Source organism: Ochrobactrum sp. PL_is501 (assembly GCF_055816895.1).
Genome location: NZ_JBVPGR010000036.1, coordinates 1 through 115,343, shown reverse-complemented (window position 1 = coordinate 115,343; position 115,343 = coordinate 1). Strand labels below are relative to the sequence as shown.

General features: G+C 54.6%; 104 protein-coding genes, 1 tRNA gene and 8 pseudogenes (1 of these 113 running past the window's edge). 67 read left to right on the top strand and 46 right to left on the bottom strand.

Annotated features, from left to right (window positions below; genetic code table 11):
- Positions 1-72: the beginning of an aspartate/glutamate racemase family protein gene (locus AC0TOF_RS13920; protein ID WP_473768703.1), read on the bottom strand. The gene continues 630 nt to the left of window position 1, outside the view; 72 of the gene's 702 nt are visible here — the first part of the coding sequence; the start codon lies at positions 70-72; the stop codon falls past the left edge of the window.
- Between the two features lie 80 nt (positions 73-152).
- Positions 153-755, bottom strand: coding sequence for an LOG family protein (locus tag AC0TOF_RS13915; protein ID WP_473768702.1), 603 nt, complete (start codon positions 753-755; stop codon positions 153-155).
- 150 nt (positions 756-905) lie between these two features.
- On the opposite strand from AC0TOF_RS13915, the gene AC0TOF_RS13910 reads away from it, so the two are divergent.
- The 6 genes from AC0TOF_RS13910 (at position 906) to pssA (ending at position 6,727) form a co-directional block, all read left to right on the top strand.
- Positions 906-1,253 (top strand): MliC family protein, encoded by a 348-nt coding sequence (locus AC0TOF_RS13910; RefSeq protein ID WP_122003195.1) that lies wholly within the window; start codon positions 906-908, stop codon positions 1,251-1,253.
- A 114-nt stretch (positions 1,254-1,367) separates the two neighbouring features.
- Positions 1,368-2,630 carry an Ig-like domain-containing protein gene (locus AC0TOF_RS13905; protein ID WP_473768701.1) on the top strand — a complete coding sequence of 421 codons (1,263 nt, stop codon included), beginning with the start codon at positions 1,368-1,370 and terminating at the stop codon, positions 2,628-2,630.
- 159 nt (positions 2,631-2,789) lie between these two features.
- Entirely contained in the window at positions 2,790-3,143 is a 354-nt protein-coding gene (locus tag AC0TOF_RS13900) for an ArsR/SmtB family transcription factor (RefSeq protein WP_473768700.1), read from the top strand.
- 15 nt (positions 3,144-3,158) lie between these two features.
- Positions 3,159-5,045, top strand: a complete 1,887-nt coding sequence (locus tag AC0TOF_RS13895; RefSeq protein ID WP_473768699.1) for an ABCB family ABC transporter ATP-binding protein/permease — start codon at positions 3,159-3,161, stop codon at positions 5,043-5,045.
- A 127-nt stretch (positions 5,046-5,172) separates the two neighbouring features.
- The gene (locus tag AC0TOF_RS13890) at positions 5,173-5,871 is read left to right on the top strand and encodes a phosphatidylserine decarboxylase (RefSeq protein WP_473768698.1); all 699 of its coding nucleotides are present in this window, start codon (positions 5,173-5,175) and stop codon (positions 5,869-5,871) included.
- A 4-nt stretch (positions 5,872-5,875) separates the two neighbouring features.
- Positions 5,876-6,727, top strand: a complete 852-nt coding sequence (gene pssA, locus AC0TOF_RS13885; RefSeq protein WP_473768697.1) for a CDP-diacylglycerol--serine O-phosphatidyltransferase — start codon at positions 5,876-5,878, stop codon at positions 6,725-6,727.
- On the opposite strand, the gene AC0TOF_RS13880 is transcribed toward pssA, so the two are convergent.
- The 11 genes from AC0TOF_RS13880 to rpsF all read right to left on the bottom strand — a co-directional run bounded on the left by AC0TOF_RS13880 (position 6,713) and on the right by rpsF (position 17,856).
- Positions 6,713-7,270: an AAA family ATPase gene (locus tag AC0TOF_RS13880; protein WP_473768696.1), complete on the bottom strand. Its 558-nt coding sequence runs from the start codon at positions 7,268-7,270 to the stop codon at positions 6,713-6,715. The genes pssA and AC0TOF_RS13880 overlap by 15 nt on opposite strands.
- 172 nt (positions 7,271-7,442) lie before the next feature.
- Positions 7,443-8,183: an SDR family NAD(P)-dependent oxidoreductase gene (locus tag AC0TOF_RS13875; RefSeq protein ID WP_121980549.1), complete on the bottom strand. Its 741-nt coding sequence runs from the start codon at positions 8,181-8,183 to the stop codon at positions 7,443-7,445.
- A 73-nt stretch (positions 8,184-8,256) separates the two neighbouring features.
- On the bottom strand, positions 8,257-9,747 hold the full coding sequence (purF, locus tag AC0TOF_RS13870) for an amidophosphoribosyltransferase (protein ID WP_122003203.1): 1,491 nt from the start codon (positions 9,745-9,747) through the stop codon (positions 8,257-8,259).
- A gap of 270 nt (positions 9,748-10,017) precedes the next feature.
- Positions 10,018-10,593, bottom strand: coding sequence for a CvpA family protein (locus tag AC0TOF_RS13865; RefSeq protein ID WP_473768695.1), 576 nt, complete (start codon positions 10,591-10,593; stop codon positions 10,018-10,020).
- Positions 10,594-10,706: 113 nt separating this feature from the next.
- Entirely contained in the window at positions 10,707-12,101 is a 1,395-nt protein-coding gene (gene radA / locus AC0TOF_RS13860; RefSeq protein WP_021586124.1) for a DNA repair protein RadA, read from the bottom strand.
- Positions 12,102-12,128: 27 nt separating this feature from the next.
- A complete protein-coding gene (locus AC0TOF_RS13855; protein ID WP_122003205.1) occupies positions 12,129-13,634 on the bottom strand; it encodes a replicative DNA helicase in 1,506 nt (501 codons plus the stop codon).
- A 180-nt stretch (positions 13,635-13,814) separates the two neighbouring features.
- Entirely contained in the window at positions 13,815-15,101 is a 1,287-nt protein-coding gene (locus AC0TOF_RS13850) for a class I SAM-dependent methyltransferase (protein WP_473768694.1), read from the bottom strand.
- Between the two features lie 327 nt (positions 15,102-15,428).
- Positions 15,429-15,998, bottom strand: a complete 570-nt coding sequence (rplI, locus tag AC0TOF_RS13845) for a 50S ribosomal protein L9 (RefSeq protein ID WP_122003207.1) — start codon at positions 15,996-15,998, stop codon at positions 15,429-15,431.
- Positions 15,999-16,027: 29 nt separating this feature from the next.
- Positions 16,028-17,002 carry a DUF2232 domain-containing protein gene (locus AC0TOF_RS13840; RefSeq protein ID WP_473768693.1) on the bottom strand — a complete coding sequence of 325 codons (975 nt, stop codon included), beginning with the start codon at positions 17,000-17,002 and terminating at the stop codon, positions 16,028-16,030.
- Between the two features lie 147 nt (positions 17,003-17,149).
- Positions 17,150-17,398, bottom strand: a complete 249-nt coding sequence (gene rpsR / locus AC0TOF_RS13835; RefSeq protein WP_006466219.1) for a 30S ribosomal protein S18 — start codon at positions 17,396-17,398, stop codon at positions 17,150-17,152.
- Positions 17,399-17,400: 2 nt separating this feature from the next.
- Entirely contained in the window at positions 17,401-17,856 is a 456-nt protein-coding gene (gene rpsF / locus AC0TOF_RS13830) for a 30S ribosomal protein S6 (protein ID WP_122003209.1), read from the bottom strand.
- Between the two features lie 464 nt (positions 17,857-18,320).
- On the opposite strand from rpsF, the gene fabD reads away from it, so the two are divergent.
- The 7 genes from fabD to gmk all read left to right on the top strand — a co-directional run bounded on the left by fabD (position 18,321) and on the right by gmk (position 25,208).
- Complete coding sequence (fabD, locus tag AC0TOF_RS13825; RefSeq protein ID WP_473768692.1) at positions 18,321-19,265, top strand: ACP S-malonyltransferase; 945 nt, start codon at positions 18,321-18,323, stop codon at positions 19,263-19,265.
- Between the two features lie 12 nt (positions 19,266-19,277).
- On the top strand, positions 19,278-20,015 hold the full coding sequence (gene fabG / locus AC0TOF_RS13820) for a 3-oxoacyl-[acyl-carrier-protein] reductase (RefSeq protein ID WP_122003210.1): 738 nt from the start codon (positions 19,278-19,280) through the stop codon (positions 20,013-20,015).
- Between the two features lie 276 nt (positions 20,016-20,291).
- A complete protein-coding gene (locus tag AC0TOF_RS13815; RefSeq protein WP_002963616.1) occupies positions 20,292-20,528 on the top strand; it encodes an acyl carrier protein in 237 nt (78 codons plus the stop codon).
- 272 nt (positions 20,529-20,800) lie between these two features.
- Entirely contained in the window at positions 20,801-22,060 is a 1,260-nt protein-coding gene (gene fabF, locus AC0TOF_RS13810) for a beta-ketoacyl-ACP synthase II (protein ID WP_473768691.1), read from the top strand.
- 273 nt (positions 22,061-22,333) lie between these two features.
- Positions 22,334-23,527, top strand: a complete 1,194-nt coding sequence (gene mltG / locus AC0TOF_RS13805) for an endolytic transglycosylase MltG (protein WP_473768690.1) — start codon at positions 22,334-22,336, stop codon at positions 23,525-23,527.
- A gap of 110 nt (positions 23,528-23,637) precedes the next feature.
- On the top strand, positions 23,638-24,537 hold the full coding sequence (locus AC0TOF_RS13800; protein WP_473768689.1) for a YicC/YloC family endoribonuclease: 900 nt from the start codon (positions 23,638-23,640) through the stop codon (positions 24,535-24,537).
- An 8-nt stretch (positions 24,538-24,545) separates the two neighbouring features.
- Complete coding sequence (gmk, locus tag AC0TOF_RS13795) at positions 24,546-25,208, top strand: guanylate kinase (RefSeq protein WP_122003213.1); 663 nt, start codon at positions 24,546-24,548, stop codon at positions 25,206-25,208.
- Positions 25,209-25,377: 169 nt separating this feature from the next.
- Here gmk and AC0TOF_RS13790 read toward each other — a convergent pair whose 3' ends face one another.
- From AC0TOF_RS13790 to AC0TOF_RS13780, 3 genes are all read right to left on the bottom strand, one after another.
- Entirely contained in the window at positions 25,378-25,524 is a 147-nt protein-coding gene (locus tag AC0TOF_RS13790; RefSeq protein ID WP_473768688.1) for a hypothetical protein, read from the bottom strand.
- Between the two features lie 130 nt (positions 25,525-25,654).
- Positions 25,655-27,067 (bottom strand): metalloprotease TldD, encoded by a 1,413-nt coding sequence (tldD, locus tag AC0TOF_RS13785; protein WP_473768687.1) that lies wholly within the window; start codon positions 27,065-27,067, stop codon positions 25,655-25,657.
- A 143-nt stretch (positions 27,068-27,210) separates the two neighbouring features.
- Positions 27,211-27,825, bottom strand: coding sequence for an invasion associated locus B family protein (locus AC0TOF_RS13780; protein WP_473768686.1), 615 nt, complete (start codon positions 27,823-27,825; stop codon positions 27,211-27,213).
- A gap of 403 nt (positions 27,826-28,228) precedes the next feature.
- Here AC0TOF_RS13780 and coxB point away from each other — a divergent pair, with 403 nt between their 5' ends.
- From coxB to rnhA, 11 genes are all read left to right on the top strand, one after another.
- Positions 28,229-29,113 carry a cytochrome c oxidase subunit II gene (gene coxB, locus AC0TOF_RS13775; protein ID WP_122003216.1) on the top strand — a complete coding sequence of 295 codons (885 nt, stop codon included), beginning with the start codon at positions 28,229-28,231 and terminating at the stop codon, positions 29,111-29,113.
- Positions 29,114-29,154: 41 nt separating this feature from the next.
- A complete protein-coding gene (ctaD, locus tag AC0TOF_RS13770; protein WP_006466231.1) occupies positions 29,155-30,813 on the top strand; it encodes a cytochrome c oxidase subunit I in 1,659 nt (552 codons plus the stop codon).
- A 228-nt stretch (positions 30,814-31,041) separates the two neighbouring features.
- On the top strand, positions 31,042-31,989 hold the full coding sequence (locus tag AC0TOF_RS13765; RefSeq protein WP_473768685.1) for a heme o synthase: 948 nt from the start codon (positions 31,042-31,044) through the stop codon (positions 31,987-31,989).
- A complete protein-coding gene (locus AC0TOF_RS13760; RefSeq protein WP_473768684.1) occupies positions 31,989-32,174 on the top strand; it encodes a hypothetical protein in 186 nt (61 codons plus the stop codon). The genes AC0TOF_RS13765 and AC0TOF_RS13760 overlap by 1 nt, the downstream gene beginning before the upstream one ends.
- A 22-nt stretch (positions 32,175-32,196) precedes the next feature.
- Positions 32,197-32,808 (top strand): cytochrome c oxidase assembly protein, encoded by a 612-nt coding sequence (locus AC0TOF_RS13755; RefSeq protein WP_473768683.1) that lies wholly within the window; start codon positions 32,197-32,199, stop codon positions 32,806-32,808.
- A 161-nt stretch (positions 32,809-32,969) separates the two neighbouring features.
- Positions 32,970-33,848, top strand: a complete 879-nt coding sequence (locus AC0TOF_RS13750; protein WP_122003220.1) for a cytochrome c oxidase subunit 3 — start codon at positions 32,970-32,972, stop codon at positions 33,846-33,848.
- A gap of 80 nt (positions 33,849-33,928) precedes the next feature.
- Complete coding sequence (locus AC0TOF_RS13745; protein ID WP_122003221.1) at positions 33,929-34,312, top strand: DUF983 domain-containing protein; 384 nt, start codon at positions 33,929-33,931, stop codon at positions 34,310-34,312.
- Positions 34,309-35,103 carry an SURF1 family protein gene (locus tag AC0TOF_RS13740; protein ID WP_122003222.1) on the top strand — a complete coding sequence of 265 codons (795 nt, stop codon included), beginning with the start codon at positions 34,309-34,311 and terminating at the stop codon, positions 35,101-35,103. The genes AC0TOF_RS13745 and AC0TOF_RS13740 overlap by 4 nt, the downstream gene beginning before the upstream one ends.
- Before the next feature lie 72 nt (positions 35,104-35,175).
- On the top strand, positions 35,176-36,219 hold the full coding sequence (gene ispH, locus AC0TOF_RS13735; protein ID WP_473768682.1) for a 4-hydroxy-3-methylbut-2-enyl diphosphate reductase: 1,044 nt from the start codon (positions 35,176-35,178) through the stop codon (positions 36,217-36,219).
- A gap of 14 nt (positions 36,220-36,233) precedes the next feature.
- Positions 36,234-37,214, top strand: coding sequence for a homoserine kinase (locus AC0TOF_RS13730; RefSeq protein WP_473768681.1), 981 nt, complete (start codon positions 36,234-36,236; stop codon positions 37,212-37,214).
- Positions 37,211-37,675, top strand: a complete 465-nt coding sequence (rnhA, locus tag AC0TOF_RS13725) for a ribonuclease HI (protein ID WP_473768680.1) — start codon at positions 37,211-37,213, stop codon at positions 37,673-37,675. The genes AC0TOF_RS13730 and rnhA overlap by 4 nt, the downstream gene beginning before the upstream one ends.
- A 32-nt stretch (positions 37,676-37,707) precedes the next feature.
- On the opposite strand, the gene AC0TOF_RS13720 is transcribed toward rnhA, so the two are convergent.
- Together AC0TOF_RS13720 and AC0TOF_RS13715 are read right to left on the bottom strand one after the other, a co-directional pair.
- On the bottom strand, positions 37,708-38,193 hold the full coding sequence (locus AC0TOF_RS13720; protein ID WP_473768679.1) for a redoxin family protein: 486 nt from the start codon (positions 38,191-38,193) through the stop codon (positions 37,708-37,710).
- A 137-nt stretch (positions 38,194-38,330) separates the two neighbouring features.
- Positions 38,331-39,131, bottom strand: a complete 801-nt coding sequence (locus tag AC0TOF_RS13715) for a protein-disulfide reductase DsbD domain-containing protein (protein WP_473768964.1) — start codon at positions 39,129-39,131, stop codon at positions 38,331-38,333.
- Positions 39,132-39,301: 170 nt separating this feature from the next.
- On the opposite strand from AC0TOF_RS13715, the gene AC0TOF_RS13710 reads away from it, so the two are divergent.
- Positions 39,302-39,904, top strand: coding sequence for a YqgE/AlgH family protein (locus AC0TOF_RS13710; protein WP_122003304.1), 603 nt, complete (start codon positions 39,302-39,304; stop codon positions 39,902-39,904).
- Positions 39,905-40,042: 138 nt separating this feature from the next.
- Here the strand turns inward: AC0TOF_RS13710 and pdeA are convergent, their stop codons facing one another.
- From pdeA to thrC, 4 genes are all read right to left on the bottom strand, one after another.
- Entirely contained in the window at positions 40,043-42,886 is a 2,844-nt protein-coding gene (gene pdeA, locus AC0TOF_RS13705; protein ID WP_473768963.1) for a phosphodiesterase PdeA, read from the bottom strand.
- A 50-nt stretch (positions 42,887-42,936) separates the two neighbouring features.
- Complete coding sequence (locus AC0TOF_RS13700) at positions 42,937-43,557, bottom strand: GNAT family N-acetyltransferase (protein WP_473768678.1); 621 nt, start codon at positions 43,555-43,557, stop codon at positions 42,937-42,939.
- A 99-nt stretch (positions 43,558-43,656) separates the two neighbouring features.
- Positions 43,657-44,949: a M16 family metallopeptidase gene (locus AC0TOF_RS13695; protein ID WP_473768677.1), complete on the bottom strand. Its 1,293-nt coding sequence runs from the start codon at positions 44,947-44,949 to the stop codon at positions 43,657-43,659.
- A gap of 54 nt (positions 44,950-45,003) precedes the next feature.
- On the bottom strand, positions 45,004-46,395 hold the full coding sequence (gene thrC / locus AC0TOF_RS13690; RefSeq protein WP_473768676.1) for a threonine synthase: 1,392 nt from the start codon (positions 46,393-46,395) through the stop codon (positions 45,004-45,006).
- 198 nt (positions 46,396-46,593) lie between these two features.
- Between thrC and AC0TOF_RS13685 the strand changes: the two genes are divergently transcribed.
- From AC0TOF_RS13685 to AC0TOF_RS13675, 3 genes are all read left to right on the top strand, one after another.
- Complete coding sequence (locus tag AC0TOF_RS13685; protein WP_122003230.1) at positions 46,594-47,184, top strand: hypothetical protein; 591 nt, start codon at positions 46,594-46,596, stop codon at positions 47,182-47,184.
- 272 nt (positions 47,185-47,456) lie between these two features.
- Positions 47,457-49,073, top strand: a complete 1,617-nt coding sequence (locus AC0TOF_RS13680) for an EAL domain-containing protein (protein ID WP_473768675.1) — start codon at positions 47,457-47,459, stop codon at positions 49,071-49,073.
- A gap of 100 nt (positions 49,074-49,173) precedes the next feature.
- Positions 49,174-49,359 carry a hypothetical protein gene (locus tag AC0TOF_RS13675; RefSeq protein ID WP_104754751.1) on the top strand — a complete coding sequence of 62 codons (186 nt, stop codon included), beginning with the start codon at positions 49,174-49,176 and terminating at the stop codon, positions 49,357-49,359.
- Positions 49,360-49,386: 27 nt separating this feature from the next.
- Here the strand turns inward: AC0TOF_RS13675 and AC0TOF_RS13670 are convergent, their stop codons facing one another.
- The gene (locus AC0TOF_RS13670) at positions 49,387-50,073 is read right to left on the bottom strand and encodes an HAD family hydrolase (RefSeq protein ID WP_473768674.1); all 687 of its coding nucleotides are present in this window, start codon (positions 50,071-50,073) and stop codon (positions 49,387-49,389) included.
- Positions 50,074-50,178: 105 nt separating this feature from the next.
- The gene (locus AC0TOF_RS13665) at positions 50,179-51,969 is read right to left on the bottom strand and encodes a chloride channel protein (RefSeq protein ID WP_473768673.1); all 1,791 of its coding nucleotides are present in this window, start codon (positions 51,967-51,969) and stop codon (positions 50,179-50,181) included.
- Between the two features lie 322 nt (positions 51,970-52,291).
- Between AC0TOF_RS13665 and AC0TOF_RS13660 the strand changes: the two genes are divergently transcribed.
- A complete protein-coding gene (locus AC0TOF_RS13660) occupies positions 52,292-53,425 on the top strand; it encodes a DNA methyltransferase (protein ID WP_473768672.1) in 1,134 nt (377 codons plus the stop codon).
- Positions 53,426-53,555: 130 nt separating this feature from the next.
- Here AC0TOF_RS13660 and AC0TOF_RS13655 read toward each other — a convergent pair whose 3' ends face one another.
- Complete coding sequence (locus AC0TOF_RS13655) at positions 53,556-54,170, bottom strand: HAD family hydrolase (protein WP_473768671.1); 615 nt, start codon at positions 54,168-54,170, stop codon at positions 53,556-53,558.
- Positions 54,167-55,261 (bottom strand): A/G-specific adenine glycosylase, encoded by a 1,095-nt coding sequence (mutY, locus tag AC0TOF_RS13650; RefSeq protein WP_473768670.1) that lies wholly within the window; start codon positions 55,259-55,261, stop codon positions 54,167-54,169. Before mutY ends, AC0TOF_RS13655 begins: the two co-directional genes overlap by 4 nt.
- Positions 55,262-55,416: 155 nt before the next feature.
- Here mutY and AC0TOF_RS13645 point away from each other — a divergent pair, with 155 nt between their 5' ends.
- The 9 genes from AC0TOF_RS13645 to AC0TOF_RS13605 all read left to right on the top strand — a co-directional run bounded on the left by AC0TOF_RS13645 (position 55,417) and on the right by AC0TOF_RS13605 (position 68,839).
- On the top strand, positions 55,417-56,184 hold the full coding sequence (locus tag AC0TOF_RS13645; RefSeq protein WP_473768669.1) for a glycosyltransferase family 25 protein: 768 nt from the start codon (positions 55,417-55,419) through the stop codon (positions 56,182-56,184).
- Positions 56,185-56,369: 185 nt separating this feature from the next.
- Positions 56,370-57,440 (top strand): O-antigen ligase family protein, encoded by a 1,071-nt coding sequence (locus tag AC0TOF_RS13640; protein ID WP_473768668.1) that lies wholly within the window; start codon positions 56,370-56,372, stop codon positions 57,438-57,440.
- Entirely contained in the window at positions 57,437-58,414 is a 978-nt protein-coding gene (locus AC0TOF_RS13635; protein WP_473768667.1) for an SDR family NAD(P)-dependent oxidoreductase, read from the top strand. The genes AC0TOF_RS13640 and AC0TOF_RS13635 overlap by 4 nt, the downstream gene beginning before the upstream one ends.
- On the top strand, positions 58,411-58,938 hold the full coding sequence (locus AC0TOF_RS13630) for a DUF721 domain-containing protein (RefSeq protein ID WP_473768666.1): 528 nt from the start codon (positions 58,411-58,413) through the stop codon (positions 58,936-58,938). The genes AC0TOF_RS13635 and AC0TOF_RS13630 overlap by 4 nt, the downstream gene beginning before the upstream one ends.
- Positions 58,939-59,134: 196 nt before the next feature.
- Positions 59,135-59,788: a DsbA family protein gene (locus AC0TOF_RS13625; protein WP_122003308.1), complete on the top strand. Its 654-nt coding sequence runs from the start codon at positions 59,135-59,137 to the stop codon at positions 59,786-59,788.
- Between the two features lie 81 nt (positions 59,789-59,869).
- The gene (smc, locus tag AC0TOF_RS13620; RefSeq protein ID WP_473768665.1) at positions 59,870-63,328 is read left to right on the top strand and encodes a chromosome segregation protein SMC; all 3,459 of its coding nucleotides are present in this window, start codon (positions 59,870-59,872) and stop codon (positions 63,326-63,328) included.
- 24 nt (positions 63,329-63,352) lie between these two features.
- The gene (locus AC0TOF_RS13615; protein WP_473768664.1) at positions 63,353-64,270 is read left to right on the top strand and encodes a cation diffusion facilitator family transporter; all 918 of its coding nucleotides are present in this window, start codon (positions 63,353-63,355) and stop codon (positions 64,268-64,270) included.
- Between the two features lie 230 nt (positions 64,271-64,500).
- Positions 64,501-67,776: a Ti-type conjugative transfer relaxase TraA gene (gene traA / locus AC0TOF_RS13610; RefSeq protein ID WP_473768663.1), complete on the top strand. Its 3,276-nt coding sequence runs from the start codon at positions 64,501-64,503 to the stop codon at positions 67,774-67,776.
- A 412-nt stretch (positions 67,777-68,188) separates the two neighbouring features.
- Positions 68,189-68,839: a hypothetical protein gene (locus tag AC0TOF_RS13605; protein ID WP_473768662.1), complete on the top strand. Its 651-nt coding sequence runs from the start codon at positions 68,189-68,191 to the stop codon at positions 68,837-68,839.
- 96 nt (positions 68,840-68,935) lie between these two features.
- Here AC0TOF_RS13605 and AC0TOF_RS13600 read toward each other — a convergent pair whose 3' ends face one another.
- Positions 68,936-69,280 carry a VOC family protein gene (locus AC0TOF_RS13600; protein WP_473768661.1) on the bottom strand — a complete coding sequence of 115 codons (345 nt, stop codon included), beginning with the start codon at positions 69,278-69,280 and terminating at the stop codon, positions 68,936-68,938.
- Between the two features lie 226 nt (positions 69,281-69,506).
- On the opposite strand from AC0TOF_RS13600, the gene ppdK reads away from it, so the two are divergent.
- Entirely contained in the window at positions 69,507-72,170 is a 2,664-nt protein-coding gene (gene ppdK / locus AC0TOF_RS13595) for a pyruvate, phosphate dikinase (protein ID WP_473768962.1), read from the top strand.
- 123 nt (positions 72,171-72,293) lie between these two features.
- On the top strand, positions 72,294-73,073 hold the full coding sequence (locus AC0TOF_RS13590) for a polysaccharide deacetylase family protein (RefSeq protein WP_473768961.1): 780 nt from the start codon (positions 72,294-72,296) through the stop codon (positions 73,071-73,073).
- A 14-nt stretch (positions 73,074-73,087) separates the two neighbouring features.
- Here AC0TOF_RS13590 and AC0TOF_RS13585 read toward each other — a convergent pair whose 3' ends face one another.
- Entirely contained in the window at positions 73,088-73,486 is a 399-nt protein-coding gene (locus tag AC0TOF_RS13585; RefSeq protein ID WP_122003245.1) for a hypothetical protein, read from the bottom strand.
- 417 nt (positions 73,487-73,903) lie between these two features.
- Between AC0TOF_RS13585 and AC0TOF_RS13580 the strand changes: the two genes are divergently transcribed.
- The 3 genes from AC0TOF_RS13580 (at position 73,904) to AC0TOF_RS13570 (ending at position 77,074) form a co-directional block, all read left to right on the top strand.
- Positions 73,904-75,247, top strand: a complete 1,344-nt coding sequence (locus tag AC0TOF_RS13580; protein WP_473768660.1) for a c-type cytochrome — start codon at positions 73,904-73,906, stop codon at positions 75,245-75,247.
- On the top strand, positions 75,244-76,155 hold the full coding sequence (locus AC0TOF_RS13575; protein ID WP_473768659.1) for a c-type cytochrome: 912 nt from the start codon (positions 75,244-75,246) through the stop codon (positions 76,153-76,155). The genes AC0TOF_RS13580 and AC0TOF_RS13575 overlap by 4 nt, the downstream gene beginning before the upstream one ends.
- 130 nt (positions 76,156-76,285) lie before the next feature.
- Positions 76,286-77,074, top strand: coding sequence for a DUF1499 domain-containing protein (locus tag AC0TOF_RS13570; RefSeq protein WP_473768658.1), 789 nt, complete (start codon positions 76,286-76,288; stop codon positions 77,072-77,074).
- Here AC0TOF_RS13570 and AC0TOF_RS13565 read toward each other — a convergent pair whose 3' ends face one another.
- A complete protein-coding gene (locus tag AC0TOF_RS13565; RefSeq protein ID WP_473768657.1) occupies positions 77,075-77,980 on the bottom strand; it encodes an MBL fold metallo-hydrolase in 906 nt (301 codons plus the stop codon).
- Between the two features lie 151 nt (positions 77,981-78,131).
- On the opposite strand from AC0TOF_RS13565, the gene AC0TOF_RS13560 reads away from it, so the two are divergent.
- The 5 genes from AC0TOF_RS13560 (at position 78,132) to AC0TOF_RS13540 (ending at position 82,853) form a co-directional block, all read left to right on the top strand.
- Positions 78,132-78,731 carry a biotin transporter BioY gene (locus AC0TOF_RS13560; RefSeq protein WP_473768656.1) on the top strand — a complete coding sequence of 200 codons (600 nt, stop codon included), beginning with the start codon at positions 78,132-78,134 and terminating at the stop codon, positions 78,729-78,731.
- A 139-nt stretch (positions 78,732-78,870) separates the two neighbouring features.
- A complete protein-coding gene (locus AC0TOF_RS13555) occupies positions 78,871-79,380 on the top strand; it encodes an ureidoglycolate lyase (RefSeq protein ID WP_473768655.1) in 510 nt (169 codons plus the stop codon).
- Positions 79,381-79,398: 18 nt separating this feature from the next.
- Positions 79,399-79,755 carry a hydroxyisourate hydrolase gene (uraH, locus tag AC0TOF_RS13550; protein ID WP_122066645.1) on the top strand — a complete coding sequence of 119 codons (357 nt, stop codon included), beginning with the start codon at positions 79,399-79,401 and terminating at the stop codon, positions 79,753-79,755.
- Positions 79,756-79,823: 68 nt separating this feature from the next.
- Positions 79,824-80,660, top strand: coding sequence for a DUF2793 domain-containing protein (locus AC0TOF_RS13545; protein ID WP_473768654.1), 837 nt, complete (start codon positions 79,824-79,826; stop codon positions 80,658-80,660).
- A 324-nt stretch (positions 80,661-80,984) separates the two neighbouring features.
- Positions 80,985-82,853: a polysaccharide biosynthesis protein gene (locus tag AC0TOF_RS13540; RefSeq protein ID WP_473768653.1), complete on the top strand. Its 1,869-nt coding sequence runs from the start codon at positions 80,985-80,987 to the stop codon at positions 82,851-82,853.
- Here the strand turns inward: AC0TOF_RS13540 and AC0TOF_RS13535 are convergent.
- A complete protein-coding gene (locus AC0TOF_RS13535; protein WP_473768652.1) occupies positions 82,840-83,847 on the bottom strand; it encodes an MraY family glycosyltransferase in 1,008 nt (335 codons plus the stop codon). The genes AC0TOF_RS13540 and AC0TOF_RS13535 overlap by 14 nt on opposite strands.
- Before the next feature lie 218 nt (positions 83,848-84,065).
- On the opposite strand from AC0TOF_RS13535, the gene AC0TOF_RS13530 reads away from it, so the two are divergent.
- The 9 genes and pseudogenes from AC0TOF_RS13530 (at position 84,066) to tnpC (ending at position 93,740) form a co-directional block, all read left to right on the top strand.
- Positions 84,066-84,140: transfer RNA gene (locus AC0TOF_RS13530), tRNA-Gln, on the top strand.
- A gap of 379 nt (positions 84,141-84,519) precedes the next feature.
- On the top strand, positions 84,520-85,374 hold the full coding sequence (locus AC0TOF_RS13525) for an ABC transporter permease (protein ID WP_473768651.1): 855 nt from the start codon (positions 84,520-84,522) through the stop codon (positions 85,372-85,374).
- 1 nt (position 85,375) lies between these two features.
- Positions 85,376-86,125 carry an ABC transporter ATP-binding protein gene (locus AC0TOF_RS13520; RefSeq protein ID WP_473768650.1) on the top strand — a complete coding sequence of 250 codons (750 nt, stop codon included), beginning with the start codon at positions 85,376-85,378 and terminating at the stop codon, positions 86,123-86,125.
- Positions 86,126-86,204: 79 nt separating this feature from the next.
- Positions 86,205-88,445: a glycosyltransferase gene (locus AC0TOF_RS13515; RefSeq protein WP_473768649.1), complete on the top strand. Its 2,241-nt coding sequence runs from the start codon at positions 86,205-86,207 to the stop codon at positions 88,443-88,445.
- Positions 88,446-90,005: a polysaccharide pyruvyl transferase family protein gene (locus tag AC0TOF_RS13510; protein ID WP_473768648.1), complete on the top strand. Its 1,560-nt coding sequence runs from the start codon at positions 88,446-88,448 to the stop codon at positions 90,003-90,005.
- A gap of 45 nt (positions 90,006-90,050) precedes the next feature.
- Positions 90,051-91,136: an acyltransferase family protein gene (locus AC0TOF_RS13505; RefSeq protein ID WP_473768647.1), complete on the top strand. Its 1,086-nt coding sequence runs from the start codon at positions 90,051-90,053 to the stop codon at positions 91,134-91,136.
- A gap of 260 nt (positions 91,137-91,396) precedes the next feature.
- Positions 91,397-91,783 (top strand): transposase, encoded by a 387-nt coding sequence (locus tag AC0TOF_RS13500; protein ID WP_473768646.1) that lies wholly within the window; start codon positions 91,397-91,399, stop codon positions 91,781-91,783.
- 26 nt (positions 91,784-91,809) lie between these two features.
- The gene (tnpB, locus tag AC0TOF_RS13495; protein WP_473768645.1) at positions 91,810-92,133 is read left to right on the top strand and encodes an IS66 family insertion sequence element accessory protein TnpB; all 324 of its coding nucleotides are present in this window, start codon (positions 91,810-91,812) and stop codon (positions 92,131-92,133) included.
- Between the two features lie 54 nt (positions 92,134-92,187).
- Positions 92,188-93,740, top strand: a pseudogene (gene tnpC / locus AC0TOF_RS13490) (IS66 family transposase).
- A gap of 135 nt (positions 93,741-93,875) precedes the next feature.
- Here tnpC and AC0TOF_RS13485 read toward each other — a convergent pair.
- From AC0TOF_RS13485 to AC0TOF_RS13470, 4 genes and pseudogenes are all read right to left on the bottom strand, one after another.
- Positions 93,876-94,215: pseudogene (locus AC0TOF_RS13485) on the bottom strand (transposase); the annotation flags it as partial.
- Between the two features lie 120 nt (positions 94,216-94,335).
- Positions 94,336-94,956, bottom strand: coding sequence for a DUF3011 domain-containing protein (locus AC0TOF_RS13480; RefSeq protein ID WP_473768644.1), 621 nt, complete (start codon positions 94,954-94,956; stop codon positions 94,336-94,338).
- Between the two features lie 19 nt (positions 94,957-94,975).
- Positions 94,976-96,073, bottom strand: a complete 1,098-nt coding sequence (locus tag AC0TOF_RS13475) for a transporter substrate-binding domain-containing protein (protein ID WP_473768643.1) — start codon at positions 96,071-96,073, stop codon at positions 94,976-94,978.
- 62 nt (positions 96,074-96,135) lie between these two features.
- Positions 96,136-96,369 carry a hypothetical protein gene (locus AC0TOF_RS13470; RefSeq protein WP_473768642.1) on the bottom strand — a complete coding sequence of 78 codons (234 nt, stop codon included), beginning with the start codon at positions 96,367-96,369 and terminating at the stop codon, positions 96,136-96,138.
- Positions 96,370-96,418: 49 nt separating this feature from the next.
- On the opposite strand from AC0TOF_RS13470, the pseudogene AC0TOF_RS13465 reads away from it, so the two are divergent.
- Positions 96,419-96,677: pseudogene (locus tag AC0TOF_RS13465) on the top strand (IS6 family transposase); the annotation flags it as partial.
- Positions 96,678-96,792: 115 nt separating this feature from the next.
- Here the strand turns inward: AC0TOF_RS13465 and AC0TOF_RS13460 are convergent.
- The 7 genes from AC0TOF_RS13460 to AC0TOF_RS13430 all read right to left on the bottom strand — a co-directional run bounded on the left by AC0TOF_RS13460 (position 96,793) and on the right by AC0TOF_RS13430 (position 103,707).
- Positions 96,793-97,830 (bottom strand): glycosyltransferase family 2 protein, encoded by a 1,038-nt coding sequence (locus AC0TOF_RS13460; protein ID WP_473768641.1) that lies wholly within the window; start codon positions 97,828-97,830, stop codon positions 96,793-96,795.
- Positions 97,794-98,495 carry a polysaccharide deacetylase family protein gene (locus tag AC0TOF_RS13455; RefSeq protein ID WP_473768640.1) on the bottom strand — a complete coding sequence of 234 codons (702 nt, stop codon included), beginning with the start codon at positions 98,493-98,495 and terminating at the stop codon, positions 97,794-97,796. The genes AC0TOF_RS13460 and AC0TOF_RS13455 overlap by 37 nt, the downstream gene beginning before the upstream one ends.
- A gap of 254 nt (positions 98,496-98,749) precedes the next feature.
- The gene (locus AC0TOF_RS13450; protein WP_473768639.1) at positions 98,750-99,343 is read right to left on the bottom strand and encodes a fused DSP-PTPase phosphatase/NAD kinase-like protein; all 594 of its coding nucleotides are present in this window, start codon (positions 99,341-99,343) and stop codon (positions 98,750-98,752) included.
- Complete coding sequence (locus AC0TOF_RS13445; protein ID WP_473768638.1) at positions 99,330-100,139, bottom strand: glycosyltransferase family 25 protein; 810 nt, start codon at positions 100,137-100,139, stop codon at positions 99,330-99,332. The genes AC0TOF_RS13450 and AC0TOF_RS13445 overlap by 14 nt, the downstream gene beginning before the upstream one ends.
- A gap of 197 nt (positions 100,140-100,336) precedes the next feature.
- The gene (locus AC0TOF_RS13440; RefSeq protein ID WP_473768637.1) at positions 100,337-101,506 is read right to left on the bottom strand and encodes an MFS transporter; all 1,170 of its coding nucleotides are present in this window, start codon (positions 101,504-101,506) and stop codon (positions 100,337-100,339) included.
- Complete coding sequence (locus AC0TOF_RS13435) at positions 101,503-102,855, bottom strand: HdeD family acid-resistance protein (RefSeq protein WP_473768636.1); 1,353 nt, start codon at positions 102,853-102,855, stop codon at positions 101,503-101,505. The genes AC0TOF_RS13440 and AC0TOF_RS13435 overlap by 4 nt, the downstream gene beginning before the upstream one ends.
- Before the next feature lie 318 nt (positions 102,856-103,173).
- A complete protein-coding gene (locus AC0TOF_RS13430) occupies positions 103,174-103,707 on the bottom strand; it encodes a hypothetical protein (RefSeq protein WP_473768635.1) in 534 nt (177 codons plus the stop codon).
- Between the two features lie 314 nt (positions 103,708-104,021).
- On the opposite strand from AC0TOF_RS13430, the gene AC0TOF_RS13425 reads away from it, so the two are divergent.
- Together AC0TOF_RS13425 and AC0TOF_RS13420 are read left to right on the top strand one after the other, a co-directional pair.
- A complete protein-coding gene (locus AC0TOF_RS13425) occupies positions 104,022-104,660 on the top strand; it encodes a lysozyme inhibitor LprI family protein (protein ID WP_473768634.1) in 639 nt (212 codons plus the stop codon).
- 512 nt (positions 104,661-105,172) lie between these two features.
- Complete coding sequence (locus AC0TOF_RS13420; RefSeq protein ID WP_473768633.1) at positions 105,173-105,649, top strand: hypothetical protein; 477 nt, start codon at positions 105,173-105,175, stop codon at positions 105,647-105,649.
- A 117-nt stretch (positions 105,650-105,766) separates the two neighbouring features.
- Here the strand turns inward: AC0TOF_RS13420 and AC0TOF_RS13415 are convergent, their stop codons facing one another.
- On the bottom strand, positions 105,767-106,648 hold the full coding sequence (locus AC0TOF_RS13415; RefSeq protein ID WP_473768632.1) for a helix-turn-helix transcriptional regulator: 882 nt from the start codon (positions 106,646-106,648) through the stop codon (positions 105,767-105,769).
- A 118-nt stretch (positions 106,649-106,766) separates the two neighbouring features.
- Here AC0TOF_RS13415 and AC0TOF_RS13410 point away from each other — a divergent pair.
- From AC0TOF_RS13410 to AC0TOF_RS13390, 5 genes and pseudogenes are all read left to right on the top strand, one after another.
- A pseudogene (locus AC0TOF_RS13410) lies at positions 106,767-107,222 on the top strand (IS5 family transposase); the annotation flags it as partial.
- A gap of 16 nt (positions 107,223-107,238) precedes the next feature.
- Positions 107,239-107,575, top strand: a pseudogene (locus AC0TOF_RS13405) (IS66 family transposase); the annotation flags it as partial.
- Positions 107,576-107,714: 139 nt separating this feature from the next.
- Positions 107,715-108,695 (top strand): glycosyltransferase family 2 protein, encoded by a 981-nt coding sequence (locus tag AC0TOF_RS13400; RefSeq protein WP_473768631.1) that lies wholly within the window; start codon positions 107,715-107,717, stop codon positions 108,693-108,695.
- 1 nt (position 108,696) lies between these two features.
- Positions 108,697-109,986: a glycosyltransferase family 2 protein gene (locus AC0TOF_RS13395; protein ID WP_473768630.1), complete on the top strand. Its 1,290-nt coding sequence runs from the start codon at positions 108,697-108,699 to the stop codon at positions 109,984-109,986.
- Position 109,987: 1 nt separating this feature from the next.
- Complete coding sequence (locus tag AC0TOF_RS13390; RefSeq protein WP_473768629.1) at positions 109,988-111,115, top strand: polysaccharide pyruvyl transferase family protein; 1,128 nt, start codon at positions 109,988-109,990, stop codon at positions 111,113-111,115.
- Positions 111,116-111,267: 152 nt separating this feature from the next.
- Here AC0TOF_RS13390 and AC0TOF_RS13385 read toward each other — a convergent pair.
- From AC0TOF_RS13385 to AC0TOF_RS13375, 3 genes and pseudogenes are all read right to left on the bottom strand, one after another.
- Positions 111,268-112,372: pseudogene (locus AC0TOF_RS13385) on the bottom strand (IS3 family transposase).
- Between the two features lie 161 nt (positions 112,373-112,533).
- Positions 112,534-112,617 (bottom strand): annotated as a pseudogene (locus AC0TOF_RS13380) (hypothetical protein); the annotation flags it as partial.
- A gap of 34 nt (positions 112,618-112,651) precedes the next feature.
- Positions 112,652-113,864, bottom strand: a protein-coding gene (locus tag AC0TOF_RS13375) for an IS3 family transposase (protein ID WP_473768628.1) whose coding sequence is annotated in 2 segments (ribosomal slippage) — positions 112,652-113,519 and positions 113,518-113,864 — 1,215 coding nt in all. Because the reading frame shifts where the segments join, the coding sequence is not laid out codon by codon here.
- 77 nt (positions 113,865-113,941) lie between these two features.
- On the opposite strand from AC0TOF_RS13375, the gene AC0TOF_RS13370 reads away from it, so the two are divergent.
- Complete coding sequence (locus AC0TOF_RS13370) at positions 113,942-114,208, top strand: hypothetical protein (protein WP_473768627.1); 267 nt, start codon at positions 113,942-113,944, stop codon at positions 114,206-114,208.
- Positions 114,209-114,834: 626 nt separating this feature from the next.
- Positions 114,835-114,956: pseudogene (locus tag AC0TOF_RS13365) on the top strand (transposase); the annotation flags it as partial.
- Here AC0TOF_RS13365 and AC0TOF_RS13360 read toward each other — a convergent pair.
- Complete coding sequence (locus tag AC0TOF_RS13360) at positions 114,934-115,131, bottom strand: hypothetical protein (protein WP_473768626.1); 198 nt, start codon at positions 115,129-115,131, stop codon at positions 114,934-114,936. The pseudogene AC0TOF_RS13365 and the gene AC0TOF_RS13360 overlap by 23 nt on opposite strands.
- Positions 115,132-115,343 lie beyond the last annotated feature (212 nt).

Below are 115,343 nucleotides of genomic sequence, written 5' to 3'. Positions count from 1 at the left end.
CTGATTGATGATCCGATAATATTCCTGCGAGCTTTCCCAGCTCATTCCGCCTATCAGACCGATGGTCTTCATCAACCTCTCCCGGATAAGATTAAGGGCGGATCGCTCCGCCCCTGCCGTATGCTCATGTGTTCTGGTGAAAGCCGCCGCGATCACATCTTCTCGATGATCTTCTGGTCGCCTTCATGCGCCTTGCCATTGGCGGCGATGATGGCGGGAACGATGTCTTCCGCTTTGTCGATCACCAATGGCTTCACCTGATGCGCGGTATGCAGGAAGCCTTCCGCCGCCATATGCTCAAGCAGTGAGAGCATAGGCTGCCAGAAATTGTTGATGTTTGCGAAAACCATTGGCTTACGATGCTTGCCGAGCTGCGCCCAGGTCATCATTTCCACGATTTCTTCAACCGTGCCGATGCCGCCCGGCAGCGTGACAAACGCATCCGATTTCTGGAACATGAGGTGCTTGCGCTCATGCATGTCGCCGACGACGATGAGCTCGGTCAGCTGTTGGGCCTTTTCGAGGCTCGCTTCCTTGTCGAGCAGGAAGGTCGGGATGATGCCGGTAACCTCGCCGCCAGCTTCCATCACGCCTTGCGCAACCGCGCCCATGATGCCGCGCGTGCCGCCGCCATAAACAAGGCGCAGGCCGTGTTCGGCAATGGAGCGGCCAAGCGTAACGCCCGCTTCACGATAGATGGGATTCAGGCCCGTAGAAGAGCCGCAATAAACACAGATGGATCGAATCTCAGACATGATTTCTTGTGCGCTTTTGGCCTTTCAGCGTCAAGCGCTTGCGATTTCAATTAGCGGAGAGATTTTGGTCACGGGCCAGTCCTGTTGGACATTTGTGGCGATTGTTATATCTCAATCAGTATGTGTTCCAGATCGAGAAGTGGATTGGATATGAAGAACTGGGTTGTGTTTCTCGGGCTTACCTTTGCCGCCTCATCCGCATCAGCGGGCGAGATCAATATCAAGCTGCCGGACGACACCGAAGTGACGACCAACTCCGTTCTCTACAAATGCGGCGAGAATAATGTGTCGGTAACCTACTACAATGCCGGTGATATTTCGCTTGCCGAACTGGAGCTGGAAGACGAAACCGTCATCGCCTCCAACGTCCTCTCCGGCTCTGGGGCCAAATATGCCGGCGGCGTTTATATCTGGTGGACCAAGGGCGAAACGGCCGATCTTTATAACCTTATGGACGATCCGGACCAGTCGAAGCCGACAAACTGTGTAGAACAATAACCCTGCTAATAAAAAGCCTCGTACCTTTTGCCGTTTCGGTGCAGATTTCTTGTGGGGGGAAGCCAAAAGCTATAAACCCGTCATTATAGTCTCTGGCGTGGGTTTCGAAACGAAATGCAAAAGAACAGGTTAGGATTGCTCGGTATCGGGCTCGTCGCAATTGTTGTCGGGCTCGGCCTCTATTGGAATGCAACACGATCCCGCGTTGAGGTGCCGCAATCCAATGTTGCTGCGCCAGTGTCAGGCGATGTGCCAACGCAGCCTCAAGCAACGCCATCGGAGACCAAAGCGCCAGAGGCGACCAACCCTGCGCCCGATGATGCGAAGCCGAAAGCCGCGCAATCCGAAGAGCCTGCCAAACAGGCTGATGCCGCTCCCGCAGAACAGCCGAACAAGACGCCGGTTTTCGATCTTCTTCGCGTCGAGCCTGACGGTTCGGTCGTGATCGCCGGCAAGGCGCTTCCCAATGCCGATGTCGAGGTTGTGGCAGGGGCAAACGTTGTCGGAAAGGCGAAGGCCGGAGCCAATGGCGATTTCGCCGTTGTGCTGGATGAACCCTTGAAAGCGGGCGATCACCAGCTTGTCTTGCGCTCGACCGGCGCGGACAACAATGTTGCCACTTCCGCGCAAACCGCCATCGTATCGGTACCAGAAACCAAATCGGGACAAGTGCTGGCGCTGGTCGAGGAGCCGGGTCAGGCAAGTCGCCTGATCACAAAGCCGGAAACGGCAGCGAAACCGCAGGAAAATACGGAAGCTGCTTCCGAAGCTCCGGCCAAGGATGGCAAGCCGGAATCCAAGCCTGTGCAGGATTTGCCGATTGCCATTGAAGCAGTGGAGATCGAAGGCCAATCCGTGTTCGTGGCGGGTAAGGCCAAGGGCGGTAATCGCGTGATCGTTCACGCCAACGATACGTTGCTCGGCGCAAGCCCCATTTCACCTGATGGCCGTTTTCTGGTGCAGAGCAAGCAGCCCCTCAGTGTCGGCGATTATATCATTCGCGCTGACCTGCTTGACAATGCCAATCGGGTTTTAGCGACAGCTCGCGTGCCGTTCCGCCGCGAAGCCGGTGAAAATATTTCAGCCATTGCCTCCGATACGGACGGCCAGGCAACCACGCCTTCGGGCGTGCATGGCGAAGCTGCGGCCCCGCTCCAGAAAGTTGAAGGTTCTGTCATCATCCGGCGCGGAGACAATCTCTGGACGATCTCCAAGCGCACCTATGGCAAAGGCACACGATACACGACAATCTATCTTGCCAATCGCGACCAGATCCGCAATCCGGACCTGATCTGGCCGGGGCAGGTGTTCAATATGCCGAAGGAACCTTTGGGTGAGGACGAGGTCAAGCGCCAGCTGGAAGAGCACAGGAACTGATGAGCATTTTCGCAACCGAACTGCACTTTCCTGTAAGGGATGGCGCATTTCGGTCGGGTGCACCAGTCACGATAGTGTGTTCCCATTTGCTGGCCTTTTCTGGAATGAACGTCTCCAAATCTTGAACTGCAGGGCATAATCGTATATCGTCGATAGACGATGAAGATAGTTCTGGACAAAAACTTGGCCGAAGCAGCCCCCGATGTGGCGCAGCTCGGCATTGATGATGAAGCGGCGGCGCGCATTTGCGCCGCGCTGGGGCATCCTGTCCGTATTCGCATTATCCGCCAGCTGATGATGGAGGAGGCTTGCTGCTGCAAGGATATTGTCGGCAAGCTCGACCTCGCTCAATCGACGGTTTCCCAGCACCTCAAGGTTCTCGTGCAGGCGGGTCTGGTCGACTACCGGCCCGAGCGCCAAACCTCTCGTTACAGCATCAACTGGCCGCAACTGGCCGCGATTCGCGCGCATCTTGCCACTTTCTCCGGTGACTGCTGCGTCAGCTCTGTTTGATTGAAAGACCCTGATATGAGTTCCCCCAAAACGGTTTCCGCCGACTCCGGCGAGACGTTCAAGACACTGCGAAATCTCTGGCCCTATATGTGGCCTTCCGACAGGCCGGACCTTCGCATGCGCGTCGTCTGGGCCACGTTCTATCTGGTGATTTCCAAGATCGTGCTGATCCTCGTCCCCTATTTCTTCAAATGGGTGACGAACGCCTTGACCGGCCAGCTGAACCCGCCGGATTATCTTCCGCTGTTTCTGGTTGGTGCGGTGATGCTGGTGTTGGCCTATAACGGCGCCAAGATCGTACAAGCCGGTCTCAACCAGCTTCGCGACGCATTGTTTGCGAGTGTCGGCCAATATGCGGTGCGTCAGCTTGCCTATAAGACCTTCGTGCATATGCATCAGCTGTCCTTGCGGTTCCATCTGGAACGGCGCACAGGCGGGCTTTCGCGCGTCATCGAGCGCGGCACCAAGGGCATCGAAACCATCGTTCGTTTCACGATCCTCAACACACTGCCCACCATTCTGGAATTTGCGCTGACGGCGGTGATTTTCGCCTTCGCCTACGGCATCTCATACCTTCTCGTGGTGGCTGCAACCGTCTGGCTCTATACTTGGTTCACGATCAAGGCGAGTGACTGGCGCATCAATATTCGCCGCGAAATGAACAATTCCGATACGGACGCCAACACCAAGGCGATCGACTCGCTGCTCAATTTCGAAACGGTCAAATATTTCGGCAACGAGAAAATGGAAGCCCAGCGCTTCGATGCTTCGATGGCGCGTTATGAAAAGGCGGCAACCCAGACCTGGACCTCGCTCGGCTGGCTGAACTTCGGTCAGGCCGTCATCTTTGGTGTCGGCATGGCGGTTGTCATGGTCATGTCGGCGCTGGAAGTGCGGGCCGGGACGCAATCCATCGGCGATTTCGTTTTCATCAATGCCTTGCTGATGCAGTTGTCCATTCCGCTCAACTTCATCGGCTTTATCTATCGTGAAATCCGTCAGGGCCTGACCGATATCGAGCAGATGTTCGACCTTCTCGATGTAAAGCAGGAAGTCGTCGACAAATCCAATGCGCCGGCATTGAAAATCGAACACGGCGCAATTCGTTTCGACGACGTGCATTTCGCCTATGACGCGAACCGTCCGATCCTCAAAGGCATCAGTTTTGAAGTTCCGGCAGGGAAGACAGTGGCGATTGTCGGACCGTCGGGTGCGGGTAAATCGACCATCTCGCGGCTCCTGTTCCGCTTCTATGATGTCCAGTCCGGGTCGGTCTCCGTCGACGGGCAGGATGTCCGCGATGTTACGCAGGAAAGCCTGCGCAAGGTCATCGGCATGGTGCCGCAGGACACCGTCCTGTTCAACGATACGATAGCCTATAATATTCGTTATGGCCGTCCCGATGCCACCACCGAAGAAGTGGAAAAGGCAGCCGAACTGGCGCAGATTTCGGGCTTCATCAAGCATCTGCCGGAAGGCTATCAGTCCATGGTCGGCGAACGCGGCCTCAAGCTTTCTGGCGGAGAGAAACAGCGTGTTGCCATTGCCCGCACGATCCTGAAGGCTCCGCCGATCCTCATCCTCGATGAGGCTACCTCCGCACTCGATACGGCAACCGAGCAGGAAATCCAGTCGGCACTCGACATTGTCAGCCGGGGCCGGACCACGCTGGTCATCGCGCATCGCCTGTCGACGGTGATCGGCGCGGATGAGATCATCGTCCTGAAAGACGGCCTGATCGCCGAAAGAGGCACGCACCGCATGCTGCTCAAGCACAAGGGGCTTTATGCTTCCATGTGGGCTCGCCAGCGCGAGGCCGATGAGGCGGAAGAGCGTCTGCGCCAGGTGCGGCAAAGCGACGAACTGGGCGTCGTTTCGCGCGGTGTTCCGGCGGCGGAATAGCGGGTTCGCGGGTGGTTAATTATATTAGGGCATGATCACGTGCCCTAACAGCCGTGAATAATTTGCGAAATGGATTTTGATTCCGGATAGGATGAGGTAAATAACGGCCAAACTCAAAGGAAGAGCGATGAGCCTTACTGACACTATCCGCAATACTTTCGTGCCGATCCACCGGGAAGGCTATCCGTTTATCGCGGGCTTTTTCGTTGTTTCGCTCATTCTCGGCTGGCTCTGGGACCCGCTGTTCTGGATCGGCATGGTGCTGACCGTCTGGTGCATCTATTTCTATCGTGATCCCGAGCGCGTGACGCCGATGGACGATGATCTGGTCATCAGCCCAGCCGACGGAAAGGTTTCTTTCGTCGGTCTGGCTGTCCCGCCCGCCGAACTTGACCTCGGTGCCGAACCACGCATGCGCGTGTCGGTCTTCATGAATGTGTTTTCGGTCCACATCAACCGCTCGCCGGTGCGCGGCAAGATCGAGAAGGTCGTGCATCGTCCGGGCAAGTTCCTCAACGCAGAACTGGACAAAGCCAGCACCGAAAACGAACGCAACAGCGTCCTGATCGAAAGCCCGCACGGCAAGATCGGCGTTGTCCAGATTGCAGGTCTTGTTGCCCGACGCATTGTCTGCTGGTCCAATGAGGATGATGAATTGTCCGTGGGCGAGCGGTTCGGCCTGATCCGCTTCGGATCGCGCGTCGATGTCTATCTTCCGGCAGAAGCGACCGTTCGCGTCGCTGTTGGCCAGACGGCTGTGGCCGGTGAAACCGCGCTGGCCGATTACGGCAGCGTGCGCGGTGAGCCTGTGGTGCGGATCGGCTGAGCCGATGGAAACACCTTTTCCGCCTTTTGAGCCCAATGGCCGCGTGGATTCATCGCGCGGCCCGAAGCTGTCGCAGATACCCCTGCGTATCGTCGTTCCCAATGTCATAACGGTTCTGGCTATCTGCGCCGGCCTTACCGGCATCCGTCTGGCCTTCGAGAACCGTTTCGAGCTTGCCGTTATGATGGTGCTCGTCGCAGCTTTTCTGGACGGCATCGACGGACGGGTCGCGCGCATGATGAAGGGATCGTCGAAGTTCGGCGCCCAGATGGATTCATTGGCCGATATCGTCAATTTCGGCGTGGCGCCTGCCTTGGTGCTCTATGCCTTCATGCTTGATCAGGCGCGCTCTTTCGGCTGGATCGCGGCACTTCTCTACGCCATTGCCTGCTGCCTGCGGCTGGCGCGTTTCAATGTCATGCTGGAAGACCCGAACCGTCCCGCATGGCAAAGCAACTATTTCATCGGCGTGCCTGCGCCCGCCGGTGCGATGCTCGTCCTGCTGCCGGTCTATCTTGGCTTTCTCGGCCTCACCCCGACACGCGCGCTTGCTTTCGGGGTCGCGGTCTATACCGTGGCCATTGCGTTCCTGTTGGTAAGCCGCCTGCCGGTTTATAATGGCAAATCGGCTGGCAGCCTTGTCCGGCGCGATATCGTCATGCCGCTGATCCTGTTTGTGGTGGTGTACGTCGCGTTCCTGATGAGCTTCACCTGGCAGACATTGAGCATCACGGCGCTCGCCTATCTTGCGTTTCTTCCGTTCAGTCTGGCAGCCTGGAACCGGCGCGAAGCCGCCGACCGCAAGTCTGAGGAAAAGGCAAGCACCGAAGAGGATGTGCCGTCAGACGACAACTGATGGCAAGGCCTGCTTGATGAAATTGACGCGCTCCTGGACCGATACTTTCGGCAGGAGCGCGATTTCATATCCGAGCCGCCTGTAGGTTTTGTCCATCGCATCGAAAGTACGTTCGGCTTCCTCGAAATCCTGTTTGCGCTCTGCATCCTGCCCGAAGATTTCCGCCCATGGCGGCGCCAGGAACACGGTTCTGTTATATCTGACCTGGAGGGCAGCTTCTTCCATGTGTTGTGAAACCGGCAGGTCGCACACCGTCAGATAGCCGATCACGTCGGGAACACCGCGATCGAAGAAAACCGTACCCGACTGTTGCTCCGCCATCGCGTGCGAGCGCATCTCCCAGCAAAGCATCAACTCGGCAAAAAGCGTGCGATCCTTCCAGGGCAGGGCATTGCCGCTGATAGCGACCTGATCCTGAATAATGGCGCGTCCAGCTTCAACGGTACGGGCGAAGCCATCCTTTTCGAGCGCATCGATCAGCGTACTTTTACCGGATCCCGGCCCGCCGCTGATGATGATGAAACGTTCGTGATTTCTGGTCATAGATCCTCCAATAGCAAAGGGCACGCGTGCCAAGATGGTTCGCGTGTGACGAAGGGGGGCTGGAAGTGGGGGGAATTGTCCGCTGAAAGAAGCGCCGCCAGGCGGCAAGAAGCGGAAGATATTGCAATAAATAGAACCGGCCTCGCTTGCAGGCAAGGCCGGAAGAAAGAAATCAGCTCGGCAGATGATAGTCGAGGAAGCGGTCCTGTCGGACGTCGAAAAGTTTGCCGCTAACTTCGAGTTTCGGATCGGCAAGCTTGACGATCTTTTCTGCAACCGATTGCGGCGTCGGCAGTGTTTCCGGATCTTCGCCCGGCATGGCCTGCGCGCGCATTGCCGTACGGGTGGCACCCGGATTGACGGAGTTGATCTTGAGCTTCATCTGCTTCGTCTCTTCAGCCCAGCTGCGTGCCATGACTTCGACAGCAGCTTTCGAGGCAGCATAAGGCCCCCAGAAGGCGCGGCAGGTATGCGCCACGCCGGAAGAAAGCAGAATGGCGCGCCCTGCATCGGAAGCGCGCAGCAGCGGATCGGTGGACCGGATGAGGCGCCACACACTGGTGACGTTGACGTTCATGACTTTCTCGAAAGTCTTGGCTTCGACATGGCCGATGGGCGATATCGTGCCGAGAACGCCCGCATTGGCGACCATGATATCGAGCTTGCCCCAGCGCTCATGAATGGAGCCACCGAGGCGATCGATCGCTTCCATGTCGGTAATGTCGAGAGGCACCAGCGTTGCACTGCCGCCGAGTTTGCGAATGTCGTCGTCCAGCTCTTCCAGTCCGCCGACCGTGCGCGCAACCGCAATCACATGCGCGCCGCGTTTTGCCAGTTCAAGCGAAAGAAAATAGCCGATACCGCGCGATGCGCCTGTTACCAGTGCAATGCGGCCCGTAAGGTCGATGCTCATCTAGTCCCCATATGTCATTCAAACACAAGAAACAGGCGGCCTTTTGGGCCGCCTGCGTGAAAGGATTGGGCGATCAGCCGTTGCTGGCGAGGAGAGACAGCGTATGGACGTTGCTCTCGCCTTCCTGATCGAGAAGACGGGTTGGATATTCGCCCGTAAAGTAGTGATCGGTAAAGGCCGGTGCTTTCGGATCACGTGGCTTTCCGCCCACAGCCTTGTACAGACCGTCGATGGAAAGGAAGGCCAGAGAATCCGCGCCGATATAGCGGCACATGGATTCGAGGTCTTCATGCTGGTTTGCCAGCAGCTTATCGGCATGGGGGGTGTCGATACCGTAGAAATCCGGGTGGTAAATCATGGGACTTGCCACGCGAATATGTACTTCCTTTGCGCCTGCATCGCGGATCATTTGCACGATCTTGACGGAAGTGGTGCCGCGCACGATGGAATCATCCACCAGCACCACGCGCTTGCCTTCAATCATGGCGCGGTTGGCCGAATGTTTCAGCTTCACGCCCAGCGCGCGAATTTGCTGCGTCGGCTCGATGAAGGTGCGGCCTACATAATGGTTACGGATGATGCCATATTCGAACGGAATGCCGCTTGCCTGCGCGAAGCCGAGAGCGGCAGGCGTGCCGCCATCGGGCACCGGCACAACGACATCGGCCTCGATACCGGCTTCCTTGGCAAGCTCCATGCCCATGTTCTTGCGCGCAACATAGACGCTGCGACCGCCGACGACCGAGTCAGGGCGGGCGAAATAGACATATTCGAACAGGCAGAGCCGTTCTGGCTGCGGATTTTCAGCCTTGATGGATTCGGTCGTGATGGAGCCGTCTTTCTGGATCTCGCAGATAATCACTTCGCCGTTTTCGACGTCGCGAATATATTTCGCTCCAATAATGTCGAGGGCGCAGGTTTCCGAGCAGAAGATTGGTTTCCCGTCCAGTTCGCCCATGACGAGCGGGCGGATGCCGATTGGATCGCGCGCGGCGATCAGCTTGGTGCGGGTCAGCGCCAGCATGGCATAGCCGCCTTCAACCTGCCGGATGGCATCGACGAAACGGTCGGACGAGGATGAGTGGCGCGAGCGGGCAATCATATGCAGCACGACTTCCGTGTCGGATGTCGCCTGAAAGATCGCGCCGGAAGCGATCAGCTGCTTGCGGAGCGTGAGGCCGTTGGTGAAGTTGCCGTTGTGAGCGATGGCGATGCCGCCAACTTCCAGTTCCGCGAACAATGGCTGCACATTGCGCAGGATGGTCTCGCCGGTGGTGGAATAACGCACATGGCCGATGGCGCGGTCGCCTGGCAGACGGTGCAGCGTCGCCGCATCGGTGAAATGGTCGCCGACGAGGCCCATATGACGCTCGGAATGAAAACGGCGGTTGTGATAGGAAACGATGCCGGCGGCTTCCTGTCCGCGATGCTGAAGGGCATGCAGGCCCAACGCGGTCAACGCGGCTGCGTCTTCATGGCCAAGAATGCCAAATACGCCGCACTCTTCATGCAGGGTGTCTTCATCCAGCATAAAGGAGGCATTTTCAGAAGAATGGCTGGTCATTGCCGCAAGGCCTTTCGATTGCAGAGGCAACTAAAGCGCCTCTCTATCACAAGATGGCTTTTTGTTAAAAGCGAAGAGTTCGCCGCTGCGTCGATATAGTCTCATGAATATCAGTATCGCACGATGCTCGCGAATAATCTCGCAAATTCCCGCCTGAAATATGATCGCGGAACTGAAATGACAATGTTTGAGCGTCAACTTGGCTATTTTGGTTGCAGAATCAGAAAAGCCGCCAGCGTGGCTGACGGCTTCCCGATAATCGAAAACGGCTTATTGCTGCGCAGGCGTATCGTCCGGAACCGGCGCTTCTTCCTGCTCACCCGAAGCGGGAGCATTCTGCTGCGGCTTGAATTTCTGCAGAGCTGACTCGGGATCTTTAGGCAGGAGACCCATAAGTTGTTCGCCTAGTGAGTCCAACATTGGCTTCGATTTTGCATTGGTAATCCAGCTAGGTTGGTTGTCTGGTACTGCCCATGTAAACAGCAGCATCGCAACCACGACGAGAAGAACCCCGCGAGCAGCGCCGAAGAGGAAACCGAGTGTGCGGTCAAGGGCGCCGATACGGCTATCGATGATGAAATCGGCAATTTTCATTGTAATCAGAGAGACAACAATCAGCACTACAAGGAAAACTGCGGCCATAGCTGCAATCATGGCGATTGTGTCATTGCTGATATACGGCTTTACGTAAGGCAGTACCGGTTTGTAAAACAGGAATGCCGCAGCTGCAGCTGCCGCCCACGACACCAGCGACAGCACTTCGCGGGAGAACCCGCGAACCATCGCCAGAACGGCTGAAACCAGCGTTATCCCGAGTAGAATTCCATCAAGCATGGTTATCGGCATTCTGGCCTGTCCTCAGTTATTTTGCGCAATCATTTCAGTGCGCAGGGCAGTCAAAGATGCTGGAGCTTATCACCGGAAGGTTGACAGATTCTTCCAGTCATAAAACTCCAGATTTATTGCTTCTTTCCGGAACCTGAAGCCGCAATACGCGCCACAAGATCGGGCAGAGCCGAAGTTTCCATGAGGCGGAAGCTGCGATCTTTCCAGAGTTCGCCGCTGCCGCCGGGCACTTCTGCCTGCCGGAAGCCGAGTTTCTCCGCTTCCTTGAGCCTCTGTACCGCATGCGTTACCGCACGAACAGCACCGGAAAGGCTGATTTCGCCGAAATAAACACAATCTGGCGGAAGGGCAATACCGGCCATGGATGAAACCAGTGCGGCAGCCACAGCTATATCCGCAGCAGGCTCGCTGATGCGATAACCGCCTGCAACATTCAGATAGACATCGTGCTGGCCGAAACGAACGCCGCAATGCGATTCGAGAACGGCAAGGATCATGGCAAGTCGCCCGCCATCCCAGCCGACGACCGCGCGACGCGGCGTGCCGAGCGAGGAGGGCGCGACAAGCGCCTGGATTTCCACCAGCACTGGGCGCGTGCCCTCCATGCCGGCGAAGACGGCGGCGCCGGGAGCCTTGGCATTGCGCTCGCCGAGAAAAAGCTCAGACGGATTGGACACTTCGCGCAAGCCGCCATCCGACATTTCGAAAACGCCGATTTCGTCGGTCGGGCCGAAGCGGTTCTTCACCGTTCGCAGAATGCGGTAATGGTGACCGCCTTCGCCCTCGAAATAAAGAACGCCGTCAACCATGTGCTCGACCACGCGGGGACCGGCGATCTGGCCCTCCTTGGTCACATGGCCGACCAGCACAACCGCTGCGCCTGTCTGCTTGGCATAGCGGATCAGCGCCTGTGCCGACGAGCGTACCTGTGTGACCGTGCCGGGCGCGGAATCCGCCATGTCGGTCCACAGCGTCTGGATGGAATCAATGATGACGAGATCGGGCCGTTTGGCGTCTGAAATAGTGGCGATAATGTCTTCGACATTGGTCTCAGCGGCAAGCTCCACCGCCGACGAGGCCACGCCCAGACGCTGGGCGCGCAAGCGGATCTGTGCGACCGCTTCTTCACCTGAAACATAGACAATGCGATGACCGCGATTGGAAAGGGCAGCGGCAGCCTGTGTCAAAAGCGTGGATTTGCCGATACCGGGATCGCCGCCGATCAGAAGCGCAGAACCGCGCACGAAACCGCCGCCGGTAACGCGGTCAAGCTCGCTGATGCCGGAAATGATGCGCGGCGCGTCCTCTATATCGCCGGAAAGCGAGGTGAGGGCGACAGCGCGCCCCTTGCGCTTCGACAGCATGGCGCCCGGTCCGGAGCCGATGCCGCTATTCGTGCCTTCCTCAACGAGCGTGTTCCACTCGCCGCAGGAATCGCACTTGCCCGCCCAGCGCGAATGGACCGTGCCGCAATTCTGGCAGATGAACTGAACACGCGCCTTGGCCATCAGACGCGCTCCATCGCGAATGTGAGTTTATTCATATTGTTCCGGAAGATAGGAACCCTCGGCCAAATCTGCAAATCGCGTGAATTCAGACTGGAAGGCGAGTTTGACGGTGCCGGTAGGCCCGTGACGCTGCTTGGCGATAATGACGTCAGCAGTGCCGCGCACTTTTTCAAAATGCTGCTTCCATTCTTCATATTTCGGATCGAATTCGTCGCGCGGCTCTAGATTCTTGACGTAATATTCCTCGCGGAACACGAACAGCACCACGTCGGCGTCCTGTTCGATGGAGCCCGATTCACGAAGGTCGGAAAGCTGCGGGCGCTTGTCGTCGCGGCTTTCCACCTGACGAGAGAGCTGTGAAAGGGCAATGATCGGAACGTTCAGTTCCTTGCCGAGCGCCTTGAGACCGGTGGTGATTTCCGTGATTTCCTGCACGCGGTTTTGCGCCGAAGCTTTCGACGAGCCGGTCATCAGCTGCACATAGTCGATCACCAGAACGTCGAGGCCGCGCTGGCGCTTGAGGCGGCGCGCGCGTGCTGCAAGCTGGGCGATGGAGATGCCACCGGTCTGGTCGATATAGAGCGGGATTTTCTGCATCACCTGCGAACAGGCGACGAGCTTTTCAAAGTCGGTCTCGGTGATGTCGCCGCGGCGGATTTTCGAAGACGAAACTTCCGTTTGCTCGGAAATGATACGGGTGGCGAGCTGTTCCGCCGACATTTCGAGCGAGAAGAAACCGACGACGCCGCCATTCACGGCCTTCATCGACCCATCGGCCTGCTGTTCGCCTTCATAGGCATTGGCGATGTTGAAGGCGATATTGGTGGCAAGCGAGGTTTTGCCCATGCCCGGACGACCGGCAAGAATGATCAAGTCGGAGGGCTGTAAACCGCCCATCTTGCCATCGAGCGTGTGGATGCCGGTCGAAATGCCGGAAAGATGCCCATCGCGCATGAAAGCGGCGTTGGCCATGTCCACGGCGGTTGTCACCGCGTCCTTGAAGGGCAGGAAACCGCCGTCATATCGGCCCGTTTCGGCCAGTTCGAACAGGCGGCGTTCGGCGTCCTCGATCTGTTCCTGCGGCGCCATGTCGACAGGCGCATCATAGGCAACATTCACCATGTCTTCGCCGATGCCGATCAGCGCACGCCGGGTCGCCAGATCGTAAATGGCGCGGCCGTAATCTTCGGCGTTGATGATGGTGACGGCTTCAGTTGCGAGACGGGTCACATATTGGAAAATCGTGAGATCGCCCACCTTGCCTTCAGTGGGCAGGAAGGTCTTCATCGTCACTGGATTGGCCATCTTGCCGACACGGATAAGATCGGTAGTGATCTCATAGATGCGGCGATGCAGCGGCTCGAAGAAATGGGTGGGCTTGAGGAAGTCCGATACCCGGTAAAACGCATCGTTATTGATCAGAATGGCGCCGAGCAGCGCCTGTTCCGCTTCAATATTGTGGGGTGCTTCACGATAGAGCGCGTCTTTCTGCTCCCGCGCGTCGTCGAGTTTACGTACCGCCGCTTCCGCCATGATTCCAATTCCTGTCCCTGATGCAACCAGCTAACCCTCAAGCGATGCCAAACGCAACGACGCTTCGGGTGATTCCTGCTGGAAGAGACAAGCTATACCATGATTCACACTGATCCACAGTTGGGATCGTCGTTTGGTCAGCCCGCTATTGACGCGGACTGACATATCGAATCGGCGGAATTAAATTGAGGCGTTCATGCTTTTTTTGACTGCCCGCACCTCGCTATTGGCCCCTTTCGGTGCGCTGTCGAGGCGTTTGAGGCGCTTCTCCTCGGCCTCGATATAGTTGCGGGTTAGTGGAACGGATTCCTGCCTGTGCGCGATCTGGATGTGGAACACCATCATGTTCTGCCAGCGGAACGCGCTTTCCGATGCAGCAAGATAAAATTCCCACATGCGGCAGAAGCGCTCGTCATAAAGTGCCTTTGCCTTGTCGCGATTGGCCATGAATGCCTCTCGCCACGCCTTCAGCGTTTCCGCGTAGTGCAGCCGCAGGATTTCTATGTCGGTGGCGTAAAGTCCGGCCTTCTCGATATGCGGCAGAACCTCTGAAAGTGCGGGGATATAACCGCCGGGGAAGATGTATTTGCGGATGAACGGATTGGTCGCTCCCGGCCCATCGGCACGTCCGATGGCGTGCAGCAGAAAAACACCATCCGGCTTCATCAGCCGCGCTACATGCTGAAAGTATTCGGCGAAATGCCCGACACCGACATGCTCGAACATGCCGACCGAAACAAGCCTGTCAAACTTGTCGTCGATATTGCGATAATCGGTGAGCTCGAACTTCGCCCTGTCTGCCAATCCCTCATCTTTCGCGCGCTGGTTGGCGATAGCATGCTGCTCTTCGGATAAGGTTACGCCCGTGACATTGGCCTTGAGATGGCGGGCGAGATAAAGCCCCATGCCGCCCCAGCCGCAGCCGATATCGAGCACCTTGTCCCCTTCCTTCACCAGCATCTTGGCGGCGATGTGGCGTTTCTTGGCGAGCTGCGCCTCGGCCAGCGTGGCGTTTGGCGGATCGAAATAGGCGCAGGAATATTGCTTGTCGGGATCGAGAAACAAGTCATAGAGCTCGCCGGACAGGTCATAATGACTTTTGATATTGCTCGATGAACGTGAAATCGTGTTCATCTGCTGGAAACGGCGGAAGAGCACGCGCAGTTTTCCCGCAGCTTTCATCCATGGCTCGGTTGCCGCCGTCGGTCCGGTATTTTCAAACACCACCTGAAGCAGCGTATAGATATCGCCTTCCAGAAAGTCGATCTCGCCATCCATGAAACATTCGGCGAGCTTCAGTTCCGGGTCGAGCGCAACGGCGCGCTCGGCATGCTTGGTCTTGAACTGTACATGAACCGGCGCGCCGGTCTTGTCGCCATACTGAAATCGCGACCCTTCGGAATCGGTGACAGTCAGATCACCGGTTTTAATCATATGCGAAAGAACAGTACGCAACATTCCATACATCGGCCCCATCTCCTCTCCAGGATTGAAGCGAGTGCACGTCCATGCGTTTGCATGGCAGGCGGCGGTGCATGGTATCAGAGCCGCTCTGTCATCAGATTTCAGGCAATATCCCAGTCGGTCAATCGGCCTTGGGAGTCGTGCCCAAGCAACGCAGACGTTTCCGTCGGCACCCTCTGCAATCCAACACTAATGAACAGAATAGGGAGTTTTATCGATCTGAAAAGAGAAAATGCCCGACGGAGGCCGCCGGGCATGATCATATAAAGTTTACCACGATGGGAATGCGAGCCATCGGGCAGGCCATTCCCACGGATAATAGGTGGCTAATTAAGCCTGATCTTCAGCTTCGTCTTCGTCGTCGAAAACTTCTTCCGACAGAGGCTGTTCTTCGATGCCGTAGATGGCTTCGATCGAGGTCAGGTCTTCACCCTTTGCCTGACGTTCGGCTTCTTCGGTCGAACGGGCGATGTTGACCGTAACCTGAACCTGAACTTCCGGGTGCAGCGAAATCGAGACTTCGTGCAGGCCGATCGTCTTGATCGGGTGGTTCAGTTCAACCTGGTTGCGGTGCAGGGTGAAGCCATTGGCGGTGATGATCTCGGCAATGTCACGGGTCGAAACGGAACCGTAGAGCTGGCCGGTTTCACCAGCCGAACGCACGACGATGAAGCTTTCGCCATTGAGCTTTTCAGCAACGGCGCTGGCTTCGTTCTTGCGTTCCAGGTTCTGGGCTTCGAGCTGAGCGCGCTGGCCTTCGAACTTCTTCTTGTTGGCTTCGTTGGCACGAAGAGCCTTGCCCTGCGGCAGCAGGAAGTTGCGGGCATAGCCGTCCTTGACCTTGACGGTTTCGCCCATCTGGCCGAGGCGGCCAATACGTTCCAGAAGAATGACTTCCATTGGAGTTTCCTTTCGAGTTTCTATTGGGTTTACTGACTGTCGGTGCCAGGCATTTTCGAAACCGGCGCGCCGCGCGAAGTGTCGAAAAGTCCAAGAACCATGAAGACGAAAAGCAGGAATGCGAAAAGTATGATCGCAAAGTAGGCAAGCCACAGCGCCACCGGACGCCAAATCTTGCCGCGTGTGCGAAAATGCATGATGGCAAGACCTGATATCATGAAGCCTGCGCTAAGAGCACCAGCGACGACGGTTGCAATCAACCCGGCGCCGCCGGGAAGAAATGCGACCGCAAGAGCGACCGCGAAGACAAGCAAAGCCGGACGCGGCATACGCAGCGTCGCAGGCCAGTCGTCACGCGGACGGCGCTGCCGACCCGACATGGAGATCAGGCGCTGCGCCAGATAAAGATTGCCGACGAGAATAGCGAGGCACGTTGCCGGCTGGATTGCAGGCAAGGCGACCATCAGCAGCGCGGTCACATTGTCCCGAATGTCCTCGCTGGCCGTGAACTGGGGATCGGCTTCGGCAACCCGGTCAATGAGCGTGCTTGCAAGTTCGCGCGCCATGTCCGGGCCGAAGCCGAGAATTGCGCCGATAACGACGAAGCTGAGCGCCACCATAAGGGCGAGCCGGAACACGATGTCCGACAGCGGATACCAGACGAGAATATCCTTTGGGCCGCCGACTTCTTCCGCTGGCCGCGCGAGGCCGGACAGATAAGCGCCGATTGCTGCTGGAATGAAGCTCGTCAATGCCATCAAGAGGGCTGCGAGCGGGACGGCGACAACGCCGACCGCAACCGTGGCGGTGGCAGCGGCAACGATACCGGCGCTCGACCCCCAGCCAAGGGCAACGACGAAGATGGGAAGCGGTGTCAGGAAATAGAGAACCATGGCCATGGCAGCGGCCATCGCGCCACCTTGAACGATGACGCCGGACGACATCAAGGCCGAGGCAAGCCCCGCCAATATGCCGATACCGATAATGGCTCCATTGAATTTCATCAGTTTCGCTGTCCTGCTCCGGTCCGGCCGGTCCTGCAGTTAGAGACGATCGACAAGTGTCGTCTCAACTTGGGTTTTTGGTACGTCCGCCACGCCCATCGCAACGGAGGAAACGGGAGGAGGCGAACCACCTCCCGAATTTAGTTCTTACTTCACAACGTAAGGCAGCAGGCCGAGGAAACGAGCACGCTTGATCGCCTTGGCGAGTTCACGCTGCTTCTTCTGGCTGACAGCCGTAATACGGGAAGGAACGATCTTGCCGCGTTCGGAAATGTAACGCTGCAGAAGCTTGATGTCCTTATAGTCGATCTTCGGTGCGTTTGCGCCGGAGAACGGGCACGTCTTGCGACGGCGATGGAAAGGACGACGGGTCGGGATCTGATTGATATCAACCATGATTATGCTCCTTCACCAGCTTCGTTGTCACGCGGGCGGCGTGGGCCGCGATCACCGCGGTCGCCTCTGTCACCGCGGTCGAAACCGCCTTCACGGCGACGCGGACGATCATCACCATCGCGTTCGCGACGGTCGTCGCGACGGGTGAGCATGGCCGACTGGCCTTCTTCGTGTTCTTCAACGCGAACGGTGAGGAAACGAAGAACGTCTTCGTTGATGCGCATCTGGCGTTCCATTTCGGCAACGGCTGCAGCCGGAGCGTCAATGTTTACGAGCGTGTAATACGCCTTGCGATTCTTCTTGATGCGGTAGGTGAGGGGACGCAGACCCCAGCTTTCGACCTTACCGACCTTGCCGCCATTAGCTTCGAGGACACCCTTGAACTGTTCGACGAGAGCGTCGACCTGCTGCTGGGAAATGTCCTGGCGGGCAAGAAGCACATGTTCATAAAGAGCCATTGGCTTTGCCTTTCTTCTGTTACAACATGCTGACACCAGCGGCTAAGCCTCTGCGACTTCTCTTGATCCGGTAAACCGGAGAAGAAAGGACGCGCAAACTTGAGACGGTCGAGAGCGGAGACACGGGAGGCAGAAGCGCTTATGACTTCCACGGACAAAAGTGCAATTACTTGCACCGTTTGACCGGCCCTCCGTTCAGCCCCCAGCTGGTGCCGAGCAATGAACGGGCGGCTATTACGTGTTTTTCCCCGGCTTTGCAAGGCGCAAACGGCACAAAAACCGGGAAATACTTGACTTTGCTGCCCGCGCTGGGGCACATCGCGCCAAATTGCGCAATTGGAGCGCATCCCGAAAAGTGTGAAACGGTTTTCGGATAGGATGCGCGTTATAATAAAAAATTAGAGCGCCGTTCTGATTCAGTCAGATCGAAACGCGCTCTAATTGCAAAGATGAAAGAGGCTTTCATGGCGGTAGCATTCACTTTTCCAGGGCAGGGCAGCCAGGCTGTGGGCATGGGCAAGGCTCTGGCAGAGCAGTTTGCAGAAGCGCGCGCCGTCTTTGATGAAGTGGACGCGGCGCTTGGCGAAAAGCTTTCCGCTACCATGTTCGAAGGGCCGGAAGATGTGCTGACCCTGACCGCCAATGCCCAACCCGCGCTGATGGCCGTCTCGATGGCCGTGTTGCGTGTCATGGAAGCGCGCGGCTTTTCGCTGAAGGATAAGGTTTCCTACGTCGCCGGGCACTCGCTTGGCGAATATTCAGCACTTTGCGCGGCCGGGACATTCTCGCTTGCCGATACGGCACGTCTCCTGCGCATTCGCGGCAATGCGATGCAGAAGGCTGTTCCTGTCGGTGAAGGCGCGATGGCTGCAATCATCGGTCTCGAACACGGCGATGTGGAAGCTGTCTGCGCGGAAGCAAAAGCCTCCGGCTCGGTCCAGATCGCCAATGACAATGGCGGCGGCCAGCTGGTGATTTCCGGCTCCAAGGCTGCAGTCGAATTGGCTGCAAAACTGGCGTCTGAAAAGGGCGCAAAGCGCGCAATCACGCTGCCGGTGTCCGCGCCCTTCCATTCGACTTTGATGGCGCCTGCTGCTGACGCCATGCGCGAAGCGCTCGCCTCGGTCGAAAAGCACAATCCGATTGTGCCGCTTATCGCCAATGTACGCGCAGCGCCGGTCACTGATGCCAATGAGATTGCTGATCTGCTGGTCGAGCAGGTTACGGGCCAGGTGCGCTGGCGCGAAACGGTGGAATGGTTCGCAGCCAATGGCGTGACCTCGCTTTATGAAGTAGGTTCGGGCAAGGTTCTGACTGGTCTGGTGCGCCGCATCTCGAAAGATGTGTCCGGTGCAGCCGTTGGTTCAGCGGAAGAAATCGAAGCGGCGCTCGCCGCCCTCAACGCTTAAAAGGGACTTCGCATGTTTGATCTGACTGGCCGCAAGGCTCTGGTAACCGGCGCAACCGGCGGTCTTGGTGAAGCGATTGCCCGCGCACTTCATGCGCAGGGCGCAATCGTCGGCCTGCACGGCACGCGTGAGGAAAAGCTGAAAGAGCTTGCCGCTGAACTTGGCGAGCGCACCTTTATCTTTCCGGCTAATCTTTCCGACCGCGAAGCTGTAAAGGCTCTCGGCCAGAAGGCCGAAGAGGAAATGGGCGGCGTCGACATTCTGGTCAATAATGCCGGCATTACCCGTGATGGTCTTTTCGTGCGGATGAGCGACGAGGACTGGGATGCTGTTCTTAACGTCAACCTGACGTCCGTCTTTAACCTGACGCGTGAACTGACCCATCCGATGATGCGTCGCCGCAATGGCCGCATCATCAACATTACGTCCATCGTCGGCGTCACCGGCAATCCCGGTCAGGCGAATTACTGTGCATCGAAGGCCGGTCTTATCGGCTTTTCCAAGTCGCTGGCACAGGAAATCGCCAGCCGCAATGTTACAGTGAACTGCATCGCTCCCGGCTTCATCGAATCGGCCATGACCGACAAGCTGAATGAAAAGCAGAAGGATGCGATCATGAGCAATATCCCCATGAAGCGCATGGGCGTTGGCGGTGATATTGCGGCTGCGGTTGTCTATCTGGCAAGCGATGAGGCGGCCTATGTGACCGGCCAGACCTTGCACGTCAACGGCGGCATGGCCATGATCTAACCCTCCTTCTCCCCTCAATTATGGTATAAAATGCCTTAATACGGGGGGTGGAGAAGGAAAAGGCGCTTTGCCTTGCTCAAGAAGCATGGTAATGCGCCCATCGAGAATTGCGGCATTCTGAGTAGAAGCGCTGCGATCCTGTTCCGAAAGGAATATCCACAGGATGACTGTCCGGGCGGCTTCGCTCGAAACTTGGCAGACATCTTATAACTTGATTACAATCCTGCATGCCGCTAACCAAGGCAGAGCAACAAACACACAGGTCGAGGTTCCGACATGAGCGATACCGCAGAGCGCGTCAAGAAAATCGTTGTTGAACATCTGGGCGTAGATGCCGACAAGGTCACGGAAGGCGCAAGCTTCATCGATGACCTCGGCGCAGACAGCCTCGACACGGTCGAGCTGGTCATGGCTTTCGAAGAAGAATTCGGCGTTGAAATTCCTGACGACGCTGCCGAAACGATCCTTACGGTCGGCGACGCTGTGAAGTTCATCGACAAGGCTTCTGCCTAATCTGAACTTGAGCATTGGGCTGGGGTTCTCGCGAATCCCGGCCCTGCTTGTCTTTGGTCGTGCCTTTCGTCTTCGCGATCGGGACGCATATGAATGAAGGCCGTTCAATGGCCTGATCTGCCCGAACGTTGGTCGAGATCGCGTTCAATGTGGCAGGCTCCGTTTTAACAATTGGAGCATCATCCCTTCCAGTCAGGCCCGGACATCTGTTCTGCCGGTTAAAGCCTGCGGGGCGCGGTGCTCGTGACATAACAGAGTTTTAAGGGGTGGATATGAGGCGTGTCGTCATCACCGGTCTTGGTCTGGTGTCGCCGCTTGCCAGCGGTGTCGAAGAGACCTGGAAGCGTCTTATTGCCGGTGAAAGCGGTGCTCGCCGCATCACGGAATTTGAAGTTGATGATCTGGCCTGCCAGATTGCCTGCCGCATTCCGGTTGGCGATGGCACCAATGGCACCTTCAATGCCGACCTCCATATGGAGCCGAAGGAACAGCGCAAGGTTGATCCCTTCATCGTCTATGCCGTCGGCGCTGCCGATCAGGCACTGGACGATGCTGACTGGCATCCCGAAAGCGATGAAGACCAGGTTCGCACTGGCGTTCTGATCGGCTCCGGCATCGGCGGCATCGAAGGCATTGTCGAAGCGGGCTACACGCTGCGCGACAAGGGTCCGCGACGCATCTCGCCATTCTTTATTCCCGGCCGTCTGATCAATCTTGCTTCCGGTCATGTTTCCATCAAGCACAATCTGCGCGGTCCAAACCACGCCGTCGTCACCGCCTGCTCGACCGGCGCGCACGCCATTGGCGATGCTGCCCGCCTGATCGCTTTCGGCGATGCGGATGTGATGGTCGCTGGCGGTACGGAATCTCCCGTAAGCCGTATTTCGCTTGCAGGTTTCGCTGCCTGCAAGGCGCTTTCCTCCAAGCGCAACGACGACCCGACCGCTGCATCCCGTCCATATGACGAAGACCGTGACGGCTTTGTCATGGGTGAAGGTGCTGGCGTCGTGGTTCTCGAGGAACTCGAACACGCATTGGCGCGCGGCGCGAAGATCTATGCCGAAGTCATCGGTTATGGCCTTTCCGGCGACGCCTATCACATCACCGCGCCAAGCGAGAACGGCGAGGGCGCGCAGCGCTGCATGGAAATGGCCATCAAGCGCGCCGGAATTACGCCGGACCAGATCGATTACATCAATGCGCATGGCACTTCGACCATGGCCGATACGATTGAACTGGGCGCTGTCGAGCGCGTGGTTGGTGACGCCGCATCGAAGGTTTCGATGTCGTCGACCAAATCGTCCATCGGTCATCTGCTGGGTGCCGCTGGTGCTGCCGAAGCAATTTTCTCGACACTTGCCATCCGCGACAACATTGCGCCTGCGACGCTCAATCTGGACAATCCGGCGGTCTCCACGAAGATCGATCTGGTTCCGCATAAGGCCCGTGAACGCAAGATCGATGTGGCCCTGTCGAACTCCTTTGGGTTCGGCGGAACCAACGCTTCGCTGATCCTGCGCCGATATTCCTGAGCGATATCGCCGTATTAAAATCTCAGATTTAAAAAACGCGGGGATTTCTCCGCGTTTTTGCCAAAATATAACCGGATGCGATGTTTAAAATCGCGAACAGCGGTTAGTGTAGTCGCAACTCCGAAGAGTTTTACCCGCTCTGAGGAAATCAAGTGCATAGCCGTTCTGGGCGGGCATTCGACGGGGATGTCGGAAGGCTGCGCCAAATTAGACAGACGGAGCTTTTCGTATAGTTTGGTTTAACTATTCAGAGCTCTGGACCGAGGTGATTGAGTGAATTCAGAGGCACCATCCGGAACACCGCCCGCGGACGAGCAGCCAACGGGCGCAACGCAGGAAACGAACGCGACTTCAAAGCCGTTCGTGCCCAAGTCCGCGTCTGAAGCGCTGCGCCCGGAGCCGGGAACGCCGCCGCCGCGCAAGCGTTCGCGCCATGCGCGCAGCCAGATCGTGGTTTTCATGAATTTCATGCTGTCGCTGGTCGTGCTGGTTCTGCTCGGCGCGTCTGCCCTGTTCTATTTCGGCAAGATGCAGTTTGACGCTCCCGGCCCGCTCGCGGCTGAAACGACATTTCTCGTCAAGCGCGGCGCTGGTATCGCTGAAGTTTCCAACAGCCTGGAAAACCGCGAGATCGTCAGCGATGCGCGCATCTTCCGCTATGGTATGCGCACGCTCGGGCATGAAAATGATCTGAAAGCGGGCGAATACGCTATCCCCGCCGGTGCGACGATGCGCGACGTGATGAATATTCTCATCAGTGGCAAGTCCATCATGTATCCGCTGACCATTCCCGAAGGTCTGACGGTGAAGCAGATATTCGACCGTATTTCGGTTGATCCGATTCTTGTTGGCGACATGCCGAAGGACATGCCGCCGGAAGGTTCGCTCTTCACCGATACGCTGAATTTCACGCGCGGCACGACGCGTTCGGAAATCATCGAACGTATGGTTGCCTCCCAGAAGAAGCTGGTGGATGAAGCTTGGGCGAAGCGTAATCCTGACCTGCCGGTCAAGGATAAGAACGAATTTGTGACGCTGGCCTCCATCGTGGAAAAGGAAACCGGCATCGCCTCCGAGCGCCCTCACGTAGCCTCCGTCTTTGTGAACCGCTTGAAGAAGGGCATGCGTATCCAGTCCGATCCGACCATCATCTATGGGCTGTTCGGCGGGGCTGGCAAGCCTTCTGACCGCCCCATCTTCAAGTCGGACATCGAGAAGCCTACGCCTTACAACACCTATGTGATCAACGGTCTGCCGCCGACGCCGATTGCCAATCCGGGCAAAGCCGCGCTGGAAGCTGTGGCCAACCCGCTGGATACGGCAGACCTTTACTTCGTCGCTGACGGAACAGGTGGCCATGTGTTCTCCAAGACGCTGCAGGAACACAATGCCAATGTTCGTAAATGGCGCTCTGTGGAACAGCAGAGGAATAATGGCAGCGTTCCAAATCAGAGCGCCGGACAGTAGAGAGGCCTCTGGTGAGTTTGTTTTAACCGGAGCCGGCGGCAAATGTCGGCTTCGGTTTGGTTTTTGAGTAAATCCGCATCACTGCGGACCTGAGTTGAGGGGATGGACGCATGGCGCTCCAAAGCATGACCGGATTTGCACGCCATGCCGTGCAGCACACCGTGAACGGCGGAGACGTGCGCATTGTCTGGGAAGTGCGTTCCGTCAACGGCAAGGGGCTCGACCTCCGGCTGCGCCTCCCGCAAGGTCTGGAAGCGGCCGAACACCCGGTCCGTTCAATGCTGGCACGCCATTTTTCACGCGGGAATTTTCAGGCGAGCCTCAGCGTGGAGCGCAGTGAAGCTCAGGCCGGTTTCACCATCAACCAGGCGATGCTCGCCGAGGTCCTCAAACTGGGCGCAGATTTACAGGCCAGACACAGTCTCGCGCCCGCGAGCGTAGATGGCATTCTTTCGCTGCGTGGCATTATCGACCAGGTGCAGGTGGCTGACAACGAAGATGAACGCGGCGTTTTGGAAGCTGCCATCGTCTCAAGTTTTGAAGAGGCGCTCAAGGCGATTGCCGATGCCCGCAAGCAGGAAGGCAAAGCTCTTTTTGCCATTCTGTCCGCGCATGTCGATGCTATCGAACGACTGACCGAGAGCGCCCGCCGTGATCCGTCACGCAGCACCGACGCGATCAAAGTCCGCCTCGCCGGTCAGGTGGCTCTGCTGCTGGATGCTGCGCGTGAACTCGATGAAGCGCGGCTCTATCAGGAAGCGGCGTTTCTGGCGACCAAGGCTGATATTCAGGAGGAACTTGACCGGCTGGAAACCCATGTGGCGTCTGCTCGCAAGCTTCTGACTGATGGCGGTCCCGTTGGGCGCAAGCTCGACTTTCTTTCACAGGAATTTAATCGTGAAGCAAATACACTGTGTTCCAAATCGAATGCGGCGTCGATCACAGCCATCGGTCTGGAACTGAAGGCGGTCGTGGATCAGTTTCGCGAACAAGTACAAAATCTGGAGTAACAGGTATCATGGCCATCTCTTCGGTTGAAAATGGCGTCGCACGCAGAGGCCTGATGGTGGTGATCTCGTCGCCTTCCGGGGCCGGGAAATCGACCATCGCCCGGCTGCTGCTGGAAGACAAGAAGATGAACCTTTCCTTGTCGATCAGTGTGACGACGCGCCAGCGCCGCCCGAGCGAGATCGAAGGGGTTCACTACCATTTCAAGACGATCCGCGAATTTGAACGCCTGCGCGACAATGACGAACTGATCGAATGGGCCGAAGTTCACGGCAATTTCTACGGCACGCTTCGTGAAACTGCCGAGATTGCTCTGGCCGATGGTCAGGACATGCTGTTCGACATCGACTGGCAGGGCGCCGATCAGCTCCAAGCGAAGATGCCAGCCGATGTGGTTTCGATTTTCATCTTACCGCCCACCATGCGCGAACTGCAGCAGCGCCTGAACCGTCGTGCGGAAGACACACCGGAAGTTATTGAGACGCGCCTGCAGAATGCCCGCTTCGAGATCCAGAAATGGGTGAAGTACGATTACATCGTCATCAATGAAGACCTTGACCGCTCCTTTGCCGCGATCAAGTCAATCATCGAGGCCGAACGTCTTCGCCGCGACCGCCGCCCGGGACTGTTCGATTTTGTAACCGGTTTGCTGGAAGAAGAGCCGGGAATCTAAAGCATTTCGAGGAAATCAGTCCACCGAACTGATTTCTGATCCCGCAGGCTAAGGCGAAAATACAAAGAGCGGCTCCGACTATTCTGTTAAAACAGGAACCGCTCTGCCGTTGGCAGTGGCTCGTCAGTGCTCTATTCCTCTGCAATCAGTTTTCTCGATGGACAGCATGTCAGCCTAGCAGGATCAGCAGGCCATCCACCATGCCAAGGACGAGGATGAGCGCACCCATGACGATGGCCGTCGCGACCAGCACCCGCCTTTGCCGGTCACGCTTTCCCGTTTGCTTGCCCGTCCAGTCATAGGGCGATTGAGGCATTTCTCTCTCCAGATCGGCGCGGCAATGAACGTCGCCATGCTGCCGTATCGGTAACCTGCACTTTACTGCCCTCATTCGCAAGCAAGATAAGGCTGATAAATGCGCATCAGCCCGGAGCGTAACGGCATGACTATACAGCCGTGCCGCCCACTGTTACCTGATCCATGCGCAGATGTGGCTGTCCGACGCCGACGGGCACCCATTGCCCGCCCTTGCCGCAATTGCCGCTGCCCGTATCGAGCTTCATGTCATTGCCGATCATCGAAATACGTTTCATCGCATCCGGTCCGTTGCCGATCAGCATCGCGCCCTTGATCGGAGCGCCGACTTTGCCGTCCTCGATCATATAGGCTTCCGTGCAGCCGAACACGAACTTGCCGGATGTGATATCCACCTGACCGCCGCCGAAGGAAACCGCATAGATGCCTTTTTTCATCGAGGTGATGATCTCTTCAGGCGTCTTGTCGCCTGAAAGCATGTAGGTGTTGGTCATGCGTGGCATTGGCGCATGGGCATACGATTCACGGCGTCCGTTGCCGGTTGCTTCCATGCCCATGAGGCGCGCATTCTGGCGATCCTGCATGTAATTGACGAGTTTGCCGTCCTCAATCAGCACGGTGCGATTGGTCGGCGTGCCTTCGTCGTCAATGGTGAGAGATCCGCGACGCTCGGCAATCGTGCCGTCATCGACGACCGTCACGCCCTTGGCGGCAACCTGCTGTCCAAGCAAACCTGCAAAAGCAGAGGTCTTCTTGCGGTTGAAATCGCCTTCCAGGCCATGCCCAACCGCTTCATGCAGCATCACGCCCGGCCAGCCGTTCGCCAAGACGATGTCGAATGTACCCGCCGGGGCAGGGATGGCCTCCAGATTGACGAGCGCCTGACGCAGCGCTTCGTCCGCGGCGTGCTGCCAGCTTTCGGTCGTGACGAATTCGCCAAACCCTTTGCGCCCGCCAACCGTATGCGAACCTGATTCCTGGCGATCACCATTACCCGCCACCACCGAAACGCTCAGGCGCACCATGGGCCGTATATCGCGCACGAAGTGACCGTCGGCGCGCAATATTTCGACCTGTTGCCATGAGCCTGCCAGCGAGACGGAAACCTGTCTCACCTTGGGGTCCTTGGCGCGCAGATAGGTATCGATCTGCTGCAACAGTTGCACTTTGGCGTCGAATGTCGGTGACCCGATGGGGTTCTCATCCGTATAAAGATGACGATTGGTACCGGCAGGTGCCGCGGAGTAGTTCCCGCCATAGCCCTTCAAAGTCGCCGAAACGGCATCGGAAGCGCGTTTCAAGGCGGCGAGCGAAAGATCGCCCGCATGGGCATAACCAATGGCTTCGCCAGCGACCGAACGCAAGCCGAAGCCTTGATCCTGATTGAAAGAGCCGGTCTTGAGACGGCCATTGTCGAAAACGAGCGCCTCGGCTTCGCGGTATTCCACGAAGAGTTCGCCATCATCGCTGCCTTTCAGGCTTTGGGCGACAAGGCGCTCGATATCGTCGCGGGGGGCGTCGAAACTGTCGATCAGGCTTTTCATAAAAATACATCCTGCAGCATGTGTTTTGCTGCAGGATGTAAGCCTTAAATCGGTTGAGAACAACTACGCGATGCAGAACTGTTGAGATTCTGGTGAAGGCGAGGCCAGAACCCTGTTCGCCTGCGCCGGAATATCGGTAGTTCTTAAGGGAGGGCGTCGAAGCCTTCGCCGAAGCCCTTCAGATCGACGGGAATGCCCACGCCTTCTTCCGGTGTCTGGAAGACGATGAAGGTGGCAGCCTTGCCCGAGCGCAGCGTCTTGAGGAGATCGTCTTCCAGGATCACCTCGGCGTAGCAGCCATCTTCAAAGCAACGGACGAAATAGGCGCGGCCAATATCCTTGCCGTCGACATTGAGGCCAAGCCCGTTGGGCAGCAGGACACCAAGCGGCGCCAGAACGCGAAGGATGCGGGCCTTGTTGTCTGCGGTTTTGAGAACGACAACCGAAAGGCCGAGTTCAGGGCGCTTTGCAGCGACCACATTCTGGATCAGCGCACACTGTTCGGTCTTTGCGCCAGCGGGCGTGTCACAGAGAACCGACCAGGCGCCATGCTGCGACTTCAGCTTGCCGCTCTGCTGCGGGCTGGACGGAGCCGCCTGCGACTGTGCCGCAGGAGCCTCTTGCGGGGTTTGTAACTGCGCCGGTGCTTGCTGCGCAACCGTGGGAAGCGTTGCAACGGCGAGTGCCATGCTGGCGCCTGTTGCAAGAATTGCGAGGCGCTGGCTGATCGTGCGGCGGACAGGCATGCGAAAAGTCATGAAATCTCCAGATCGAATCACCGGGACGTTAACGCGCTGCATTGGCCATGAAAAGCGCCGTGACGGGCGTTTGTCGGTCCTGGCCATCATAGCAACGGTGATACCGTCTGTTGCATCGATTGTCACGCGGCACGTTAAAGGAAACGTCTTGTCAAATCATGGCTTCATTATGGGTTTCCTGCGGTTTTCCCAAGTTTTCGCGCCGGAAGCGGACACTTCTGTTAAACCGAATAAACTTGAATATTCGCTCTTTCTCATGGGGCTGCGCGCAAAAATGCCGCACAGGAACATATTCGCCTTCCTTGCGGTGTGCGCTAAGGTGTGGTTTGAACGCCGACGGGGGATGCGGCCGTCTTTAACGTCCGGCGTCCAGCTCGAAAGGGCGAAAAGGGAGAGAGTTCTGGTGGATAAGATTGTTGCCACAACGAAGGGCGCCTTCGGCGGCGCTCTTGCAGTGCTGTGGACGACTGGTGCCGCTTTTGCGGACCAGCCACGTCCCTGGGAATGGAGATTTCAGGACGCAGCGACTGGGATTGCCGAACAGATTCATTGGTTTGAGCGCTATACGCTCTGGTTCATTATTCCGATTACCCTGCTGGTTCTGTTTTTGCTGGTCTGGGTCGTGCTTCGCTTCCGCGCAAGTGCAAACCCCGAGCCGTCCAAAACCAGCCATAATACCGCTATTGAGGTGATCTGGACCATCGGGCCGGTCATCATTCTGTTGTTCCTGGCGGTCCCGTCATTCCAGCTTCTGACGGCGCAATATTCGCCTGAAGATCCAACGCTGACGGTCAAGGCCACGGGATATCAGTGGTATTGGGGTTACGAATATCAGGTCGATAATCCGGTCAGCTTCGATTCCCTTCTGTTGAAGGATGGTGATCGCGCCGCTGCCGGAAAAGAGGATCATGCGCGTTATCCGCGTCTTCTGGCCGTCGACAATGAAGTCGTGGTTCCAGTCGGGGAAACGGTTCGCCTCCTCGTCACCGCCGCCGATGTGATCCATTCCTGGACCATTCCGGCTTTCGGCGTGAAGATGGATGCTGTTCCGGGCCGTATCAACGAGGCATGGTTCAAGGCGGACAAGGAAGGCCTGTATTACGGCCAGTGCTCCGAGCTTTGCGGGAAGGATCATGGCTTCATGCCGATCGCCGTGCGCGTTGTCTCGAAAGAGCAGTATCAGACCTGGATCGCCGCTGCGGGATCGGATCTGAATGGCGCGAACAAGGCGCTTCAGGCCGCTGTTGAAGGTGGCGCAAACGATAAGGTGGCTGCGGCGGGTCTGTAGATCCCGAACGCCAAGACTGTTGAAAAACGGGAGCGAATTCCATGGCTGGCACAGCAGCTCACGAGCATGGTGCCCACGACGATCACAAGCCGCACGGCTGGGTTCGTTGGGTATACTCGACCAATCATAAAGACATCGGTACCCTGTACCTGATTTTTGCAATCATCGCCGGTATCATCGGCGGCGCCCTGTCCATTGCGATGCGCGCCGAACTCCAGGAGCCGGGCATCCAGATTTTCCATGGTCTGGCACAGATGGTTTATGGCGTTGAGGGCGATGCGGCCCTTGATGCCGGCAAGCACATGTTCAACGTGTTCACCTCGGCGCATGCGCTTGTCATGATCTTCTTCATGGTCATGCCTGCGCTGATCGGTGGTTTCGCCAACTGGATGGTGCCGTTGATGATCGGCGCGCCGGACATGGCGTTCCCGCGCATGAACAACATTTCCTTCTGGCTTCTGCCGCCTGCGCTGCTTCTGCTTCTGATCTCGCTGTTCATGCCGGGTCCGGCAGGTGGCTGGGGTCCTGGCGGCGGCTGGACGCTCTATCCTCCGCTGTCGACTTCGGGTCAGCCTGGACCGGCGGTGGACTTCGCCATTCTGGCAATCCACATCTCCGGCGCGTCCTCGATCCTCGGTGCCATCAACTTCATCACCACGATCCTCAACATGCGCGCACCGGGCATGACGCTGCACAAGATGCCGCTCTTTGCCTGGGCCGTGCTGGTAACGGCGTTCCTGCTTCTGCTTTCGCTGCCTGTTCTGGCAGGCGGCATCACCATGTTGCTGACCGACCGCAACTTCGGCACGACTTTCTTCACGCCGGATGGCGGCGGTGATCCAATCCTCTACCAGCACCTGTTCTGGTTCTTCGGACACCCGGAAGTGTATATTCTGATCCTGCCGGGCTTCGGCATCGTCAGCCACATCGTATCCACCTTCTCGCGCAAGCCGATCTTCGGATATCTCGGCATGGCCTACGCCATGGTCGCCATCGGCGTCGTCGGCTTCGTTGTCTGGGCGCACCACATGTATACGGTTGGTCTGTCTCTCGACACGCAGCGCTATTTCGTGTTCGCGACGATGGTCATCGCGGTTCCGACGGGCATCAAGATCTTCTCATGGATTGCGACGATGTGGGGCGGTTCGATCACCTTCCGCGCACCGATGCTGTGGGCGATCGGCTTCATCTTCCTGTTCACCGTTGGCGGTGTAACGGGCGTTCAGCTGGCCAATGCCGGTCTCGACCGTGCGCTGCACGACACCTACTACGTTGTGGCTCACTTCCATTACGTTCTGTCGCTGGGTGCGGTGTTTGCGATCTTTGCGGGCTGGTACTACTGGTTCCCGAAGATGAGCGGCTACATGTACAATGAGTTCACGGCGAAGCTGCACTTCTGGGTCACCTTCGTTGGTGTGAACCTGGTCTTCTTCCCGCAGCACTTCCTTGGTCTTGCTGGCATGCCGCGTCGTTACATCGACTATCCGGATGCCTATGCGGGTTGGAACATGGTGTCGTCCTACGGCTCCTATATTTCTGGCTTTGCCGTCCTGATCTTCCTCTACAATGTCTTCGAGGCATTCGCGAAGAAGCGCGAAGCGGGCGCAAATCCATGGGGCGAGGGAGCAACCACGCTGGAATGGCAGCTTTCATCGCCGCCTCCGTTCCACCAGTGGGAACAGCTGCCGCGCATCAAGTAATCGTGCGTTGGGCGGAGTCCGGAAAAGGCTTCGCCCTTCCTTGCAAAATGTGCTATGGGCGGACAGCATTCTGTTCCGCCCGTCGCCGGTAGACGAAAGTCGGCCATCGAGCACGACATTTCCGGCGGGAACAGAACCGTTTCCGGGAGGATTTTGTTGTGATTGTGCCGATCCGCGCTGTAGGGGCGTGGGGTTCGGACCGGTGAACTTGAGGTTTTTGTAATTAAAATGTCTCTGGTGGAAAAAAACGCAGGTACTGACGATGCGCTCGCTCTCTCCGAGGCGACTGCGCGCGATTACCTTGTTCTTTTGAAACCCCGGGTGATGTCCCTTGTGGTCTTCACTGGGCTGGTCGGTCTCGTCGTCGCGCCGCGACATATGAATCCTGTCCTTGCTGTCATCAGCATCCTGTGCATCGCGGTTGGTGCTGGCGCGTCCGGCGCGCTGAACATGTGGTATGATGCCGATATTGACGCTGTAATGAAACGCACGCGCAATCGGCCCATTCCCGCAGGCATCATTGCGCCCAATCAGGTTCTGGCTTTCGGACTGACGCTTTCCGCCTTTTCCGTCATCACACTTGGCCTGATGGTCAACTGGCTGGCGGCTGCGTTGCTGGCTTTCACCATTTTCTTCTATGCCGTCATCTATACGATGTGGCTGAAGCGCTCGACGCCGCAGAACATTGTCATCGGCGGCGCCGCTGGTGCATTCCCTCCGATGATCGGCTGGGCGGCTGCGACAGGCGAAATCACTTGGGACAGTGTTGTCCTGTTCATGATTATCTTTCTGTGGACGCCGCCGCATTTCTGGGCATTGTCGCTCTTTGCAGCCAATGATTATGAAGCGGCGCGCATTCCTATGATGCCTAACGTAAAGGGCGAGCTTTCGACCCGGCGTCAGGCGCTGTTCTATGCGCTCATCATGGCTCCTGTCGGCGTTCTGCCTTGGGTACTTGGCTTCGCGGGTCCTGTTTATGGCGCGATTGCCTCGCTGCTCGGGCTGGCTTTCGTCTATTACGCATGGCGTATGTGGGTTGCCGGATCGCAGCCTGAAATGCTGGCGGCCGCCCGCAAGCTGTTCCGCTTCTCGCTGCTTTACCTGTCGGGAGTGTTTGCGGTGCTGCTTGTCGAGGCGCTGGTAATGAAGGCGCTGGTCGCCTTGGGAGTGGTCTGATGGATAAAGCCGTACAGAATCCGGTGGAGAACAAGCTGGAATTGATCGTTCCGACGGAACAGCAGAAACGGGCTCAGCGCAATCGCTCCTGGGGGCTGGCAATCGCCTTGGTGTTGTTCGTGCTTCTTGTCTATGTCGGCACGATTGCGAAACTCGGCGCCAATATTCTGGTACGACCGCTTTAGAATATTATCTGGGGAGGAGAAAATGGCGGATCTGCAGGAGAAGGATCAAAAGCTGAAAAAGCAGCAGCGTTCCAATGCAACGATTGCTTTTGCTTGCCTGTCTTTCTTTGTCTGTATGATCGGTGCAGCCTATGCGTCTGTTCCGCTTTACCGCATTTTCTGCCAGGTGACGGGCTATGGCGGCACGACACAGCGTGTCGAACAATATTCGGATACCATCCTAGACAAGACGATCAAGGTGCGTTTCGATGCGAATACCGCCAATGGGTTGCCATGGGATTTCAAGCCCGTGCAGCGCGAGGTCACGGTTCGTATCGGCGAAACGATGATGATCAAGTACGAAGGACGCAATCTGTTTAACGAGCCGACCTATGGCCGCGCGAGCTTCAATGTCGCGCCGGGGCGGGCAGGGGCCTATTTCAACAAGGTGGAATGCTTCTGCTTCACGGACACGACTTTGCAGCCCGGTGAAGACTTGGAAATGCCGGTTGTGTTCTTTGTCGATCCGGAGATCGTGAATGATCCTGATCTGAAGGACGTCAAGACGATCACACTGTCCTACACATTCTTTCCGATCGAGAAGCCGAAGCCCGTGGCAAATGCCAAGGCCGAGATTTCAACCAACGGAAGCTGAAATCGAGCGCGGCACATAATGCCGCAAAGACAAAAGAATGAAGCGGTTTTATTCTGATACGAGATACCGCTTGTCACAGACAGACTTGCTTGGAACCCCTTCAGGGGTTTAAGCATGAAGGTACGAGAGAGGAGTCCCTAAGGGGATTTACGGGGAGAGACATGGCCGACGTCCATCAGAAAAATCACGACTATCATATCATCGCGCCCAGCCCTTGGCCGTTTTTGAGCTCTGTGGGTGCATTCGTGCTGGCCGTCGGCGGCATTGCCTGGATGCGTTACATCAATGCCGGTGAACTGCCGTTCTTTGGTCTCAACGTGGTGACGCCATGGATTTTCTTCATCGGCCTCGCGATCGTGCTCTACTGCATGTATGGCTGGTGGTCGGATACGATCAAGGAAGGGCATGAGGGACACCATACCCGTGTCGTATCGCTGCATCTGCGCTATGGCATGATCATGTTTATCGCCTCGGAAGTCATGTTCTTCGTGGCATGGTTCTGGGCATTCTTCGATGCGAGCCTTTTCCCGAATGAAGTGCATCAGGTAGCGCGTGCCACATTCACGGGCGGCGTCTGGCCTCCAAAGGGCATCGAGGTTCTCGATCCGCTGCATCTGCCGCTCTACAACACCGTGATCCTGCTTCTGTCGGGCACGACCCTGACCTGGGCTCACCACGCGCTGTTGCATAATGACCGCAAGGGTATGATCACCGGTCTGGCGATTACTGTAGCTCTGGGTGTCCTGTTCTCCTTCGTCCAGGCATATGAGTACATTCACGCTCCGTTTGCGTTCAAGGACTCCATCTACGGCGCGACCTTCTTCATGGCGACCGGTTTCCACGGCTTCCACGTTCTCGTCGGGACGATTTTCCTTCTGGTCTGCCTTTTCCGTGCCATTGGCGGTGACTTCACGCCAAAACAGCATTTCGGTTTCGAAGCCGCTGCCTGGTATTGGCATTTCGTTGACGTGGTCTGGTTGTTCCTCTTCTTCGCCATCTATGTGTGGGGCGGCTGGGGCGCGCCGATGCACGCCGGCTGATCGTTGGATCACCTGTTCGAAAGGCGGCCCTGGCGACATGGCCGCCTTTTGTTTATCGAATGACGAAAAGGGGAAAACTGATGCCGGACCAGAATATCTATCCCGCAGTCGATCCGATCAAAAGTGGCATTGCGGGGCGCTGCCCCCGCTGTGGCGAAGGAAAACTGTTCAATGGCTTTCTGAAGGTCGCCCCGCGTTGCAAGACCTGCGGACTGGATTACTCTTTTGCGGATTCCGGCGACGGACCCGCGGCATTCGTCATTCTTATCATCGGTTTCATCGTCGTCGGTCTTGCGTTGTGGATGGAAGTAAATGTCGGGCCGCCTCTCTGGGTGCATTTCATCTTGTGGGTGCCGCTCGCGATCCTTCTCAGCCTTGTAGCCATGCGATGGGCCAAAGGCATTCTCATCAATATGCAATATCGCCATAAAGCCGAGCAGGGGCGTCTGGACAGCAACAAATGACGCTGGAACACACAACGCGCCGTTTCCCGTGGGGCATCGTCATTGCGTCTGCCATCGCGCTCGTCATTTTGCTGGCGTTGGGCACATGGCAGGTGGAACGTCTGCAGTGGAAGGAAGCGCTTATCGCTTCAACTGAACAGCGCATTCACGAACCGCCATTGCCGCTTTCCGAAATGGAGAAAGTCTACAAGCAGGAAGGAACAGTCGAGTATCGTCCGGTGACGGTTTCGGGTACCTTCATGCATCAGGGCGAGCGGCATTTTCTCGCCACGCATGACGGGGCCGCCGGTTACAATGTCTATACGCCGCTGATGCTGGAGGACGGGCGCTTCGTTCTGGTTAATCGCGGCTTTGTTCCATACGAGAAAAAAGATCCGACGACGCGTATCGAAGGGCAGGTCGACGGCCCGGTCAGTGTGACCGGTCTGGCGCGCGATCCATTGTCGGCGAAGCCGGGCTTCTTCCTGCCCGACAATGATACGCCCAAGAATATTTTCTACTGGAAAGACTGGACTGCGATGGCAGAAAGCGCTGACCTGCCAAATCTGGATGAGGTCGTGCCGTTCTTCATTGATGCCGACAATAAGCCCAATCCGGGTGGTCTACCCATTGGCGGCGTGACGATTATCGACTTTCCCAACAACCATCTGCAATATGCTGCGACGTGGTATGGCCTTGCTCTGGCCCTGTTGGGGGTTGTCGGAACGTGGTTGTGGCGCTATCGCTATCACAGGAAAAGTGGCGACCGGCTTTCCGTCCCGGACAGGGAGAAGAAGGACGAAGAGGGTTGAGGGGTTGACAACGGCGGCGTTGCGGCCCAACTCCCAGTCTGATTTTCAAGCCTAACTTTGCGAGCACGCTTCATGATCGATCAGCGACCACCACTGGAAATTCGCCTTTGCGGCCCACGCGGCTTTTGCGCCGGGGTGGACCGGGCGATCCAGATTGTCGTGCTGGCGCTGAAGAAATATGGCGCGCCGGTCTATGTACGCCATGAGATCGTGCATAACCGCTATGTCGTCGAGGGCCTGCAATCGCGCGGCGCGATCTTTGTCGAGGAATTGGATGAAATCCCGACGGAGCACCGTGACCAGCCTGTGGTGTTTTCCGCTCATGGAGTGCCGAAGTCGGTGCCAGCCGACGCGGAAGCCAAGAACCTGTTCTATCTCGATGCAACCTGTCCCCTTGTTTCCAAGGTGCACAAGCAGGCCATGCGCCATCAGCGTCTCGGCCGCCACGTCATTCTGATCGGCCACTCCGGCCATCCGGAAGTGATCGGCACCATGGGGCAATTGCCTGACGGTGCGGTGACGCTGATCGAAACGGTTGAGGATGCGCGCAACTGCCATTTCGAAGACGAGAACAAGCTCGGTTTTGTGACCCAGACGACGCTTTCCGTCGATGATACGGCAGGCATTATTGAAGAATTGCAGGCGCGCTTTCCGAACCTTTCGGCCCCGGCTGCGGAATCGATTTGTTACGCCACGACCAACCGGCAGGATGCAGTACGTTCCGCGGCGCCGGGATGCGATCTGTTTCTGATCGTCGGTGCGCCGAACTCTTCCAATTCCAAGCGTCTGGTTGAAGTTGCGGAAAAGGCGGGCGCGCGCATGTCGATGCTGGTTCAGCGTGCCGCCGATATCGAATGGGACCGCATCGGCGACATATCGGTGGTGGGCCTGTCGGCAGGGGCGTCAGCGCCTGAAATTATCGTCGATGAAATCATCGATGCTTTCAAGGCGCGCTTCAATGTGAAGATCGAACTGGCGGAAACCACGGTTGAAACCGAAAATTTCCTTGTGAATCGTGAAATTCGCGACGTGGAACTGACTGTGCAGGACATGGCGTTCGTCAATGGGGAACATCGGGTGGTTGGCATTCCAAAACTGATGCCCAAGGACATATAAGGGAAATAAGCGGCATGGCCGTCTACACGGATATCAATGAAATCGAACTTGGCGCCTTCCTGCAGCAGTACGATATCGGCACACTGACATCTTACAAAGGCATTGCGGAAGGGGTGGAGAACTCCAACTATCTTCTGCATACCACGTCGGGTTCGTTCATCCTGACGCTTTACGAAAAGCGCACCAATCGCGAAGATCTTCCGTTTTTCCTCGGCCTGATGCAGCATTTGGCAAGCCGTGGCCTTGAATGTCCGCAGCCGGTGGTCCGCCGTGATGGCAACACAATCGGTGAACTTGCCGGACGGCCTGCCGCGATCGTTACTTTCCTCGAAGGCATGTGGATGCGCCGCCCAACGGTCGAACATTGCGAAGCGGTTGGTGAAGGGCTGGCCCATATGCATCTGGCGGGCGCCGATTTTTCGCTGCGCCGCCGCAATGGCTTGACGCTTCCCGATTGGCGCCCGTTGTGGAACCTGTCGCGTGAGCGCGCCGATATGGTAGAGCCGGGCCTTGTCCGCGAGGCGGAAGCCGATCTTGATTTCCTGGAAAAGAATTGGCCTGCCGATCTGCCGCAGGGCGTGATCCATGCCGATCTTTTCCCGGATAATGTCTTTTTCCTCGGCGACAGGCTTTCGGGCTTCATCGACTTCTATTTTGCCTGCACGGATATTCTGGCCTACGACGTTGCCGTTTGCCTGAACGCCTGGTGTTTTGAAAAGGATTTTTCCTTCAATCGCACCAAGGGCGCAGCGCTTCTGCGCGGCTATACCTCGGTTCGTCCGCTTTCTGTGGCGGAAGCTGATGCGCTCCCGGTTTTGGCGCGCGGGGCGGCTATCCGCTTCATGCTGACCCGACTTTACGACTGGCTGAACGTTCCGGAAGGCAGTTTCGTGGTCAAGAAGGACCCGATGGAATATGTGCGGAAGATGCGCTTCCACCGACAGATCGAAACCGCCGCCGAATATGGCCTTGAGCAGCGGGGAGCGGCTGCGTGAAGCGAATTGAGGCTTTTACGGATGGTGCGTGCTCGGGCAATCCCGGGCCCGGCGGCTGGGGTGCCATCCTGCGCTGGAATGGCAATGTCAAGGAACTGAAGGGCGGCGAAGCCGACACCACCAACAACCGCATGGAGTTGATGGCAGCCATCTCGGCTCTTTCGGCGTTGAAGGAGCCGTGCGAAGTCGATCTTTATACGGACTCGGTCTATGTGCGCGACGGCATTTCCGGCTGGATCGAAGGCTGGAAGCGCAATGGCTGGAAAACAGCAGCCAAAAAACCGGTCAAGAATGCCGAACTGTGGCAGGCGCTCGATGAAGCGCGCAAGCCGCACAAGGTCAACTGGCATTGGATCAAGGGTCATGCCGGGCATCCGGAAAACGAACGCGCGGACGAGCTTGCTCGCGCTGGCATGGAACCGTTCAAATACGTCGGCCACCGGACTTTGAAGGTGAGATAGCAAGGGCGACTTTCGCCGCCCTTGTCTTATGCTTAAAGCTGTTCAAGCAGCGCTGCGGCCGCGGATGTGACCGCCTGACCCGGCTGTTCCTCGATATTGAGAGATTTCACCACGCCGTCTTCGATGATGGCAGAATAGCGCTTCGAGCGCACACCGAGGCCACCGCCGGAAAGATCGATATCGAGACCGGCCGCCTTGGTGAAGACAGCGCTGCCATCGGCGAGAAAGAGGATCTTGCCTTCGCCGCCGGTGCTCTGGGCCCATGCGCCCATGACGAATGGATCGTTTACCGCCACGACGGCGATCTGATCGACGCCCTTGGCAAGGATAGCGTCGCGGTTTTCGAGATAGCCCGGCAGATGATTGAGGCTGCAGGTCGGCGTGAAGGCACCTGGAACGGCAAAGAGAACGACCTTCTTGCCCTTGAAGATTTCGTCGGTCGTCATTTCCTTGACGCCATCCGCAGTCTTTACCTTGAAAGTCGCTGCAGGCAGCTTGTCGCCAACTTTGATCGTCATCTGTTTTCTCCTCGGGGCAGGGGTTGTTCCGCTGCCAATTGTCAAAATTCTCATCCGCGCCGCGAAGCACGGGCGGCACAGTTAAACCGATAACAGGCCGATGGACAATTTCAAAACACGGATATGATCCGCAGCGGCTATTCCAGCCTCACTTGACCGGAGACGGCTTTTCCGTTCTGCACGATGGTATAATCGATCAAGGCATTATCTGCGTTTCCATGCACTCGGGCTGCAAACTGCTGACCCGATTGCCCGTTTTCAACTGCGACAGCGTCGGAAAGCCTGACCGTGTCGCTGGCGACGAACAGTTCCGCCCGTGCTGAAGGGTCGGGAACGGTAAGCTCAAAGACTGCCTTGTCTCCTTCCCGCTTCACCTTGCTTATGCCGAACGCCGCTGTTGCCGGTGCCGGAAGCCGGTCAAATGCGGTCTCGATGATCGTGTGGGCGGCAATCGTCTGCGGTGAGGCTTGCTGCTCTTTTTGTTCAAGCGCGAAATCGAATGCGGCCTGCACCGGAACGCAGATTTTCTCGCAAACGCCAAGAAAAACATCGCCCTTCAGCCGCGTGTCGCCGGATGCCAGGTGAAAGATTATCGGCAGCGAGACGGGTTCCTTATACCCGATCCCGCCTTCATCGCCCCCGCCAAACCGGACAGGCGCAGGAAAGCTGATCTGTGCTTTCGCATCTCCCTCGATATTGATCTGAGGCGGAACACCCGCATCACCTGGATTGCGCCAGTAGGTTTTCCAGCCCGGCTGCAATTCGATCTGCAAGGCACCGCGTCGTTCCTGGCTGGCCGAGTTGCCCGGGCCACTGTCTTCGAGAATGACGCGCACACGCCCACCGGGCGTCTCGGTCCAGCCGGAAGTTGTTGCCAGCGCTGGAAGTGCGAGCGATGCCAATAGAATGGGTGCGAGGGCGAATATCCGAATGTTCATGGGCGGAAGATGGAATGAAAACATGGTCGCTTCAAGTCCAATAGTGCAGGCCTGCGGTTGCACCGTTTGCAGAACGGGAGCAACTGCTATTCGAATGGATTCTATTCCATGGCTGGTGGTCCAAACAAATGGCCATTGTTATTTTGCTCAGTCTTGCTACCTTCATATTCATGATCACTCTCAAGACGCCGAACAAGGAGCAGGGTTTTCTGAACGGGCAATTCCTGCTTGCCATGCCCGGAATGAGCGACGAGCGTTTTGCCCGGTCGGTGGTCTATATCTGTGCGCATTCCGATGAAGGCGCTATGGGTTTCATCATCAACCAGCTCCAGCCGGTCGAGTTTCCGGACCTCCTGCGCCAGATCGGGGTCATAGACGAAGATGAGCTGATTATTCTGCCAGATCGCGCGCAGCATATGATGGTGCGCAATGGCGGGCCTGTGGACCGCACACGCGGCTTCGTGCTGCATACCGACGATTATATGGTCGACTCGACCATGCCGGTTTCAGAAGATGTCTGCCTCACGGCAACGGTCGATATTCTGCGCGCCATTTACGGGGGCAGGGGGCCGTCACGCGCCCTGATGGCGCTTGGTTATTCCGGCTGGGCGCCGGGCCAGATTGAGATGGAGCTTGCCGAGAATGGCTGGCTGACCTGCGACGCGCCGCTGGATATGCTGTTCGACAGCGATATCGAGGGCAAATATTCGCGTCTGATGCTCCATATGGGCATCGATATGTCCAGGCTGGTTTCCGATGCGGGGCATGCCTGATTTAAGGGAGTAAGGCAGTATGTTAAGGGAATAGGGGAGTAGGGGAATATGTTTTGATTGCGGACGACCGCGCCGACCATATCCTTCTCTGCCCTACTGCCCTACTGCCCTACTGCCCTACTGCCCTACTGCCCTATTTCACGCCGCCGCCGCATCCAGCTGCTCGCGGATCATACGCGTTGCCTCGTCCCTGCTGGTCGGCTGGCCGAACATGAAACTCTGCACATATTCGCAACCCATCTGGCGAAGCTGAAGCGCATCGCTTTCGCTCTCCACACCTTCGGTCACGACGGCGAGGCCGAGATCGTGCGCCATGCTCACAATCGAGCGAAGCAGGGTGGCTTTTTGCGGCTGGTCGCCCTTCACGAAAGACCGGTCGATCTTGATAATATCGAACGGGAAGCGCGTGAGATAGGCGAGCGAGGAATAACCTGTTCCGAAATCGTCAAGGGACAAGCCGATGCCCATCGTTTTAAGCCGGGCAAGGACATGCGTCGACTGCTCGGGGTTTTCCATGAGGACGGATTCGGTCAGTTCAAGCTTCAGGCTGCCCGGAGTGAGATGAATGCGGGAAAGCACCGAGCGGACATCATTGATGAGATCCTGACGGATGAGTTGCGTGGATGAAAGATTGACCGAAACGAAAAGGTCGAGTTTCGGGAACAGTTCCTGCCACGCGAAAAGATCTTCCGCAGCCCGTTGCATCGCGAACAGGCCAAGCTGGATGATAAGGCCGGAGTTTTCCGCAATTGGAATGAATTCCGATGGCGAAATGGCGCCTCGACGCGGATGCTCCCAGCGCATGAGCGCCTCGAAACCGGCAATGGTGCCTTCGTCAAGCTTGACGATAGGCTGATAGACAAGGCTGATCTCATCGCGCTCAAGCGCACGTCGCAGATCGGATTCAAGCTGGAGCTTGTCGCTGCCGATGGCTCTGAATGCCGGACGGAACGGCTCGATGCGATCACCACCGAAACGCTTTGCCTGATACATGGCGAGCTCGGCGTCCTTCACGAAATCCTCGGCAGTCGTTGCCGTTTTTGTCCAGGTGATCAGGCCGATGGATGACGTCAGAACGATTTCACGCTTTGCATAGGCAATCGGCGCTCGCACGGCTTGACGCAGGGCTTCGGCGAAGGCGGCGATGCGCCCCGGATCACTTTCGGAGGCTAGTAGCAGGCCGAACTGGTCCGAGGACAGGCGCGAGAGCGTATCCTGGGGCTTCATGAGGCGCGCCAGACGTCGCGAAATGGTGAGCAGGATCGTATCGCCTGCCGACATGCCAAGGCTGTCATTGACCTGCTTGAAGCGGTCTATATCGATGATGAACACGGTTGGATGGAGATTGCTCTCGCCACGCGCCATGTTCATGACATTGCTGAGACGGTCGAGGAACAGTTCGCGATTTGGAAGGCCAGTCAGATTGTCGTGCACGGCGTCGTGCAACAGGCGTTCTTCTGCCTTTTTCTGCTCCGTCACATTGACCAGCGTGCCCACGCAACGCACCACTTCGCCATCCGAACCGATGACCGGGCGGGCGCGAAGCGCGTACCAGTGATAGTGACCGTCATTGGCGCGAAGCCGGAAAATCTGGCCGATGCGTCCGCGCCGGTTTTCCAGAATGGCGTCAAGCGTGGAGCGGAACCGGTCGCGGTCATCGGCGTGCATGGCGGGAAGCCAGTTGCGCACCGGGCCTTGCAGGCTGTTGGCCGTATTGCCGAGATAATTGGCGATGTCGGGTGTCGTCACCACGCGGTCGCGCGGCACGTCCCAGTCCCACACAATGTCTCCCGCACCAATAACGGCGAGAGCCTGTCGCTCCATGTCGGATAAAAGGCCCTGTTGCAGTGCTCCGCCTGCGAAGGCGTGCTGCATGACGGTAAAGCCGATCAGAAGAACGATCAGGACAAGACCGCCGCCAAGCGCAGGCTGCACGATATCATTATCGAGGCTGCCCGAAACCGTCATCCAGGCACCCAGCAACCATATGAGGGTGAGAAGCCAGGCTGGTATCAGCATGACGGCGCGATCATATCCCTTGACCGCGAGATAACCGATGATGGCAACGCCGGACAGAACGGTTAGCGCCAGCGAGATGCGCGCAATGCCGGAAGCGACTGGGGGATCGAAAACGGCAACCCCTGCAAGAGCCAGCAGGCCCAATACCCATGTCACCGCGCCGTAGCTGAAATGATCGTGCCAGCGATTGAGATTGAGATAGGTGAACAGGAAAATCACGAGCGAGGCGGCGAGAGCCACTTCCGTACCGGCACGCCAGATTTGCTCATTGCCCGGCGTTATCTCCATCAGCTTGTTCCAGAAGCCGAAATCAACGCAGATATAGGCCAGAACGGCCCATGCAAGCGCGGCGGTCGCGGGGAACAATGAAGTTCCCTTGACGACGAAAAGGATGGTCAAAAACAGGGCCAGCAGGCCGGAAATGCCAAGCAGGATGCCGCGATAGAGCGTGTAGGAATTAACCGCATCCTTGTAGGCTTCCGGTTCCCAGAGATAGAGCTGGGGCAGGTTGTGTGACGACAGTTCGGCTACGAAGGTGACGACGCTGCCCGGATTGAGCGTGATGCGGAAAACGTCTGCATCGGCGCTCGGCTGGCGGTCGAGCGCGAAGCCTTCGCTGGGCGTGATCGACGCAATGCGCAGAGAACCGAGATCGGGCCAGATGACGCCGGAGCCGACGAGACGGAAATGCGGAGCTACAATCAGGCGGTCGATCTGCTCGTCAGTCGGGTTCGCAATAGAAAACGCGGCCCAGTCGCCGGACGCCTTGCTGTTCTGGTCGGCCTGCACTTCGATGCGGCGGACAATCCCGTCGGGACCGGGAGCGGTCGACACTTGCACGCTTTCACCCTTGTTGCGCAGAAGTTCGACAGCGCGGGACAAGTCGAGGGCGGTGTCTTCCTTGGAAATCTTGATCGGTTCGATGGCCGATGCCTGGATGACCGAAACGGTCAGAAAAACCATGAGTGCGAGAAACCGCACACCAGCAAAAAGCCACTTATCCGCAAAACCCGTCACGAGCGTCCAACCTTGCCATTGATCATGCGGCTATCCGTCATACGTTTGTCGCTTTCTATAAGGGCGAAAAGCAGGTGATCCTGCCAGAAGCCATTTATCTTGAGATAGGAACGCAACAGTCCTTCTCTCTCAAATCCGGCTTTTTCGAGAAGCCGTATCGAGCGTACATTATGAGGGATACAGGCTGCTTCAATGCGGTGCAACCGCAGTTGGTCGAATGCGAAGGGGATAACCAGCGACAGCGCTTCCGTCATATAGCCCTTGCCGGCATGGGGCGCGCCGCTCCAATAGCCGATCATGCCGCTCTGACCCACGCCACGCCTGATATTGCCGAGCGTTATGCCGCCGACAAGTGTGTTGTCGCTATTGCGAAACACAAAAAACGGATAGCCGGTTCCGGCCGCTATTTCATCCTGGAAGCGACGCATGCGATGGCGGAACGCGCTCTTGGTCAGGTCGTCGTCGGGCCAGGTCGGCTCCCATGGCGTGAGAAAGGCACGGCTTTGTTCCCGCAAACTGGCCCAGCTGGCAAAATCGCTCATCATCGGTTCGCGCAGATAAATGCGCTGTCCACGCAGGACGGCCGGATTGCTTTTGCGGAAGGGCAGGCCGATCATGACAGCCCTAGGGGAGCAAGGGGGTAGGGGAATAAGGGAATAGGAAAAACAAGATGTTCAACGTCACATACTCCCCTATTCCCCTACTCACATATTCTCTTAGACAGCAATTTTCCTCGCATGCGCGCTGGTCGAAAGTGCATCCGACAGCCCATCGAAGCTCATCAGTCGTCCAACTGGGCCGACGCCGGCAATAGTGGGCTTGCTGTCGAGGAACAGGCGCCCGGCCAGATCGGTCAGCCGTTCAGGTGTAATCAGCGAGAGACGGTCCATCAGTTCGCTATTTTCGACGGGACGACCATAGAGCAGGAACTGGCGTGCCATTTGCCCCGCACGGCTTGCAGCGCTTTCCTGCGACATAAGAAGGCTTGCACGATATTGGGCGCGCGCGCGATCCACTTCTTCCAGACTGATGGAGTCAGCTGCCTTGTGCAGTTCATCGATCAGAACAGGAACCAGTTCGACAAGTTCGTCGCGGCCCGTTGCGGCATGAATGCCGAACAAACCGGTATCCGAGAAGCCCCAATGGAAGGCATAGACTGAATAGCAGAGCCCGCGCTTCTCACGCACTTCCTGGAACAGGCGTGAGGACATGCCGCCGCCAAGCACCATGGAAAGAAGCTGCGAAGCATAGAAATCGCGCACGTGATAGGCACGTCCCTCGAAGCCGATCAGAACCTGAGCGTCCATGAGTTCGCGATTTTCACGGAAGTCGCCGCCGACATAATGCGCGAGGTCGAGCGTGGGGGCCGTATTATGGGCGCGGAAACCGCCGAGGCGTTTTTCAACTTCCTTCACGAAGGCATCGTGATCCACGCCGCCAGCAGCCGTCACCACCATACGGTCGGCACTGTATTGCTCGTCCATATATTGGCGCAGATCGTCGGAGGTGAAAGACATGACCGTTTCAGGCTCGCCGAGAATAGCGCGTCCGATCGGTTGGTGACGATAGGCTGTTTCGGTGAAGCGGTCGAAGACTATATCGTCGGGCGTGTCGTGCGCCGCGCCGATCTCCTGCATGATGACCTGCTTCTCGCGTTCCAGTTCAGCTTCATCAAACTTGGAAGCGGTCAGGATGTCGGAAAGAATGTCGATAGCCAGGGGCACGTCATTGCGCAGAACGCGCGCATAATAAGATGTGGTCTCGACACTGGTGGCGGCGTTGATCTCGCCGCCGACATTCTCGATATCCGATGCAATTTGCCAGGCTGAGCGGTTTTCGGTTCCCTTGAACGCCATATGCTCGAGAAGATGTGCAATGCCATGCCTGTCGGCAGCTTCGTTTCGCGCACCGGCCTTGACCCAGATTCCAAGCGCCACGCTTTCCACGTGAGACATTGTATCGGTGGCTATCGTCAATCCGTTGGAAAGACGCGTTACTTCAACACCCATAAGCAAACTGCTCCCTGCATTCCCGCTCTGGTTCTCGTCTCGGAGCCGGTCTTTTTAGGCTCTCGAATGGCGGCGAACGTATTCTTCCACGATTTTCAGGTCGTTGTGAAGAACTGTGAAGCTTTCTTTTCGTTGCATCAAGTCCGAAAGCCATGCGGGAAGCTGCGGTTCGACGCCGCTGGCAGCCTTGACTGCATCGGGGAATTTGGCCGGATGCGCGGTCGCAAGGATAACCATCGGTGCTGCATCGGACACATTTTCGCGAGCGACCTTCACTCCGATCGCCGAATGCGGGTCAAGCAGATAGCCATCCGCTTCAAGCACGGATTTGATCGTTTCCGCGGTTTCTTCAACGGTGGAACGGCCAGCGGAAAATTCGCTGCGGATCGCCGCAAGCGGCTTTTCAGAGATCGAGAAACCGCCCGACTGCTTCAGGCTTTCCATCAGGCCGCGCAATGCGGCTGCGTCGCGTCCATGGGCTTCGAACAGAAGGCGCTCGAAGTTCGAGGAGATCTGAATATCCATTGACGGCGATGTCGTCTGTGCGACGCCGCGCATTTCATACGCGCCGGTTTCGAGCGTGCGCGAGAGAATGTCGTTGTCGTTGGTGGCGATAATCAGCCGGTCGATGGGCAGACCCATGCGCTTGGCGACGTAGCCTGCGAAAATATCGCCGAAATTGCCAGTCGGTACCGTAAAGGAAACTGCGCGATCCGGCGCGCCGAGGCTCAGTGCCGCCGTAAAGTAATAGACGACCTGCGGCATGATCCGCGCCCAGTTGATCGAGTTCACACCCGAAAGCGACAGCGCGTCACGGAACTGAAGGTCGTTGAACATGCCTTTCACAAGGTTCTGGCAATCGTCGAAATTGCCTTCGATGGAAAGCGCGTGAACGTTGGAGAAGCCGGATGAGGTCATCTGAAGCTGTTGCACCGGCGAGACGCGGCCGTTCGGGAACAGGATGAAAATATCGGTATTGTCGCGCCCGCCGAAGGCTTCGATTGCCGCGCCGCCTGTATCGCCGGACGTCGCGCCAACGATGGTTGCGCGTTCACCGCGCTGCGCCAGAACATAGTCCATCATGCGAGCGAGAAGCTGCATGGCGACGTCCTTGAAGGCAAGCGTCGGGCCATGGAAAAGCTCGAGCACGAATTCATTTGCGCCTGTCTGGACCAGCGGGCAAACCGCGTCGTGGCGGAAAGTACCGTAGGCTTCATGCACCATGCGGCGGAAATCCGAATGCGGAATTTCGCCATCGACAAAAGGCGTGAGCACGGCCAGAGCAATATCGACATAGGATTTTCCGCGCAGCTCGCGGATCTGTTCTGGCGAAAACTGGGGATAATCCTGCGGCAGATAGAGACCGCCATCCCGGGCAAGACCGGCGAGCAATGCATCGCTGAACCCTAGGACTGGCGCTTCCCCTCGCGTGCTTACATATTTCATTTCTTGGGCCTTCATTTCAGATCGGCGCGGTTTTGAGCCGCGTAATGCAATAGAGCCTCCCTAAAAAAGCCGCAAGGTTTTAAAGCATGTCGACGGGGATGGGGGTTGCTCTCTGGAGCAAAAAACGGGAAAACGTCATCGCGCTACACGCATGCGTGATGTAGAAGACAGGTTGATCAGTGCAGGGAAGCCCGCTTTATGCAAACAGCACCACAGAATCGTTCATCGTTGTTTCCAGTCTTTGCAACGGTTTTGCTCGCAGCCCTTGCTGGCTGCACAACCAGTGGCACTGACAAGGCGGCAGACGGCGCCCCAGGGGCTTCGTTGACCACGCCTGCCGCTTCCGGCGATCAGCGTGTCAAGGAATCCGAGCTTCGCGCTTTCTGCCCGTCTGTTTCGTTGCGCGACGGCACAGCCTTTTTCAACACATATGAAAAGGGCGGCGATAAAGACTCCGCGCGCGTAATCTATCAGGCCGCCCTGACCGATACGACCCGCGCCTGCCAGTACGGCTCCGGCACCATGACGATCGATGTCGCCGCAGCCGGCAAGGTTGTTCCTGGACCGAAATACAAAAGCGGCACCATTACCATGCCGATCCGTGTTGCCGTACGTCAGGGCGATCAGGTGATCTATTCGAAGCTGCACAAGCAGGCGGTTACGGTAGCCAATGCAGACACCGCGACGCAGTTCGTTTTCAACGACAAGGCAATCACTGTGCCGATGACGGATCAGAAAAATATCCAGATTTTCGTGGGTTTTGACGAAGGTCCATATAATACGAAATAACACCTTCTCGACAGACGCATTTCTGATATTGGAGTTCTGTGAAATGGTGCGCCGGAATCTATTTCGGCGCACCATTTTATTTTAGAGAATCGTGAAATATAGATTTTTCGATGCTTTGTTTTTTGAATAAGAAATGAATGGCGGTTTCGGATGTGCTTATCCAAATCCCGATTCTTTTCTTTGATTTTCTGATATATGGGTTTATCACGTCAAAATTAGGCAGAATGATAATCCCCTAAGCATACTGTGATATATTTGAGGTAAGGGTTCGCATGCGATTTGATCGCAGTAAAATTCTAAATCCTACTCCGCTTGTTTTGCTTTTCATCCTGTTTCTCGGCGCGGTTTCCGGACAGTGGATAGGAAACTGGCTTCGAATTATCGATGAAGAGCGGCACATGAATAATCATATGTCCGCATTGCTTTCCCATGCAAATCGTCTGGCTGTCTCTGCCCGAGAAACCATTGAGGCTGCCAATCGCTCGCCCTATGTAATGTGTTCTCCGCAAGAAATGGCTTATCTGCGCAAGCTGGTTTTTTCAGGATATCACATCAAGGATATAGGCCGGCTCCGTGCTAATCGCCTGATCTGCTCTACGCTGCTCAGTGACATTCCTGAACAATCTGAGCGTCCTCCCGCCGATATCAATTTGCCTGATGGTACCTATGTTTATGGCGAAGGATACCTGATCACGCCGGGCAGCCGAGGTTTCGTGATAGGCAAAGATGCAGCCAATGTGGTGTTGAGTTCGGCTGCGTTCGATTTGCTCCTCACGAAGCAATACAGCTTTGCTGTCTATATGCGCGATGCAAAGCGCAAGCATTTCGCACGTCTATACGATTATCGGTCTGGTAATTTCCCAGCCCCGGATTTCGACAATCTTGAGCGACAATATGACGTGTTCGGCAGTGTCATCAAGGAATATCGTTGCGACGGCAAAATGGGTATTTGCATTGCCCTCAAGGCGCAATTGGATACGTCTGGCAATTCAGCCCGGTGGAAGTCTTTTATCGCGACCAGTCTCGGATTGCTGGCGGGTGCAACAGTAGGCCTGGGCGGAATTGCTTATCGTACTCGTGAACGCCCCTTGGCTTCCATGCTCAACCAGGCGCTGAACGCCCGGCAGCTTGAGGTCGTCTACCAGCCGGTGATCAATGTGGCGGACGCCAGTCTTACGGGCTTTGAGGCTCTGCTGCGCTGGCAACTTCACACAGGAGACATGATTCCGCCCGACGTATTTATCGCTGAGGCCGAAGAGAAGGGCATGGCAGGACGGGTAACCGCCTATGTCGTGGATCGGGTTTTGGACGACATGGGGGATTTGTTGCGCCTTAACCGGAATATCCAGATCAATATCAACATCACTGCAAGCGATGTTCAGGCGTCCGCGTTTCAGAAAAGTATCCAGGCGAAATTGGCGAGCGCGGACGTCGAACCCCGCCAGATCGGTCTCGAATTGACCGAACGAACGGCAGTGGATTTCTCGAAAGCGTCGGAAGGCATCAGGCAGCTGCGCGAACAGGGACACAAGGTCTATATCGATGACTTTGGAACGGGCTATTCAAGCCTTTCCTATCTTGGCGAGCTGCATATCGATGCGATCAAGATAGACAAGGCCTTCACCCGCACTGTCTGTGCGGAGGGAGATATGGTGTCGATCGTGCCAGAGATCATATCGATGGCGCGGCAGCATGATCTCGGCATCGTGGTTGAAGGCATCGAAACGGAAGCCCAGGCCGATTATTTTCGCAAAATGGACACGCCAATGACTGCGCAAGGCTGGTTTTACGGCAAGCCTCTGCCAGCGGGCGAGGCGGCTGCGCTGCTGATGGGCGGGTTACCCAAATCCAGGCGGAAGCGCAGCAGAGCTTTTCAGGAAAAAGCCTGACTGGACCGATGCTGTGGATAAATACGGACCGATAAAATTCTAATTAAATGCAACTGCCTGCGTGAAATGAATGGCAACAGGTTTCGGCTAGTGTGTTCTCATGAAACAGAAATATGAACGCATTCTTGAACCAACGGACACCTGGGCGATCTTCGATACGTCCACCGGCGAACCCGTCATCATGGGAACCCGCTTGCTGATCGGCCTCTCTGAAAGTGAAGCCGAAGAGCTTTTGGCAATTCTCAATGCCCCGCCCAAGGGACGCAACAAGCAGTCCGCCGCCTGACCAAAGCCAGGCGTCGGATTATCTCATTCAGGCATCGGTCCAGATAGACAGAGCTTCAATAACGCTGGGCAGATCCTTGTGGCGATGGATGACGGTCTCCGCACCGGCATCGGTCAGCTTGTCGGCATGACCGGGATAGGTGTGAGCACCGCCCGTAAAGCCAATCACACGCATGCCAGCGGCACGCGCGCCCTGAATGCCATGCGCGGAATCTTCAATGACGATGACGTTCTTCGGGTCGACCCCGAAATGCTTGGCGGCGTACAGAAAAACGTCAGGCGCGGGCTTGGTTTTTTTTGTGCCGACTTCTTTCGCCGAAAAGATGTCGGGTGCAAACAGTTCATAGAGGCCAACGCGCTTCAGCATGCTTTCTAGACGCTGACCGGTCGAATTGGAGCAGATGCATTTCGGCAGCTTCAGTGCCGATACCACTTCCACAATATCTTCAACCGCCTGAACCTCGTTCGCGAGCCTCTCGTCCAGAATTTTTTCGGACTTATCGAGAAGCGACGCTGAAAGCGGAATCCCGGCTTCGCGCTCTACGGTGAGAAGAATATCCTGCCACGTCAAACCAGCGAAACGTTCAGCCATTTCATCCGCGGCGATCTGATAACCGGCTTCGGTGAGAAGAGTGGACTCGACTTCGGCCGCGATGATTTCGGAATCCACCAAAACGCCATCGCAATCGAAAATGATGAGGGACGGTGCCGCCATGATCATAGCCTTTTTATTGGGAGGAGTTGGCACCGGCAGCAGCCGGAAATACCGAGCTTGAGCTACACCTTTATGGTGGAGCCGTCAAATCGGGTCCGCTCGATTTCAGACCTCACCGGAAACTTCGCGCCGTCGCCGATCCAGCTCTTCACTGTAGCGGCGCAGCGTGTGTGCTTCACTCAGGAGGCCAAGAACCTTGCGTTCCTGTGCGTTGTTCACCACGGCCAGCGCTTCGCTTTCTGCCCGGTCGAAACGGACAACGGCTTCCTTGGCGTTCATCTGCGGCAGCAGGAACTCATCCTGATACTTGAGAAGCTCGCGGATGCTGTGTTCGCCATCGGATGTATCGAAGCTGTCGGCATACACTTCCGGAACCGGAATCATGCCGACATAACGCCCCTCAGCATCCACCGCGATTACGCGCTGCGTCGATCCAAGCGGAAAATCGTGGCGGAATGTTTCGATATCGGTATCGATCGGCACGGTCCGCACGTCGTGTCGCATCATCCGATTGACGGTGAGGTTCCGTATCCATCCAATATCGTGAGCGGACCGGATGGCTTCGCCGCGCAGATGGAAGCGCCACGTCGCGAAGGAATAGCCGAATGTCTTTCGTACCATCAGCGAGGACGAAACCACAGCGCCGAGCACGAGCATGGAGATCGGAAAGTCGCCGGTCAGCTCTAGCGCAAGGAAGGTCATGGTCATCGGTCCGCCAACGACTGCAACCGCAAGCGAGCTCATGCCGATGACGGCATAGACTTCCGGTGCAAGAGCCAGACCGGCTGGCAACACCGCTCCGGCCACTGCTGCAAACAGCTTGCCGGTCAGCGCACCGAGAAACAGCGACGCGAAGAACAAACCGCCGCGAAAGCCCGAGCCGATGGACACGGCAGAAGCGAACGATTTGGTGAGGATCAGGAGCATAAGCGCGGGAATGGTGATGTTTGCGTTCAGGTCGAGGTGCAGGGCGCCATGGCCTGAAGCCAGAACCTGCGGAGAAAAAAATGCAATCATTCCAACGATGGCGCCGCCGATTGCGGGCGCCATCACGTTGGGCACCACGCTGCGCCGGGCAAACGTTTCCACAAATGTAACGCCACGCATGATGAGAATGGCGATGGTTGCCGAAAAGAAACCCAGAACGAGTGCAGGCACATAGTCGCGTGGCGTGACATCATTGATCTGGCCGATATCAATGATAAAAGGGGCGCCGCCGATTGCCTGTGTCACCAGAGCTCCGATGATCGCAGCCACAACGACAGGAGCCAGCGTGGCGATGGAATAGACGCCGATGATGAGTTCGAATGCGTAAAATGCCCCGGTGAGGGGCGCATTGAAGGCGCTGGCGATGGCTGCCGCAGCACCACAACCGACTAGCGTTCGCAAATCCGCGCGGCGAAGTTTTAGCGCCCTGCCAATGCGGGACGCGAAGCCGCTTGCAAGCTGCGTATAGGCTGCTTCCAGTCCGACCGATGCACCGAAGCCATTGGCAATCAGGTTCTGTCCGACGAGAATAAAGCTGTCCGTGAGCGACAGGCGCCCACCGTGAAGTGCATTTGCTTCGATCGGGTCAACGATGGGGCGCTTGCGCCAGCGCGCGAGAACCCAGATGACGATCCCCATAAGAATGCCGCCCGCAAGAGGAGCAATATAAGCGCTTGGTTGCAACGATGCAGCTGAACTGAGTTTTTCACCGGGTTCCAATGCGAAGATTGCCTGGTGCATCCATTGCGAAATGCTGCCGATCGCAGCAACCATCAGCCCGGAGATGATGCCGATGATCGTACCGGCGATGACGAGACCGATTTCGCTGCCGCGAACCAATGCGCGCATGCGAAAGGGGACAAAGAGGACACGCAAATATCGATTATGCCGTAGTTCAGCGATATTCATCACAAAATACACCGGACAAGCGGGCCGATCGCGGGCCCGCTGCGCAAATTCAGAAGTTGACGGTCGATCATAGCCAAAAAGGGATAACCAAGCCTTATCGATGACGAGACGATAACGCCACCATTGCATAGCGATAGCGGCGTTAAGATGACAGGCGGCAAATGTTGGGAACACTTGGCACCGCAAAAGCCCGCAACCGCGGACATTTTCCGGAGATTAAGAAAAGATTTACGATTTCAATCACTTGGCGTTAACTGCATATTTACCCTACCCGGTAACCATAAGGACAAGTTTTTTGCGTCCACAGGTAATCGAGTATCCCATGTCTCTTGTACGTCTTGCACATGAGTTGCCCATCGAGGCTCCGCGTACCGCCTGGCTTGACTCCATCATCAAAGGTGATTGCGTTGCGGCTCTGGAACGCCTGCCGGATCATTCCGTGGACGTCATCTTTGCCGATCCTCCCTATAATCTCCAGCTTGGCGGTGATTTGCATCGTCCCGACCAGTCGATGGTCAGCGCGGTTGATGACCACTGGGATCAGTTCGAAAGCTTCCAAGCTTATGATGCGTTCACACGCGCCTGGCTTATGGCTTGCCGCCGTGTCCTGAAGCCGAACGGCACCATCTGGGTCATCGGTTCCTACCACAATATTTTCCGCGTCGGCTCGCAGTTGCAGGATCTCGGTTTCTGGCTTTTGAACGACATCATCTGGCGCAAGACGAATCCGATGCCGAATTTCCGTGGCCGTCGCTTCCAGAATGCCCATGAAACGCTGATCTGGGCCTCGCGGGACCAGAAGGGCAAGGGCTATACCTTCAACTATGAAGCGATGAAGGCCGCCAATGACGATGTGCAGATGCGTTCGGACTGGCTGTTCCCGATCTGCACCGGTTCAGAACGCCTCAAGGATGAAAACGGTGACAAGGTTCACCCCACCCAGAAGCCGGAAGCGCTGCTCGCCCGCATCATGATGGCATCCAGCAAGCCGGGAGACGTCATTCTCGACCCGTTCTTCGGTTCCGGCACGACGGGTGCGGTTGCAAAGCGCCTCGGACGCCACTTCGTCGGCATCGAACGCGAACAGAACTATATCGACGCGGCAACGGCACGCATCGACGCCATTGAACCGCTCGGCAAGGCTGAGCTCACTGTGATGACCGGCAAGCGGGCCGAGCCGCGCGTGGCATTCACCAGTGTTATAGAGGCCGGTCTTCTTCGTCCGGGCACGGTGCTCTCCGATGAACGCCGCCGTTTCGCTGCCATTGTCCGGGCCGATGGTACGTTGGCTGCCAATGGCGAAGCGGGTTCGATCCATCGTATGGGGGCAAAGGTCCAGGGTTTCGATGCCTGCAATGGATGGACTTTCTGGCACTACGAGGAAAACGGTGTGCTGAAGCCAATCGACGCCTTGCGCAAGGTCATTCGCGACCAGATGGCAGTAGCAGGCGCGTAAAACCTGTTCGAACTGCCTGCTCGCTGCTCTTAATTCTTTATCGGACGGCCTCCAGCACAGTCTGATGGTGAGGCGTTCGAAGCTTCGGCTTCGAACGCCTTCACTGTTTTGAGACCATGGGAAGTCAGGCTCAGAAAGCGAGACCCAGCGCTTTCAAATCAGCGCCAAGCTTGCTCGCATCCGTAAAGTGCACCGCCTGCCAGCCAGCCTGTCTGGCACCATCCACATTGTGCATCGTGTCATCAATGAAAAGGGTTGCCGCCGGATCGAGGTCGAATGAGGCAACGTGATGATCGTAGATTTCCCGGTCCGGTTTCAGCATGCGGATGTCGCCGGATACAGTGACGCCCCGGCTTTCAGTGAGAAATGGAAACCGGCCTTGCGCTTCACGGAAAGTATCCGAAGCGAAATTCGTCAGCATGGTGACGTCGTTGCCGTGGGCGATCAAGCCCCGTAGAACTTCGACGCTGTCTTTATAGGCGTGCGGGACCATGCGGTTCCAGTTCTGCCGGAACGCGCGGATATAATCGCTTTTCTCGGGATAAGTATTGATCAGAAGCTCTTCCGCTTCCTGCCAGGTCCGGCCCCGATCCTGTTCGATATTCCATGCGCTGGTGCAAATATTTTCCAGGAACCAACGTCGTTCCGAGGCGTCAGGAATGATGTCCAGATAGGCAAGTTCAGGGTCATAATGAATAAGAACCCGGCCTATATCGAAGACTACGTGTTTGATGGGACTGCTCAACGGTATTTTCTCCCCTGTTTGAAAGCTTCAGGCACGGCGGCGGTAATCGCTTTTTTCATGACAGTCGGCAGTGCTTCCTCGGCAAGCTCGTCCGGCCCGGACCACCAGCCTTCATTGGATGCAGCCTTGCTGACATTGTCCGATCGATAGACAGAGAGCCGCAGTTCGAAATGTGTGAAGACATGCGTGATCGAACCGGTGGCGGTCCATCGCGCCGGGAATGGCGCAGCGCTGACCGTCGCATCTCCGTCAATGCGCGCGGTCCAATGGCTGCCCGGAACCTCGGTCATCCCGGCGAGCAGGCCTTCCCCTTTTCGCTTGCGCAGAAGGATTGAACCATCGTCTGCGATGGCAATGAATGCCGCTCCGGTGCGTATGGGTTTTTCGGCTTTGGGCGCCTTGACCGGAAACTCCTCCGGGTCGCGCGAGCCAAGAGCCATGCAGCGGTCATTCAGCGGACAGATCGCGCAAGCTGGACGCCTTGGCGTGCATATGGTTGCGCCCAGATCCATCATCGCCTGTGCAAAATCGCCGGGCCTGTTGCTTGGGGTCAATTGCGCCATGAGCGTGCGGATTTCCGGCTTTGCTGCGGGCAGTGGCGTGTCGATTGTGTAAAGCCGCGAGATCACACGTTCCACATTGCCGTCCACGACTGCAACCGCTTCGCCAAACGCGATTGCGGCGATTGCCGCCGAAGTATAGTCGCCGATGCCCGGCAGTTCCTTCAAAGCTGCGGCATTGTCTGGAAACGCGCCGCCATGCTGCATGACGACGGCGTCGGCGCATTTTTTCAGGTTGCGAGCCCTCGAATAGTAGCCAAGTCCGGCCCACGCACGCAGGATATCGTCCTCGCTCGCCTGTGCCATATCCTGAACGGTGGGCCAGCGTGCTACGAAATTCACAAAGTAGGACTTGACCGCCTCGACCGTTGTCTGCTGAAGCATGATTTCGGAGAGCCAGACGCGATAGGGATCAGGCTTAACACCCGATGCCTGTTCAGGTGGACTCACGCGCCATGGCAAAACACGATGGTGCCGGTCATACCAGTGCAGGAGCTTTGTGCTTTGATCGGAAGTGGCGGAATTCAGCATGAGAAGGGTATCGGGTAACAGTTGGGCAGCATTCTGATTAATGCCTTATTTTTACAATTGATAGAAACAATGCTGTGCATATTTGAACCGTGCGCATAGAAGTTTGTCTATGAGTCTCCTGACATGCCTCATTGCTTTCAGCGGAAAGAGAATAAGTGGACCGTTCTGTACCTGTCTATGTCATCAATCTTGCCCGTTCTCGAGACCGCTGGGACAGGTTGAAGTCCAGCGCAGATCGGTTTTCCATTGATTTGAGGCGCATTGAAGCGGTCGAGGGCAAGCTGCTACCTCCTGAGGAACTTGTAGATTTCGATGAGGCAGGGTTCCGCCGCTGGCACGGAAAAATTGCAATGCCGGCAGAAATAGGCTGTTATTTCAGTCATATCCGGGCATTGGAAGCCATAGTGGATGCACCTGAGCCCTTTGCGGTGATTGTGGAAGATGACATCGTTTTTACTCCCGCTTTTGCACCATTCCTCACGCATTTGACAAACACAACAGGCTGGGATGCCGTGAAACTTGTCAATCACCGAACCGCTGCTTTCACCCCTTTTACGAGTATTGATAGTCAGTTTTCAATTGGCCGTTGCCTGCATGGGCCGCTCGGGAGTTCTGCGGCTTATGTTGTCACCCGGGAAGGGGCTTCGAAATTGCTGAAAGCGCTTCGTCCCATGCGCCTTCCCTACGATGTCGCATTGGAAAGAGGGTGGGCTGGCGCATATCAGATTTTCACGACTGACAAGCCGGTCGTTGAGTTTTCGAATATCGCGATTTCCACCATCGCTGAGGGACGCTCAGCTTACGCCAAGAAACGTTTACCCGCATACAAAAGGATTAGTACGCTTGTCTTTCGAGCGACTGACTATGTTCGGCGAATCGCTTACGCTTTAAATAAGAAGGTGCTAAAAGAGGCAGAAGGTTGAGTTATTTCAAAAAGTCTTTTCTCTTGCGGCGCCGGGTGGATTCCTGGGTTCTCGGAGTTGCATCGGCGGCAATGCCCATTCGTGTTGGCTTAGGTCCGCTGATCCTTTTCGTCTTTTCATGTATCGGTATTTATCTGGCATGCGCTCGTCATGCGACCACGCGCATGTTCGCCAGGAAATTCTATTTGTTCATAATTTTATATGCTGTCTGGTCGTTGGGCCTGATCCTGTTCCGGGGGGAGCCTTTCAGCGATAACCGACAGATCGGCTATACGCTGTTGATTGCGATTTTCGCTTTCGCCGGTTCGGGAATGGTGCTTGTCCGGGACCCTCTGCGAGCTTATGTGCTTGGCGCGCGTGTTGGAACGCTGCTCGCCGTGATAGTCGCGCTCTATCTTTCTGTGACTGATGGGGGGCGTATAGGTGTCGGCGGCAATCAGGCAGTCTTTGCATTCGTTGCGGGCGTTGCAGCGATTTCGGCGGCGATCCCGTTGCGTGCGGCTTCGCGTTACTTGCCGAATGGTCCGCAGTGGCTGATATTGGGTTTTGCAGCGGTTTTGACGTCCGAAACCCGGGCGGTCATCGTGGTGTTGCCGATTTTCGCAGCCGTGGAAATTCTCATCTTCCTGAAGCGCTTCAGTATCAGGCAACAAGGAGCGGCCTATGCGGTACTGTTTGCAGCAATAGCGGCTCTCGTTGTGGTAGGACCGGTTGGCAGCATCATTTCCAAACGTTTCTCTGGAATGATCGAATATTACGATACCGGGCACGCGGCTGACTGGGAAGACAAGGTTTCGGCAGATATTCGCGAGGTCATGTGGAGGAGTGCGTCTAGTGTTATCGCCGCCCATCCTCTTGCCGGTGTCGGTTCCTATTCAAAGATGGATTATGTGAGGGCCGAGGCGGGCGACAAGGCGTCGATGCTTGACGGCTTCCGCCACGTTCATAATACGGTGCTCGACGAGTTGCTGAACGACGGCGTTGTCGGTCTCATCTTCATGGCCTGTGCGTTTATCTCCATCTTCCTCTATTTGTGGCGAACTGCCGATAGCTGGGCAATGCGGCGAGCCTTGATCTACTTCGCCCTCGTGTGCGGCAGCTACGGGATGTTGCACAATCCGCTGTTGCACGAGGTGACGATCTCCTCGACCATGTTCTTCCTTGCAGCGCTGAACGCGGCTGCGTCGAGGCGTATCATGGCGGCACGACGCGCCGGACTCACCTCATATGTTTTAGGAAAGAAATCACCTGCATGAAAGCGATCGTAACGGGTGCCGCCGGGTTCATCGGTTTCCATACCGCGCAACGTCTGCTGGATGAGGGCTGGCAGGTCGTAGGCATCGACAATGTGAACGACTATTATCCTGTGGCTCTAAAGGAAACACGTCTTTCCAGGCTGCTTATGCGTGAAGGCTTCCGGTTCGCAAAGGCGGATATCTCGGATGCGGCAGCATTCAATGCCGCGATTGGGACTGACCGGGATGCCGATATCATCGTGCATCTGGCTGCGCAGGCGGGCGTGCGTTATTCCATCGAAAACCCTTCGGCCTATATTTCTGCCAATGTTCAGGGACAGGTCACCGTTTTTGAATCTGCACTGAGACTGGAGAAGCGACCGCCCGTGGTCTATGCCAGTTCGTCGTCGGTCTATGGCGCAAACGAAAAGGTGCCTTTTTCCGAAGCCGATCCTGTCGATCATCCGGTTTCGATCTATGCCGCGACAAAGCGCTCGGGTGAATTGCTGGCTTACTCCTACCGCCACGTACACAAACTCCATTCCACGGGCCTGCGCTTCTTCACGGTCTACGGCCCCTATGGACGACCGGACATGGCGCCGTGGCTGTTCACGTCCGCGATCCTCAAGGGGGAGCCAATCCGCGTATTCAACAGTGGCGAAATGCAGCGGGATTTTACCTTCGTGGAGGATATCGTCAGCGGCGTGGTTGGCGCGGTGCGACGCATGCTCGAGACGCCGCAAGATACGGCGCCTGTCTACAATCTCGGCAACAACCGGCCAGTCATGCTCAACGATTTCATATCTGCGATTGAAAAAGCGACTGGCAAGCAGGCGATCCGCAAGCTGGAACCCATGCCGGCTGCGGACGTACCGCGCACCTATGCCGATATTACGCTCGCCGCCCGCGACCTTGGCTTTAGTCCGAAAACGACACTCGATCAGGGGATTCCTTTGTTTGTTGAGTGGTTTCGCGGCTATAATGGAGCGCGATGAGCGAACAAACCTCCAGGCGCGGTTTCAGGCCGCTTGCAGATATGGCTTCGGGTCTGGTCGACCCGATGCTGCAGAAACGTGCCGGTATCAATCTCGCCTTGCTTCAGTCGTGGGAAGATATTGTCGGCCCCGCCATTGGCGCAAGCTCGCGCCCGCTGCGCATCATCTGGCCGCGTCGCCTGCATGAGGATGATTCTTTTTCCCCGGCAACGCTGATTATTGCATGCGAAGGCTTCGCAGCCTTGCAAGTCCAGCATGAAACAGGCGAAATCATCAGTCGTATCAACGGATTTCTCGGTTTCTCGGCGGTCGGGCGCATCCGCATCGAGCAGAAACCGCCTCTTATACCGGCCAAACGCCGGGTCAAGCGGCTGGCGCCGCTCGGGCCTGCAGATGAGCGCCGTATCGACAAGGCGACAGACGCTATTGAAGACGATGCGCTTCGCGCTGCACTTGCCCGACTTGGCAAGAACATTCTCGCAGAAAAGCGGACCACTGGCCGAAAGGGCGTCAAGGACAAGTGAATTGTGCTGGCCGCCATAAATTTGATGCAAGCTTTCAGCAGTTTGTAAGCGGCACCCCACTTAATTGTCGCAAATATGAAGACAAAAAATGCAAGGTGCTGACTTTCATGTGAACGCTGCGGGTCTAGCGAAGTGCGATCTGCCGCTTTAGATTGTGTGTCGAAGTCAACTATTGAAACAGGACTGGATGATTCGGATGCCTGCAGCGTTTAATCGCAGACACGTTATTTCTCTTGCCGGGGCAGCGGCTGCCGGGCTGGCTTTTGCCGGTGGCGCGAACGCGCAGCAGCGTAGCCCGGAAGGCACTGTCGATGCTGCCAAGATTGCCGAAGCAGGCAAGCTGAAGGACATGGTCTACGGCAAGGCCGACGCGCCGGTCACCATCGTTGAATATGCATCGCTGACCTGCCCGCATTGTGCGGATTTCACGATCAACACTTTCCCGAAAATCAAGGAAAAATATATCGATACGGGCAAGGCGCGGCTCATCTTCCGTGAGTTTCCATTCGACCCGCGCGCGACGGCCGCCTTCATGCTGGCGCGCTGCGCACCGGAAGACCGTTACTTCCCCATGGTCGACGTTTTTTTCAAGCAGCAGCAGCAATGGGCGACCGCCGACGACGCCAAAGCTGCTCTCCTGCAAATTGCGAAACTTGCCGGTTTTACACAGGAGTCCTTCGAGGCTTGCTTGACGAACCAGCAACTTCTCGATGATGTGAGAGCAACGATGGAGCGTGGATCGACGGATTTCGGTGTGAATGCAACGCCGACTTTCTTCATTAACGGACAAAAATACGCTGGAGCGCTTTCGGTTGACGAAATGTCGGCAATCATCGACAAGCTTCTCTGATCCGTTTTTCAGATCGAAAAGCGGGCGCTTCTCTGCGCCCGCTTTTTGCGTTTCTGGGATAATAGCGGGAGGAGCTTGCTGATGCGCTTCTCCAAGCTGCGCCTTGTCGGTTTCAAATCCTTCGTCGAGCCGATGGAATTCGTTATCGAAGGCGGGCTGACGGGCGTCGTCGGTCCGAACGGTTGTGGTAAATCCAATCTGGTCGAAGCGCTGCGTTGGGTGATGGGTGAAAACTCATACAAGAACATGCGCGCCTCCGGCATGGACGATGTGATTTTCTCGGGCTCTGCCACGCGGCCTGCGCGCAATACGGCGGAAGTCACGCTTTTTCTCGACAATTCGGACCGTAGCGCGCCAGCCAGCTATAATGATGCCGACGAGTTGCAGGTTTCGCGCCGCATCGAACGCGAATCCGGCTCGGTCTACCGCATCAACGGCAAGGAAGCGCGTGCCAAGGACGTGCAGCTTCTCTTCGCGGATCAGTCGACAGGCGCACGTTCGCCCTCCATGGTCGGTCAGGGGCGTATTGGTGAGCTTATTCAGGCAAAGCCGCAGGCCCGTCGCGCGCTTCTCGAAGAAGCGGCGGGCATTTCCGGCCTGCATACGCGCCGCCATGAAGCCGAGCTGCGGCTGCGTGCCGCCGAGACCAATCTGGAGCGTCTGGACGATGTGGTTGGCGAATTGGGCAGCCAGATCGAAAGCCTGAAACGCCAGGCACGGCAGGCGAACCGCTTCAAGGCGCTTTCCGCAGATATCCGCCGGGCGGAAGCCGCCCTCCTGCACTTGCGCTGGTCGCAGGCAAAGGCGCAGGAAGGCGAGGCGCAAAGCGCATTGGCACAGGCAACCTCCGCTGTGGGCGACATGGCGCAGGCGCAGATGAACGCTGCAAAAGCGCAAGCAGTCGGCGCGCACAAGCTGCCCGAACTGCGCGAGGCCGAAGCGAAAGCTGCTGCCGCATTGCAGCGCCTCTCCATTGCCCGGACCCAGCTTGACGAGGAAGGCGAACGTCTTCGCGCCCGCCGGGCTGAACTGATGAAGCGGCTTGAACAGCTTTCTGCCGACATTGCGCGCGAAGAAGAAATGATGCGCGAGAATGCCGATATTCTGGCGCGGCTCGATGAGGAGGAGCAGGAGCTGATCGCTTCTGCCGAAGAATCCGGCGAACGGGATCAGGAATTGCATGCTCTGTTCCAGGAAGCGGAAATGCGCTTGCAGGACAGCGAGAATGCATTGTCCCACGTAACGGCTGAACGTGCGGAAGCTGCTGCTGAGCGTGCGCAGATCGAGCGGGCTTTGAAGGAAGCCCGTGACCGCCGCGACCGCTTGGCTGTCCAGATGGAAGCAATCGAGCGTGATATTGCCGCTGTCGCGGAGCAGATCGGCGGGCTGTTCGATCCAGCGGAAAAACGCATCGTGGTGGACCGTTGTGCGGAAGCCTTGGCCTCAGCCGAGGAAATGGTTGCCAGCGCGGAAGAGCTTGTTGCAAGCGCGCGCGAGGCGGAAGCCGCCAGCCGCCTGCCTTTGAGCGAAGCGCGCACCGAACTGAACCGTATCGAAACGGAAGCGCAAACGCTGGCCCGCATTCTGAATGCCGGTGAAACGGGGCAATTCCCGCCAGTGGTGGAAGAATTGCGCGTCGAGAAGGGCTATGAAGTGGCGCTTGGCGCAGCACTTGGCGAAGACCTCGATGCAGCCAGCGATGAGCGCGCGCCCGTCTATTGGGCTTACAACCCTGCCGCCAACGCCGATGCAGCCCTGCCGGAAGGCGTGACGCCGCTGGATCGGCTGGTGGAAGGGCCGCGGCAATTGCGCCGCAGGCTGGCGCAGGTCGGCGTCGTTTCGGACGGCGACGGCAAGCGCCTGCAAGCCTTGTTGCAGCCGGGCCAGCGGCTGGTGAGCAAGGCCGGTGCACTCTGGCGCTGGGACGGTTACACGGCGAGCGCCGATGCACCAACGCCAGCGGCCCAGCGGCTGGCCCAAAAAAACCGGCTGGCGGAGCTTGAACAGGAAGCCGTTGCCGCCCGCAAGCGTGCAGAGCAGGCCGAACAGGATGTGCAGCGCACCGAGGCCGGCGTTCGCGAGGCCATCGAGCAGGAGCGTGTCGCCCGCGATCAATGGCGCGCAAACCAACGCAAGCTCGATGAAGCGCGCGAAGCTTTGGCCGCTGCCGAACGCGCGGCAGGTCAGCTTGCCACGCGCCGTGCTGGTCTTGAAGACAGCAAGGCGCATCTGGAGGAAAATCTCGAAGAGGCCCAGATTCGCGTTACGGAAGCGGAAGATCGGCTTGGCGAAATGCCGGATATCGAGGCGATTGGCGCTCGCCTTGCAGCATTGAGCAGCGAAGTCATGTCGGATCGCACTGCTTTGGCAGAAGCGCGCGCCGCCTATGAGGGACTGCGTCGCGAAGCCGACGCGCGCAAGCGGCGACTGGAAATGATTGCGCTGGAGCGCCGCAACTGGAAATCCCGTGCGGAAAATGCCGACCGCCATATAGCGGCGCTGAATGATCGTCGCGCGGAAACAGCGGATGAGGTCGAGGCGCTGGCGGAAGCGCCAGACGAGATCGAAAGCCGCCGCCGTGCGCTGCTGAATGAACTGTCGCAAGCCGATGCCCTTCGCAAGCAGGCGGCTGACGTTCTGGCCGAGGCCGAGGCCGCGCAGGCCGAACTCGACAAGTCGGCGACCCTTGCCATCCAGCAGCTGGCGGCAAGCCGCGAACAGCGGGCGCGCGCCGAAGAACGTCTTGCGGCGGCGGAAGAGCGGCGCAAGGATGCGGAAGCCCGTATCGCCGAAGCTTTGAACTGCCCGCCGCACGAGGCTATACGCCAGACAGGTTTGAAGCCGGATGAAGCTCTGCCGGACCCAGATCAGCTGGAACGCCAGCTGGAACGGTTGAAGATCGAGCGCGAGCGGCTTGGCGCAGTCAACCTGCGCGCCGAAGAGGAGCAGCAGGAACTTTCCGGGCGTCTCGATACCATCGTCTCCGAGCGGGAAGACGTGATCGAGGCGATCAAGAAATTGCGTCAGGCAATCCAGAGCCTCAATCGTGAGGGACGCGAGCGTCTGCTGGCTGCATTCGACGTAGTAAATGTGCAGTTCCAGCGCCTGTTCACACATCTCTTCGGTGGCGGCACGGCGGAACTGCAACTGATCGAAAGTGACGATCCGCTGGAAGCCGGGCTGGAAATTCTCGCCCGTCCGCCGGGCAAGAAGCCGCAGACCATGACGCTGCTTTCCGGCGGTGAGCAGGCTCTGACGGCTATGGCGCTCATTTTCGCGGTGTTTCTCACCAATCCGGCGCCGATCTGCGTGCTGGACGAAGTGGATGCACCGCTCGATGACCATAATGTCGAGCGCTACTGCAATCTCATGGATGAAATGGCGGCTTCGACCGAAACACGCTTTGTGGTCATCACCCATAACCCGATCACCATGGCGCGCATGAACCGTCTGTTCGGTGTCACCATGGGCGAGCAGGGCGTAAGCCAGCTTGTGTCGGTAGATTTGCAGACAGCGGAACGCCTGCGTGAAGCAGGCTGATACATAACCTGTATGGAGGGCGGCATGAGCGGCGATCACGATCATGGAGACGTCAGCAACACGTCGCTTCCCAGGCTTTGGATCGCCTTCGCCCTGACCAGCTTTTACATGATCGCCGAGATCGTCGGCAGTTTCATCACCGGCAGCCTCGCGCTATTATCCGATGCCATGCATATGGCGACTGACAGCTTTGCGCTTCTTCTTGCCTTGATCGCCATTTATCTGGGCCGGCGGCCAGCTGATATTCTTCGCACCTATGGCTATGCCCGCTTTGAAATTCTTGCGGCGTCAGTCAATGCGCTGCTGTTGTTGGGTGTGGCTTTCTTTATTCTTTATGAAGCCTATGAGCGTCTCTGGCGTCCCGCAGAAGTACAGTCCGTCGGTATGATGATCGTTGCCGTGATCGGCCTTATCGTCAACCTGATTTCGATGCGTGTCTTGACGGGGCATAAGGATGAAAGCCTGAACGTCAAAGGCGCTTATCTTGAAGTCTGGGCGGATATGCTGGGTTCAGTCGGCGTGATTGTCGGGGCCGTGATCATTTATCTGACTGGATGGGAGTTGGTGGATTCACTGATCGCGATCGGCATCGGCTTCATGGTATTTCCACGCACATGGGTTTTGCTCAAGGAATGCATCAATATTCTGCTGGAAGGGGTTCCGGCCGGACTGGACCTAGATGATCTGCAGAAAGCCGTTCTGGCTGTGCCCGGCGTGGCGACGCTCCACGACCTGCATATCTGGTCGCTGACCAAGAACCAGAAATCCCTGACCGCGCATATCGTATTGACGCGCGGCGCAGACGGCGAAACCGTACGTCGCGCGGTGGAACATCTCTTGCAGGAACAATACGATCTTCATCACACCACTCTGCAGACAGAAGCGGTGGACCGCGTGGCCGTTGAAGAGGTGCATAAAATTATGACTACTCAGAGAATATAGTTGTTATAATTGATATAAATAAGATTTTAACATATTTTGCGCGATTTATAACTATATATTTCACTAATAATTTGTAAATATACTACCAAAGCGACTATTTTCATGCATCAATGTAAATATTTTATGTCGAATGTGGTGCAAATTTGCACGTGATCACCGTTTGATAAGCCTGTTACAAAGATGCTTTTCGTCAGGTGACTTATCCTGGTTCAAAGCGCGAGTCAGTAACGTTGGCGATTGCCTATTTGCGAGTCAGTTTTATTAGTCGTGGTAAGGGACAAAGTGCGCTGATTGCTGCAGCCTATCGCCACCGGACAATTATGTATTTCGAACGTGAAGGAACAACGGTTGATTTTTCAAAGAAGGAAGGCCTCATCCACGAGGAGTTTATGTTGCCGGCAGCTTCTCCTGAATGGGTCCGTGCAATAGCTCAGGGCTCGGTTGGGCAAGCTTCGGAGAGCTTCTGGAACTTCGTCGAGGCTTCAGAGAGGCAGGTGCATGCGCAACTGGCGCGCGAGGCCATAATCGCTTTACCTAACCAGTTGCTTCCAAGCCAGAACATTGCACTCGTGCGAGAATTTATCGAAACGCATGTTTTGTCTAGAGGCATGGTGGCCGACTGGGTTTATCATGACGAGCCTGGCAATCCTCATATACACTTGATGATGAGTCTTCGGCCTCTCACGAACGAAGGTTTCGGTGCCAAAACGATAGTAATTTGCGATGAAACCGGGTCTCCAAAACGACGCGCTAACGGACAGTTGGTGCGGACGCAATGGGGTGGAAATAGAACTGATTTTTTACGGTTCCGTAATGGATGGTTTGAGTGCCTGAATCGGCATCTTGCTCTCGCTGGCTTTGACCTGCATATCGACGGACGGTCCTACTCAGAACAAAACCTTGACATCGTGAGTATGGTCCATGTCGGCCCTGCAGCGTCAGGTATTGTTCGAAAAGCCAAAGACGCGAGTAAAACCGACCATGTCCGTCGTGCTGAGTTAAACCAATACCGCAAAGACGAAAATCTGCAGCGAATCATCAGGCGGCCAAGTATCGTCCTTGATATCGTAAGTTCGGAAAGGAGTGTTTTCGAAAGAAAAGATTTGGAGAACATTATTCGCAGATATTCGAACGATAATGCCCTTTGTTCGCATCTTTCTGTGGAGATTCTAAAAAGTCCAGAAGTGCTAAGAATCGATGGGGCGCCGTTTCAACTCAACAAAAAAAATCCGATTCTGGAAAAGTTCACCACGAAAAGATTGATCAGGATGGAAGCCCGAATGGCTACGACTTCGATCCGTCTTTCGAAGCTTAAAAGCCATCCAGTTCAGGCTAGCCGAATGGATGAGATCTGTGATCGTCACAGCTGGCTCAACAAGGAGCAACGAACAGCGATCCGTTATCTGGTCGACGGGCAGAGCATAGCTGTTGTCGTGGGAAGGGCTGGGACAGGAAAAACTTCCATGCTGAAAGTAGCCGCTGCGATATGGAGGGACGCAGGCTATACTGTGCTTGGGGGCGCTCTGGCTGGAAAAGCAGCCGAAGGGTTGCAAAACGGTGCGCATATACAAAGTCGCACGCTGGCATCGTGGCAACACCGTTGGGATGTCGGAAAAGACCGGATTGATTCTCGAACGGTGTTCATTGTTGACGAAGCGGGTTTGGTTGCGTCAAGGCAGATGGCTGCTTTCCTGCAAGTTGTTAAAGACGCCGGTGCCAAAATTGTGCTGGTTGGTGATGCAGCGCAGCTACAGCCTATTGAAGCGGGTGCTGCGTTCAGAGCAATCGCGGACAAGGTAGGCTATGTAGAGCTTGAGACAATTTTCCGTCAGCGAGAGGCCTGGATGCGTAAAGCGTCGGCTTGCCTGGCGACCAATAAAACTAAGTTGGCGTTGGACGAATACGATGTCCACGGGAAAATCCATTCCTGCAGAAACAAAGACGAGGCACTTGCACGGCTGATTGCAAATTGGGACGAAGCCAAGTCGAAAGGTGTAAATTCGCTTATCCTTGCGCATTTGCGACGTGACGTGCAGCAGCTCAACCTGCTTGCTCGGCAGAAACTCATAGACAGAGAACTAATCGGACGGGAATTTTCATTCGAGTCCATTAACGGTCCCAGAAAAATAGGAAAAGGCGAACAGCTGATTTTCTTGCGAAACGATAGCTCATTGGGCGTTAAAAACGGGACCGTTGGCCAGGTGGTATCTGCCGCTCGAAACGCAATTGTCGTTCGGATTGCAGAAGGTGGAAAGTATCGTGAAGTCAATGTAAATAGTGAAAATTATAATGAAATTGATTACGGATATGCAACGACAATACATAAATCGCAGGGTGTAACTGCTGATAGTGTTAATGTTCTTGCTTCTTCAACAATGGATCGGAATTTGACTTATGTTGCGATGACGCGCCACAGAAGCGATCTGAATATATACTATAGCAAAGGCATATTCAAAAACAAAAATGCACTTGAAGCGGTACTTTCGCGCAATAATACCAAGGAAACCACTCTCGATTATGATAACGGTCCCATCTACATGCAAGCATTGAGGTTTGCTCAATACCGAGGACTAAATCTGCTTAGGGTTGCGCGGACACTTTATTATGACCGTCTCTCCTGGATCGCCGACCAGGCGAAACGGTTGCGGGAAATGGGTTTGCGGCTTCAAATATTTGCACGCTCCCTACCAGAGATCCAAAGAGAAGTGGCCATTACCGGCGAGGCTTTGGTGCCCGGTGTTTCAGAGTATACGAAATCGGTTTCCCAAGTCGTGGCGGCGCAATTGGCAGACCACCGTGCGCTTCAGCGTGATATCGAAATGATAAACTCGAGCCTAGAGAAGATCTTTAAGGATCCCGAGAGCGTCTTTAAGAAGCTGGAGATTTCATCGTTGTGGGTCGAGGAAGACAGCTGTCGAGCAAAGCTCAAACTGCTGAGGGATAAACCGGAGACCTTAGGAACCCTTCGAGGCCAAGCCGGCCTTTTTGCTGGCAGGCGAGCAAGACAGGAAAGAGAAGCCGTGCTCGACGCTGCGGGATATCTTGCGACTCAGATAAGTCTGCATCTTGATTATCGGAAAAAGTTGAAGGCGTCGTTGGAGCGAGATGAAATCGAGCGGCGCCAACGGATGAGCGTGGAAATTCCATATCCGTCCGAGGCTGCCCGGAATTATCTTGTAAAAGCAGGAAGATTGGGTGACGAACAGTATGCTCAACGTCATGAAGCTTACCGCTCTTTGGATCAAGGAGTGAAAGCGGAGCTTGAAGCTTTTGCAACGGCGATTGATCGCCGATTTGGGAATGGAGCATTCTTGGGGGCGTGTGACAGAGTTTCAATAGGACAAAAGCTCGCAAAGGTTATGGCGTATTGTACGGAAGAACAACGTCAATACGTTAACAACGCATGGAGCCTGTTACGAGCTGCTCAAAAAATTGAATCCGATAAGCTGCGGGTCAAAATTACCGAAATGTACAGCATAAAAAAATCAATTTCGTTGTCGATTTAAAGGAGACAAGCGTTTGCATGCACGATATAGGATTAGAAACAGCCGAACCTTTCAATAAAATGGTTTTCTATATTATTTTTCTTTTTTTATCTCTTCTTCTCTCCTCGCAAGTTCATTCTCTATTGCCTCTCGGATGAAGGAGGCGATTCTATATCTCCCCACCAAATCTGTGATCCGTTTCTTTGTCTCCTGCGACAACCTTATTTTTGTCGCTTGCATGTTCAGTGGCGGACGTCCCATGAAACTGAAATACTCACCTTCTAGTAACAGTCTTTGATTAGACTTAAAAATAAACGACGCCCTTTATTGACTTCAAAAAAGAGGTCGTTTATTCTATTGGCACCATCGGCTGAATAGCGTGTTGGCGCACGCCACTCAGCCTGACCATACCCAAGTGTACAGGACTCGGATCATGGCTGATTCTGAGAATAGCACAACTATGCCTCAGTTTACCCCTGGAAACCTGCTTAAATCTATCGAACCATTTAGGGAGGCTGTTTTACGTGATGCCTCCGAGAGGTTGGCTGCATCAAAGGCCGACCTTCACGACAGAAGTGGCGTTGATCCTGTCGTCTCGTATTGGCGACGGTGGAGCGCCACACACGCGAGAAGCAATGAACTGTGCCGTCTTCAGCAAGGATTAGAGACCAAACTTCTGAAGAAAATTAGCTTTTTGCCTCAAGCCGAGCAAGAACGTGTATCATCTCGCATTTTTCATTCCATCGACCAAATCAGGGGTCATGATGCTGGTTCGGAGGTGGCTGACGTTCAGGAATACGCAATAACAGAGCTGCAAGAAGCAAAAATCAATTGGCACGAAGTTAACGATGAATTGGATTACCGGAGCGCCTACAGGGATCATCTACAAATTCTAGATAGAGAGTTTGAGCTTGCTGAGGCTCTCTTCAATGCTCCGGCTAAGACACTCGTAGGGATTGTTGCAAAGCTTCATTGTATTCTCGAGATGCGAGATCCCCTCGGAGTTGAAGAGGGCGAACCATGGCCGCTGTTAAGGTCTATTCTGTTCGATTTACTCCGGGTCGAAAAAGATACCAGCTGGTAATCGAGCGAGCTTTAGGTGACCTAGCAATTCTTCCGTTCAGATCGGTAGCGGGCGCTAAATTCAGTATCGTTTCTGCTTTCGACGTGCTGCGAATCTTCATTGATCGCTCCAGATTGCCAATTCATTTCCGGCCGGATCTGTGAAATGAAAACGCCTGCCGCCGGGAAAGGAAAAGATGGGTTTCACAATGGTTCCGCCCGCATCAGTAACAGCCGCTAAAGCGTCTTCCAGCTGCGTAGCATAGAGTACGGGTAGAGGCTTTGCCATTGCCTGTCCGTCGGCGTCAAAACCGCCGTCAAGTCCCTCCGAAAAGACGGAGTAGGTTGGGCCATAATCAATGAAAGACCAACCGAAGGCGCGCGCATAGAAGTTCTTCGTCGCATCGAGCGAACCGTTTCCCGCTGGCATTTCCAGATAGTCGAGCTTACCTGTGATCCGCATTGTCAAACTCCATGTTCATCATTTGTTCTTAATTTGTTGTATCTGGTACACAGAGTCAATCTATAGCGGGGTCGTTGCCCCGCCTCTAATCGATTCTATTGTCGCGGCCTCGCTTTTTTGGTTGGCAGCAGTGTTGCTGATCGCATAAGCAACGAGGGCAGGTTCAGGGAGTGCTTGCAACTGTTGCGAGTCTTTCAAGAGCCATCCTGCATCAAGGGAGGCCATGATGGCGAAGTGGGTGTACACGTTCGGCGACGGCAAGGCAGAAGGTGCGGCAAGCGACCGTAATCTTCTCGGCGGCAAGGGAGCGAACCTGGCTGAAATGAGCAGCCTTGGTCTTCCAGTGCCCCCGGGCTTTACCATCACGACCGAAGTCTGCACCTATTATTACGATCATGAGCGTTCCTATCCGACCGAACTGAATGATCAGGTTCAGGCGGCTTTGATCCACATAGCGAAAGTGACGGGGCGCAATTTCGGCGATACCGAAAAGCCGCTTCTGGTGTCGGTGCGCTCCGGCGCCCGGGCTTCCATGCCGGGCATGATGGATACGGTGCTCAATCTCGGTCTCAACGATGAGACCGTGCAGGCCATTGCCCGCGAGGCGGGGGATGAGCGCTTTGCCTATGACAGCTATCGCCGCTTCATCCAGATGTATTCCGATGTCGTGCTGGGCGTCGACCATGGTTTCTTCGAAGAAATTCTCGAAGACAAGAAGGCCGATCTCGGCGTCGAGGTCGATACGGCGCTGACGGCAGAAGACTGGAAGGATGTCATCGGCTCTTACAAGGCCAAGGTCGAGGAAGAACTTGGCCAGCCTTTCCCGCAAGATCCACGCGAACAGCTTTGGGGCGCCATCGGCGCTGTCTTCTCAAGCTGGATGAATGCGCGCGCCATCACCTATCGTCGCCTGCACAATATTCCGGCGGCCTGGGGCACGGCGGTCAATGTGCAGGCCATGGTGTTCGGCAATATGGGCGAGACGTCAGCGACCGGCGTTGCCTTCACACGCAATCCCTCGACCGGCGAGAAGAAACTTTACGGCGAGTTCCTCGTCAATGCGCAGGGTGAAGACGTCGTCGCCGGTATCCGCACGCCGCAGAACATCACCGAGGAAGCGCGTATCGCAGCCGGTTCCGACAAGCCGTCGCTTGAAAAGGTGATGCCGGAAGCCTTTGCTGAATTCCTCAAGGTTGCCGACCGGATGGAACAGCATTATCGCGATATGCAGGACCTTGAATTCACCATTGAGCGCGGCAAGCTGTGGATGCTCCAGACCCGTTCGGGCAAGCGCACCGCAAAGGCAGCGCTGAAGATGGCCGTTGAAATGGCGGGCGAGGGCCTGATCACGCAGGAAGAAGCGGTTCTGCGCGTCGATCCCGCAGCGCTCGACCAGCTGCTGCACCCGACCATCGACCCACGCGCCGAGCGTCAGGTGATCGGTCAGGGGCTGCCTGCATCGCCGGGCGCTGCAACGGGCGAAATTGTCTTCTCTTCCGAAGATGCCGAACAGGCAAAATCGGAAGGCCGGAAGGTCATCCTCGTTCGCATAGAGACCAGCCCGGAAGATATTCACGGCATGCATGCGGCGGAAGGCATTCTGACGACACGCGGCGGCATGACCAGTCACGCGGCGGTCGTTGCCCGCGGCATGGGTAAGCCCTGTGTTTCGGGTGCGGGATCGCTTCGCGTCGATTATCGCAACGGTGTCATGCTTGCGGCTGGTCAGACCTTCAGGAAGGGCGACGTCGTCACGGTCGATGGCGGCACCGGACAGGTCCTGAAAGGCGCGGTGGCCATGCTGCAGCCCGAGCTTTCCGGCGATTTCGGCAAGCTGATGGAATGGGCCGACCGTACCCGCCGGATGAAGGTTCGCGCCAATGCTGAAACGCCTGCCGATGCCCGCACGGCGCGGTCGTTCGGTGCGGAAGGCATCGGCCTGTGCCGTACCGAACATATGTTCTTCGACGGAAGCCGCATCGTCGCCATGCGCGAGATGATCCTTTCTGACAATGAAGAAGGCCGACGCGCGGCGCTGGCAAAGCTTTTGCCCATGCAGCGTTCGGATTTTGTCGAGCTTTTCGAGATCATGAAGGGCCTTCCCGTCACGATCCGCCTGCTCGATCCGCCATTGCATGAGTTCCTGCCGCATACGGATGAGGAAGTTGCCGAAGTTGCCCGGTCTATGGGCGTCGATGCGGCAAAGCTGCGTGAACGCGCGGATAGCCTGCATGAGTTCAACCCGATGCTGGGCCATCGCGGTTGCCGTCTGGCCGTATCCTACCCGGAAATCGCGGAAATGCAGGCACGGGCGATTTTTGAAGCCGCCGTCGAGGCTGGCAAGAAGACCGGCGAACATGTGGTGCCGGAAGTGATGGTGCCACTGGTCGGCCTCAAGGCCGAGCTGGATTTCGTCAAGGCGCGCATCGATGCTGTTGCCAAGGATGTCATGGCTGAGGCAGGCATCAAGATCGACTATATGGTCGGCACAATGATTGAACTGCCGCGGGCCGCCTTGCGCGCTGCCGAAATTGCCGAAACCGCCGAGTTCTTCTCGTTTGGCACCAACGATTTGACGCAGACGACCTTCGGCATTTCGCGCGATGACGCATCGTCATTCCTGACTTCGTATCAGCAGCGAGGCGTGATCGAACAGGACCCGTTCGTGTCGCTCGATCTCGAAGGTGTCGGTGAACTGGTGGAAATCGCCGCTGAACGCGGACGAAAGACCCGCGAAAAACTCAAGCTCGGCATTTGCGGCGAGCATGGCGGTGATCCGGCGTCGATCGCCTTCTGTGAGAAGACCGGTCTCGACTATGTTTCCTGTTCGCCGTTCCGCGTGCCGATTGCCCGTCTCGCAGCGGCACAGTCGGCTGTGCGCAAGGTTTGACAGTACGCCATAATTTGGCTTAGCTGCCGGGGTAGTTCCCCGGCGGTTAAGCCATTTTCAGAAAACGCAATCATGTTTCGTTGTATCGCCGCGGCTGGAGCCGCCATTCTCATCGCGACCAGCATGGCCAGCGCCTATGATATCTCGCCGCAGGAGCGGGCGGAAAACAGGGCCAGCCAAGACACGATCAGGATCGTCGAACCGCAATTGCGCATAGCACGCGGCGGCGCTGCATCGCCGCAGGTGGCGTTGACGCTCGATGCGTGCATGGGCAAGACCGATCACCGGATACTCGACATGCTGGTGCAGAACCGTATTCCGGCGACCATCTTCGTGACGGGGCGATGGATAAAACAGAACCCCGCCGCCGTGGCGGTTCTGAAAGCCAATGCCGATCTGTTCGATGTTGAAAACCATGGCGCGATGCACATTCCCGCCATCACCAATGAGCCGAAAATGTACGGCATCAAGACGGCTGGTTCGCTTGAGGCGGTCCATTTGGAAATCGATGCGGGTGCTGCGGCGATCACCGATGCCGGAATCTCGAAGCCTGCCTGGTATCGTGATGCGACGGCCCGTTATTCGACCGATGCCATCAAGCTGGCGACAAGCATGGGGTACAAGATCGGCGGCTATTCACTGAATGGCGATCAGGGAGCATCGTTGCTTGCGCCGACCGTCGAGCGCCGCATTGCCGCCGCGCGTGACGGCGATGTTATCATCTCGCATATCAACCAGCCGACGCGCTCGGCGGGCGAGGGGGTGGTCAAGGGCGTTCTGGCCCTGAAAGCGAAGGGAATGAAATTCGTGCGCCTCAAGGAGGTTGAGACGACCATGACGCTCAACCCGGTCGCACCACACAATCTTCATGCGGGCGTTCCAAAGCCTGCCGCGCCGAAATAATCCAGTTTGAAAGTTTAGACGCCGTTGGCCTTTTCCTTCGGGGAAAGGCTTTTCATGACCGCGGCGTAGTTGCGGCCAAGGCTTTCAAAAACCGCATTTTCGCCCGTCGGCGGCTCGACCGACAGAGTCGTGCCGTCGTTGCGTAAGGTGACGAATATGACCTGATCGTCCGGCTGTCCGGCAATGGCGATTGCACCGATGCGCTGTGCCTCGCTGGTGTCGAGAGCGGGCATGTTGAACAGAACTTCACCGCCGACCCGTTCAGCGGCCTTGGCAAGGGCAGAGTCGAAACCTTCGATCAGCACGTCAATGGCTCCGAGCGCGAACTCCAGTTCGACTGCCTCAAGCGTCATCGTGTCGTCTACGGTTGTGGCGTCCGATGACTGGTTGCCATTTTGAAGGGCGCGATCCATTCCGTCCTCTCCGACGATTGCAATATCTGCCCCCATATGCGCAATCATGCCTTCTGTTAGCGGTTGCTGCAATGCCTTTTTATTTGATTTACCTAGCTTTTTCTCACTTATTCTTAAAGCTGGTGATCTTTGCAGGCTAAGAACGCATCCCGAAAAGTGCGAAACAGCCTCCGGGTATGATGCGCGTTGAACAAACAATTGAGCGCGGATCAGCCGTAATCTGATTGAACCGCACCCCGGGAGGGGCTGCCCCTACTGCGATTTGCTTGAACTATCAAGCACGTCAAAGCTGTATTAGCTATTGCTTTTATAGATGGCTAAACATTGTAGGTGCCAGGTTTTGATCGGGGTCAATGCTCTTTCATCCCGAATCTTCGACGTTCTCCCCATCACAAGGGAATTGGTGTCGGAGGGCACATGAGACTGATATGGAAAGCGGCGGTCGGCGGCGCGGGTGCGCTAGCCGCAGCCTGGCTCTTTGCGCTTTCAACACCCCACTGGCTGACGGCGAAGCACGAAAGCGCCGTCGATGTCTCCGACAAGGCTTTGATCGAAAAGGGCGAATATATTGCTCATGCGGGCGACTGCGCCGCCTGTCACACCGCGCCGGGCGGCAAGGCTTTTGCGGGCGGGCTCGGCATGCAGACGCCGCTTGGCACGATTTATTCCACAAACATCACACCGGATCGTGAGACCGGCATCGGTAGCTACAGCTATGCCGATTTCGAGCGGGCGGTGCGGCAGGGCGTGCGCCGGGACAATGTCCATCTTTATCCGGCAATGCCGTTTGTCTCCTATACGGTCGTCAATGATGAGGACATGAAGGCGCTTTATGCGTTCTTCATGTCGAAGGTGGAGCCGGTAAAGCAGGACAACCAGCCCAGCACCTTGCCATGGCCGACCAATATGCGCTGGCCGCTCGCCTACTGGCAGCTTTTCTTTGGAAATTCTCGTTCGTTCGAAATTGCAGCCGAGACCGATCCGGTGATCGCCCGCGGCGCTTATCTGGTCGAGGGGCTTGGTCATTGCGGCGCATGCCACACCCCACGCGGCCTCGCCTATGAGGAAAAAGCGGTCAAGAACGATCCGAAAGGAAAGTTCCTGTCCGGGTCGGTTCTGGAAGGCTGGTATGCGAAAAACCTGCGCGATCAGGATACGGGGCTTTCGACCTGGGCTGAGGACGAGATCGTCACCTTCCTCAAGACCGGGCGGACCGATCGCACGGCGGCATTCGGCTCGATGGCCGATGTCGTGCAGCACTCGACCCAATATTTGGCGGAAGATGATCTGCGTGCGATTGCCCGTTATCTGAAGTCGCTGCCGCCCAGCGAAGGACGTGAGCGCGAATGGCAGCCCAAGGAAGATGTGACGACTGCCGCACTCAGGGCTGGAGATTTCACTGCGCCGGGCGCCCTGTCTTATGTCGAGCAATGTTCGGTTTGCCACCGGATGGACGGCAAGGGTGCGCCGCGCATCTATCCCGCACTTGCAGGCAATTCGATTGTCTTTGCTGATGACCCAAGCTCGCTTATTCAGGTCACGCTGACCGGGGGCAGAACGCCTGAAACGCCAGCGGACAAGATGGCTTTCACCATGCCGGGCTTCGTGAATCTTCCCAATTGGCAGGTCGCCGAAATCCTCAACTTCATTCGCAACGGCTGGGGCAATCACGGCACTCCCATAACGGAGCAGGATATCGCACGCATGCGGCGTGAAATCGCTCACAAGCCTGTCCATTACGTTCCGGAGAACAAGCAATGAAAACCAGTACGATTGTCGTTCTTGGTGCCGGTTTTGCCGTGGCGGTAACGGGCGGCGCTTTCCTCTTCAATCACCTGCGGCCCTCGCTGGATTCCCCGGCTCCCCAAGCCTATGCGGTTCTGGACAAGGACAAGAAGCAGGTCGGATCTTATGTCATCCCGCCGGATCGCGACATTCTCAAACAGCCGAACGCGCCCGAGATCATGCATGGCAAGCGGCTGCTCAACGAAACGGCGCGGCTTCTGCCCGATTATGTCGGCAACGGCCTGAATTGCAATTCCTGCCACATAGGGCAGGGCAAGGTGGATAATGTTGCATCCTATATCAACACCAGCAACTTCTATCCCGCCGTCATGCCTCGTGCGGGCAAGGAAGTTGATCTGGTGATGCGCATCAACGGCTGCTTCCAGCGCTCGATGAACGGCAAGCCCTTGCCCCCAGACGGCGCTGATATGAAGGCGATGGTCGCCTATATGGACTGGCTGCGGCAGGATGTGGAAAAGGGGACCAAAGTGGCGATTCGCAATGCCGGTCCCATTGACGAAAGCCTCGTTCCCGATCCTGTCAACGGTGCAAAAATCTATGCGGCTCAATGCTCGACCTGTCATGGCGCCGACGGTGAAGGCATGAAGGATCAGGCAGGCGATTATATCTTCCCGCCGCTATGGGGCGATGAAAGCTTCAATATCGGGGCCGGACTGGCTCGCACCTACAAGGCGGCGCAGTTCGTCAAATATGCGATGCCACCTGCTCAGAACCATACTCTGCCCATCGGGCAGGGCGGTGTTCTGACCGATCAGGAAGCCATCGACGTGTCGGAATATTTCACCCATATGCCGCGTCCTGATTTCGCCGGCAAGGTGAAGGACTGGCCGAACACGAAGAAGCCGAAAGACGCGCGTTACTGAATGGTATCGCGAGGGAAGTGCCCCGTCCTGACAGACGGGGCACTTGAATTTCCATGTTGAGGTTTTGCCGAGCGAAAATCTCTCTGCTATTCATGTTGTGTGAAAACAGAGAGACTCTCTCGGAGACTGCATGAGAAAACTTCGCTACCAGCGGCGTCAGTCGCGCTCTGCGGTCTGGGCGCTCCGGCTTGGCATTTTTGCAGCCCTGCTGCTCGCGCTGGCGTTTCTTTTGCACCGCTTCTGGAGCTTGGAGACGCCTGATCTGGTACTGGTTGCCGGATTGAGTGCCGCTCTCGCAGTTCTCGCTCTTCTGTGTGCGGTAAAAGGCTTTCGCAATCTGTGGGTCAATGGCGACAAGGGCGGCGCACGTTCTTTCTGGGGCGGCATATTTGCCTTTGCCGTATTGCTTCCGGTTGGGCTGGTAACGACGTTATGGTATCTCTCGCCGCCGCTTTTTGACCTCTCCACGGATTTCGAGGCGCCGCCCCAGTTCCCGTCCAATATGCCGCCGCGCCTGCAATGGATGAACCCCTTGACGGCGGCAGTCAGCGGCGATGCGCTGACCCAGCTGACCGCCTATCCGGATGTGGTTGGACGACGCTATGAAGCCGCGCCCGACCGTGTCGCTCAAGGGGTTGAAACTGTTCTCAAGACATTCGGTTGGCAGGAAATCGCGCGAAATACTCCTTCGCCCGAGCAGAATGCATCGCGGTTCGCCGTGACGGCGCATAGTTTCATTCTGGGCTTGAAAAGCGACATCGTCATACGGCTGCTCGACGAAGGCGAGACTACCTATGTCGATGTGCGCTCGCTGTCGCGCTATGGCAAGCGCGATATGGGGCAGAATGCCAGCTTTATCACCGAATTTCTGGGGGCGCTTGAAGGTGAGGTCAACAAGGCTCCGGCCGACGTGGAATAATCAGCTCGGAAAATAGATGCTGTTGAGCGACGGATGGCCCTCGGTCCTGACCTCGCCCCGTCCGACCAGATCTTCCAGATGCGCCAGCACCGACAGCGCTGCCGCACCATGCAGTCGCGGATCGGTATCGCGATAGATCGCCTTCACCATGTCGCCGATCGTCCGGTCTCCCTGCAGAACACGTTCGAGAATGGCACGTTCGCGCATCTTGCGATGGGCACGCAGGCCCCGAACAAATGCGGCTGGTTTGGTGACAGCGCCGCCATGGCCCGGCAGATAGACCTTGTCGTCGCGTGCCAGCAGTTTTTCCAGCGAGACCATATAATCGCTCATGGAGCCGTCGGGCGGGGCAACAATGGATGTCGCCCACGCCATGACATGATCGGCAGAAAAAAGGATGCCAGTATTCCTCAGGCCGAAAGCCATGTGATTGGCGGCATGGCCGGGCGTATGAATGCCTTCCAGACCCCAGCCGTCGCCTTCGATTGATTGGCCATCGGCGAGCCCGATATCCGGGATGAAGTCGGTATCGGCGCTGGCTTCGAGCATGTTCACTTCGCCCGCATAATAGGGGCGGGCAGGGCGATGCGGCCCCTCAGCGACGGTTCGGGCGCCGAGGGTTTCCTTCAGGCGCTGCGCCAGCGGCGAGTGGTCGCGGTGGGTGTGGCTGACGAAAATATGGCTGACCGGGCGACCGGCAATGGCTGCTATCAGGGCGTTATAATGCGCCTCGTCCTCCGGGCCGGGATCAATGATCGCCAGCGTATCCGTGCCGATAATATAGCTGTTGGTGCCGTGAAAGGTGAAAGCGCTCGGATTATTGACGGTGAGGCGCAAAATGCCTTTACTCAGTTCAACCGGCTTCCCATATTGGGGCGTGAAACTGCTGTCGAAAACAAGCGCCATTGAAGCGGCTTCCAATTCTTCTTTGGTTTGATTGATGAAACGGCATAGGCCTTATATAGTCGGGTTGCAAACGTGAACAGTCGCGCGCGCTGACAATCGCGTCAGGAGTCAGATTCCGGTATCTGTCGCCGCGTCAAAAGTGGAGTTGGATATGCCCCATAGAGCAAAGTCTCGTATCGCCGTCGCCTCTCTGGCTACGGAGTATCTGCCCACCGGACAACTGGCCCGTGCTTTCTGGTTTGTGGGGCTTGCACTGATCGGAACGGCTGTTCTTGCCATCTCCGCCAAGATCAAGGTTGATCTGGTCTACGTCAATGTGACGATGCAGACCTTCGCTCTGTTTGCCATTTCTGCGCTTTACGGCTCGCGGCTCGCTGTGGCGACCGTCGCCCTTTATCTGCTTGAAGGCGCGCTTGGCATGCCGGTCTTCACCGGAACGCCGGAAAAGGGCATTGGCCTTGCCTATATGGTTGGCCCGACGAGCGGCTACCTTCTTTCCTACCTTGCCGCAGCCTGGATCGTCGGACGTGCTGCCGACAAGGGAATGGCGCGCAATCCCCTCGCTCTCGGCGGCGCAATGCTGCTTGCTGAGGCCGTCATTCTATTGATGGGCGCTGGCTGGATGGCCTATCTCTTTGGTCTGGAAAAGGCCATTGCCTTCGGCTTCGGCGCATTCATCGTTGGTGACCTCGTGAAGCTCGCACTCGCCGCCTGCGGCGTGCCTGCCATGATGTCGCTTCTGAAACGCTGAATTTTTATCAGTTCCGCACGATAAACGCCGGGCCTTGCGCCCGGCTTTTTTGTTTCGGTTGAAACTGCTTCGCGATTGACAGATGCGTTCTAGCGCAGCTTTGTCGCTATAACGCATCTGTTTTTACGGGGAGGATGATTTGCACGTCGAAACTCTGGTGATCGAACCGCTGACAAAAGAGGCTTTTGCGCCCTTTGGCGATGTCATCGAGACGGAAGGGGCCGAACTTCGGCTCATCAACAATGGCACCACGGAGCGCTATCACGACCTTGCGCGTGTTGAAGCCGCTGGCACCGAGACACGGGTTCTTGTCAATATTTTCCGGGGACAATCGTTCGAGGCGCCAATCGATATCGTCATGATGGAACGCCATCCTTTCGGTTCGCAGGCATTCATTCCGTTGAACGGCAGGCCGTTTCTCGTGGTGGTTGCCGAGGATGACGGCGGCAAGCCTGCCCGCCCACGGGTTTTCCTTGCGCGGGGTGATCAGGGGGTCAATTATCTGCGCAATGCATGGCATCACCCGCTCTTGGCGCTCGAGCAGAAATCCGATTTTCTGGTTGTCGACAGGGCAGGCAAGGAAGACAATCTGGAGGAATTCTTCTTCTCCGATACTGCCTATCGCATTGAAACAACGAAGCCCGCTTGAGTTTGATCGAGGAATATTATGGGTAAACTTTCCACGCATGTTCTTGATACGGCCCATGGCAGCCCTGCTGCGGCAATGCGGATCGAGCTTTATCGCATTGGCGCAAATGGTACGCCCGATCTCCTCAAGCGCACGGTGACCAATCTGGATGGACGCACGGATGCGCCTCTTTTGTCCGGCGACGAAATGCAGATCGGCACCTATGAATTGCACTTCCATGTCGCCGAATATTTTGAGGGGCGCGGCGCGGAACAGGCCAATCCGCCCTTCCTCGATCTTATTCCGATCCGTTTCGCAATTGCCGATTCCGATGGCAATTACCACGTGCCATTGCTTGTCAGCCCCTGGTCCTATTCGACCTATCGCGGAAGCTGAACCGGACTTATCCTCTTTCCGAACGGACGAACTAGACTCCTCGCATTATCCATTGCGAGGAGTTCTTCATGGACCAAACCCCAAATCTGAAACTGCCCTATATTCTGCCCAGCCAGGCGCAGAAGCACGTTACCCACAATGAGGCCTTGCGGTTGCTGGATGCCGTCGTGCATCTGAGCATCAAATCGCGAACCCGAACAGACGCGCCGGAAACCCCTGCCAGCGGAGACCGCTATCTGGTGGGCGCGCCCGCTTTGGGAAGCTGGACCGGCAAAGACGGAACGATTGCCTCCTTTATCGATGGCGGATGGCTGTTCGTTGCGCCTGCTGTCGGCTGGCAGGCCTATGTCGAGGATGAAGCGCAACTGCTCGTTTTCGACGGCAATCTCTGGAAGGGTGTTTCATCGATCCCCGACAATCTGTCCCTCTCAATGCTCGGCGTGCAGGCGACGGCGGATGCGGTCAACCGCCTAGCGGTCTCGTCCGATGCCAGCCTGTTCAACAATGCCGGGGCAGGGCACCAGATCAAGGTAAACAAGCAGGCGGCCACCGATACGGCAAGCTTTCTATACCAGACCAACTGGACCGGTTTTGCCGAAATGGGGCTGAATGGCAGCAACGATTTCAGTGTGAAGGGGAGCAGCGATGCAGGGCAATGGCGGGAGGCGATCAAGATCGATCACGCGACCGGCAATGTCGCCATCGGTTCGGTCTGGCCGCAGGCCCGGCTTCATGTCGATGGTCCAATTCGCCCCGCGTCCTATGTAGTTGCGGCGCTGCCTTCCGCCGGGAGCAATGGCGCAGGCGCGATCGCTTTCGTCACCGATGGTCCGTCCGGTGCGGAAATGCTCTATTCGGATGGCGTGAATTGGCGAAGCATTCGCAACGGTGCCGTCATTGCCTGAGGCATGATCCCGAAAGTGAGAACGTGTTTCGGGATAGACATGCGTAAATCCACAAGACAGGCGCGGCGGGTTTGCCGCATGGCTGTTATGGCGTTGCTTCGAAGCCAAAAGATGTTTGTTAAGCGCCTGAAATGGCAATTGATATAGTCCTGTCGGGGGACTCGTGGTAACGGTGGCGAGAAATTCGAATGCTTCGCAGCTACGACGTGCGGCAAGCCGCGAGGGGATTGACTAAGTTTTAGTCCCAAATAGTAGTATAAATAGCCTTATGGCGCTGGAATCGTTCAGGTATTTCTCTCCGTGGGAGAGCGGGATTACACGCGTATGAGTTTGAAATATCCATGGCAGAGACTGGCGCTTTTACCCCGCGCCAGCAAACAGATCATCCTGATGCTGAGCGATTGTGCTCTGCTGTTGCTGAGTGCCTATATCGCATTCGTCATACGCCTCGGCTTCGTTTTCGTACCGAATGAGGGACAAACGTTCCTCATTTTCATCGCGCCCGTTCTGGCAATTCCGGTTTTCATTCGCTTCGGACTTTACCGCGCCATTATCCGCTATCTGGCAGAACGTGCGATCTGGCCGATTTTTCAGGCCACGGCCATCGCCTCGCTGTTCTGGGTTGCACTGGTGTTCCTTAATGAACTCTACGGCAGCGCCGGCCTGCCGCGCTCGGTCCCGCTGCTCTATTGGCTTTTGAGTACCGTTTTCATCTCAGCCAGCCGTTTCGGTGCGAAGTGGCTTTTGCGAAGTGCTGAATCGGACAAACGTTATACAAGTTCCGCATTGATCATTGGGGTAGGCGAACCTGCCCGCCAGCTCGCAACCGCGCTTCGCAGCCACAGCGACACATTGGTTGTCGGCTTTGTCGATCCTGATGGCCAGCTCAAGGGCATGGATATCGTGGGATTGCGTGTCTACGGTGTGGAAGACATTCCCGCCCTGATAGAAAATTACGGCATCAAGCAGGTGGTCGTTTCGGAACCGGCGCTGGAACAGAAACAGCGTCAGGATTTTGCGCGGCTTCTTGGGCGCCTTCCGGTCAATACGCGCATTCTTCCGCCGATTGCCGATCTGACGGCAGGCAAATATCTGGTCAGCTCGCTTCGCAATGTGGAGATCGACGATCTGCTCGGTCGTTCTCCAGTGCCGCCGGATGCGGACCTGTTGCGGGAAGTGGTCGAAGGCCGACGCATTATGGTGACGGGGGCAGGCGGATCGATCGGCAGCCAGCTTTGCTGCACCATTTCGCAATGGAATCCCGCCTGTATCGTCCTGTTCGAATCGAGCGAATTCGCGCTGTACAATATAGACCGGCAGTTGAGGCAGATAGCCAGTTGCGAAGTCATCCCGATTTTAGGGACGGTCAGCAGCCGCGACTGTGTGGAGAAAGCAATTCGCGATCACAACGTCGATACGGTCTATCACTGCGCAGCCTACAAGCACGTGCCCCTTGTCGAGAAGAACCCATTGGTTGGTATCTACAACAATGTCTTCGGCACGCTCGAAGTGGCAGAGGCTGCCCTCAACACCGATGTCGAGCGCATGGTGCTCATCTCGTCCGACAAGGCGGTACGGCCAACGAATGTGATGGGTGCTACCAAGCGCTGGGCAGAATTGGTCGTCTATTATTGCGGTGCGCGCGCCGAGCAGTCGGGCGAGAAGAAGGCGTTCTATTCAGTCCGATTCGGCAATGTGCTGGGCTCCAACGGTTCGGTTGTTCCGCTTTTTCGTGAGCAGATTGCCGGTGGCGGTCCCATTACCCTGACCCATGACGACATGACCCGCTACTTCATGTCGATTAAGGAAGCTGCCGAGCTTATCGTGCAGTCTGGCGGCATCGCCGCATCCGGCGACACGGTGCTGCTGGAGATGGGCGAACCGGTCAGGATTCGCGATCTGGCAGAAAATATGATCCTGCTGGCAGGGCTGACCGTTCGCAATGAAGAGAATCCGCATGGCGATATTGCCATCGAGGTTACTGGAATCCGCGAGGGCGAGAAGATGTATGAAGAACTCTTCTACGATCCTTCGCTGGCACAGCCGACGCGCCATCCCAAGATCATGCGCGCGCCGAAAGGCAACAAGGCAGCTGTTGATGTTCCCGCGAGCCTTGCCGCATTGCGCATTGCCATGGAAAGCGGCGATGTCGATGCGGTCCGCAAGGTTCTGTTCAACGTTATAGCTTCCTGAACCGTCCGCGGAAATCCAGCAGCAGAACCAGCGTCGCGACAACTGCCACGAGCAGGAAGGCGACCTGTGTGATTGTGTGGTCCAAAGCAAGCAACGCAAGGGCGCAGGCAATGAGAATCAGGTTCAGAAGTGCGACGTGGCTGACGACCTTGAGTACGCTCCAGCCCGAGCGCTTCGCTGTCTGATAGGCATGCTTGGAATGCGCTTTCAGGATATTCTCGCCCTGGCTCAACCGCATCACGATGGTCGTGCCTGCGTCGAGAATATAATAAAGCGGCAGGATCAGCGCGACGACGATATGGGTTTCGCGCGCAAGCAGGATCAGCGCCGTGCCGGTAATCAACCCAAGCGGCAGGCTTCCTGAATCACCCAGAAAAATCGTTGCCGGAGGGCGGTTGAACAGGGCAAAACCCAAAATGCCGCCCGCCGCAATAGTTCCGAGGCCGCCGCTTTCCAAGCCAGCGAGGCCAAGAGCGGCAAGAAGTCCGATACCCGCCAAAGGAATCCCGATGCCCGCTGCTGTCATCAGGTCGAGGCCGTCCATGAAGTTGGTGACGTTGATCGCGACCACCAACGCAATGACTATGAGCGCTGCCTCCAGCCAGTGCGGCAAAAGCTCGGGCAATAGCCGGAAATCCGGTCCCAGACCGTAAACAACGAGCCCGGCCGCAATGAACTGCGACCCCAGTCGGATAATTTCCGAAAGCTCATAGCGGTCATCCAGACCTCCGACGATCCAGAGCAATACCGAGGCTCCCGAAAGACAGAGCGCCAGATGCGCATTGACTTCCAGATCCGGCGCAAAAATCAGCATAGTCACGACAATTGCGGGAATAAGCGCCAACCCGCCGATCTGCCGGGCCACTGTCGTATGGTTGGAGCGCGAACTCATGCGGGCCGCAAGAAAGCGTTCGGGCAAAAGCCGGTCCAGCAGGTAGAGCCCGATGCCGCACAAGGCAGCGCTGACAAGAAATGAAATCAACAGAAACAGCATGATGAATACCGAAAAATCATTTGTCCCCTGGAAGTAGCAGCTTTGAGGCTGGACGCAAATCGGCGGTTTTGTTTTGGGTGACTGGTCGTGGCGATAAGCGGTTGAAAACGTTCTTCGTGGGCACTGTAAGCTTCGGCGGGATTTCGTTATTAGGCGATTGCGCTTGGTTGTCGAAGCGGTTATAAGGCCGCGCAACCGATTGCTTCGGTTTGATTTGTTGGGGCGTAGCCAAGCGGTAAGGCAGCGGTTTTTGGTACCGCCATTCCCTGGTTCGAATCCAGGCGCCCCAGCCATTTTTCAATTTTACTTTGCGAGATACGAGTTTCCAGTATTTTGGTTATGAAGTAGCCATTGCAACGTAGCACTGCCCAACCTTGGAGATGTAGTCCCACGGCTCCCGGCAGCTCATTGATTGTGCCTGCGTCACGATATCGCTTTTGTCTTATATGCATTCAGTGTCCCAACTTGGACATATATCGTTACTAATAAGAACTAGATGGGATGCTCTGGTTGCGATCAGGGGTGACGTTATGAATTCGACAAAAATTCCCGGATAGGACTAGTGAACGAAATTGTTATCCAGCTCGGTTAAGGTTGTAAAATTGTTTCATTCATATAGAAATCACCGTGATTCAAGCTATCCTTAAATGACGAGGCGGCAGCAACTCTAAAATGACGCAGTACCAAGAAACAGCCATTGGCATGCAAGCCAAGCCGAAGCGATCGGTTCCGCGGACGGGTTTTTCTGCCGCGTTGAGCGATGTATCAGGGGCATTCAGAAAAATCAGGCTCGCCACAACGTTCGGCTGGCAGGATGTCGCGCAAAGATATAGGCGATCCAGGGTTGGTGCATTTTGGCTCACTCTCAATATGGCTATTTTGATAGCGGCATTGGGGCTTATTTTTGGGACGTTGTTTCAAACTCCGATGGCTGAGTTTCTTCCGCATTTATGTGCGGGGCTTATCGTCTGGGGATACATTTCTTCTTGCTTGTCTGAGGGGTGTACAAGCTTCATTTCGTCGTCGGGCATCATTCTTCAAGTGAAAATGCCGTTGTTCACGCACATTCTTAGGGTGCTTTGGCGAAATGCGGTAATTTTGGCTCATAATGTTCTGATTTTCCCGTTCCTGCTAGTAGTGGTTGGTGGAACGTTTAGCTGGCATGTAATATTGACTATCCCTGGGTTGATGCTGATCAGTATAAATCTTGCTTGGATAATGCTATTATTGGCGACAATCTGTGCTCGTTTTCGCGATATGACGCAAGTGGTGCAGAATATATTGCAGGTGTTGTTCTATCTTACGCCAATCATGTGGATGCCAAAAACGCTTCCGTCAACTGTCTCTGGACTGATTATGACGCTCAATCCATTCTATCATATGGTAGAGGTCGTGAGGGCGCCGTTGCAGGGCGGTCTCCCAACTGCATTGAACTGGGAAGTACTAGTAGCGACGGCCGTTCTTGGCTGGGTAGCTGCGCTCGCATTCTTTGGAAAATATCGTTGGCGGGTAGCTTACTGGCTTTAATATGACGACAAACATCATCTTGAAAAATGCAACTGTTCAGTTTCCGGTTTATAATTCATCGAGCCGGTCATTAAAGAATCGTGTTCTTAACATCGCGACCGGTGGACGTATCGAGCGGGGTTCGGACAATCTGATCCAGGTGAGAGGGTTGGATGGGGTTAGTTTCGAGTTCAATGAAGGTGAACGCATCGGTCTGATTGGGCATAACGGATCGGGCAAAACCACACTTCTACGAGTACTGTCCGGAATTTATATTCCGACAGAGGGCGAAGCGCACATAAACGGCAGATGCATTTCTTTGATTGATATAAGCTTGGGGATTGATCCTGATGCGACGGGCCGAGAAAATATCAAGTTACGGTCCGTTATGATGGGCATGTCCAAAACGGAGTTGGCCATCAAGATCGAAGAGATATCCGAATTCTCCGGCTTGGGGGATTTCTTGGATATGCCATTTAGAACTTATTCTTCAGGTATGCAGTTGCGACTTGCCTTCGCAACATCTACAGCCATAAATCCCGAGATACTTATAATGGATGAATGGCTATCAACAGGAGACGAGGATTTCAAGGAGCGTGCCAATGCTCGTATGAAAACTTTGGTAGATTCTACAAAAATTCTCATCCTTGCAAGTCATTCACGGGAGCTTCTCGAGAAAAATTGCAATCGAGTTATCTGGATGGAGCATGGCCAGCTTAAAATGGATGGAGCGCCGTCAGAGGTTCTTGATCAATATTTTGGCCCCAAGTGAATGAGCATCGTCCAAGAGGGGCGAGATTATGCTCGATGTTTCCCGTTCCTGATTTAGTGAGTTCCAGAGAGGGCCTTAGATGAATTATTTGCTCGTTACCTTTGAGGCGGTCCATTCCAGTGGAGGAGGGCTGTCAACATATATGAGGAATATTATTAAGGCTCATAATGTTGCCCATAAACGTGCGGTTGTTCTTGCAATTAACCACAACGTTAATAATGAAAAAAAATACACTGAAGGATCAGTTCAAATTATAGAATGGAACCCTTCAGCGGATGATGCTTTTAAGTGGATGGGGTATTGGCCTTCAGTTAGCTACGCGATATCTAATAAGATAAAAAATATTATCGATAATGGATTGAGGCCAGAATGGGTCGAGTTCCCTGACGGATATGGACTCGGGTATTTTACAATTCAAAGAAAGCTAACTCTAGAGGATAGGTTTAAGGACTTAAAAATCCTAATAACCAGCCATTGCCCTGTTTCGCACATCGAAGAGCTGGAGGGGAAAAATCCTTTCCAAATCCAGAGATATTTCATGAAGGAGATGGAAAAATTCTGCTTATTGGGCGCGAATGCGATTATTTGTCCAAGTAAGGTTCACGCGGAATTCTTACATAACGAGTGGGGGATAAATGTTGATCGCCTCAGTGTTATTTACAATCCTTATGAACCGTCTTCCAAACCTAATGAAGGCAAGCAGATAGAGACGCGTAAAGATTATGCAGTCGCTTCTAGGATATCTACGCAAAAGGGTATACCGGAGTTACTAGCGGGATTTGATGTGTATTGGCGAAGTGGGGGTGAGTCGACGCTGTATCTTTTCGGCGCTGACGTGGTTGACGGGCAAGGCAAGTCGAATGTTGATGTTCTAAAGGCGAAATATAACGATTGGGTGCGGAACGGTAAGCTTGTCTTCAGGGGCAATCTTGACCAAGAACATTTGCGCAAAGAGCTCTCGTCAATACGTGCGCTTTTCCATCCGTCAAAATATGAAACATTCGCTTATGCGGTCGCCGAGCGCATGGCAGAGGGCGGGTTGGTTGTAGCATCTAATACCGGCGGCCATACCGAACTTTTGGAGAACGGGATAAATGGTTTTGTAGTCGACGTTAATGACGCAAAATCAGTTGCGAGCCTTATTCAACAGATAGACAGTCTGCCTGAAGAAGAAGTATCTCGGATGGGGCAAAAAGCTGCCGCAAAAGTTCAAGAGCTTTGTGGGTATCAAGCTTATATGAGCAACAGAGAAAGGGTTCTTTCCTTATCGCAGGATTTTCCCGCCACTTTCCCGTTTGTAACAGGTGAACAGAAGCTGTTTGAAAAAGTGGCTAGAAAAAGCGATGGACCAATACTGAGTATCGTTATCCCACATTATAATCTTGGCCAGTTAGTGGAAGAAACCGTCAGATCGGCTGTGAATTCTACTTTGCAGGACATTGAAATTATCGTTGTTGATGATGGATCAACCGATGAGTACAGTAGAGAAGTGGTCGAGAGCCTTCCTTTGATAGATTCTCGTATTAAGCTTGTAAAAAAGAAGAATTCGGGTGTCGCCGATACCAGAAATGTCGGAGCTTCCCATGCAAAAGGGTTGTATCTTGCCCTTCTTGATGCTGATGATACTGTTGATCCTACCTATTACGAGAAGTGTGTTGGAATATTAGACAAATACGATAATGTCGGCTTTGTAGGGTGCTGGAATAATGATTTTGATGATACTGGAACTCTTAAAATATGGACTACCTTTAATCCCGAAATGCCACGCCAATTAATTTTTAACACGACAAATTGCGCTGGCATTGTAGTGCGTCGAGATACTTTTCTTGAGCATGCGAAGCATGACCCGAAGCTCCGGATGTTTTTGGATGACTGGGATGGCACAATCGCTCTCATGTGTGCTGGTGTGCGCGGCGTAATGATACCCCACGCCCTGTTCAACTATCGAATCCGGCCTGGGTCTCTTTTCCAAGACAAGCGGCATTTATGGGACAAGAATTATAGTTATATTGTCGCTAAACATAGTGAAACATACGCAAAATATTCTTCTGAAATTATATCTTTTCTAAACGTCAATGGCCCGAATACAGAGTACAGTAACCCTACGTTTCCGTCGCACTATGAGTATTTGCAACATTCATCAAGTCCTGGTAATCTCGGATCTGGAGGTCGGCTGGATCGTATAGTGCGAGGGTACTATAAGTTTGTTTTAGAGCACCCCGTTGGTTCAAAGATTAGGCGACGGGGGAATATTTTGCTAGAACCAATAGCTCGAGGCGTGTTCTCCGCCGCGCAAATGGTTAGAAGGACGCTGAGCTAGATGGCCCGGTATCTACTGGTTGGCGCACTGGGAGGGCCAAACTTTGGAGATGAAATTATTCTAGTCTCTTGGATTAATGCTATCCGACAGAATGACCCACAGGCTCGGATTTTCTGCGATGGTTACAATCTCAATAACCTGGCAGGCTTTTTGGACGGTTTGGCGGAAGTTGTCGAACCGAGCGAGAGTTTGTGGAATGCTCGACTAGTTGCAGAGCATGGCCAATCGGAAGGGATATGGGACTATCTCCATGAGCATTCAAGGTTACTTGACAACCAGAAGGGTCTATCAGATTGCCTGTCGGCATTACGGTTACGCAATTTTGACCAAGTTCACATTGTCGGCGGCGGATACTTCAATAGTCTCTGGCCATCAAACTATCTAATTCTATTATTGGCAAGATTGCTAGCTTGGCAGACCGGCGCCCAATTGGTTGCAACTGGATTGGGATTGATGCCCACTGAAACAGGCAACTTAGCTGGACTTTTAGCTGTCCTTAGAACGTTTGACCTAGTGGATGTCCGTGACAAGGAATCTTACGAGCAGTTACAAGAAATAGAGTTTGATCGATTATTCTTCACTGGAGATGACGCTTTATTATTATTGAGCGATAGCAACGTGAGGTATCCCCTGCAGAAGATTGGCGATAACTCCTTTATTGTCTGTATCCAAAATGATCTTGTTGATGGGGACTCCATTGCGGAAGCAATATTTACGTCCCAGGTGATGACTTCTCTGAAGCTGCACGGTATTTGGAATATCGTATTCGCTATGGCTATGCCTGGAGATGTCTCAGGTGACGCCGCTGGGTTGGTGGAAAAACTGAAGCGAACTGGCTTCACCGTACAATCGATTGATCCAGACCATCTGCTGAAAAATGGATTCCCGGTCAGCGCGGGTGGCTTTACAGTAACGAGTCGATATCATCCCCATCTTTTGGGTTCTTTGTCAGGAGGCAGAGGAATTGCAATCAGTGCCCTTTCATACTACGACACAAAACATGCAGCCGTCCGAGCAATGGGTAGCAATTGGCCCATATTAAGTGACGTTGAGGTATCAGATGCTTTTGGGGAGGCATTGGAAACTGAGCTCTCTGGAAAATCGGAACCATGCAGGTTACAGGATCGAGCAGAATTCATTCGACGGAAGAAAGAACTTGCAGACCGGCTTCTTAAGCCAAAGGCTTCTATTTATGAGTTTCCTTTTGATTTTTTGAACATCTGGGCGCAGTTGCTTTGGAGGATTCAGCAGCAGGAATTACAGAAGATTGAGTTGAAAGCGGACTTAGACGGACTAGTTAAGCAGAACTCGATTATCGTATCAGAGCGTGATGAACTTGAGGCTCATTTTAAGTCTGGTATAGAACAGATTTCGCAACTTAAACGGGAATATGTTGAACTTTTAGAGCAGAATAGATTGGCGTCCTTATCTCTAATAGATTTGAGTAAAGAAATTGAAGCGGCTAAAAGGCTCAATGCTAATATTATCAATAGCCGGTCATGGAAAATAACCGCTCCGCTGCGATATCTCTCTTCTAAGTTAAGAGTAATACGGCATTAAATGGTTGAGAACGATAAATAACACCGTACAAAGATGGACACGCTAATGAGCGGAGTACGAGGACGAATTCCCTATCTTGACGGATTGCGAGGCGTATTCTCGTTGTCGGTAGCTGCTTCTCATATCGGAGGGAGTGTTTTTGGCTGGAGTAACGATCGCCCATTGGTAGGGGCTTTCTTGGCAGTCGATTATTTTTTCATGCTTTCTGGATTCGTTCTCTACAGTGTAGCGTCGACCGGTGGTGATAGCTATCTACTGCTTTTTCTTAAGCGGTTTCTTCGTCTCTGGCCACTTCATGTAACGACTACGTGTTGCGCGTTTGTTGTAATTTTATTGAACAAGACCAACTCTCTGTATGTTCCCTCGGGGGTGCAGTTATCGTTATCTGAATTTCTGCAGAATGTTACATTTCTAGTCGCAACGGGATTTAGCGATGCGAAGGTATTGAACGAGCCGGCCTGGAGCATATCCGTCGAATTTTGGCTCTCTGCCTGTATTTTATTTCTGATGTTTAGGTTTCCGACATTGATTGTGCTCTTTATTGTTGCAGTATCTTATATTATAGTATTTTCTTTTGATCGCGGAACGATGATTGCGCATAATAATGATTTTGTTTTAAGTGTCGGGATGTATCGCGGAATCGGAGGGATGGCTATCGGTGGACTTATGTATCGCCACCAGAATGAGATTTCTAAGTTAGTATCGTATATGATGGACTGGTTTTGTGAGCTATCATCAATAATTCTGCTTTTTGTTATGATGTATGGCGTTTTATTTGATGTTGGTACTATTTTTGATGCATTTTATCTAATGGCGTTTGTTCCGTTTCTATCTGTTGATGTTATTGAGAAGTCAAAATTAACTGGTAAGCTGCTTTCATCGAAAATATTCCTTTGGCTGGGAAATATCAGTGTTTCTCTTTATTTGTTTCATACGCCAATAATATTGTTTGTATTTCCACGCGCAATCGCAGCTGGCTATTCTCTGGTTTGGACAGGATTGTTTGTCATGATGATCGCCCTGATCCTATCGACGCTTTCTTTTCGTTATTTTGAGTTGCCAATGCAGGCTCTTGCCAAGAGGTTTTTGGCGTGGATTGCATTGAAAAAGTCGGTATATAGAACCGCCTGATGAGGTGACAGTATTTTATTGACGGCTAAAGGCGGTTGGGCAGTTTTGGCTGCGGGTAATGCTGGTAAGGCGGATCGATTGAAGCTGCTTTATCGGGACGGTAGCGTACTGGTGATGGCTTACAAGCGACGTGAAGATACGAGCTTCATCTGGCCTGCTGTCAGCGACGGGATAATGGTAAGCGTACGCTGCCCCCCACCTTCCAATTACAGTTCTAATTGTCTCATTAGATTTTGAGATGATCAGGACGGAGTTTCTCCATGGATACTACATTGGAGGTTCTACCAGTTGGTGGCGGAAGCCGTGGGAACCGAAAGTGGCCGGATGATTTGAAGGCGCGTATTGTGGCAGAAACGCTGCTGCCTGGCGCTACGGTGAGTTCTGTTGCGCGTCGGCACGGTTTGCTTGCAAATCATGTATCGATGTGGCGGACTCTTGCGAGAAAGGGGCATCTGGTGTTGCCTGCGCCAGAGGGTCCGGTGGAGTTTGCAACCTTAATGGTTGGGTCGACCAAAGCAGCGTGCATTGATGTTGATGTTCCCTCACGCCCGGAAATCGTCGCAGGCTCAGTGGTCATTCGTCTGGAGACCGGCGCTTCGGCGGATCGGATCGCATCAGTGGTGCAGGCCTTGGCTACCTGCCCATGATATTCCCTTCCAACCGGGTGCGGATCATGGTTGCGACGAAGCCCATAGACTTTCGCAAGGGGCATGACGGGCTGGCTGCACTGGTGTCGTCGGTTCTGCGCAAGGATCCGTTTACAGGCACAGTATTTGTGTTCCGTTCACGCCGGGCCGATCGATTGAAGTTGCTATACTGGGACGGTACCGGGCTGGTGATGGCTTACAAGCGGCTGGAGGATACGAGCTTCACCTGGCCTACCGTCAGAGACGGGTTGATGACGTTGAACCATGCGCAGTTCGAGGCACTTTTTTCCGGGCTCGACTGGCGCAAGGTCAAGGCTCTGGAAGCCAGAACGCCAGCTGCGGCAGAATGAATCAAGTATCTGGATTTACGTGTTTTTGCTGGCGTCTTGTGATAGCTTTGTCTGATGCAGACTGCTCCCGCCCTTGATCTTTCCGCCATTCCTGCTGCGCAACGCGCGGCGGTTCTGGCATTGATGGAAGAGGTTGCGGCGCTGAAAGACATCACCCGGCGGCAAGAGCACCTGATTGCCGAACTGAATCACGCCTTGCATGGAAAGCGGTCGGAAAAGCTGTCAGAAGACGAGCGACAGCTGGCGTTCGATGATCTATCTATCGCGCTTGCGGAAGTGGAGGCAGAGAAGGAAACGCGTGCCGCCAAAGCGGGCGACGGGACGACCAGGCCCGCAGCCAGACGCACCATCGGCAATTTGCCTGCCACATTGCCGCGTATTGAAGAAATTATCGAACCGGACAGCCTGATTTGCCCCTGCGGCTGTGGCGTGATGCATAAGATCGGTGAAGACCGAAGCGAGCGGCTGGACATCGTGCCGGCGCAGTTGCGTGTCATCGTTACAGTGCGGCCAAAATATGCCTGCCGGACCTGCACCGACGGGGTGACCCAGGCGCCGGCTCCTGCACATCTGATCACCGGTGGTCTGCCCACGGAAGCAACACTGGCCCATGTTCTGGTCAGCAAGTATGCGGACCATTTGCCATTATATCGCCAGAGCCAGATCCTGGCACGAGCAGGACTTGATCTGCACCGGGCCGTTTTGGCCGATTGGGTCGGCAAGGCCGCGTTCCATCTAAGGCCCGTAGTTGACCGGCTGGCCGATCATCTGAAGCGATCTGGAAAGCTGTTTATGGATGAAACCACCGCCCCAGTGCTGGATCCGGGGCGTGGAACAACCAAAACCGGATATCTATGGGCACTGGCTCGCGATGACAGGCCATGGGGCGGAGAGGACCCGCCCGGCGTGGTCTACTTCTACGCCCCAGGTCGCGCAGGCGAGAATGCGGAAACCATCCTGAGCGGTTTTGACGGCATCCTGCAGATCGACGGTTATCAGGGCTACAATCGGCTGACCAAACCCTCTCGCAAGGGTGGCAGTCCCGTTCAGGTGGCCCATTGCTGGGCACATGCAAGGCGCAAACTGAAGGAGATATTCGACCGGGACGGCTCCGGGATCGCCGCCGCTTGCGTCGGATCGCCGAATTCTATGCCGTCGAGGCTGATATCCGTGGCATATCACCCGGTCAGCGCCTCTCCGCCCGCCAGACCCACACCGCGCCCCTGGTGGCGGCCTTCGGGGAATGGCTTCAGACACAGCGTTGCAAGGTATCCGCCAAATCCCGTCTGGGAGAAAAGCTCGCCTATATCCATAACCAATGGGACGGCCTGCAAACGTTCCTGACAGATGGTCGCGTAGAGATTGACTCCAACAGGGTCGAAAATCTCATCCGGCCCATCGCTCTCAACCGCAAGAACGCGCTCTTTGCAGGTTACGACGAAGGCGGCATCGCCTGGGGGCGCATCGCTTCACTGATCGAAACCTGTAAAATCAACGGCGTCGAACCCTTTGCCTATCTCAAGGCCACGCTGACCGCCATCGCATGCGGACATCCCCAAAGCCACCTCGATGACCTGCTTCCGTGGAACTTCAAGACGTCAAGCTAAGACACAAGTGGTCCGCAGCGAACGCTTACTCAAAAAAAATCTTCCGCGAATAACGATACTCTGTTTTTCTTCACTCACTGGTGGGTGAACGTGGGGTCGTTTGCGGGAGGGGGCGAAATTCTACGTTAGAGCGTTTCATCTTTTTACAGAACCATATCCGGCATTTTCGAGATAGTTTTGGCATTCGGCGGGTTGGATGGTTTCGACAAGCCTACCAATATGCCGCCATGTGTCGTGGACGGTGCGCTTTTGTGCATTTCTCATCCAATGTTTGATCTTGGAGAAAGCCTGTTCGATCGGATTGGTCCGGCGAATAGGGCGGCAGGAACCAGAGCCGCGCACCGGCGGCTTTGATCAATTGACGGATGGTTGCGGACTTGTGGCTGCCGAGATTGTCCAAGACGACGATGTCGCCTGGCTTGAGCACCGTCACCAACTGCTGCTCGACATAGGCGCGGAAGCACTGGCCGTCCAGTACAACCCTATCCGCAAAGGTCGTTTACGGACAGCCCTGGGCTGCCCCCTCTCGCCAAGGAGTCAGCAATACTGTGATTAACTGATCTGAGCTGACCGTGTTTCACGTATTTGCCGCTGTTTAGTCCGGATTGTCCGGATCATCGACCAGGCACCCGATTCCGTGACAACCGATATAGTTACCCTCTGTATCGAAGTTCGGTTCGCCGTTTTTGTCGTACTGCGGACGATCATCTATTTCGTCATCGGGATTATCCACTGTGCATCCAATACCGTGGCAATCATTATAGCCGCCATCATCGCGATAGTTGCTGGCCGTGTGATGACGCTTGTGTTTGTCATCTTCCGCCACGCCGGCGATAATTGCGCCAAGCACGGCTCCCGCGGCAACGGCGCCAACATCATGTCCCCGATGGTCATACATCCGGGCACCCGGATCGAAACCATCCCCTCGACCATGGTGATAACCACTTACGTCTGCAAAGACCCCGGAGCAACCCTGTGCGACCCACACATATCTGCTGTTCGGGTTATAGCCCCAAGTCTTATTAAGAATGCAGGGCGACCCAGAGATCTGGTGAATGAGTTGCGGCTTGGAAAGCGGGCCTGCGTAACACTCATCATACTGATAATTGCGGGAGCGGCATTCAACTGTGGTCTGGGCCCGTGCGTCCCCCACAAATTGCGGCACAAACATTGTTCCAGAAAGTGCGACACTTGCCGCCACGATGGTTCTGATCATTACCCTTCTCCGATTATTACTATTGGTTTCCGAAATATTTGCGACGGAGAACGCCAAGTTCTCCTGTCTCCTGTTCCGCCAGGATCTGCAGTGTCACCTCATGAGCGATGGGATCATTGTGCCGAAAGCCGAAACCATATTTGTCAGGATGGAAAATCGGGCCGACGACCGACAGTGCACTGTGCGGATTTGAGTGCACGTAATATTCAAGCACTGGCGCATCCCCGACTATCGCCTCAATGTCTCCATTCCGAAGAGCGTCAACAGCGTCTTGGGTATTTTCATAGCTTCGAATATCAAGGCGTAACTCACGACCATAGATCTCTGCCACGCTGCCACCAAGAACACCAACTGTTCGTCCGGGCAGGTTCGCAACCGAGTTGATCTGGTGCGTGAGCGAAAGCGCGGTCATCACACTTGAAACGGACGATGTGACATAGGCAATGACCGCCACACCGCACACCATCCAAAGCCCCCCAGAAATGCGGCCCAGCCAGCCAAGAACATTAGGCCGGGTAATCTTTCCAGAAGTCGCAACTGACATGACTTCATAGAAGCTCTCAGCCAATCCGACATGCCACTGACGGGGAAAGGTTTCGTCGAACCTGCGATAGAAAAATGCGAGAAAAACCGTCGCGATGACGATGAATGACACAAGCCACAGCATGGCGCGCAAATGGCCTGCCTGTTCAAGACCGCTGATCACTTGCCAAAAACCACCGCCGTTCTCTTTGGTGACCATTATTCTCAGGCCAGCATCGTACCAGGGCTGCGAGAACAAGATTCGAGCCGCCCGTTCTTTCGTGATTGTAAGGTTCGATATCGCGACTTGCACCTCGCCGCTTTCGACTGCCGCAATCAGGGCTTCAAAAGAGGGATATTCGCGATACTCATATTGACGGCCGAGGGCCTTGGCCGCTTTTTCCCATAGCTCGATAGCCATGCCGGAATAACTCTGGCCGTCCTTGGTTACAAAAGGCGCGCTGACATATACCCCGGCGATCAACGGTACGGATGGGGTGGCCTGTTGCTGTGCCAGGCTATTGCTCACCGCGCTAAAAAAAAATGGCAAAATCAAAAACGCAGCAAACAGGGTTTTCGGTTTAAATAATCTCATTGTCTCATGGGGAGTTTATTCATTTCAGTGAGATCGGCGTGCACGATGTACACGCCGGTTTGCTACAACCTCTTGATAAGACGCTCTTCTGTCTGGCGATCTATGGAGCGCTGAATATTCTCATTGTCCATCTGCTGTTGCTGCAACATGCATTGGGAATATTCGGACGTGCCGCGTGGAATTTCGAGATTATCACAAGCGCGTTGATAAGCTTCCCGGTCCAAATCATCGAGCGTCTGGCAACCCGACAGAACACTCGCTACAACAAAAGCCGAAGGTAGTATCAAGCGAAACATATGCAACATCCTTTCAGTTTTTCAAGTAGAGGTTATTGAAAGCTGGCTTATCCGGAAGGGGGAGGCCAGGCATTGCGGCCCAAAGAAAATCACAATGGACGGCAGCCAGACCAATTGGATTGCAATCATGCAATGTGCTGCTGAGAACTGATTGCGATAAGGTGGCAAGCTCATCATCATCCGTTAAGGAAATACACGAACAACACCATCGAGGAGATTTTCGCCGTGTCCAACGACGGATACGATCCATGCTCGACATCAATGCTGAAGTCGCTGTCAGCATCACACTCCCCGGTAGAGAGCTGATAGTTGCGTCCAGCATTTCACCACGCTTTGTTCGGCTGAAATTATCGCAACAAATCCCTTGGTTCTTCGTGTGTTAACATCTTGGTAAATCATTTCGGTGCGGTCGAACATCATCAGTCAACTTCCATCAGTTTTCAGGTAATGATGTGATTCTATTCCCAGACATGCGCGAATTAATCCTATGGAACTTCCGATATGATAAACGCATGACAAAAGCGCCCGCTTGGGGCGGAACGGAAGCATAAAGAGCGCTATAATGGTCTTATAAATTCTGACGAATATTGATCCAAACAGCCGAAGTAAGGACATAAAAGGATCCTTTCGATACCGTTCAATAAAGACCATACAGGCGTGATCTCGGTCCCTGCGGTAATAATATGCCAGCGACAAGCGCGCGGCAGGCAGAGTCTCATATGCAATAGCATGAGGAGTCCAACCGGTTCTGGCCCCCAATTTTTTCGCATCCTCATAAAGACGCCAATCTTCTCCTCCTGCCAACCCAAGGGCGGTGTTGAATCTTAGCCCGGTCTTGCGGAAGAAATGAAGGTTTCCCATCCAACTGCCTGTCGCAATTTTCAGAGCATCGGCTCGCCCTTCATTACGCCGCTTGATACAGCGTTTTTCCACGCGCTGATTGTTGTCATTGACAGCGGCCCAGACCATTCGCTGCCACCAGGAGTAGGACGGCTTCAGCGGCGCCAATCGGACCGGCGAGCCTACAATGTCGAGATCATGCAAATCACGTTCTTTTAGCAACTCGACCAGCCAATGCTCGTCAACTTCCTCGTCGTCATCCGCAAATGTCAGAATATCAAAGCTGTTCTCGGTAGCAAAACGGAGAACGTGATCTCTGGCGCTTGCGATCCCCAGCACGGGCTCAATTAGATACGTAACGTTATGGTTTGTTACTTGATCGGCAAACTTCCGAATTATCTCGGTCAAAGTTGTAACCGAATTGTTTTCAACGATGACAAAATCGATGCAGGCGTTTTCTGGCAGCTTCAAATTGCTATAGCTCAACAAAAGCCTTTCGAGCATTTGCGGTCGGTTGCGTGTCACCGTACCCACGGCGATCCTTCGTTTTTGTGAAGTATGACAATCCGCGTGCTCCATAGACTTCATCCGAACGCCGCTTTCCGGAGCGTTGTTATCCATCCATTACAATGCCGAATGTTACGTCGAGGAAGAAGGAGAGGATCGTCTGAAGCAGACGCTCTTGCCTTGCGTGTTGTTGTCGCGAGCCGAAAATCCGCTTTGGCGACCATATCTCGGATGTTGCGCGAGACATTACCATAAGGATAGCAAAAGGATCGCACCTGCTGGCCCGTCAAATCCTCCAGTTGTAGCTTTGAACGCTTTATTTGCCTGAACGATTCTAACGGGTCGACGTCGGTGAGAGAAACATGGTCAACAGTATGTGCCCCAACTTCATTTCCCGCTCGCGCCCATTCCAGAACCTGCGTTGTCGACATGCAAGGTGTGTGCGGAATTCCTATAGCCTCATCCCATCGGTTATAGCCCCCAATCTCGCCACTTACGAAAAAGCAGGTGGCGGTAAAGCCGAGTTCACTGAGAATAGGAAGCGCGTGTTTGTGGACATTTTCGAAGCCATCATCGAACGTTATACCGACGACACGACCTTGCTTTTCGCCATTTATATACGGAGCGAGTTCCCTAAGCGACAATCCCTGGTAACCAAGCCGGGCTAACCACATCATCTGGGATTTGAAATTTTCAGGTGCGACGTTGAGCCCGCGAAAGGGTGCGCCAATTTCCGGAACGCTGGCGATTTGATGGTACATAAGGACAGTTTTCGCCATTTTCTATAAGTACGCCTTGTTGTGGAAGTAGAGGCTGAGGAGTGCCTCATAAGTCGACGAAATGAGTGCAGGACTCTCTTCTCTCGTTATTGAATTTCCGGAAATAAAGGCGGAAACACGTTCTGATGTGCGCTTCAGACGAAGAGCACTGTCGATGTCGGCCCTATAATTCCGGTTTGAAGAATGTGTCATTATTTTATCTAGGCCAATTTGACTTTTGCTATAATCTTGACCTTACCTTGCTTTGACATCATTTAGTTTTGGGTTCTCTTGAACAACTCCCAGGATTCTTGCATCGCAAAGCGACCAATGCCAGGTATTGGGACGTGTCCATAGTAAGGAGATAATTGAAGCTCTGCTAACCAGCTTCCAAAGCCAGTCAACTTCACAAAAATTGCTGACACTAGGCCAGTGCGATTTGCACCGTGCTCACAATGCACAAGCATCGGTTTGGGCGCGCCATTTAATATGGCAATCAATTTTTCCAGATCCGTTTTTGATAGTGTGTGACCAGAGCTGATAGGAAAATCTATCAGTTGGACATTTGCGCGCTGTGCTGCAGCTGCCTCTTCACGGTACCAATCCCCCTTAGCTTCATCGCGAAGATTTAGAATGCTTTTTACGCCAAAATTTTCCACTATATACTTGATTTCAGCGGCATCAGGCTGCGCCGAGCGATAAATGATACCTGGAATAACTTCATCAAAATTGCCGTTCGCAATCACGTGTACAGCACGGATTCCAGATGCGACCAGCATAACAAGAATACAAACCTTCGATATACTACTAAATCGCAGGAAAAATGAACGGCGCAATTCCCGTTGCTGAATGCGTTCAAGACCAGCCATCCACCAAGCTCCGTTCGTCGGCCAGGATCTTACGCGCATATAGAGTTGAGCGAAGTTGCTTTTCGAGCTCAAGAATGTTTCGCTTCGCCGCAAATCTGATGGTTCGTCGTCGACTGGCTGCATCTAACAGATGGCGTTCGTCTTCAAGCAACGAACCACCTAGTTCGTGACTTACCTCGGACAGAAGGTTCTTAGAGGCGGACCAGACCCGGAGACCTAGTTCCCAGGGGTGAGATAGGTCTTCATCTATGGGCCGGAATACTCGCTTCCTACAGAGCAGCCGTTTTGCTGCTTGCGGATTAATAAGATAGCCTACGGCACCATTGGCCGGTCGTTTATGGCATACAAGTTTGGAATTTCCAGCGTGTCTGGTTGAGATGACATTCTTGGCCGTGAAGTTGAAAAGTTTGATGATATCCCAGCTTCTATAATCTAGCTGCAATAGCACATCGGTTAGGAATGTCTTCAAGTGCTCATTGTCGATGATCATGGCGTCGTCTTCAAGAACTAAGCCAACGTAAACCCCATCCTCGACAATTCGCTGCCAGACTTTACGGTGTCCTTTATAAACGGCAATTTCACCGGTTGTCAGAGGACGCTTATAACGGAAGAAATTGGTCAGCCCATTATAGTCGGACGACGAAACTTCTTCCGTAGTGTAGCCTTGAATAAACTGATGGGAAATTCCAGTCGCCGCCCATGTCTGCATCGAACTCTTGCGCCGCGCTCCATCGTCGGCGTCGACCGTAAGTATATAAGCTTGTAAAGCTCTGCTATTGCTGACAACCGATTGCACGAAGTATCCCCAATTTCCGCGTTAATGTCATCTCGCGAAATTATCCGGCAATCGCAATCATGTTTTCTGCAATCAGATATAATCTGGTCAGAATCTAATATTTTGATCGTTATCTGACATCAGATAAATGCTCTGATAAGATTGATTAATACTCGTCATATATAATAATCGCTAGAATATAGACAGGTCGATTTTGTTCATGATTCCAGTTCAGACGATCCCAATCTGCCAGATGGTTGCCTTTTCTCTCCATGAATTGTAGCAAAAATTGCGAATGACGCGCAGGAAATGGCAGCAAGGATTGCCAGTCCATGCAAGGAATATTCCATCGCGAGGCCACCAAGCAACGGACCAAAGAGTGCTCCTGTACCCCATGCTACGGAAAGCAACGCATAGATGCTGACGAGTTCTCCACCGTTGTAACGATCACCCAGCGCTGCGATCACCATTGTGTAGATGCCCGCAAATGCCCCGCCCCAGACAAAAAGGAGCGGATAGGCAAACCAGGAGTGCGCGAGCGCGATCGGCCAGATCATTGCGCTACATGCAGAAAACGAAGCGAGGAATATGATGAGCATGGGACGGCTCATGCGATCCCCAAGCCAGCCAATGGGTAGTTGCAAAACAATGGAACCGGTCAGAAGAATAGTGAGGAGAATCGTTGCTGATTTTTCGGGCCAGCCAAGATTGACGGCATAAACGGGCAGGAGGCTCAGTCCTGCCGTTTCCAGACCGGCATTCAATGCCGCTGCTGCAACTGCAACTGGGACTACTTTCAGATAACGGAAGGGATTACCACTGTCATCTGGTTCGGGCATGACGTCGCGAGGGTGGCCCAGAACTAGAGCGAGGCAGGCTATCAGGGCAAGGCCCGCTCCGATGAGAAAGGCAAGGGATTGTTGACGGCCAACGAGTGCTAGTATTGCCGGGCCCAGTGCCATGCCCGTTGATAGTGCAGCGACATAAATCGCAATTGTGCGACCCCGTTTGGCCTCGCTTGCGATCTGGTTGAGCCAAGTTTCAGAAACCACCAGCAGGGTTTCCGAAGCGGCACCTAGAGCCACGCGTAATGGAAACCACAGCAAAAATACCGGCACGACAGGGAAAAGAGTAAAAAGAACGCCAGCGAGAAGAAGCGCCCCTTTGGCCAATTTACGAAAACCAAGTCGTAACGACAGTCCAGGCAAAAAGGGAGCTATCAGCAAAACGCCGATAGCATGCATGGCGCTGTTTGCTCCGACGATGGTTTCCGAATATCCTGCGTCCACCAGTTCAAGTGCGATCAATGGTGCGCTCAGACCATAGGTAAGGCCAAAGATGGCGGCGGTCAGAATAACAACGAATGTGGTCATATCTGGTCTGGTCACATTTCGCTCCGTTCGCCTTGTGGCAGAACGTGTTGTCCTGCCACTCGGCTTCGGTCGCGGAATGCTTCCTTCAGCTTCCTGCGCCAGCGGCGGTTGCTGCGTTCAACCACCTGAAAGAGTAGACGCGTGTAGTCAAGGACCATTCCTGGTGTCCAAGTCATGGCTTCTGCCCGTCCGCGTATGATACGCATCATCCAGAAATGTGGATCACTTACAATGCGAAGAAAATCACGCAAGGGCCTTCCGGTAAAGGATGAACCTTCGAGTGCTGCATCCAGTGCCTGGATAACCGTCGTCGAGCAGTTGCGCGCGGTCAGATTATAGGTTCTGTCCTGAGAATAGGCATTCCAGAACACGCCAAGCGCTTCAGGATTGAAGCGTGTAAAGGTAATTTTCTGATCCGGCATGCACCATGCAGCAGCTTCCGCTGCCAGGGATTCATTGAATCGTCCCGCCACATCATTTTGATGGCCAGCATTGAGAAGGGCGCGAAAATCGTCCGGCCTGTGGTCAATGTCGTCAAGAGGGTAGTGACTTATATAAAGATCAGGAGGCATCTCCAGTGCACTATGGCCAGTCGAGATCACGCCCTTTTTGTCGACGGCGGCAACGTACCGATCAATCAATATTCGTCTTTCGGGATCGGTTACCGAGCCGATTGCTGTCCAGACATAGACATTGAGAATGCCATTGTTATCGAAATTATTCTGGCCCCGTTCTATCAATGTGGACCGAGAATTTCCACCCTGCCAGTTACGAGCCATGTAAAGCGGCAGGGCTGTGACGGAGGCTCCGTCGGGAAGTGCACGTAACTGAACCGCCATGCGCAGCAATGCATAACCGGATGTAAGGAGGAGGAGAGCAAAACAAAAAGGAACGGTGAGACGATGAGGAAGGGGTTTTGATGCGAGGATCATAACGGCAAGGCCGACCTCGATCAGACCTGCTGTGATACCTACACGCCACCGCTTGCTATGGACGACAAAGGCCGATGCCATCCGGAACAGGCCATCGGTAAGAAATGCCAGACCAAACAGAATTGATGCGGCGATGTTATTGTCCCAGGGCACATCGAACACAACAAATGCGGCAAACAAGAATGCCATGCCGCGGAGGATGTCAATCCAGTGGACCCCAGCGCCACGTGCGCAGGCGGCCGTAATTTCAACCACGCCTTCGATGATCAGGAATATCGCCAGCGTGTCGAGCACAACTGAAAGTCTACCATCGCCGAGATCATAGAGAATACCAAAACCAAACAGTATCCAGATGCCACCGGCAGTTGCCAGGATCCACCACATTGGCTTGAGGGCTTGTGCGCCTAGTAATAGGAAAACGAGCCTGATCATGATATCACCTCGGCACAGCGAGCGAAGACAAAATTAGTATACGGCTTCTGCAGGATACGCTCTTCAGTCGAACGGTCTAGGAGCCGCTCAATGTCATCGTTGTCCATGCGTTGCTGCTTTAGTCTGCACACGTCATACGTCGGTGTTCCACTCTTGATGCCGAGTTTGTCGCAGGCTCGCTGATAGCTTTCCCGTTCCATTTTCTCTAGTGTCTGGCAGCCGGATACGGCGGTCGCGGCAACCGCGCCGCAAACAAAGGCAGCTAGTCGTAAAAAACGCGAAATCTCCTTGCTCGCGAAGGGCATTGGTCGGAAGAGTTCAGGGAAAAAGCTTCGTCTCGACGTTTTCAGAGATAAGCGAGCAGTGCAGCGTAATGGGCCTCTTTCGCACTTGCGAAAGAGCGCCGTCAATGAAGTCGCAACTCAGAATATTGTCCGGTCCAGACTTGCGACCTGACGCGACGTTCAGATTGACTTTAACTGGTCCATTCACCCAATCGATACGCTTTACTTCCACTTTATCGCCCGAAATGTGCACCTTTTGGCCCGTGCCGACAATCTCGACTGTTTCATCACTTGGAGAAAGACTGATCAGCCCGATTTCATTGACATGATTTGCGGCACTCTTCTTCGGATCACCATAGTAGCTGGCAAAGGCAATGATCGTTTCATGGTCAGCGGCCAACTTTGCTGCCGCTTTATCGGACAGCGCGATGGTGACATCGAATCCCATGTCGGGTCCAGCTGCCATGGCGGCGGTATTCAGACCCATGACTGCGAACAGCAAACCAGCAAATTGAATTCTCCAGCTCCGCATCCCTATAGTCTCCATCGAACCGTTATCGTGTTGCAAGTCGTGATCGCCATGATGGCTCTATTCAGAGTTTACTAATCAGCCCTATATAAAAAAGCGCCGGGATAGCTAATTGAATACTGTGAGCTACGTTGGGAATAGGGTGATTTTATTATAAAGATCAAGATCCTGATATTGCCCCGTTAAAGATTGCCAGTACTTTTATCTGCATGGATGGCGTCTCTGCGAAGACGCATCAAGAAGCGACATGCATGTGTGCGAATGGCGGTATTTGGAGGAGACTCCGATATAGGTTAGGGTATTTAAGCATGAAGCCAATGGTTTGGCGTGGTCTTTTCCTGTCCGGGATAATAATGACTGCCTATATGTTCAGCGTCGGTGCCGTGACGGAAGCGCGTGCCGACAACTGCGATACACTTCAGACACAAAGTGAAATCACCGCCTGTTTTGGTGATGACGAAAAAGCAGCGGATTCCACATTAAACAAGCTTTACCAATCGCTCATACACGAGCTATCCGATGCTGACAAGCAACGCCTTCGCGATGCCCAGAGAGCGTGGATCAGCTTTCGAGACAAGGAATGCACATTTCGTGTGGCGCCTTATGCTGATGGATCGGTCGCGCCTTCGCTGACGGCAAGTTGCGTAGCGGCTCTTACTGCACAACGTGTTGTTGACTTGCGCCAGCAGATGGACTGCGAGGAAGGCGATCTTTCCTGCGTTCCCCGTACGAATGGGGCAAAAAGCACAGTTCCGCTCAGATCCGCGCAGAAACAGACGTCGTCGCACGGAAGTATGGATCAAGGGGCATGCAGTCAGGCAATTGGCCTCCAGAAGGCCAAAGAAATCGTAGATCGCTGTCTCGACATGTCGGGTTCCAGTCATCCCCCATGCAATGTTGAAAATAGTTGCAACATGATGATTGAGGAGATCCGGCAAGGATGTGCTGCGAGCGGTGTGGATGCGCCAAAATATTGCGCAAACTATCGTTAGTCAGATAAGTCACTGCGATTTACCTTGTCGGGTTTAGTCGATTGTAACTCGTATTATAGTGAGGATTAGAAATGACAGCTTCTCGTCGCGTTAAGTTGATCGCTGTCGCATCGCTGACAACGGTGGCATTGGGCGCAATGCATTCGATCGCACTTGCAGGTAGTGCGCGAATTAGTGCGATAAACGATGGAGGGCGAAGTGTTTTGCTTCCGTTTTCGGTCACTTGCGAGTATGCAGATGGAAACGAAAGCAATCCGGTAAATTACTCTGTTTGGACAGGGAGTTCAACGGTGGTGAGCGGATGCGATAAATTCGTTATCTATTACACTTCATCGCGCGGTGTAAAGTATGACTATGAAGTGTATCCCGGGCGTTCATATTATTTCGAATGGGCGGGAAACCACTGGGGGTTTTACGAAAACTAAGCCTTTCCAACTCGCAGTTGGCCGGCGAAAATCCTGCCAATGCACAGCCACTAGTTTCAGTATGAACTTCACTCCAAACTTCGTCGTTTGCTGATCAAACTTAAAGTGACCGATTTATTCGAGCGAGTACAAATAAAGAAAGCCCTACCAATGTTCCGCCCCCTTCACGCAGCCTTGGCCACACTGCTAGTAACAGCGCTTCCGTTGACGTCTTACGCAGCTGATCCTTGTGCGACGGTCGATCAGCGTCTTACGCTTGACCTAAAAATACAATTTGCTCCACTCATTGCGAAAAGCGTCGAAGGTAACGTGAAGTCTTCAAGAATCGATATCGATTCCATTATGCGTTCAGGCACTTGGACTATTGTCCATGCTTTTACTCCTGTCTCTGATCCCGGCTATTTCTTCTTCGACTCATCAACTGGTGATAACGTATTCAAGGATGTCTGGGGCGGTATCGCCGAGAAGGGAGAAGCGCCTCAAATAGCAAGATGGGCTAGAAGTCTCGGTGCCAACAAGGCTATCTCGGCATGTTTTGCCAGCACAGTTGCCGTGGTTGAGTGACAGTAAGAACAGATTTACTGGCATAAGCGATCAGTATCATGTCCGCTGGGACCGTGTTCTTCACTGGCTCGAAAACAGTCTGATGCTCGCGAATCAAAGGAGACTAAGCGTAAAAAGCTATGGACGGAGCTGCTTAGGGGTTACTCCCCAATATTTTCTCATAAGAGATGTCATATGGCTCTGGCTGGCGAAACCACAAAGTGCCGCGATAGTGCGTAGTTCAAGTTGATTGTCTTTGATCATTTGTCTCGCGTGCGCCAAACGCCGCTGCAATATAAATTGATGCGGGGGTATACCTTTTGTTTTCCGAAACGTTCGCACGAGGTGGCTCGGCGAGCAACCGGCAATAACTGCGAGCGTGTCTATGGCCAGAGAGCTACTGATATTGGTGTCGATGAACTCCTCAATTCTGCGCACAACTAGCGGGGGGAGACCACCCTGGTGGCGCATCGATCTTTGCTGCACAGTAATGGAGGAGCGGGCGCGCAACATCTGCAGCCAGAATAAGACGTTCAGGGGCTCCATCGCATTCGCACTCGGTCCTTCAGGACGGATAAACTCCTGATGCATAAGCTTAGCGATTGCTGACGAAACGGGATCTGTAGTTCCTGGCTGTGTTGGGATCAAGTCAATATCGTCGCAGCCAAACTCCAAACCTGCCAATTGCTTGAGTCTGCATGGAGTTATCGTAGTTAGAATGCACTCTTTTTGTGCGTGCCAGCGCGCAAACATGTCGGTACTAGCTGGAATGAGTTCGATCCCACCGGCAGGTGCATCGAAAACGGTCGTGCGGTTAGTGCCTACGGCTACCTCGCGTCGTGGCTGTGGTGTTGTGAGAATAAGTGCGAATGGTTCGGGTGTTGTGAATTTGATTTGGTTCGCGCCTGTCAAAGCACGCATAATCCCGCCATCTTCGACTTCATGTACTTCGCCCCAGCTAGGCAGTGTCTGCAACCAAGACATGTAGCCCCACACTTCAACTCTATTAGCGAGCTTCACGCATACGTGTCATTCCAGTCAGAATTGATTATAACGATCAATATTTTTTGAAAAAGGGAAAGGCACGGGTTATACACAGTTTGTGCCACTTGATTGCCCATGCGGCTGGCATGCTTCGACCACGGAAAGCGGCGGAATACGAGGTTTTGATGCGGGGAAGAAGATCAACGGCCGTAAGCGTCATGTTGTAGTTGATACTTTCGGCCTGATGGTTGGTCTCGTGATCCATTCTGCGGGCATTCAGGACAGAGACGGCGCGCCGGATGTCTTGAAAACCATTCTCAAACGATAGCCGTGGCAACGACATATCTTTGCTGACGGCGGATACGCAGGACCAAAGCTCAAAGGCAAGCTGGAAAAGGTCGGGAAGTTTACGCTGGAAATCGTTAAGCGGTCCGATCGCGCTGAAGGTTTCGAACTACTCCCGCGCCGATGGGTTGTCGAGCGCACATTTGCATGGCTGGGACGGTGTCGCAGACTGGCCAAAGACTTCGAGAAAACCATCGCTTCCTCTGAAGCGTGGATCTACATCGCAAATATCCGCTTCCTCACGCGAAGGATCGCAAAAGCCTGATATCGTTGCGTTCATTATGATTCAGGCTCTAAAGACTTGGCTCGATGGCATCAGGCCGAAGGTCGTACCGGATACCAAGCTCGGCGATGCTGTGTCCAACACCCTGAACCAATGGGATTACCTGACGCGTTACACAAGCGACGGCAGATGCCGATCGATAACAATATTCTGGAACGTGGCATCAGAGTTTTTGCGACCAGAAGAAATCATGGCTGTTCAGCGACACTGCTGACGGAGCCAGGGCCAGCGCAGTGATCTATAGTTTGATACTGACAGGCTATGCCTGTGACGTCGACCCTCTGATCTGGCTGCGGCACGTGCTCACAGCCCGTGCTCCGATAAGCCCTCAATAAATGTAACGAAATCCTCAATTATTAAAAAACAATCACAATCGAATGGTCATCAAATATCATCCCTTTCTGTCTGGCAATGACGAGTATAACACGCTCGATTAATCACCGCATCTGTATCGAAAATGGGGCTTGACCGTAGATGCAAATACCTTCGTTGTCTGTGATAATACCTGCATTTAACGTCAGCAAGACGATCATCGAAACGCTTAACTCGCTATATAGGAACATAAACTCTTCATTCGAAGTAATCATAGTTGACGATCAGTCTGAAGACGGCACAGTACAGAAAATCGAGAAATTCATAAAACAAAAATCCAAGAATAATATTCGAATACTTGTAAATGAGAATAATAGCGGCCCGGGGGTAAGTCGGGATAGAGGTCTCTCGCAGGCGCGTGGGAGCTTCATTCTTTTTTTTGACGGCGATGACATACTGAGACCAAATGCTGTTGATACAACAATTAGATTGCTCATTGATAGAAACGTCGATGTGGCAATTTTACCATACAATATAATCTATGGATCTCAGAAAACCGGAATTGGAATGTGGGATTCAGATAAAGCAATATTTGACGCGCTAGTTTTGGCACCTAAGGGTGAAGTGCGCCCGGTCGACTTTCCAAAGCTTCTAAGCCTCACTAACTATCCTTGGAACAAAATAACTCGTAAGTCTTTTCTAGAAGAAATAAGTCTTTCCTTCGGTAACCTTCGCCTTCACGAGGATATAATTGCTCATTGGAAAATATTATTGAATGCAGATAACGTTCTGATAAATAAGATTCCTATCTGTGATTATTATTCTAATCCAGATGGAAGTAGCGCTACAAATAATAAAACTACCTTACGTTTCCAGTCAATCGACGCACTGAGGGGGCTTTACATTTATATTTGTTCAAATCCCAACTATCATTTCGCGATTCCTACATATATAGAGTTTTCATTGAATCTCATATCTTGGGCCTACTCCAATATTGTGGCTGAGCACAAAGATGAGTTCAAACGAAAGGCGAGGGAGTTATTGATACAATATGATCTTCGTTATCTTCAGGTAATATTTCATCGAGATCGTCACCTGTATAGCAAAGTATACTCATTAATCGTAAGAAATGAGGTTAACTAGAATGAATCCACTGCTTTCCGTTATTGTTACATCATATAACATAAAAGATTACATAGGTGAATGCCTGGATGGTATTATCAATCAAACTCTAAGTGATATAGAGATCATAATAGTCGACGACGGATCCAATGATGGCACAACCAATATTATTAGAAGGTATGCTGCTGCGGACAGCAGAATTAGGCCGGTCTTATTGGATAACAACTCTCCTGGTGGGGTTGCCACGCCAGCGAACATCGGCCTCAAGATGGCCAAAGGTGAGTATATCGGGTTCGCAGATGGCGACGACGTTTATGATCCTACTATGTTTGAGAAACTATACTTATCTGCAAAGCGATATGATTCTGACATAGCCATTTGCAGTTTCATGGAGTTTGACACAGATACGAGAGCCAGAACGTCGGCTCATGACTATTCATGGCAAACTGTTTGTGCTTCTCGATCGATAGAATTGGAGTCTGCACATGACAAGGTTGATATCTTGCGATTGCTTCCTGTACCTTGGCGGAAAATATACCGTAGGCGTCTAATTGAGGACAATAGTATAGCGTTTCATGAATGTGCGCATTTTTTTGAAGATAATTATTTTCATTGGCTTGTCACCATAGCTGCAAGAAGAGTTAGTATTATCGATGAAGTTTTATGCTTCCATAGAAGAAATCGTGTTGGCCAGACTATGCTATCTGGAGGAGAGAAACTCCTTGGTGTCTTCTATCAGCACGAGTTAATAATGGCTTTTATAGCAGATCGCGACGATGGAAATCTATACAGCAAGGAAGCGGCTCGCTGGCTTGTAGGGCACGTCTCGTGGGTGAGTCAGACGTTGTCTAGGCAGTATGCAAGAGAGTTTTATAATTCCGCAAGGGCAGAGTTGTTAAGGCATAAAAAATCCAACATAAGACTGTTTTGTTCAGGGCAGGAATGTGACCGACAGACGGTAGAATTACTCGTATGGATGCTCGGTAGTCGGCCCGATCTATTTGAGGAGGCTCTGAACGGAAAATATGACAGGTCATTTCTTCGAAGAGCATATTTCAACAGTATTCGTCTTGGTTTTTGCGGTTTTTGTAAAGCAAGTCTGAAGTATATATTCAGTTTGCTGCGCAGGTCATTGCTCGAAAAAAAATCCCATCGGGATGAGCAATTAAATGCTATAATTCAACTTATCCAAGAATCTGACAGGAATATTCACAATCTTCATACGCGCTTGAACGATGTTGAGCGAGTAGTCGAGATTGGTCTCATTAATATTGCAGAGAATAACGCTGTCGCGTTAAAAAGGAATCAATAGTTTGATTATATACTTGGTTTCCGCCGCCGGCTATCCAAATTATGGAGATGAGCTCATTCTTAAGAATTGGGTGAATTATCTTCTCGAAAAGTTTCGGGATGCAGAAATCTGGATTGACGTTCCGTTCCCGACTAATGTTGCATTTTATTTCCCGTTAGGAAATATTAGAGTGACAAACGTATTGTGGAGATTAGTAACAGAGAGTAATTTTGATGACATTGAAGGATACCTCTCTAACGTCTGTCAGAAGATAAAGCATCTTGGATCGCCTAGATTTGACGAAGCTCTAATTAAACTACGCGATGTCAACGTAATCCACATTGTAGGTGGCGGGTACATTAATGGAATATGGCGAAGAAATATTGGCATTCTTTGTGCTGCGGGAGCGTTAAAAGAACTCATAAACTGCCGTATATACATGACAGGAGCAGGGTTGTATCCACCAGTAGCGCCGGTAGACTTTATAAACAGTATCGTAGGCAACTTCGATTACGTCGAGGTGAGAGATGAAAAGTCGGCAAACGGACTTAATGTAAATTTGGGCTATGACGACGCATACCTGAGTTTAAACACACCTCACACGGGTTTCGCAGGTCGGGAGATTCCATCTATAATGGTATGCATTCAGCGCGACCAAGTAGATGATGTTTTTTTTTACCGTGCAGTGAAAGCGGTTGAGGAACGCATCAAGCGTTATCGTACCAAGCATGTTTCTGTTGGGTATGTTGAGGCTATTCCGGGGGAAGATCGAGCAGCATATATGATGCTTGCCGATTACATCCCGGACAAGTTCTTTTTTAATGCTATGGATACTATTAATCATGGTCTGCCTTTAAAGCGTACCCAACGGTGGTACACTACTCGTTTTCATCATCACTTAGTTGCATCTATGAATGGTTGCGAAGGGGTAGCTTTAGTGGGCAATGGCGACTATTATGATGTGAAGCACTCGTCATTAATAAGTAACGGGACGGGCTGGTCATTGTGGAATGCGAATTGCGTTACCAAGCTGCCATTTCCCAGCCTGTCGTCAAGTTTCAGCGAATTGGCCAGCGATATTATTTTATCTAAACATTCGATCGCCGAGTCTTTGTACGAGGATGCTCTGTTGGAGTTAACGCTACGATAATTGAGGTGCCCCCAATAAATTAGGCCATTCAGAATTGGAATTTTCTACCTATTTGCACTGAGCCCCAAGATTGGACCGCCGGGAATTAGAATTTTCCGGCTCTTGCACTGCGCCCCAAGATTGGACCGCCGGGAATTAGAATTTTCCGGCTCTTATGCCAATGGCGGGCTGATGACGCCATCGGGATTATGCAAGGCAATCGGCACGTTATATCCGATTGCCGAGTGAGGACGATCCTCATTATAGTGTCGACGCCAATTCTCCAACTTTTCGCGCGCATCTTCAAGCGTTAAGAACCAGTGTGCGTTCAGGCACTCGGCGCGAAGCTTACTGTTGAAGGCTTCGATGAACCCGTTATCCGTCGGCTTTCCGGGTCGGGAGAAGTCCAGCGTGACCTTGTTGGCATAGGCCCACAGATCGAGGTCACGCGAAATAAACTCACTTCCATTATCAACCCTTATTGTCTTCGGATAGCCAGCACGACGACACACTTTCTCAAGTGTCTGAACGACATCCTCACCACGATAACTGAAGCGCGGATCGGTTGCCGGCGAGTAGCGTGAATGCGTATCGACAATAGTCAGAATCCGAAGTTTCTTTCCTGTTGCCAGCTGATCATGCACAAAGTCCATCGCCCAAACATCATTCGGCCCGATCGCTTGTTGACGATCCTCACGCAGCTTGGCCTTGACACGACGTTTCGGATGTTTATTCCTGAGTTGAAGTCCTAACTCATTGTATATTCGACGTGTTTTCTTCATGTTGATGGTCCAGCCCTCGCGACGAAGCAGGACGTGTACGCGACGGTAACCGTATCGCACACGGGTCTCACAAATCTCTTTGATCCGCGTCTCAACAGCGGCCTGCACGGTGCGGCGGGACTTGTAATTGATAGTCGATCTTTCGAAGCTTAGTGCTGCACAAGCCGTCGGATCGATATTCCCCAATCAGCAAGCATTCCCGCCACCAGATCACGTTTCCGCGCAGGCCTTAAAGTTTTCGGCGGATCACATCCTGCAACATCTCCCGATCAAGCGTGAGGTCTGCAACAATCCTCTTCAGCCGCGTATTTTCCTCTTCCAAGGCGCGCAGCCGCCGTATCTCATCAGGCAGCAGACCCGCATACTTTTTCTTCCAGTTGAAATAAGTTGCCTGGCTGATCCCGCTCTTGCGACAGATTTCCGCTACCGGAACGCCGTCATCTCCCTGCTTGAGAATAAACACCTTCTGAGCGTCCGAAAACTTCGATGCTTTCATGCCTTCCACTCCTTCTCCCAGCCAGGAAAATAGCGCGGAAAACTCTCATTATAAACGGTCCAGTTTTAAGGGAGCAGAGCACTATGATTCCTTTGTTGATAGCCACTGAGAATTGACCCGGCGTGGCCTGATTGGAGTTGCCCCTTAAAAACTGGACATTTTCAGGATTGAGCATTTCTGCTCAGGAACTCTCGTGGAGATTGATATCCTAAAGCCTTGTGCGGGTGAAGATTGTTATAGTGCTCGATGAACTGCCCCCATTTCGACCGGACACGTCGGCTAGATTGATTTAGCCCTGATGAACTGCCGAGGGGAAGCCATCTTGAGCGCGGAATGGGGATGAATTTCATTATAGTCTTCAATCCATCCATCGATGAGCCGGAGCGCCGTTTCGGCGTCCGGTAGTGCCGAGATACGGATGTAGTCCCGCTTCAGGGTTTTAACGAATGCCTCGGACATTCCGTTCGACTGCGGGCTGGCCACCGGCGTGAAGCAGGGCGTCAGATTGAGTGCTTGAGCAAACAGCCTCGTGTCCCGCGCGGTATAAGCCGAGCCATTGTCAGAGAGATGCTCGATAGCATGCGGGGCTCGTGTTGCATGGAAGCGTTTCTCGACCGCCTCCAACATCATGTCACGCACGTCTGAGCCGGAAATGCCTGCATTGGCAACCGCCGTCCAGGCGATGATCTCGCGGTCGAATGCGTCGATGATGAAGGCGAGACGAATGACCTCGCCATTCCAGCAGGTGAACTCCAAACCGTCCGAGCACCGACGCAGATTGGAGCGCATAACCATGACCTTGCCGTCATGGATGCTGCCCTTGCGAGCGGCGGTATACTTCTCCAGCAGCATGGCGTGGTTGCCCATGATGCGATGGACCCGTTTGGCGTTGACGACAGGCTTATCGGCGGCCCGCCTTTCGCGATTGAGGAGCGCGGCGATCCGCCGATAGCCATAGGTTGGCCTTTGGTCCACCAGCCTGCGGATGGTGGGCAGAAGCTCTGCATCCTCGACCTTGTGGTAAGGCCCACGCGGCTTTGATTCGCCTTTCAGCCGCTCGAGGAGGTTGAAACGGGAGACACCTGGCGTGTCTGCGACGGCCTTCATCGCGGACCGTCCTTCGGCAACAAGATCGGCCGGATATCCGTTTTTTTGAGTCCGCTTTGGAAGGTGCTTCGCGGAGGATTTCGACCTCCATCGTCTTACGGTCGAGCATGGGCTCCAGCTCGCGGACGCGATCTTCCAGTTTCTTCACTTCAGAATTGCCGACCACCGGCTCGTCAGAATCCACGGCTGCAGCACCTCCCTCACTCAAGAGCCTGCGCCACCGATAAAGCAGATTGGGCGCAACGCCGTGACGGCGAGCGGTCGAAGATACCGTCTCGCCTGGTTCGAAACTCTGCTCAATGATCGTCAGCTTTTGCTCGGTTGTCCACTGCCTGCGGCGGACATCACCTGTCAGCAATTCAACGTGTCGATACGCGTTAGACATAAGCCTATACCCAAGCCTGTGCTTGAGCCTTTCTGCTTATGCCGACATGTCCGGTCGAAATGGGGGGCAGTTCAGGCATGCAGATTTGGAACCTTTTACATTCTCTGGGATTTCACTGGGGTGATATGGACTGCTTTCAGTGGCTCGACACCGCAGATCAAACTGACTATTTAATTTGGGTGGAACCGGATGACGGTATAATTGGCTATGTGCTTCCTGAGCTCGTCGCGGCTGGTAAACAGAACTTTTATCAAGTTCGGTTCAGCCTAACCCCGCCGCGCACACCATCACCGCTGCATGTCTTCGATCAAATGGTGCGGGCTGCGGTTGCCTTCCAAGAGTAAACAGGGTGTAGGTTAACAGTAAAGATCGGTGATAAAATTGTCGATGACTTGGATGAACCGAGAAAGGTGATTGCTGGACTTATCGCGAGTATCGAAGAGATGAAACTGAAGCCTGGCTGCACCGAAATATGCAGAGTTCGCTGATAGCTCTAACCGCATATTTCTGGAAATCGAACAGATGATACTGGCGCTTTAGGCCTTAAGGATGTCGGGATACATCATTGGCTGTTCGCTGGCTTTATTTGCGGCTGTATCCAGCAGCGTAAGACCGAGACGCTCGTAAAACTTCACTGCTGACTACTTCGAATCAACGACAATGAAACGGCAGCCGACATTCGGCGCGGTGGCGTCTTTGACCATGCCGAATTTTTGCCCGCCTTTTCGCAGTTAAAGGTGGCTGGCGCGGTCGATGTTGGCAAGGGAGCCACCCGCAGCAAGGCCTGTTTTCCGCTGGAATCACGGGTGCAGCCGATGACGTTGTTCTTAGCGGAAGCACTACCGTGACCAACTCTCGTCGTCGATTCTGCATTGATTAGAGAAAACGTTCCGCGACAATATCCTCTGACCTTGCCCCGTTGAAATAATCCATTTTGAAGTAAGCCCCGGCCCATTGAGAGGGCTAGGGAATGAAGCGCACTCGTTTCACGCACGAACAGATCATCGGCATTTTGAAGGAGTACGAGGCTGACACGCCCCGGTCTCGGAGCTTTGCCGCAAGCACGGCGTCAGCGATGCCAGCATCTATAAATGAAGGGCCAACTGAAGGCTTTTTTCCAGTACTGTTCACAGGGCATCGGCATCACATACCAGCGGCACAGGTTACGGATACGCCAGGCGGGGATGCCAAGCCGCTCGGCCAGTTCTGCCAGTGGCAGCGACCAGACAAGATTGTGGAAATTCGCCCGTGAGAACAGACGCGCCATCGGCCTGCTCCTTCCCTGTTTGGTTCAAGGAGAGGCCCCGGCTGGAACCGGGGCTTTGCTTTTTGGAAGACGGGTTTGCGCCTTACCACTTGACCTTGAAGCCGACGGTGCCCTTGAGGGCGTAGCTGTCGGCGAAGTGGTTGAGCGCGGTGTTGATCGAGCCTTCGCCATAGACGGCATATTTGTTGTCGGCCCAGCCATAGGTGCCGCCA

Excerpts from the sequence above, each read along its gene's own strand:
- AC0TOF_RS13915 (WP_473768702.1), bottom strand. The coding sequence starts at position 755 with ATGTCTGAGATTCGATCCATCTGTGTTTATTGCGGCTCTTCTACGGGC.
- AC0TOF_RS13910 (WP_122003195.1), top strand. The coding sequence starts at position 906 with ATGAAGAACTGGGTTGTGTTTCTCGGGCTTACCTTTGCCGCCTCATCC.
- AC0TOF_RS13905 (WP_473768701.1), top strand. The coding sequence starts at position 1,368 with ATGCAAAAGAACAGGTTAGGATTGCTCGGTATCGGGCTCGTCGCAATT.
- AC0TOF_RS13900 (WP_473768700.1), top strand. The coding sequence starts at position 2,790 with ATGAAGATAGTTCTGGACAAAAACTTGGCCGAAGCAGCCCCCGATGTG.
- AC0TOF_RS13895 (WP_473768699.1), top strand. The coding sequence starts at position 3,159 with ATGAGTTCCCCCAAAACGGTTTCCGCCGACTCCGGCGAGACGTTCAAG.
- AC0TOF_RS13890 (WP_473768698.1), top strand. The coding sequence starts at position 5,173 with ATGAGCCTTACTGACACTATCCGCAATACTTTCGTGCCGATCCACCGG.
- pssA (WP_473768697.1), top strand. The coding sequence starts at position 5,876 with ATGGAAACACCTTTTCCGCCTTTTGAGCCCAATGGCCGCGTGGATTCA.
- AC0TOF_RS13880 (WP_473768696.1), bottom strand. The coding sequence starts at position 7,270 with ATGACCAGAAATCACGAACGTTTCATCATCATCAGCGGCGGGCCGGGA.
- AC0TOF_RS13875 (WP_121980549.1), bottom strand. The coding sequence starts at position 8,183 with ATGAGCATCGACCTTACGGGCCGCATTGCACTGGTAACAGGCGCATCG.
- purF (WP_122003203.1), bottom strand. The coding sequence starts at position 9,747 with ATGACCAGCCATTCTTCTGAAAATGCCTCCTTTATGCTGGATGAAGAC.
- AC0TOF_RS13865 (WP_473768695.1), bottom strand. The coding sequence starts at position 10,593 with ATGCCGATAACCATGCTTGATGGAATTCTACTCGGGATAACGCTGGTT.
- radA (WP_021586124.1), bottom strand. The coding sequence starts at position 12,101 with ATGGCCAAGGCGCGTGTTCAGTTCATCTGCCAGAATTGCGGCACGGTC.
- AC0TOF_RS13855 (WP_122003205.1), bottom strand. The coding sequence starts at position 13,634 with ATGGCGGAAGCGGCGGTACGTAAACTCGACGACGCGCGGGAGCAGAAA.
- AC0TOF_RS13850 (WP_473768694.1), bottom strand. The coding sequence starts at position 15,101 with ATGTATGGAATGTTGCGTACTGTTCTTTCGCATATGATTAAAACCGGT.
- rplI (WP_122003207.1), bottom strand. The coding sequence starts at position 15,998 with ATGGAAGTCATTCTTCTGGAACGTATTGGCCGCCTCGGCCAGATGGGC.
- AC0TOF_RS13840 (WP_473768693.1), bottom strand. The coding sequence starts at position 17,002 with ATGAAATTCAATGGAGCCATTATCGGTATCGGCATATTGGCGGGGCTT.
- rpsR (WP_006466219.1), bottom strand. The coding sequence starts at position 17,398 with ATGGTTGATATCAATCAGATCCCGACCCGTCGTCCTTTCCATCGCCGT.
- rpsF (WP_122003209.1), bottom strand. The coding sequence starts at position 17,856 with ATGGCTCTTTATGAACATGTGCTTCTTGCCCGCCAGGACATTTCCCAG.
- fabD (WP_473768692.1), top strand. The coding sequence starts at position 18,321 with ATGGCGGTAGCATTCACTTTTCCAGGGCAGGGCAGCCAGGCTGTGGGC.
- fabG (WP_122003210.1), top strand. The coding sequence starts at position 19,278 with ATGTTTGATCTGACTGGCCGCAAGGCTCTGGTAACCGGCGCAACCGGC.
- AC0TOF_RS13815 (WP_002963616.1), top strand. The coding sequence starts at position 20,292 with ATGAGCGATACCGCAGAGCGCGTCAAGAAAATCGTTGTTGAACATCTG.
- fabF (WP_473768691.1), top strand. The coding sequence starts at position 20,801 with ATGAGGCGTGTCGTCATCACCGGTCTTGGTCTGGTGTCGCCGCTTGCC.
- AC0TOF_RS13800 (WP_473768689.1), top strand. The coding sequence starts at position 23,638 with ATGGCGCTCCAAAGCATGACCGGATTTGCACGCCATGCCGTGCAGCAC.
- gmk (WP_122003213.1), top strand. The coding sequence starts at position 24,546 with ATGGCCATCTCTTCGGTTGAAAATGGCGTCGCACGCAGAGGCCTGATG.
- AC0TOF_RS13790 (WP_473768688.1), bottom strand. The coding sequence starts at position 25,524 with ATGCCTCAATCGCCCTATGACTGGACGGGCAAGCAAACGGGAAAGCGT.
- tldD (WP_473768687.1), bottom strand. The coding sequence starts at position 27,067 with ATGAAAAGCCTGATCGACAGTTTCGACGCCCCCCGCGACGATATCGAG.
- AC0TOF_RS13780 (WP_473768686.1), bottom strand. The coding sequence starts at position 27,825 with ATGACTTTTCGCATGCCTGTCCGCCGCACGATCAGCCAGCGCCTCGCA.
- ctaD (WP_006466231.1), top strand. The coding sequence starts at position 29,155 with ATGGCTGGCACAGCAGCTCACGAGCATGGTGCCCACGACGATCACAAG.
- AC0TOF_RS13765 (WP_473768685.1), top strand. The coding sequence starts at position 31,042 with ATGTCTCTGGTGGAAAAAAACGCAGGTACTGACGATGCGCTCGCTCTC.
- AC0TOF_RS13760 (WP_473768684.1), top strand. The coding sequence starts at position 31,989 with ATGGATAAAGCCGTACAGAATCCGGTGGAGAACAAGCTGGAATTGATC.
- AC0TOF_RS13755 (WP_473768683.1), top strand. The coding sequence starts at position 32,197 with ATGGCGGATCTGCAGGAGAAGGATCAAAAGCTGAAAAAGCAGCAGCGT.
- AC0TOF_RS13750 (WP_122003220.1), top strand. The coding sequence starts at position 32,970 with ATGGCCGACGTCCATCAGAAAAATCACGACTATCATATCATCGCGCCC.
- AC0TOF_RS13745 (WP_122003221.1), top strand. The coding sequence starts at position 33,929 with ATGCCGGACCAGAATATCTATCCCGCAGTCGATCCGATCAAAAGTGGC.
- AC0TOF_RS13740 (WP_122003222.1), top strand. The coding sequence starts at position 34,309 with ATGACGCTGGAACACACAACGCGCCGTTTCCCGTGGGGCATCGTCATT.
- ispH (WP_473768682.1), top strand. The coding sequence starts at position 35,176 with ATGATCGATCAGCGACCACCACTGGAAATTCGCCTTTGCGGCCCACGC.
- AC0TOF_RS13730 (WP_473768681.1), top strand. The coding sequence starts at position 36,234 with ATGGCCGTCTACACGGATATCAATGAAATCGAACTTGGCGCCTTCCTG.
- AC0TOF_RS13720 (WP_473768679.1), bottom strand. The coding sequence starts at position 38,193 with ATGACGATCAAAGTTGGCGACAAGCTGCCTGCAGCGACTTTCAAGGTA.
- AC0TOF_RS13715 (WP_473768964.1), bottom strand. The coding sequence starts at position 39,131 with ATGAACATTCGGATATTCGCCCTCGCACCCATTCTATTGGCATCGCTC.
- AC0TOF_RS13710 (WP_122003304.1), top strand. The coding sequence starts at position 39,302 with ATGATCACTCTCAAGACGCCGAACAAGGAGCAGGGTTTTCTGAACGGG.
- pdeA (WP_473768963.1), bottom strand. The coding sequence starts at position 42,886 with ATGGTTTTTCTGACCGTTTCGGTCATCCAGGCATCGGCCATCGAACCG.
- AC0TOF_RS13700 (WP_473768678.1), bottom strand. The coding sequence starts at position 43,557 with ATGATCGGCCTGCCCTTCCGCAAAAGCAATCCGGCCGTCCTGCGTGGA.
- AC0TOF_RS13695 (WP_473768677.1), bottom strand. The coding sequence starts at position 44,949 with ATGGGTGTTGAAGTAACGCGTCTTTCCAACGGATTGACGATAGCCACC.
- thrC (WP_473768676.1), bottom strand. The coding sequence starts at position 46,395 with ATGAAATATGTAAGCACGCGAGGGGAAGCGCCAGTCCTAGGGTTCAGC.
- AC0TOF_RS13685 (WP_122003230.1), top strand. The coding sequence starts at position 46,594 with ATGCAAACAGCACCACAGAATCGTTCATCGTTGTTTCCAGTCTTTGCA.
- AC0TOF_RS13680 (WP_473768675.1), top strand. The coding sequence starts at position 47,457 with ATGCGATTTGATCGCAGTAAAATTCTAAATCCTACTCCGCTTGTTTTG.
- AC0TOF_RS13675 (WP_104754751.1), top strand. The coding sequence starts at position 49,174 with ATGAAACAGAAATATGAACGCATTCTTGAACCAACGGACACCTGGGCG.
- AC0TOF_RS13670 (WP_473768674.1), bottom strand. The coding sequence starts at position 50,073 with ATGGCGGCACCGTCCCTCATCATTTTCGATTGCGATGGCGTTTTGGTG.
- AC0TOF_RS13665 (WP_473768673.1), bottom strand. The coding sequence starts at position 51,969 with ATGAATATCGCTGAACTACGGCATAATCGATATTTGCGTGTCCTCTTT.
- AC0TOF_RS13660 (WP_473768672.1), top strand. The coding sequence starts at position 52,292 with ATGTCTCTTGTACGTCTTGCACATGAGTTGCCCATCGAGGCTCCGCGT.
- mutY (WP_473768670.1), bottom strand. The coding sequence starts at position 55,261 with ATGCTGAATTCCGCCACTTCCGATCAAAGCACAAAGCTCCTGCACTGG.
- AC0TOF_RS13635 (WP_473768667.1), top strand. The coding sequence starts at position 57,437 with ATGAAAGCGATCGTAACGGGTGCCGCCGGGTTCATCGGTTTCCATACC.
- AC0TOF_RS13630 (WP_473768666.1), top strand. The coding sequence starts at position 58,411 with ATGAGCGAACAAACCTCCAGGCGCGGTTTCAGGCCGCTTGCAGATATG.
- AC0TOF_RS13625 (WP_122003308.1), top strand. The coding sequence starts at position 59,135 with ATGCCTGCAGCGTTTAATCGCAGACACGTTATTTCTCTTGCCGGGGCA.
- smc (WP_473768665.1), top strand. The coding sequence starts at position 59,870 with ATGCGCTTCTCCAAGCTGCGCCTTGTCGGTTTCAAATCCTTCGTCGAG.
- AC0TOF_RS13615 (WP_473768664.1), top strand. The coding sequence starts at position 63,353 with ATGAGCGGCGATCACGATCATGGAGACGTCAGCAACACGTCGCTTCCC.
- AC0TOF_RS13605 (WP_473768662.1), top strand. The coding sequence starts at position 68,189 with ATGGCTGATTCTGAGAATAGCACAACTATGCCTCAGTTTACCCCTGGA.
- AC0TOF_RS13600 (WP_473768661.1), bottom strand. The coding sequence starts at position 69,280 with ATGCGGATCACAGGTAAGCTCGACTATCTGGAAATGCCAGCGGGAAAC.
- ppdK (WP_473768962.1), top strand. The coding sequence starts at position 69,507 with ATGGCGAAGTGGGTGTACACGTTCGGCGACGGCAAGGCAGAAGGTGCG.
- AC0TOF_RS13590 (WP_473768961.1), top strand. The coding sequence starts at position 72,294 with ATGGCCAGCGCCTATGATATCTCGCCGCAGGAGCGGGCGGAAAACAGG.
- AC0TOF_RS13585 (WP_122003245.1), bottom strand. The coding sequence starts at position 73,486 with ATGGATCGCGCCCTTCAAAATGGCAACCAGTCATCGGACGCCACAACC.
- AC0TOF_RS13580 (WP_473768660.1), top strand. The coding sequence starts at position 73,904 with ATGAGACTGATATGGAAAGCGGCGGTCGGCGGCGCGGGTGCGCTAGCC.
- AC0TOF_RS13575 (WP_473768659.1), top strand. The coding sequence starts at position 75,244 with ATGAAAACCAGTACGATTGTCGTTCTTGGTGCCGGTTTTGCCGTGGCG.
- AC0TOF_RS13570 (WP_473768658.1), top strand. The coding sequence starts at position 76,286 with ATGAGAAAACTTCGCTACCAGCGGCGTCAGTCGCGCTCTGCGGTCTGG.
- AC0TOF_RS13565 (WP_473768657.1), bottom strand. The coding sequence starts at position 77,980 with ATGGCGCTTGTTTTCGACAGCAGTTTCACGCCCCAATATGGGAAGCCG.
- AC0TOF_RS13560 (WP_473768656.1), top strand. The coding sequence starts at position 78,132 with ATGCCCCATAGAGCAAAGTCTCGTATCGCCGTCGCCTCTCTGGCTACG.
- uraH (WP_122066645.1), top strand. The coding sequence starts at position 79,399 with ATGGGTAAACTTTCCACGCATGTTCTTGATACGGCCCATGGCAGCCCT.
- AC0TOF_RS13545 (WP_473768654.1), top strand. The coding sequence starts at position 79,824 with ATGGACCAAACCCCAAATCTGAAACTGCCCTATATTCTGCCCAGCCAG.
- AC0TOF_RS13540 (WP_473768653.1), top strand. The coding sequence starts at position 80,985 with ATGAGTTTGAAATATCCATGGCAGAGACTGGCGCTTTTACCCCGCGCC.
- AC0TOF_RS13535 (WP_473768652.1), bottom strand. The coding sequence starts at position 83,847 with ATGCTGTTTCTGTTGATTTCATTTCTTGTCAGCGCTGCCTTGTGCGGC.
- AC0TOF_RS13525 (WP_473768651.1), top strand. The coding sequence starts at position 84,520 with ATGACGCAGTACCAAGAAACAGCCATTGGCATGCAAGCCAAGCCGAAG.
- AC0TOF_RS13520 (WP_473768650.1), top strand. The coding sequence starts at position 85,376 with ATGACGACAAACATCATCTTGAAAAATGCAACTGTTCAGTTTCCGGTT.
- AC0TOF_RS13515 (WP_473768649.1), top strand. The coding sequence starts at position 86,205 with ATGAATTATTTGCTCGTTACCTTTGAGGCGGTCCATTCCAGTGGAGGA.
- AC0TOF_RS13510 (WP_473768648.1), top strand. The coding sequence starts at position 88,446 with ATGGCCCGGTATCTACTGGTTGGCGCACTGGGAGGGCCAAACTTTGGA.
- AC0TOF_RS13505 (WP_473768647.1), top strand. The coding sequence starts at position 90,051 with ATGAGCGGAGTACGAGGACGAATTCCCTATCTTGACGGATTGCGAGGC.
- AC0TOF_RS13500 (WP_473768646.1), top strand. The coding sequence starts at position 91,397 with ATGGATACTACATTGGAGGTTCTACCAGTTGGTGGCGGAAGCCGTGGG.
- tnpB (WP_473768645.1), top strand. The coding sequence starts at position 91,810 with ATGGTTGCGACGAAGCCCATAGACTTTCGCAAGGGGCATGACGGGCTG.
- AC0TOF_RS13480 (WP_473768644.1), bottom strand. The coding sequence starts at position 94,956 with ATGATCAGAACCATCGTGGCGGCAAGTGTCGCACTTTCTGGAACAATG.
- AC0TOF_RS13475 (WP_473768643.1), bottom strand. The coding sequence starts at position 96,073 with ATGAGATTATTTAAACCGAAAACCCTGTTTGCTGCGTTTTTGATTTTG.
- AC0TOF_RS13470 (WP_473768642.1), bottom strand. The coding sequence starts at position 96,369 with ATGTTTCGCTTGATACTACCTTCGGCTTTTGTTGTAGCGAGTGTTCTG.
- AC0TOF_RS13460 (WP_473768641.1), bottom strand. The coding sequence starts at position 97,830 with ATGGATAACAACGCTCCGGAAAGCGGCGTTCGGATGAAGTCTATGGAG.
- AC0TOF_RS13455 (WP_473768640.1), bottom strand. The coding sequence starts at position 98,495 with ATGGCGAAAACTGTCCTTATGTACCATCAAATCGCCAGCGTTCCGGAA.
- AC0TOF_RS13450 (WP_473768639.1), bottom strand. The coding sequence starts at position 99,343 with ATGGCTGGTCTTGAACGCATTCAGCAACGGGAATTGCGCCGTTCATTT.
- AC0TOF_RS13435 (WP_473768636.1), bottom strand. The coding sequence starts at position 102,855 with ATGATCAGGCTCGTTTTCCTATTACTAGGCGCACAAGCCCTCAAGCCA.
- AC0TOF_RS13425 (WP_473768634.1), top strand. The coding sequence starts at position 104,022 with ATGACTGCCTATATGTTCAGCGTCGGTGCCGTGACGGAAGCGCGTGCC.
- AC0TOF_RS13400 (WP_473768631.1), top strand. The coding sequence starts at position 107,715 with ATGCAAATACCTTCGTTGTCTGTGATAATACCTGCATTTAACGTCAGC.
- AC0TOF_RS13395 (WP_473768630.1), top strand. The coding sequence starts at position 108,697 with ATGAATCCACTGCTTTCCGTTATTGTTACATCATATAACATAAAAGAT.
- AC0TOF_RS13370 (WP_473768627.1), top strand. The coding sequence starts at position 113,942 with ATGCAGATTTGGAACCTTTTACATTCTCTGGGATTTCACTGGGGTGAT.
- AC0TOF_RS13360 (WP_473768626.1), bottom strand. The coding sequence starts at position 115,131 with ATGGCGCGTCTGTTCTCACGGGCGAATTTCCACAATCTTGTCTGGTCG.